We start from the raw sequence: 113,362 nt of genomic DNA, 5'->3' as shown, positions 1-113,362 counted from the left end.
CTTACCTGGACCACGTAGCTCTTCGACGGTGGTGTCGAAGTATTCGGCAGTGACGGCCATGATGGTGGCCGCACTGATCTGGATGGAGTTCGAGTCGGGGATGAGGTCACGCAACACGATCTCGGCCAGTGACAGCTCGATGGGGGACTTGTTCAGGGAGGCGAAGGCGGTGACCCGGATGAGGGCGCCCTCGAGTTCGCGGATATTGCGTTCAATGCGGCTCGCGATGAGTTCCAGCACATCATCGGGGACGTCTAGGCGGTCCATTTGCGCTTTTTTGCGCAGGATCGCGATCCGGGTCTCCAGTTCAGGGGGTTGAACGTCGGTAATCAGACCCCACTCGAAGCGGGTACGCAGGCGGTCTTCCAGAGTGGCCAGGCCCTTGGGTGGGCGGTCCGAGGAGATGACGATCTGCTTGTTGGCGTTGTGCAGGGTGTTGAAGGTGTGGAAGAACTCTTCCTGGATACCTTCCTTGCCCTCGATGAACTGGATGTCATCGACCAGGAGTACATCGATGTCGCGGTAGCTGCGTTTGAAGGCAACCCGGCGGTCATCGCGCAAAGAGTTGATGAAGTCGTTGGTGAACTCTTCGGTAGAGACATATTTGACGCGCATACCCGGGAACAATCGTTGGGCGTAGTTCCCGGCCGCATGCAGCAGATGCGTCTTGCCCAGCCCCGATTCACCCCAGATGAATAACGGGTTGTAGGCCCGCGCGGGCGCCTCGGACACCGCGACTGCTGCGGCATGCGAGAAGCGGTTGGATGCACCGATGACGAAGGACTCGAACGTGTAGCGCCCGTTCAGGCTGGTATCGGGCGTCTCGGCCTTGTCGGCGCCGCCGGGACGGTTGATGAAGTACGAGGGCCACGATTCGTGTGCACTGGCAAGCGCCTCACTGGTCTCATCGACCTCGTCGAGATCGAGTTCGGGGGCGGGGCCGGCGACTTCTGAATCTTCGCCAGCGGCCGGAGCCGCGATCCGTACTCCCAGTTCGACGTTCTCTCCCAGCCGCCGTGAGAGTGCCTCCACGATCGGCCCGCGCAGGTGTCGTTCGATCTCGTTTTGCACGAAACTCGACGGCACGGAGAGCAGTGCGAAGCCCTCGGCAAGGGTGAGTGGTTTGACCAATGTCAGCCAGGCGCGCTGCTGCGGTGTCAGCGGCGGAAAGCTCGACAGATACTGGCTGTCATCGCCATTGAGTTCGGAGACGACGGTATTCCATACCGCCGTGAACTGGGAATTCAGTTCGTCAGTCAACGGCGAGCATCTCTCTGGCTGGAAGGGGACACGTTGACACTAGCCCCTTTCCAAGGATCGATCGCGGGTTTCCACACGGTTATCCACACCTGTGGACAACAAAGCAGACCACCCCCATTGTGGTCAGTGTGCGCTTACCAGGAGATCACCTCGGATCACCTGTTCCGGGGGACCGGCTAGTCGGTGTCCGACCTCGATCGGCATCGGCCCGTGTGGGTGGTTCCGACGCATGCGCCCGGTGGAAACGGCATTCGCAGAAGCTAACAGTTTTTGTAGCCCCCCGCCAACCGATCAGGAGACATCGGTGACAAGTTTCGCCGAAGGTGACGGACTCCTGTGCCGCGGGGATACGGCTGTGACGGCTGTGATCATAGACCGGGCTCGATGCCCTGGCCCGTGACGTACCGGATGGCGTTATTGCTGACAAATTTGGCCCAGATCCTCGACGCCATACACACCGGCCGAGGTGAGGGCGGTACGCATTCGTTCGAAATCGTCGGGTACGCGACAATTGTCGAAGGGTTTGGTCTACGTCGTGGTGAACGTGACCAGTTTGACCGGCGTCGAGCAGGTCAGTACCCTCAAACAGTCGCCCGAACGTTGGCGGCACGGCCGCGACCCGCACGTTATCGGGGATGAAATCCCAGATTTCGTAGGTACCGCGCCGGTGGCGAGTGAGAAGTATTAACGGACTGAAACGTCTCACCACATCGCATGCGTCGTGAAGGTATGGCGTGGGTGGTGCTGGCTGAGAACGTGATGGACATGAAGGAGTAGTAACAGTGGCAAAGGGCAAGCGGACCTTCCAGCCAAATAACCGGCGTCGCGCACGTACGCACGGCTTCCGGTTGCGTATGCGTACCCGTGCGGGTCGCGCGATCATTGCCGTGCGGCGCGCTAAGGGCCGTCGGGAACTCTCCGCCTAAGTTTTCGGGCGCAGGTAGTAGTCGGTGTTGCCGACTCGACACCGGATGACCAAATCATCCGAATTCCGACAGACAGTCAAGCGTGGAGCACGAAGTGCCCACGCGGACTTGGTGATTCACCTGCAGCGCGGGTACTCGGGCTCCGAGTACGGGCAGGCTGAGGGCGCCAAGGTTGGCCTGATTGTTGGAAAGTCGGTCGGCGGTGCGGTGGTACGCCACCGAGTGTCGCGCCGGCTCCGGCACGCGGCAGCCGAAGTGCTCCCCAGGCTTGAGCCGGTGGACCGAATGGTGATCAGGGCATTGCCCAGCAGCGCAACCGCACTGTCGGCGAGCCTGCGTCAGCAATTACGCGACGGGATCGATCGAGCCGAGCAGCAGGGCCGCGAGCGGACGCGATGAGAAGCCGCCCCGCGCGCGCCGCGATCTTTCTGATCCGCCTGTATCAGACCTGGATCTCCCCGATGCGGCTGCCGAGCTGCCGATTCATGCCGACCTGCAGTCAGTACGCGGTCGAGGCGTTGACGGTGCACGGATTGATCCGCGGCAGCTGGTTGGCGACGATCCGCTTATTGAAGTGTGGGCCGTGGCACCACGGTGGATGGGATCCGATTCCTGAACGCCACGACGGGCACGACCATGAGGGACTACCGCACGTGAGCGTGCAGAGGAGTACAGCGGATGTTTGATTGGTTCAGCCTCGGGTTCGTCTATTACCCGGTCTCCGCCATCATGTGGGTTTGGTACAAGTTGTTCGCGTACCTGTTGGGCCCCAAGAACTTCTTTGCGTGGGCGCTCTCCGTGATGTTCCTGGTCTTCACCCTCCGAGCGATTCTGTACAAGCCGTTTGTGCGTCAGATCCGGACCACACGCCAGATGCAGGAACTGCAGCCCCAGATCAAGGCGCTGCAGAAGAAGTACAAAAACGATCGCCAGCGGATGGCGCTAGAGATGCAGAAGCTGCAGCGCGATCACGGGTTTAATCCGATCCTGGGCTGCCTGCCGATGTTGGCGCAGATCCCGGTGTTCCTGGGGCTGTTCCATGTGTTGCGGTCGTTCAACCGAACGACCGGCGGCTTCGGCCAGGTGCAGATGTCGGTGGAGGCGAACCGCGCCACCGGCAACTACGTCTTCAACGCGCACGATGTGGCGAACTTCCTTGACGCGAACCTGTTCGGGGCGCCGCTGGGTGCCACCATGATTCAGACGACGGGCCTCGATGCGTTCACGGAATTCAACCGGTGGGCGGTGGCGGGCGTCGCGGTGCCTCTGATGGTCCTCGCGGGTGTCGCGACCTACTTCAACAGCCGGGCCTCGATCGCGAGGCAAAGCCCGGAGGCACAGGCGAACCCGCAGACCCAGATCATGAACCGTTTGGCCCTGTACGTGTTCCCGCTCGGTGTGGTCGTCGGTGGACCGTTCTTGCCGCTTGCGATCATCCTGTACTGGGTGGCGAACAACATCTGGACGTTCGGGCAGCAGCACTACGTCTTCAACAGGATCGCTGAGGAAGAAGAAGAGAAGAAGCAGGCGGATCTAGACCGGCGTGCGGCCAACGCCCCCAAGCCGGGCGCCAAACCGACACGCGGTGGGAAGAACCAGCCGGCCAAACAATCAGACGAGCCCGCAGAGGATGCCGGAGGCACCGAGATCGCGGAGTCCGGTGGAACGGACGAAGACAGCGGGGGACAGGCTTCCCCGAATTCCACAAATGGATCAGGCACCACGAGCCGCACCCCGAAGCCGGGTGCTCGGCCTGATCGTCGCCGCAAGCGCTAACCGCCCGCGATTCTGCACGGGCGTGACAAAGGGAGAAGAACGATGACCGATCTCGATACGAAGGCCAGCGAAGGCACCGAGACCACCACCGAGGCACCAGATGCTCCGGAGACCGAGGCCTCGGAGACCGAGGCGCCGCGGCCCGGCAATCAGGAAGATCGTTTGGTCGCCGAAGGCGAGATCGCCGGCGACTACTTGGAGGAGTTCCTGGATGTCCTCGACTTTGACGGCGATATCGATCTGGATGTCGAAGGGGATCGCGCGATCGTCAGCATTGACGGCGGCGGCGATTTGTCGAAGCTCGTGGGCCGCAAGGGCGAGGTGCTGGACGCGCTGCAGGAGCTGACTCGACTCGCGGTCCAGCAGAAGTCCGGTGAGCGCAGCCGTCTGATGCTCGACGTCGCGAACTGGCGCGGCCGTCGACGCGACGAGCTGGCTGCGCTCGGCACCAAGCTCGCCAAGCAGGTGCTGGAGTCCGGGGAGCGCGAAGAGCTCTCGCCGATGACTCCCTTCGAGCGCAAGATCGTGCACGATGCGGTGGCCGCGGTTGACGGTGTGCACAGCGAGAGCGAGGGCGTGGAGCCGTCGCGCCGCGTCGTCATCCTCAACGACTGATAGCCACCAAATCCCATCTATGTAATTCTGTGGCCGCGCCCCGGGAGGAATGTTTCACGTGAAACACGGCGAGACTCTCCCGGTGCCGGCGGCCGCGTCTGACGTATTCGGCGACCGGCTCTCCGTTGCGGTGGAGTACGTTGATGCGCTCGCGACGATCGGTGTGGAGCGCGGCCTGATTGGGCCGCGCGAGGCCGACCGATTGTGGGAGCGCCACATTCTTAATAGCGCTGTTCTGGGGGAGCTGCTTGATCCCGCCGAGCGCGTGATCGACGTCGGGAGTGGCGCTGGTCTGCCTGGCATACCGCTCGGTATCGCACGCCCCGACGTCCAGATTGCTCTGGTCGAGCCGATGCTGCGCCGAACCGACTTCCTTCGTGAAATGATCGAGCGGCTGGGGCTGACCAATGTATCGGTGGTGAGAGGTCGGGCGGAAGAGCCGGCCGTTCTCGCGGAGGTTGGTGGAGCGGACGCGGTGACGTCCCGAGCGGTCGCAGCATTAGACAAGATCGGCCGGTGGTCCCTTCCCTTGGTGAGGATCGGCGGTCGCATGTTGGCGATCAAGGGCGATCGCGCTGACGAAGAAGTGCGGCAGTACGGAAGTGCGCTGAGTCTGCTTGGCGCTGATGATGTGAGGGTGGTGCAATGTGGCACGCGGTACCTCGATCCGCCCACCACGGTGGTGGTCGCGCGGCGGAAAGAACGGGACGGAGGCCGTCGGCGGGGAAGCTCCTCCGGTGGCTCCCGAAAGCGAAGCCGATGAGCATCTGGTCAAGGAGACGACAGTGAAGAGCGACGAGTCCCCCGCACGCGGGAAGGGCGCCCAACTCGGGCGAGGAACGCCCGGTCTCGATGCGCCCAATGTTTCACGTGAAACCGGCGCATCGGGTGACGGTCACCGGACCCCCGTGGAGTTCAAGGAGTCGGAGACCCCGATCGGTGCGGCAGCCCAGCGCGCTACCCAAATCAAGCAGGGATCCGTCCGTCTTCCGAAGCCGACGCAACGCCGGATGCTCACGATCGCCAACCAGAAAGGCGGCGTGGGGAAGACGACGACGGCGGTGAACCTCGCGGCCGCGATGGCCCTACAGGGCCTCAACGTTCTGGTCATCGATCTCGATCCGCAGGGCAATGCGAGCACCGCGCTGGGCGCCGATCACCGCGCGGGCACCCCGTCCTCGTACGAGGTGCTGCTTGGTGAGATCCCGATTAAGGACGCGATCCAGGGCAGCCCGCAGAGCGAGCACCTGTTCTGCGTTCCCGCGACGATCGACCTCGCTGGCGCCGAGATCGAACTGGTGTCGATGGTCGCCCGCGAAGGACGACTGCGCTCCGCGCTGGCCGGCCTGCCTGCAGATGCCTTCGACTTCGTCTTCATCGACTGCCCGCCGTCGTTGGGACTGTTGACGGTCAACGCGCTCGTTGCGGCCAACGAAGTGCTGATCCCCATCCAGTGCGAGTACTACGCCCTGGAGGGCGTGGGCCAACTCCTGCGCAACATCGAGCTGGTCCACGCTCACCTGAACCCAGCCCTGCACGTGTCGACCGTGCTGCTCACCATGTACGACGGCAGGACCAAGCTCGCCGATCAGGTGGCGGACGAGGTACGTAGTCACTTCGGTGCCAAGGTGCTGGCCTCCGTCATTCCCCGCAGCGTCAAGGTCTCCGAGGCCCCTGGATACGGGACCAGCGTCCTCGATTACGACCCGGGTTCACGTGGTGCGCTGAGCTATTTGGATGCCGCGCGAGAGCTCGCACAGCGGCCGGCTCCGGCGAGTGATGCATAGTGAATCGGCTGCGCAGCGAGAGAATCAACCGTTCGTGTGAAGAGGATGCAAAGAGGGAAGGTAACCGATGAGTCAGTCTCCAGCACGGCGTAAGGGCGGGCTTGGACGGGGTCTGGCGTCTCTCATCCCGACCGCACCGGTAGACGGGTCGCCTATGCCAGCGGGTCCGCGGTTGGGTGAGGCGGCAGCTGACGTCGTCATCGGGGGTGGCCCGTCGGCGTCATCTCCGCCACCGCAGGCGAACGATATCGGTGCGGTGTACCGGGAGATCCCGGTGACGTCCATCAAGCCGAACCCCAAGCAGCCGCGCCAGGTGTTCGACGAGGAGGCGCTCGCCGAGCTGGTCCACTCCATCCGCGAGTTTGGCGTGATGCAGCCCATCGTGGTGCGGACCGTCCCGGACATCGACGGCTACCAACTCGTGATGGGGGAGCGGCGCTGGCGCGCGACCCAAGAGGCCGGGTTGGATACCATCCCGGCGATCGTGCGGGAGACCGCTGACGACAATCTGCTTCGCGATGCGCTGCTGGAGAACATCCATCGAGCACAGCTGAACCCCTTGGAAGAGGCAGCCGCCTACCAACAGCTTCTTGAAGAGTTTGATGTGACGCACGAGGAACTGGCGTCTCGGATCGGGCGGTCGCGTCCCGTGATCTCGAACATGATTCGGCTGCTGCGCCTGCCCATCGCGGTGCAGCGCCGAGTCGCGGCCGGTGTGCTGTCGGCCGGACATGCGCGTGCACTGCTCGCCCTCGAGGGTGGGGCGGAGGCACAGGAAGAGTTGGCCGCGCGGATCGTGGCAGAGGGCATGTCGGTGCGCGCCGCGGAGGAAGCGGTGACGCTGGCGAACCGCAGCGACGCCCCCAAGCCGTCGCCGCGACGCAAGCCGATCCAGATGCCCGGGCTCCAAGACGTCGCCGAGCGGCTCTCGGGAACCTTCGACACCCGCGTGACGGTGAGCCTGGGCAAGCGCAAAGGCAAGATTGTCGTCGAGTTCGGCTCGGTCGAGGATTTGCAGCGAATTGTCGAAATGATGTCCGGCGAGGCAACGTCCTAGCCCACAGGGCAGAAACGTCACAGTGACGTGAAATGCGGCGATCTGCCGGATCCTCACGAAAACTGTTGGTAATGAGGAACTTTCGGCACCACGATGCAGTTCTCCGTGCGGGCGCAACCGCGACGTCCGATGGGGAGCATCACATCGCTGCCGACGGGTGCCAAACTAGAAATTTCGCATATCCTTGAAGCGTTGCCGGACGCATGATGCGTGCCGCGCGCCATGGTGACCGGACGTGGAGGCGTACAGACCAGTGTCGGCTCGGATCGTTCCTTTGCGGCTCGATGGTTTCGAGCAGCTGCCCAAGCATGCCCGGCGGTGTGTCTTCTGGGAAGTGGACCCCGCTACCGTCGGGGAGAGTCAGCATCTGTCGGACCCCGAATTCGAGAAGGAAGCGTGGCTGTCGATGGTCATGCTCGAGTGGGGTTCATGCGGTCAGATCGCGATCACCGGTCCGCAGACCCGTCCCGACACCGCGGGATATGCGTTGTACGCGCCGCCCGGCGTAGTGCCGCGCGCCCAACTGTTCCCGACGGCGCCGGTGAGTGCCGACGCTGTCTTGTTGACCTCTCTGGGCGTGGAGCCCGGGCACGAGTCAGATGGATTGCCGCACAGCATTATCGCCAGCGTGATCGCCGAGTTGGTGCGCCGCGGAGTGCGGGCGCTGGAGGCATTCGGCCGGACCAGCGAGGCGCTGGAACTATGCGGATCAACGGGGCCCGACCCTCTTCGCCAGCGGGGCCTATCGACGGCGAGATTCTCTGATGCTGCAGATGTACTGGGCGAGTGCACGATTGAGCAGTGCATGATCGACGCGAACTTTCTGATAGACGTCGGCTTCACGGTGGTGGCACCTCACCAGCATTTCCCACGATTGCGGTTGGAGCTGGATCAAGGCTTGGGCTGGAAGGCAGAGGTCGAAGCGGCACTGGAGCGGCTGCTGGAATCGGTGCAGATTCCGCAGCCGGCCGGGGCGGGTCCCGCGATGGGCGCCGCGTTCTAGTTGGGTGCCCGGTAGTCCGGATTCGCGATTCCCCGGCAGACCAAGTCGCAGGTGGCGTGCACGCGTAAGGCCAGGATCTCCGGATTGGGATCGTGCCCATGGCGGAGCATCAAACCGAATGGGATGCCCACTACCGAATCGGCGACGGACTCAACGTCGATATCCGCTCGGACATAACCGATTTCGATGGCATCGCGCAGTAGGCCGGCGAGAACCGTGGCGCCGGCATCGAATCCGCGGCAGAACTGCTCGGTCATTTCTTTGTCCACGGCTGCGCTCTGCTGCAGCATCAACCGCGACAGGCGGGGGTCCTCCGACATGACCCCGATGTATGCAAGCCCAAGATTCACCGCGAAGTCGTGGAATTCGGCGAGAGAGGCGATGTGCCCTGGGAGCACCTGAACGAGGGTGTCCAGGGTGCGTTGCGTGGCGTGCTGGACCACGTGTTCGAGGATGTCTCGCTTGTTCTCGAAGTACCGGTAGAACATCGAGTGTCCAGTGCCGAGCCGTTCGGCGATGTGTGCGATGGAGGTCTGGTGGTAGCCGCGCTCGGAAAATTCGGCGAGGGCGGCCTCGACCACCTCTTCTTTGACGAGTTCACTGCGGCGGGCGCGCTGCCGTTCGGCCATTCGCGTCGGGGAACTGGCTGACTTCACCATGTCGTCGAGACTAGCCGACCATTCCCAGACTTGGCCGATTCTGTCGTGGAGCGGAATGATTTGTCTCTAAATGATTGACACATTCTCAAGAGGGACATTACTGTGCCGAACAGACCATTACCCGGCGCCGAAGAGGATTCCTGATGACACGTCTGACCACGGGAGCGCAGTGGGGCCCGCCACCCGTTATCGAATGCCCACCATGGTGGGCGTGGACGGTGGTTGCGGTACTCGCAGGCTGCTTGCTGATCTCGCTGGTTTGGGTGGGATGGATGACGGTCCGCAGGCACGAGGACGCCCTCATGTATTGGCTCATCATGCTCAGCGGGGTGACAATTCTGCCGTATTTTGTCGAGCCGTGGCTCGACGTGATCGGGGCCACCACGTACATGACGAACGCCCTGCCGTATGTGACGATCGCCGATCGGCCCTTGCCGATCTTCGTCCCGCTGGTCTGGGTCGGCACCGCGCCGACCGCGTTGGTGGTCTACGAGATGATCAAAAAGGGTTGGGCCGCTAGGACGCTCATCGTATTCGCGGTGGTGTTCGGGATCATCGAGTGCATTGGCGAGATGGTGAACAGTCACTTCGGCCTCATGAAGTACTACAGCAACAACGCATTGGTGCTGGGCGTTCCGCTGCCCAGTCTGGTGCAAAACGGCGGATTCCTGGTGATGATTGCCTGGGTGCTCGTCGTGATCAGACCGCATATGCACGGATACCGTTGGGCAATAATCCCTTTCGTACCGCCAGGGGCATACCTTGCCTACACCATCATCCGCACACTGCCCAACTACTTCGCGATCCACCTCGGGCTGGGCCCGGCGCCTTCGTGGGGATTGGCGGTCCTCTCCACCGCACTGAATCTGCTCGCCGTCGCCATCGTGGCGTATTCGCCCACCTGCCAGCGGTACCGCGACGAGGTTGGGGCCAAGGTGCTTGGCCCCGCGCGCACCGCGACCGCCCGGTCCGCAGTTCCCGCGTAGTCGGACCACCCGGAAAGGAAACTCATGAGCATTCCGCAGCCGTCGCTCGTCGAGTCGGTCAACGGAGTCTGTCCGATGGAAGGCCCTGCCGCCCAAATCGAAAGTACTCCAGCGATAGTCGGATTGCCGCGGGAGCTAGCGGGAGCATGGGGGCCGTTGCCGTTGAACCCAACGGTCGCCGAGGTTACCGAGATCGGTAGGGCGCGTGGGAAATTCGCGGCTCTGCGGCATGACCCATTGTGGATCGCCCGCGGATCGATTCCACTGGCGTCCAGCATCGTGCGGGGTGTTGGTTCGCCGTCGCTGACACCGCCCGGCCCCGTTGGCCTGCCCATCGTCGGCAGCGCCCTCGACATGCGCCGGGAGCCCTTTGAGTTTCTTCGCCGATGCGCTAACGAGTATGGCGACATCTACCGGCTGCCGTTCCCGGTCGCCGGCCACATGATCGTGGTGAACCATCCGGACTACGCGAGTCAGGTAATGGACGACCCGACCGGTCGGTACAGCATGATCGGTCCGGGCCATGCGGTGGCGGGAATGATCGGCGCTGCCATTCCGATGATGGAGGGGGAGAAGTTCCGTCAGCGCCGGCGGATGCTCATGCCGATGTTCGGGCGACGACACCTCGCGCGGGTCGCGGACGTGATTGCCGACGAGTTCGTGCGGCGCATCGATGGGTGGTCCAGCGTGGCCAACACCGGACAAGTAATCGACGTGCAGCACGCGATTGCGCAGGTGACGCTGCCGGCCTTCCTGCGGGCGATGTTCTCCTCGTCGATCACCGAAAAGGAGATCCACGAAACGGATCTCGATCTGCGGACGTTCATGTCGCTGATGGCCTCCGCGACGCTGATGAGTCCGCTGCCCAACCTAGTTCCGTTCCCCGGGAGGGATAGTGCACCACGTTCTATGGTGCGATTGTGGCGGCTCACCCGACGGCTTATCAAGCAGCGCCGAAAGAACCCCATCGAGACACCGGACCTGTTGAGTCTGCTGTTGGAAGCCACCTACGACGACGGAAGTCCGTTGTCTGAACGGGATCTCAGCATGGAGCTGATGATTCTGATGGCTGGAGGGTACGAGACCGTAGTGGCCTCGCTCTCGTGGACACTGGCGATGTTGTTGTCGCATCCAGTTTGTCTCCAACGTCTGTATAGCGAAATCGACACCCTGGACAACGCAGTGCCCACTCTCGCGGATCTGCCTCAATTACCTTGGACCAAGGCGTGTTTCGACGAAGGCCAGCGGCTGCAGGGCCACCCGCTCAATCCCCGGTTCGCCATGGAGGACGATGTCATCGGCGGGTACTTTATCCCGCAGTACAGCATCGTCGGTCCGTCGCTGTATTCGATGCACCGTGACCCACGGTGGTGGGCTGACCCGGATGAATACGACCCCCACCGATTCATCGACGAGGCATTGGTCAAGAGTCGGCCACGCCTGGCATTTATGCCGTTCGGGTCGGGTCGGCACCACTGCCTTGGTACCGGGATGGCGTATATGAACGCGCAGTTCCTATTGGCGATCATCTTCCAGCGGTATCGGCTGGAGTTGCCCGACGGCTGGAAACCCAAGCATCACTTCAATTTCTCGGTCACTGTTGACGGCGGTGTACCCGTCACTGTGACGAAGCTCTGATGATGGGTGCATCGGGCGGCGACATCTCTATCACCGTCGATCAGGATCTGTGCATGGGCTCCGGATACTGCATTGCGCAGCATCCGGATTTGTTCTGCGTGGACGAAGAAGGAATCGCAGCGCCACGGAACACGGGGATGCTCGACGCCAGTCATGCCTTGGACGCGATCAATGCGGCGCAGATTTGCCCCGCGAGCGCGATCGAGGTGACTCGCGGGGACTAGCCGCCGGCGGACAGTTCGTGGGCGAGTAGCTCGTCAAAGGTAAAGGTGCCGGTGGGCCTGTCGTTCTTGCCGAGCAGGTATACGCGTTTCACGGCTGCCAGGATCGACTCGGCGACCACGTCGCGGTAATGGGCAGCGCTGAGGACGGAGACGTCGTTCGGTGAGGTGATGTAGCCGATATCGAGCTGTACGCAAGGCATCCGGGTCAGGCGCAGCAGGTCCCAGGTGCGGCCGTGTGCTCGACAGTCACGTAACCCGGTGCGCGCCGTGACTTCTCGTTGAATGAAATCGGACAGCATGTGGCCGATGGTGGACACCGAGCCATGCAGATTACCGAAATGATAGGAGGCGACTCCGCTGGCCACCACGGTGGGCTGGGAGTCGAAACGCAGGCTGATCATCAGGTCGGCGCCCACGTTGTTGGCGTAGGTGGCGCGCTCAATATCGGTGGGGTTGTTCTGGATGGCGCGCGAGATGTAAGTCTCCATCCCGATCGCGGTCATCCGCCCCTCGAGGCGACTTGCCAAGTCCCACAAGATATCTGCCTCACTGGTGGGCCCCTCGCGGCCCGGCACGATGACGCCGCGGTCGGTTCCGCCGAGACCGGGGTCGATCACGATGCGCTTACCCGAGAGCTGCGGGCCGGCGTTGCGGACGTGTTCGGTCTCACGGATCGCGTGCGCGGAGCCACCGGTGACATGGCGGCCCAACAGCTGGAAGGAACGCAGGGTTTCGGGCCCGCAGATACCGTCGGCCGTCAGCCCGTACTCCCGCTGGTACGACATCAGCGAGTTGTAGGTCTGCAGGCCGAAGTTTCCGTCCACCAGGCCCGTGTAGAACCCGAGATCCTGGAGGCGTTTTTGCAGCGTGGCCACATCGTCGCCATACATCGGCGCGGAGAACTGGTGGTAAAGCGTGCGAGCCCCCAGCCGGTATGAGGCTTCCTTGAGGGTGCGATAGGTCGCGGGGCCGACGATGCCGTCGACGAGGAGGCCACGGCGCTGCTGGAAGGCCCGAACGGCATCGTGAAGTGTCTCGTCGAAATGGTCAATGATGACGTGCCGGCCGGTCGCCAGCGCTTCATCGGGGTCGGTAAGGAACCCGAGCGCGGTGAGCACATCGCGGACCTCGGTGACAGCGGGTCCCCGATCGCCGTGGCGAATGTTCGACGCGCCTGTCGTCATACTCCGCCTTTCGCAAGAAACCGCACTACCACCGACGCCGGCAGCAACGGTCTGTCGTCTCCGGCGGCAATATTGTCTCAGATGCCTAGGCGATGGGCGAAACCCTAGTACCCATTAACCGGCAAGAGCCGGGCCGGTTAGACCACTCCGTCCAGTTCACGCAGCAACGCCGACTTGCTCTTGGCGCCGACGATCCGCTTGGTCGCTTCACCGTTCTGGAAAAGGATCAGTGTGGGGATCGAGGTGACCTGGAACGCCCGGGCGGTGTCCGGGTTGGCGTCCACGTCGAGCTTGGCGATGGTGAGCGTCTCGGCGTTCTCCCGGGCAATCTCTTCCAGTACCGGGGCCACCATCTTGCAGGGTCCGCACCAGGTCGCCCAGAAATCGACCAGCACTGGCTTGTTGCTGGAGACGACGTCCTCCTGGAACGAATCGTCGGTGACGGTGATGCTTGCGTGGTCGCTCATGGTTCCTTACTTCCTTACATAGTTCGAGTTGCGGCGAAAACTAGGCCTCGATGAGGGTCTGGGAATGGGCCGTCTCGGCGAGCCAGCGTTCGGCGTCAATGGCTGCAGCACAACCGCTTCCGGCCGCGGTGACGGCCTGTCGGTAGGTTCGGTCCACCAGGTCTCCCGCGGCGAACACACCCTCCAGCGAGGTGTAGGTGCTGCGGTCGCGCACCAGCACGTACCCATCGGGATCGACCTCGACGGCGTCACGCACCAGTTCGCTGCGCGGATCATGCCCGACGGCGACGAACATCCCGGTGACGGGCAGCTGGGAGGCCTCCCCGGTCACGGCGTTCTCGAGCTTGAGCCCGGTGACGGAGTCGGTGCCCTCGACCCCGAGGATCTTGGTGTTGGTCAGCACGGTGATCTTGGGGTCTGCGTAGGCGCGCTCCAGCATGATCTTGGAGGCGCGGAACTCGTCGCGGCGGTGGATGAGGGTCACGCTACGGGCAAACCGTGTGAGGAATGTCGCTTCTTCCATGGCTGAGTCGCCCCCGCCGATGACGGCGATGTCTTGGTCCTTGAAGAAGAATCCGTCGCAGGTGGCGCAGGAGCTCACGCCGCGACCCAGCAGGGTGTCCTCGCCCGGTACCCCGAGATACCGCGGGGCGGCGCCCATGGCCAGGATGATTGCTCGGGCGCGGTACACCTCGTCGCCTACGGTGACGCTCTTCACGGCACCGCGCAGGGAGACCTCGTCGACGTCTTCGGTCCGCAGGTCGGCACCGAAGCGAATGGCCTGCTCACGCATCTGATCCATGAGGTCCGGACCCATGATCCCTTCGCGGAATCCGGGATAGTTCTCGACCTCGGTGGTGGTCATCAGGGCGCCACCGAACTGGGTGCCCTCGAACACGATCGGCTTCAGCTGGGCGCGGGCCGCGTAGACGGCCGCCGTGTACCCAGCGGGTCCTGAGCCGATGATGATGAGCTCGTGGACGGCCGGTTCGGTCCCGTTTGACTGAGCCTGAGTCATGCGATGCGTTCCTCAATCCCTAAATAATCACGATCTGATTCGCTGATCTAGCGATGCTTGCGAGTGCTGAAACAACAGCCTAGAGCGGGATGTTCCGCACGGGGCGAGCGAGGCCTAACGGCCGGGTGTCGCGCCGATTCTGGTCTGGGCCACCCGCTGGGGGTCTGCCTGGCTGCATCCCGGTCGCACGGCCACGGCCAACAGTTCACCCGGCCGTTCGGCGGGGAGCACCATGAGTACTGCCGGGCCGTCGACGTCGAGGGTCTGCGCGCCGAGTACCGGAGTAGATGCTTGGAAGCCGAGCCCGGCGAGGCAGGACGCGCGCCGCGCGGGATCCTCGAGTTCGCCGAACGTGGGGGTGCGGCCGACGAGGGCGGAAATCTCGTTCCCGGGGATGGGGAAAGCGGACTGACCCAGTGCGCTCTGGGCGGGTAACGCGGGCGCAACGGGTGCGCCCGTCTTGGGGGCGATCTGCTGAGACAGCGAAGGGCCCGCGACTGCGGTCGTGGTTTCGGAGGCGCGTTGTCCGTTGTGGGCGACCAGAGTGACGGCGACGGCAGCGCAGGCGGCCGCGGCCAGTCCCGCGCCGGAGTAGGCGATCCAGCGTCGCTTTGCCGCCGGGCGGCGACGATGATCCAGTGGAACCGGCCCGGTGACGAGGTTGAGGCTGGGGTCGGCGGGGCGAGCGGAGTTCGCAGCTACCACAGGCAAGGTGGACTTGGCCGACTCGGCATGCAATGCGGCAACGATGTCGTGCACCATGGACTCGGGCACATCGGGTGCCGGGCTGTCGATCCACGCCGCCAGGTCGGCGCGTACGTGGTCGAGCGCGGCCAATGCCTGACGCGCATCCGGATCTTGCTCCGCGCGTTGCCTAAGCACGTCGGCGTCACCGGCGTCGTAGACGCCGGCATGCAGGTCGGCCAAGACCTCAAGTGACAACGGCACCTCGGCGACGTTCACCTTGTCGAGGTTACCTTCGCCATCGGGACTGCCCGGCTGGTTGCTGACCATTTGAGTTCATTGTTCCCATATCCAGCTATCGTCCGCCACGTTCGCTGCCCAATTCGTAGGCGGATCGTGACACGGCGGCACACGGCTAGAAGTCGATGGATTCCGGTTCGACCGAGCCGGCCTTGTCGAGGTAGTGCAGCGCGACGGCCAGACGTGCACGGGCGCGCGCACAGCGACTTTTCACCGTGCCCTCGGGCACACCGAGCAGCTCAGCGGCATCGGCGACCGAGTATCCTTGCATGTCGACCGCAATCACGGCGGCGCGCTGCTCGGGGGGAAGGCGGAGCAGCGCCTTCTGGATGACGATCGAGGTATCGATGTTGGTCGACGGGTCCTCGAGGGTGTAGACGTCTTCCTCGAGTTCGATCGGGGCGTGGGTCTTGGTCCGACGCAGGCGGTCCAGACAGGCGTTCACCACGATGCGGTACAGCCAGCTGGTGACTGCGGCGTCATTGCGGAAGTTGGCGGCCCCGCGGTGCGCGGACAGCATCGCCTCCTGGAGCGCGTCAGCGGCATCCTCGGGGGTGCGGCTGGTGGCTCGGGCGAGTCGGAAGAGGCGGCGGTGGTGACGACGGAACAGCTGCTCGAAAGCCGAAGGGTCACCCGCGACGTGGGCAGCCAACAACTCGGCGTCCGAGTGTTGAGGAGCGGTGAGAACCCCCTGAACCATGCCCACACGCGCACAGTAATCAAAAAACCGGTGTGGCGTCGACCGCGGGATCGCTCCACAGCAAACTGTTATACAAATTTCAACAATCAGTAACGGCGATTTACGTAACTGACAGCCATCAGCGGCAAGTCAACGGCTTAATTCAAGGTTGCTATCGGGTTTCAACTACCCCGAAAAATATGAGGCCATATTGGCCCGGGACGGCACCGAAAAGCTTTCGGTAATCGCTCGACTGTCAGACGATCGTCCTGCTAGGAGGCCGCGGACAGGGTGATCTCGTTGAACTCCGCGCTGAACTTGCCATTCGTGGTGCCCAACTTGCTGATCCATACCAGCACATGAGACACCTTCGAGCTGTCCGTGATGGGAATTGTGGTTTTGCCAGGCTTCAGCGTTGTGGTGCTAGCTATCTCGGTGGTGTCGTTCAGCGAGCCCGGCAGCGAGGAACTCGACGAACGGATCTCCACCTGTGTTCCGACGCTTTGGGATTCGATTGTGACGCTCTTCAGAGCCGTGGGCGATTGCAGATCCAGGATCAAGCCGACGCCGGGCTTGAACGCCGGGAATGGGTCGGCGTCGAAGTAGACGTCGGTGCCCCAGGAGGTGGACGGATTTCCGTCAACGGCCAACCCCGCATCGTCGGGACGGTCGGCGGCTTCCTTCGGCGAGAACACGGTCGCCTTTACGACCTTGACCGTGTTCCCTGAATCCGACGAGCTGCCCGAGGACTGGGTGGGTAACCCGATGCCGATGTTGATTTTGTCCAGGGGTCCGACGTCGCCGAAGATCCGGGTCACCCACACACCCAGCGCGATGCACAGCGCGATAACCAGAATCCCGACCACGCCGAGACCGATCAGGAAGACCTTGCGGTGCCGGGCCTGTTCCTCAGGATCGTCGTCGAGGTCCTCAGGGTCCTCGTCGTTCTCCGCCGCCGCGGACTCCTCGAATGTGCGGGGGCGGCCGACGTTCAGCGCCTGAGTGGATGCTGTCGCAGCGGGTTCGAGCATGGTGGTGTGATCGACGCTCGCGATGGCAGATTCCAGTCCGTCGAGCAGATCGGCGGCAGAGCCCGGGTCATCGCTTAGTGCGCGCGAGGCCACGTCGGAAATCTCGGTAGGGATGGTGGGTACGACGACTTGTGCCGCGATGACGCGGCCGTCGGGAGCCCGGCTGGCGGTGGGCAGACCACTGGGCCGGCCGGTCTCGGCCAGCGGCCAGCGGCGGGTGGTCAGCGCGTACAACGCGGCGCCCAGGCCCTGGACGTCCTCATCCGCACTGGCCGAGGTCATAGTGGCGGGGAACGCCAACACGGCGTCGCCGTCGATGCTGATGCGTACGCGGTCGGGATGGTCGATGCTCAGTGCCGACCCGGCGTCGAAGGCCGCGTCGGCCGCGTCGGCAAGGGACCGCACCGCGCGGCTGGCACCGACGGCAGAGGGCTCGGTGTCCGCGACCTCGCGCAGCGAACCGCCGCGGACCCACTGCGCCACGACGATGCCGCCGGATCCTTCACGCACGGCGTCGAGCACCCGGGCCAGGCCAGCCGATTCGATCTTACTGAGCCGCAGGGTGTTCGACAGGATGTCCTGCACCTGATCGGGGGTGAACGCGGCACCATCGATGATGGTCAGGGCCACCGGTCGATTCAGCTCGGTGTCGGTGGCCTGCCAGAACTGCAGCCCGTCCGGGCCGCCGTGAGATGTCAGCAGGCGGTAGCGCCCATCCGCGATGCGGGCACCCGGCATCGCAGGTGTGGGGCCCGTGTCCCCGGAAGGGGACCCAGCGGAATGAGGCGCAGCAGAAGCAGCGCGAGTCGATGACCCGGGAGTGTCGGTCACGGCGCTGTCCTTTCTGGTGTCACCGTCGCCCCCGTGCGGTGGCTTGTTTGCGGTTGTCATCCGGCCGTCGGCGCTGCCGCCGACTCGATCACCCGAATCAGGGTACGGCAGGGACGGCCCGGGGGAGTTGCCCATGACCGAAGCGTGATCTTGGAAGCTCGCTCCCGACCGACCGCCGAGGCGACGCTGCAAGATCGCGACCACGCTGAGCGCCTCCGGCAGCTTGACCGCCACCATCAGTGCACACGTCACGCAGAGCATGACGATGCCGATGATGGCCAGCCGCAGGATGGACCCCAGTCCGCCGCCGCGAAGGGTGAGCAGATCCAGTCCAAAGCCGCGGTCGATGCCCAGACCGACGGCCGCCGCGGTCGCCGAGGCGGCGAGGGTCACCAGCACGGTCCGGACCACAGCCGGCGCGATCAGGGGTCCGGCAGCGCGGCCAATGCTTCGCCGCAACAGCAGGTACCCGCAGAGGGCACCCACGACCCAGCCGATACCGTTCGCGGCGCCGAGATAGCCGGCGACGAGGCGCGGATCGTCGGTGAGATGCGGGGCGATCACCGAGCCAACGATCTTCACCGTGGTGATCGCGATGATGACCAGCGTCGGTGTCCACGCTTCGTGCCGGGCGTAGAACACCCGAAGCTGGAGCAGCACGAGGGCGTACGGGATGAGCGTGAATGCCGAAAGGGCAATGGACAGCCCCAAGTAATGGGCCGACGCGAGACTGAAGTTTCCGTAGGCGAACAGCGCGGGCCCCATGGCTGGTCCGCCGACGGTCATCACCGCCACCACCGGAATCAGCACGATCATCGTCAGCCGGGTGGCCAGAGACATGTCTGCCAGCACGGCCCCGGTGTCCTCGGCGGCGGCGTTGCGACTCAACCTCGGCATGATCGCGGTGAGAATGGTTATGCCGACCACGCCGTAGGGAAGCTGCAGGATCATCCAGGTCTGGTTATAGATGATGGGCCCGGAATCGGCTGCGCCGGCGGCGATCCGGTTGGTGATGACGAAACCGAGATCGCTTATCGCCACGTAGGCCACCATGGCCGCGGCCATCCCTGCGAACTGCTTGAGACGGTCGTCGATTCCCCACAGCGGACGCAGCGGGATGCCCTGCCGCCGTAGCGCGGGTACCAGCACGATGACCTGGGTCACCACACCGAGCGTTGTTCCGATACCGAGTACGAGCAGCTTCGGATCGCTCATCCGCATCGGATTGAGGGTGAGCTCACCGGGCATCAGCCAGTACAGAACGAGGGTGACTATCGCGACGACGTTGTTCCACACCGGCGCCCACGCGGGCGGCCCGAAGACGTTGCGGGTGTTGAGGATCGCCATGAACACCGAGGACAGTCCATAGAAGAAGATCTGTGGTAGCAGCAGGTACGCCAACGCGGTGGTCAGTGGCGTGCTGACCTTCGGATCGCCGCCAAGCATGAGTGAGGTAAGCAACGGCGCGGCCAGTACCGCCAGCACCGTCGTCGCGAGCAACAGCGTTGTGGCAATGGTGAGCAGCTTGCGGACAAAGGCCTGGCCGCCATCGGGATCCTCGCGCTCGGCGCGGGTGAGAACCGGGATGAAGATTGCGGTGAAGGTGGCCTCAAGTACAAGCGCGGCAATGATATTGGGTAGCTGATTGGCGGTCGAGAACGCGCTGGCCGATGCCGCACCGAGTGCGGCAGTGATGAGCAGCAGCTTGATGAAGCCGGTGACCCGGCTGACCAGTGTGGCCACTGCCATCGATCCGGAATGCGCGACGACGGCCGCGTCGGACAGTTCCTCGATGGTGTCGTCGAATTCCGGATCGGGAAGGGGGTCGAGCGGCTCTCTCATGGCTGCCACTGGGCTTCGTCAGCCCGGTCGAGGTCTGCGCGGTCGGGCTGGCCGCGGAACCGATGCCACAGACGACGGCCCGTCAATGCGAAAAGCACGGTGGCGGCGCTGATGGTGATGAAGAACAGCAGCTTGCCGTAGGCATTGGAGTGCACCGAGAGGCGCACCGGGTCGCCCAGTGGCAGGCCGTCGGGGGTATGCAGCGTTACGTCGACGGCCATGCGCTGGGACACGTTGACCTCCACCGGCACCTTCACCGGCAGATAACCCGGCGGAACCTCTTGCACACCAACATCTGTGGCGCTCATGCCGGCGGGTGTGTCGACGCGTAGGGCAACTCTGATCGGCACCGGGAGTTCGTTACGCAGGACCAACGGTAGCGGGCTGTGCTCGGTGGCCAGGGTGTAGGAGCCACCCGGGTTGACAACGGTGACGGCATTGAACAGATCTCCGACTGTGCGGCGGATGGCGACGAGGCGTTCCCGGGCGGTGTCGTCACGCGCATCTGGGGGCACGCTCTGGCTGACGGCACGCAAGGCGTCCTGGCGCAGCGGATCGGTGTACTGGGTTCCGGTGAGCCCCGTGCGCGCGTCCACGCTCAGCGCGGCGGTGAGTCCCCAGAGCCGGCGCACCTCGTCGCCCAGCTCCTGCGATACCCAATCGTCCACAGTGCCGGGTGAATCCACCCCGAACGTCGTGTCGATCGGATTGGGCTGGGCGCCCGCGCGGGCCTCGCCGATGACCGTCGGCAGCGGGCGCGCTATCGCGAGTCCGGAGTGCAGGAGGGTGGACGTGGTGGACAGGATCGCGCGGGCCTCGGCTTCGGACAGGTCCCAGCTGGCCGACGGCAGCAGAATCGCCTGTCGTGGGGTCTGTCGGGGAGTCAGTGCCTGCCACGCCATCGCCCCGATGGCATCCTGCATCCGCGCGACGCGCGAATCATGTTGCAGTGCAAAGCGTAGCGATGGGTGCACGTACTCGGGGGTGGTCGGCGTGCGGCCGGTCGCGCTGAGGGCGGCGCCCATCGACGGGTCAAACGGTGCCGCGACGACGGTGTCGGATATCCGGCGCGGGGCGAAGTCGGGAGGTGCCTCCTGGTCTGAGGGCAGGGGCGACACCGCGACGGTTGGCCCCTGCGCGGTGAGCAGGTCGATACTGGTTTTCGAAAGTTGGTCGTCACCAAGGATCGTGGCGCCGCGCAGGCTCGCGATTCCCAGGATCTGGTCGAGTACGTCCGCAGTCCCGGTGGTGGCTTGGTGGGCGAGTCCCTCGTCGTGCATCTGTGCGACCGCATCGAGGCCGGCCTGCGCGTAGGGCAGCGGCGTGACACAGGTGTGTTTGGCCAACGCGCGCAGTCGGTCCAACCACCCGACGGCGAGGCCTTGTCCGGTGCCGGGACGCGTGGGACCGGCAGGATCGGCCGAGTTGTCGAGAACCTGGTAGCCGAGCGTCATTTCGTTGACGGTCACCAGTAGATCGGGATCGATCGCCAGGCAGACCGTGCGGCCCAGATCCCCCGTGGGGTCGACGGCCACGTCGGTTGCGAACTCCAGCGCGCCCAGCAGCGCATCCAACCGGCCACCGGGAGAAAGCGATTGCTCAAGTTGATCGTCGAGCAGCCGCACCGGTGTGGGGCCGCCGGGCTGGCCGGGCACGAGCCGGGGACGGTCGGCCAGCGGCCACAACAACGTGAGACCTAGAGGGCGGGAGGTGTCGGGGGCGACCTCGGGTCCGGCGGCACCGCCGACCGATGGTGGAACACCGAGCACCGGCAGTAGGAAGCGGGCGTCGTCGAGCCGTGCAGCCCCGCCGTGGTCAGGGGTGCCGTTGACATTCACGAGGGCTGGATACACCCCGGGTTTGTCGATATTCAAGGTGGGCGCGGTACCGCCGTGCAGCGGAAAGGAAAGGGTGAAGGGACGCTGCTGCCCCTGTTCGAGAGTCTCTGCGACGGTGATGAATTCGCCGATGGGCTGGAACTGGTCGTAGCGGCCGTGCAGATTCGCGCGCAGATCTGCACTGGTTGTCACGGCGTCGGCGCGTTCCAGCCGGACCACCACATCGGTGACGGGCCGATCGCCGACGTTGACCACGGTGCCCTTCACGGTCACCATCGAATCGGCGGTGGTGACGCTCTGCGGGCTCACCTCGTCGATGAGGACCTTGAGGAACTGGCCGTCGCGGTAGGCCTGAGCGCGCGGCACCGACCACGGTGCGCCGAGCAGGATCAGCGCGAGGACGGCGAGCACGACCGCCGCACGCGTTGCGTTGCGTTGCGTGGCTCGACTCATTGTTGTGGTCCGCGGCCGGTACGCCGACCCGGTGTCCTGTGCGTGCTGGAGTGCGTTTGAGGCCGTCGCCTCGGCGCCGATGGGGGAAGCGGCGGCAACGATTCAGGTCCGCCGGATTGCAGTTTGTCGATGAGATCACCGGCGAGCTTGGCCAGCTTGCGTTCGTCGGCGTACGCCAGGCGGCTGGGCAGCTCCTCGAGCGGAACCCAGGCGACCTCGGTGACTTCGACGTCCTCGTCGGACAGCTCGCCGCCCAGCGAGCGCATCAGATAGTGGTGAACGGTCTTGTGTACGCGCCGGCCTTCGGTGACGAACCAGTAGTCGATGCTGCCGAGTGCGGCCAGCACGCTGCCGCGGATTCCGGTCTCCTCGGCCACCTCGCGGATCGCCGTCTGCTCGGCGGTTTCACCCTGTTCGATGTGGCCCTTGGGCAGCGACCACAACATCCTGCCGCGGCGGTCGGTGCGCCCAATGAGGGCCGCCACCTGGCCATCCTTGGGGCCATCGATCCCGGCGATGACCAGGCCACCGGCCGAAGTTTCGCGGACGGTGCGCAACGCGCTTCCGGAGGGTCGGCCCTTGGTGCGCCCGCGGCTCTTCCCGGGAGAGCCGATGGCTGGGGTAGTTCCGTGGGTACCGCCGGTGGCCGGGGAGGCTGCCGGAGTGCCGGCGCCTTGCTTGCGTCCCTGGGCTCTGCCCTGCGAGCGGTTGCGCCGCCCGCGCCGCGAGCCTCCGCCGGGTGCTGGGCCCGAGCCGGAACCTCTTCGCGCAAGCGGCTCATCGGTGTTTGATTCTCTTCGCGCGAGCGGCTCATCGGCTGGCTCGTCCGACGATCCACCCGTGCGGGAACCGCCGGAGGAGTCAGACACCCATGTGATAGTAGTTCCCGCTACTGAGAGGCCTCGCGATACGCGCCGGTAGGCTGTCCCGACGTGCCCGAATCGATACCGACTGCCGAGCTGTTGGCCACCGCCGCGGTGACCCTGAACCGGCATAAAAAGATGCTGTCGGAGTTGGGCGCCCTCTTCGATTCGGCGGGTTTCAGCCTCTACTTGGTGGGCGGCACCGTCCGCGACGCGCTGCTGGGCAAGTTGGGCACCGATCTGGATTTCACCACCGACGCGCACCCAGCGCAGGTGCAGGAACTGGTGACGGGCTGGGCCGAGGCCATCTGGGATACCGGCATCGCCTTCGGCACCATCGGGGTGGCGCGCAAGGGACAGCGGGTGGAGATCACCACGTTTCGCAGCGACAGCTACGACCAGCAGTCGCGAAACCCGGATGTGGTCTTTGGTGACACCCTCGAGGGCGATCTGGTGCGCCGGGACTTCACCGTCAACGCGATGGCGGTCAAGATCGGACCGGACGGGCCTGGAGAATTCTGCGATCCGCTGAACGGCTTGGAGGCACTGCGCGCCGCCGTGCTGGACACCCCGTCGGCTCCCGAGATCTCCTTCGGCGACGACCCGCTGCGCATGCTGCGGGCGGCCCGCTTCGTCTCCCAACTCGGGTTCGCGGTGGCGCCGCGGGTACGCACGGCACTGACGGATATGGCCGAGCAGCTGGGCCGCATCACCGCCGAACGGGTACAGGCCGAGCTGGATAAGTTGATCCTGGGCGCGCATCCGGTGACCGGCATCGATCTCTTGGTGGACAGCGGTCTGGGCGCGGTGGTGCTGCCCGAGGTCGGCGAGATGCAGTTGACGATCGATGAGCATCACCAGCACAAGGACGTGTACCGGCACTCGCTCACGGTGCTGGAGCAGGCGATAGATCTTGAAGACGATGGCCCCGATCTGGTGCTGCGCTGGGCGGCGCTGCTGCACGACATCGGAAAGCCCGCGACGCGTCGGCACGAGCCCGCCGGCGGTGTGAGTTTCCACCACCACGAGGTCGTCGGCGCCAAGATGGTGCGCAAGCGGATGCGGGCGCTCAAGTACTCCAAGCAGATGGTCGAGGACGTCTCGCAGTTGGTGTATTTGCATCTGCGATTCCACGGATACGGGGACGGAGCGTGGACCGATTCGGCGGTGCGGCGGTACGTCACCGATGCCGGGCCGTTATTGCCGCGTCTGAACAAGTTGGTGCGCGCGGACTGCACGACCCGTAACAAGCGGCGCGCGGCTCGGCTGCAGGCCAACTACGACGGGCTCGAAGAGCGCATCGGCGAGCTGGCGGCCAAGGAAGATCTGGCCCGGGTACGGCCCGATCTGGACGGCAACGCGATCATGGAACTGCTCGGAGTGCCGGCCGGACCGATTGTCGGGGAGGCGTGGCGGTTCTTGAAGGAGCTCCGGTTGGAGCGTGGCCCGCTCGAACACGACGAGGCGATTGAGGCGCTGCGCGAGTGGTGGGCTCAGCGCCCCGGCGCCTAGCGATTTCGGTGTATTGACGCTGCGTTTTGCACACAAAACCACAAAACGCAGTCAGCCGAGCATGTCGTAGCCCAGCTTGCCGACCATCACCACCACGACCACCAACAGCACCACCCGAACAAACCCGGCGCCCCGCCCGAGCGCCATGTGTGCGCCAAGCTGGGCACCGACGATGTTCGCGACGCCCAGCGCCAGACCGAGCAGCCACAACACATGTCCCTGTGAAGCGAAGACGATGAGCGCCCCGACGTTGGTGCCGGAGTTGAGGACCTTGGCGGTGGCCGAGCTTTCCAGGAACGTCATGGAGGCAACGGCGGTCAGCGTGATGATCATGAACGTCCCGGTGCCCGGGCCCATGATGCCGTCGTAAAACGCGATGAGGACGGCGGCTACTCCCAGCGCGGTCAGGGTCGCCGCCTTGGTCCGGGCGGTGTCCGCGGTGGCGGTTCCGAACTGGGGCCGCGTCGCGACGAAAATGCCCACCGCCAGCAGCAGGACGAGTACCACGGGTTTGAAGACGGAGACCGGCAGCCGCGAAGCGGTGTAGGCACCGGCGCTCGCGAACGCCGCCGCGACGAGGAAGGCCCCGAGCAGTGCACGCCAGCTCAGTGGTGTCCGCGGGAAGAGCCGGATCGCGGCCGACGCGGTTCCCGACAGCGCGGCGAGCTTGTTGGTACCCAGCGCGGTTGCGGGTGCCATGCCGGGAAAGACGAGCATCAGCACCGGGATGAGGATGAGTCCGCCGCCACCGACCACCGCGTCGACCCAGCCGGCAGCCGAGGCGGCGGCGAGAAGCAGCGTGAGAGTCGGGGCGTCCACGGGGTCAGAGATTACGGATGGAACCAAATCAGTGCGGTACGCCTCCTACCTGTTTATGGAGACGAATCGCGACGACACCGACAAGCCGAAGGACCGATGGCTGCCGGGGCTACTCGAAGACGTGCTGCGCTATGCGTTGTTCAACGGGACGCTGCTCTACAGCTTCTTCGTGGTGGCGATGTGTCTGGGCTCGGCGTATGCGGCCATGAAGGCGGCGGGAATGGTGTTGGCAGTAGCCGCCGTGCTGCTTGTGGTGTGGATGCTGTGCGGGCGGTCCGCCGCCCGACAGTGGGTGCTCATCGGGATCCTGTTCACGGCGAATACCGCGCTGGTCGTCGCGCAATGGCAGACGGGCGGGTTCTGAGGACATGCGGCAACGCACATTCTGTTCCGGGGGTTATCCACAAGCCAGAAGACGCAGGAACGCGCGGGCTCGTCCGGGGCTCGTAATGGGTATGGACTACTGCTTCGGTGCGGGTGACGGCGTCGTCACCGCGTGGGATGCCCCACTCAATGCGGACCTGGACGGTGACGGCGTACTGGATGCGGTGCGTCTGGACTTCGACGGCGACGGGTTGTTCGACGACATGATGTGGGACAGCGACGCAGACGGGTCGGCCGACCACAGCGTCCTCGATGTGGACAACGACGGTGTCCCCGAGACTTTCTTCACGGACGAGGGTTTAGGCACGTGGACGTTTCACGTGGAACGAAGCGGATCGATCAGTTGGTTCGGCCTTGATGGAACCGAACACGCCGGTGGCGCAGCCGATCTCGACGGCGACGGCACGCCCGAGCAGCTAGTAGACGTGGACGGCGATGGCGACGCTGAAAGAGCTTTTCGTGCAACGGATTCCGGTACCTCGGTCTACGCGGATACGACGGGCGATGGTCGTTGGGATGTCGAACTCACCGACGCGGACGGTGACGGGACCGCCGACGCGGCCCGGGCCCTGGCGCCGCCGCGCCCGTCAGCCGCAGATCCGATCGAAGGCCCGTCGTAGCGCTCGAGTCCACGCGACGGTGGGATCGGACCCGTCGGCCGCCCACACCGGATGGTCGAGGCTGAGCCGTCCGTCGCAGGTGGTGACGAAGAAGCTGGGCGGGGCCGCAGTGGCCCGCCCCGAGCGCACCCCGCTTGCGGAGGCACGAAAGTCGTGAAGCCGCACGCCCTCCGGCAGACGCAGTGCCGGAATGCGGCCCCAATTGGTGACAAGCATTTGATTCGCGGCGGGCTTACGCCAGATGTCCCGCGGGCGCAGAAAGGCATGGTGCACCGTCCGTCGCGACAGGCCGTCGGCGAGCGAGTCCAGCACCGCACGCCCGATCCGCACGGGGTCATCGCCGGACCGGACCGCGATGGTCGCGGTATCGGAGCCCTGGATGACGGTGCCGGCCGCGACCGCTAGGGGCTGTCCGGCGCGGGTACGCAGGTCGACGGACGACACCGCGCTGAACGAGACCGGGCCATCCGACCGCGAAAGGTCGTGAGCGGCAAGCAGGATCGCGGCGCAGACGATTCCGTGCACGGTGAGTCCGGCGGCGCGAGCGAAGTCGAATAGTCGCGCGGTCTCCTCGCGGTCGAGTCGAGTACGTCCATGCCGGACCACGACGGCCGCTGACGTATCTGCTGCGGGCCCGGGCGGCTCCGTGTCGTCGGACCGCGGAATGACGAACCCGCGATCGGTGAGGAACTGCTCCAGCGAGACGGCCAGCGGATGGGCGACGATCGTCCCAGGTGACCCCGTCTGCACCACGCGGGTGTACAACGCGCACAACTCCTCCAGATACCGCAGCGAAGCGGCGGCGTCGGCGACGCTGTGATGAGTCAGCAGGGTCAGCCGAAAATCGTTGCGCTGCTGGGCTATGTCGACGGCGCAGACCTCGTCAACGACGGCGAAGCCCGCCTCGGGTAGAGCGAGGCATGTCCCCACCCGCAGCGCGGGCGGATGCGGAGTGTGCAGTAGCGCGAAGCCGTTGTCGTTGGGAATGATCTGCGCGGCCAGCACCGGGTAGCGTGCCAGCAGCGCGAGGAAAGCGGTTGTCAGGGACTCGATATCGAGTTCGCCGGTGCCGAACGCCGAGTAGGCGACGGTGCTGCGATTACCCGCGAACATCGCCTCCGAGGGGCACAGCCGACGGAGTAACACCTAGCCGAGCAGCCTGTCGAAGGCGCGCTCCAGCGCGGCGGTCTGTGCCACCGTGCGATCGGGGCCGCCGCGGCTCCAGGTCTGATATTCCAGGGCGAGACGGTCGTCGAAGGTGGTGACGATCATGCTCATCACCCCCACGTTGATCTTGGCCGCGAAGCGGTCGTCCTCCATCGCGGCGCCGAAGGATCCGCGGAAGTCGTGCGCCCGCACGTCCGCGGGAAGCCGCAACGGCGGCACCGCACCCCAGTTGGTCACCATGACCGCGTTCTCGCCGATCACGGGGTACCCGCGCGCGAGCAGCTCGAACATCTGCTCCCGCATGTCCCACTGATGCAGAAAGCCTTGGTGGATCGTCTGATTGGCAAGGTTGGCGGCAATCGAATCGAGCACGGCGCGTCCCATCGTGAAAACATCGCCACCCGGATCCACCGTCACCACCGCGTTATCGGCACCCAGGACGTTGGTGCCGCCCTCCGCGGGGACGACGGGATCCAGCCGGGCCCGCAGGTCGACCGCGGACATGAAGGTGAAGGTGGTCGGTCCGGTGACTCCCGTCAGGTCCGCAGCGGCCAGCAGTACTGCCGACGCCACGATGCCGTGGACGGTCAGCCCGTGCTCGCGCCCGAGGGCGAAGAGGGCAGCCGTGCGTTCGGGACTCAGGCGCACGCGTCCGCGCCGCACATGCTGCGGGGTCGGATCGCGCGGCGGGGGAGCGGGCAGCGACTCCGGGTCGGGCAGCCCGTACTCGGCTGGCAGCGGCTGCTTTTCGATGCCGTTCGCGGCAAGGAGCTGTTCGACTGAGCGTGGCTGCGGGTGCACCGTGAGCTCCCCGGCACCGCCGGACTCCAGCACGCGGGTGTACAGCTCGCACAGCACCTGCAGGTAGCGCAGCGAGGCCATCGCGTCGGCGACGCTGTGATGGGTCAGTAGCGTCAGACGAAAGTCGTTGCCGTCCTGCGCGACTTCCACGGCGCACACCTCGTCCTCGGCGACCACGGCGGCTTCTCCCTCGGGTAGCGCGTCGACGGGACCCGTCGCGATGCGGATGCGCGCGTGCGCGGCGGGGGTGAGGACCAGGTCATAGTCGCTGTCGCCGACCTCGCGAATCTGCGCCGACAGCACCGGATAGCTCCGCCGCAGGGCGGTGAAAGCCGTTGTCAGCACATCAATGTCGATGGAACCGGTACCGAGCACCGAGTAGGCGACGGTGTTGCGGACGTCGGCAAAGAGCTTCTCCGACGGATCCAGGGCACGCGTGCAGACGGGAGTTGTCGGTGGCATGACGTCAGTATGCCGAGGCGCGACGTCGTGACGCGAAGGATTTATCCGCGACCCGATCCCGGCGGGCCGGCGAAGGCCTGCGCAAGGGACAGCCACTTCTCCGCGTCGGCTCCGGTGACCTGCAGATCCAGCTCACCGCGCGGTCGCCGCTGCGTCACCAGGTAGCAGAAGTCGAGCGCCGAGCCCGTGACCCGCTGCGCGGCGTCCTGGGGACCCCACGCCCACGTCTGGCCGTCTGGCCCCGTCAGCTCCACCCGGAACGGATCGGCGGGGGCGGGCTGCCCGTGTACCGAGAAGGCATAGTCGCGGGTTCGAACACCCAGGTGCGCAATCGATTTCAGCCGGGCAGTCGGAGCGGGGGTTGCGCCGAGCGCGTCGGCGACGTCCAGGGCATGGGCCCATGTCTCCATCAAGCGGGCGGTACCCATGGAGGCTGCGCTCATCGGCGGCCCGTACCAGGGGATCTTCACGCCGTCAGGAACGTCGCGCAGCGCTGCGTGCAATTGGTTGCGGGTATCGCGCCAGCGGAGGAGCAGTTCGGCGGGGGGAGTCTGCGCGACCTCCTCGGCGGCCTTGTCCACGAACCCGAGCGGGTCGGCCAGCGCCTTGGGTAGTTCGTTGGCGAAGCCCTCCGGATCGGTGACCGCCAGCAGCGACTGGGCGTCCGTCCAATGCAGGTGCGCAATTTGGTGGGCGATGGTCCAGCCCGGCGCGGGCGTGGCCTGGGCCCAGCCCTGTTCGGCGAGCGAAGCCACGAGGGCGTCGAGTCCTTCACTTTCGTCGTGTAGGTCGTCGATGACAGCGTCAGCGGTCGAGGTCACGGGCAGGTCCTTCCGGGTCGGGCTGGGCCGGGCTGGGCCACAGGGTCCGGGTCATGTGCACAATCAAACCGATCAAGTAGATCACCGCACCGGAGAGGGCCAGCCAGTGCGCATGCGTGATGAAGGCGGCACCCACGCTCATCCCTCCGATGAACATCACCCAGAACAGTGAGTCCTGTACCGCGAAAACGTGTCCGCGCAGGGCGTCGTCGATATTGGTCTGCATGCCGATATCGGCGCACAGCTTGATCACCTGCCCGGCCATCCCGAGACCGAACGCGGCGCCCAGCAGCACCGGCATGTACAAACCCGAGGCCGACAGCTGCAGGACGACAGCACCACCGAGTGCCATCCCCAGGGTGCGACCACGGCCGAACCGGCGCAGCAGCGCCGGCGTGAAGACCGTGCCCAGGAACGAGCCGACGGTCGTACACACCATGAACAAGAACGCAGCGCCGATCCCGGCGACGACCGACGCGGTGTTGCGCACCAGCACAAGCATTAGCAAGGTATTGACGCCGAACACCATGCGGTGGGCGGCCAACCCGATGAGCGCATCGAACACCGACGGTGTGGTGATGATGGTCCGCGCCCCGTGTATCCAGCCGGTGGCGATGGCGTAGAAGGCGGAGCCGTGCACGGCTCGTGCGGTGTCATCGGGTCCTAGCCTGTCGCCGTGGAAGCCGGCGGCCACCCGTGCGGCGGCGAGGGCCGGCACGATGACCAGGAAAATGACTGTGGCAGAACCCAAGTCCCCCGCACCGAAGACGGCCCGCAGCATCAGCATGAAGTTGAGGCCCGCGAAGGTTGCGGCGCCACCCACGGCGGTGGCCACCGAGTTCATGGTCGCCACCTGCTCGCGCGGTACCACGTGTGGCAGCGCAGCCGACAAACCCGATGTCACGAAGCGAGTGACGCCGTTGACGACCAGCGCCCCAAGAAGTAGCACCACCTCGGCGGCGCCGAACGCAAGCTCGAGACCCACCATTGTCACCAGCAGCACCCGGATCAGGTTGGCGCCGATCAGGACCGTGCGCCGGTCCCAGCGGTCCAGCAGCGCGCCGGCGAACGGACCGATCGCCGAGTACGGCAGCAGCAGCACCGCGAACGCTCCGGCGATGGCCCAGGGCTCGACCTCACGTTGCGGATTGAACAACAGTGCGCCGGCCAGCCCAGCCTGGAAGAGGCCGTCGCTGAACTGGGTGAGTATTCGCACCCACACGAGCCGCCCAAAGTCGGGGAGATTGCGGATCGCGCGCCACAGGCTCAGCGGCGAGTGGCGCGCAGTCATGTGAGTGAGTCGCTTTCGTGGTGTCGGCAATGGGCTTCGCGAATGGGCGAAGATTGTTTAACACCCACACTACAAATGTGTAGCGGTTGGCCGAGCACAAGTCATGAAACGGCAAACGGTGTCATGATGTTGAGATGGCGCATGGGGACGAGCCCGATGAGGGCGAGGCATATAGCGAGGGCTATATGGCGCCGCCCGCGCACCGCCTGCGGGCGGGAACCTTGCTGGTCGCCAACACCAATCTTTTCGAGCCGACCTTTCGGCGCAGCGTGATCTTCATCGTCGAACACAACGACGGCGGCACCTTGGGGGTTGTCCTCAACCGGCCCAGCGAGACTGCGGTGTACAACGTGCTGCCGCAGTGGGCCAAGCTTGCCAACAAGCCCAAGACCATGTTCATCGGTGGACCGGTCAAACGAGATGCGGCGCTGTGTCTGGCGACGCTGCGGGCCGGAGCGCGTAGCGACGGGGTGAAGGGTCTGCGTCACGTGGCGGGCCGAATGGCAATGGTCGATCTGGATGCCGAGCCCGAGGACATCGCGCCGCTGGTGGAAGGCATCAGGGTTTTCGCCGGCTACTCGGGGTGGACGATCGGTCAGCTGGAGGGTGAAGTCGAGCGCGACGACTGGATTGTGTTGTCGGCGCTGCCATCGGACGTGCTCGACGATGCGCGTCACGACCTGTGGGCCGCCGTGCTGCGGCGTCAGCCGCTGCCGTTGTCGCTGTTGGCGACGCACCCCATCGACGTCAGCCGCAACTGACGTTTCGTCGCACCCATCGAGCGTGAGCGCCACGGCGCGCGCTGAGCTACAGGTCGTCACCGACCGACGGATCGACCGGGATTACGGCCCGGCAGAAGTCCTCACCGAACGGTGTCAGGTGGACGCTGCGGCGGACGGTCTTGTTCGCCCGACCCGCGCGGCGGCACGCTGCGACCACGTCGGGCTGCACCTCCAGCACTTGATAGCGTTCGGCTGCAACGGATTCCGGGGATGAACGGACCAAGCCCAAGCGCACCAGGTTGTTCGTGTAGGCGTTGTTGCGGTCGACGTAGCGGCAGCCCGAGCGCTCGGCGACCATCGACAGGCCTTCGGCAATCATCTCCGAACCGACATCGAACGGCCGGCTGGTGCGCACGTCCAGGACCGGCTGCGCGCCGTGAGCGGCAAGGAATCGCAGGATGCGCGCCTCATCGGGGGCCAGCTGATTGATGATCCGCGCGTAGGCGGGATGGGTGTCCTCGACGTCGGCGACATCTGCCGAACGCCGCAGCAATTCGGCTCCCCGCCGGCGCAATTCGTCAACGTCGGCGGAGCCCGATTCGGTGATGTCGATAGTCACTCGCGATGGGGCGGGGTGTTGCGGTCTGGCGATCGTCAGCCCGGTGGAATCGCCCGGCAGCTCTAGCGCATCGCGGACGGCTCCCAACACGTGTTCGGTGGCAGCCAGGGCGATGTCGGTCGCCGACCGACCGGCCCGCACATCGTCGATGATCTTGGTGCCGGTGGTGGTGGCGATATCGGCCGACCACTTCACCCCGCGCCACCAGGTCTTCGCGGCCAACATGGCCACGCCCTGGACGACGCGATCGGGCCGCAGCTCACGATTGTTGTGCGCGGGAACGGGCGTGTTATTGGTCATCGGGCATCATCTTGTCAGGTCGGTTCCGGGCATGTGTCATCCCGCGGGCGGAAAAATGAGCAGGTGAGCCAGGCCGCCAACGGCTCCAAGGACGGCCCCGTGTACGAACAGCAACCACTCATCCTGTTTGACCGCGGAGCGCAGCAGCTCGTTGAAATCGTCAAGTGACAGCTTGTGCATCTGGGTGGAAACGAAGGCGCCGATCTTGCCCTGACGTTGCTTGTTGAATACGGGGTCGGAAAAGGCAAGGGGTGCGAAGCCGGTTGCTTCCATGGTGACGGACTCGGTGATCTGGTCGTACTGGCGTCGGCCGACGGCTACCCGAATGGCGCGGCGGGCGGGCCCGAGCGCCTGCTCGAGTGCCGGCCGTATTCCGTCGGCCAGCATCTGCCGGGTGCGGTCCGAACGAGGCCCGTTGAGCATTTCGTCGCCGATGTTCTCCAGGGTGATGACACTCTCGGAGATGGTGCGCGCGTACTCCTCCGAGATTTCCGCCTTGCGCTTGATGAACAGGCCCTGACGCCACGGCACCCATTTGTTGGGGTGCACGGGTTCGAAGATCATGGTGATGCCGAGGTAGTTCACGATGTACCCGATGACGATTCCGCCCAGCGGCAGCACAATCCATGGTGTCCACCAGTGGTGGGGCAGGGAGTGCAGGATGGCGACGAGCACGAAGCCCATGGGATAGCCGAAGTAGAAGCCGAAGTTCTGCATGAACTGCAGCTCTTTATGGCCCATGTTTCGGAAGATGTCATTGAGCAGCTTGGGATGTGCGGTGAGATACCGGATGACCATCAGCTTGGCGTCGACGAGTTGCTCGATGTTCTCGCCGATCTGGTCGGTCATGTTCTTGACGATCTGCGGTAGCTGATTTTCGATGCGCTGGAACATCACCTCGCGCAGCGCCGGCGGCAGGTTGTGCCATAGCTGCGGATTCTCGCGCTCCATAATCTTGGTGATGACGCTCCGAATTTCTGTCTTGGCAATCAGCGCAAGGTGATTGGCGATGAGATCCGGTTCGAGTTGCTCGTAGAAATCGGAGATGCCGCCGAGCTTGGCGAGGCTTTTGTCGACGGCGATGCTGGCCATCTTCTCGGCGCGTGACGGCACGATGCCCTGCCATCCGAAACGTCCATCGGAGGTGATGGCGGGAATCACCTGCACGCGCCTGGGTAGGAACGCGTACAGCGTGCGTAGCCCGGGGATCCGCCAACCATGGAAACCCAAGGGCGCGAACAACATCAGCACACCGGTCCAGTTGGTGATGTAACCGATGATGCCGGTGAAGAGCGGGATGGTGAGTAGATCGACGATCAATTGGTTGTCACGATAGATGTACGCGGCGATGCCGGACGCGACGGTGAGGACGCCAACGAGGATGAACTTCACCATCTGTTTGGTGTCTTTCACGACTTCCCTTCTGGCCACGCTCGTGTGCAAGGGCGGCGAATGCCCGGAACATAACAACAAAAAAGGGTCGACGTGGGCGAATACCCGTCACAATCCGATGAGGTAAACGGCGCAGTGTCTAACGAGTGGACACGTCAGGGTCGCGCGCACACGGATGAGCCGCTTGCGCGAAGAACGTCACCCGGGGAGGAGTCGCGCTGGCCCGCGCTCGGACATCCGCCACAGGAGCTGCCGCAGCCGCCCGAGGACGTCATCTGTTGCGCGGCGGTGGTGTACCGCGCGACCTGCCAGGCCGCCGCACCCACCGTCAGGACGGCGACAGCGCCGCACACCGCTAGCCCGACCAAACCGACTGTGGTGGAGCCGAATAGCGCTGCAAACGCACCGACGGCGAGGATGATCGCAGCCGTGGCCTGGGCCGGAGCCAGCATCCGCTGCGGGCTGCCGTGCGGAGCCTTCAGGAATGCCGCCGCCGCCAGGACAGTCAGCAGTCCGGCGAGAGCGACGGTCACGATGGCGGCGATCAACACCCATTCAGTTTAAGGGGGCGTCCGATCGGATTTGGAGGGGCTATGCCGCGGGCGGGGCAGGCGGGATCAGCGGCGGCAGGGTGGGCAGGGGTGGTAGACCGGGAATGCCCGGTGCCGGGGAGGGCGGGGCGTTGGGGTCTGCGGGCGCCGGTACCCCGGGTGCGACCGCGGCCGCTGCGTCCGGATCGGCGAGGGCATTCGGGTCTGCGACCGGTGCAGTGACCGGTGCGGCATCTCCGAAGCGCAGCCCGTTGACGATCAGGTCGGTGGCGGGCGCTTCGGCAATCGCATTGCCGACGGTGGTGGTGACAGCCAGCTGAACCAGGTACCGGTCCTTACCCTGCGTGATGATCGCAGCGCGTCGCGAGGTGTTGAGGGTCTCACCGTCCTGGCGGAAGGTGCCCTCGACGATCGCGGACGGGAAGCCCTGGTAGGTGACCAGGGAGGCGTCGGTCGGCTGCCAGCCCTGCAATGCCTTGACCTCGACGGGGCCGTGGGAGACGGCCTCGTTGGTATCGAATTCGCCGACAAGCTTGCTCATCAGGACCTGGGCGTTGGACTGGTATATCCCGGTGCCGTTGGCCTTGCTAACGATCACTTGGTACGCGTTGGGAACGTTGGGATCCGGCACGTTCGCCCAGTTGTTCGGGACCGGGATGCTGATGCGGGGTGCGCCGTGGCTGGCCTTGGTCAGCGGCTCGACCTTGACGTTCTTAGAGGCGAAGAATTCCGCCAGGGTGCCATCGGTGGCGGGTGCGACCCCGGCTAGCGGCGCCGAAGGCTGTAGCGGGTTCGTCGATGCGGCGGTGGGGGCTACGGCCGGTGTTGCCGCGGCATTCGGGGTGGCCGCCGGGGCTACGGGCGCCGAGACGGCGGCATTCGGGCTGGCCACCGGTGCGGGCGGCGCGGGTACTGGGTCGGCGAGTGCAACGGCCGTTGTCCCCGCGAGCAGTGCCGCGACAGAGGCAGTGGCCGCCGCGAATCTGACCGAATATCGGATGGTCGTCACGTTCTTGTCCTTCCGCGTGTTCCTGGTTGCGGACCCGAAGTTAGTGAGCGGACCTGAGAAACCGGCCCGACATCCCCGGAAGTGGCCGGATTGTGACCAGAGTGATGAACTCTCGTCGCCAAACCGGCGATTTCAGTCCCTGAGCTGCCGCATTTACTCTGGTGACGTGACTGAAACCCAGCCCGGAGCTATGGACGACACCACTGAGTTGCCCATGCACCGCTACACCGCGCAGCTCGCCGGGCAGATCGAGTGTCGCTGGCAAGAGAGCTGGGCCGACCGAGGCACCTTCCACGTACCAAACCCGGTGGGGTCGCTGGCGCCCACCGATGGCACACCGGTTCCGGCGGACAAGATGTTCGTCCAGGACATGTTCCCGTACCCCTCGGGCGACGGTCTGCATGTTGGGCACCCGCTGGGGTACATCGCGACTGATGTCTACGCCCGCTTCCACCGGATGCGCGGCGCCAATGTGCTGCACGCGCTGGGGTTCGACGCGTTCGGGTTGCCCGCAGAGCAGTACGCGGTGCAGACCGGCACCCATCCGCGGGTGCGGACCGAGGCCAACATCGTCAACTACAAGCGGCAGCTGAGGCGCCTCGGACTGGGCCATGACTCGCGCCGCAGCTTTGCCACCACCGACGTCGACTTCTATAAGTGGACGCAGTGGATTTTCCTGCAGATCTACAACGCCTGGTACGACGAAGACGGCCGCCGCGCTCGTCCTATTCAGGAGCTGGCCGCGGAATTCGATTCGGGTGTGCGCTCGCCCGCCGACGGTGCGGTGTGGGCAGAGCTGAGCGCTGGTGAGCGTGCTGATCTGATCGACTCGTATCGCCTGGTGTACCAATCGGATTCGATGGTCAACTGGTGTCCCGGATTGGGTACCGTGCTGGCCAACGAAGAGGTCACCGCCGACGGCCGCAGCGAGCGCGGCAACTTCCCGGTGTTCCGTAAGCGGTTGCGGCAGTGGATGATGCGGATCACCGCATACTCCGACCGGCTGATCGATGACCTAGAATTCCTGGACTGGCCCGACAAGGTCAAGACCATGCAGCGCAACTGGATCGGCCGGTCCCAGGGCGCGTCGGTGCTTTTTGGCGCCGGCGCTGCCGGTGACATTGAGGTGTTCACCACCCGGCCGGACACCCTGTTCGGCGCCACCTACATGGTGTTGGCCCCCGAGCACGCGTTGGTCGACGCGCTGGTTGGGGATACTTGGCCAGAAGGCACCGACGCTCGGTGGACCGGCGGGCGTGAGAGCCCTCGGGCGGCGGTCGCGGAATATCGTCGATCCATCGCCGCCAAGAGCGATCTGGAACGTCAAGAGAACAAAGAGAAGACGGGCGTTTTCACCGGCGCGTACGCCACCAATCCGGTGAGCGGAGATCCGGTGCCGGTCTTCATCGCCGACTACGTGCTGCTGGGCTACGGCACCGGGGCCATCATGGCGGTGCCGGGGCACGATCAGCGTGACTGGGACTTCGCGCACGCCTTTGGTTTGCCTGTGCGCGAGGTGATTTCCGGCGGCGACATCACCGAGGCGGCGTATTCCGGTGACGGTGCGCTGGTGAACTCCGACTACCTGAACGGGTTGGACGTCGACGCGGCCAAGGCCGAGGTGACGCGCCGGCTGGTTGCCGACGCACGCGGCGAATCACGCATCGAATACAAGCTGCGCGATTGGCTCTTTGCGCGCCAACGCTATTGGGGCGAGCCCTTCCCGATCGTCTACGACGAGGACGGGCGACCGCGCGCGCTGGGTGAGGACGTGCTGCCCGTCGAGCTGCCCGAGGTCGAGGACTACGCGCCGGTGTCCTTCGATCCCGAGGACGCCTCGTCGGAGCCGTCGCCTCCGCTCTCCAAGGCCACCGACTGGGTGAGTGTGGAGCTGGACCTGGGGGACGGGCTCAAGCACTACACCCGCGACACCAACGTGATGCCGCAGTGGGCGGGCAGCTCCTGGTACGAGCTGCGGTACGCCGACCCGGATAACACAGAAACGTTCTGCGACAAGGAGAACGAGGCCTACTGGTTGGGTCCGCGCCCGGCCGAGCACGGCCCGAACGACCCGGGTGGCGTTGACTTGTACGTCGGCGGGATGGAGCACGCCGTGCTGCACCTGCTGTACTCCCGGTTCTGGCACAAGGTGCTGTACGACCTCGGGCATGTGAGCTCCCGCGAGCCGTACCGCCGGCTGCTGAATCAGGGCTACATCCAGGCGTATGCGTACACCGACTCGCGCGGCATGTATGTCCCGGCCGCCGAAGTGGCCGAGGAGAACGGGAAGTTCTTCTACCAGGGTGCAGAAGTCAACCAGGAGTTCGGCAAGATCGGCAAGAGCCTGAAGAACTCGATCTCGCCGGATGACATCTGCGAGAACTACGGCGCCGACACACTGCGGGTGTACGAGATGTCGATGGGACCACTGGAGCTGTCCCGTCCGTGGGCCACCAAGGATGTGGTGGGGGCGCACAGATTCCTACAGCGGGTGTGGCGCACGGTCGTTGACGAGGAGACCGGCAAGGTCCGGGTCACCGCAGATGAACTGAACGCGGCTTCCCATGAAGAGACCCTGCGGGCATTGCACAAGACGATCGCCGGGGTCACCGAAGACTATGCGGCCCTGCGGAATAACACCGCGGCGGCCAAGTTGATCGAGTACACCAACCACCTGACCAAGGCGTACCCGCAAGGTGCCCCGCGTGCTGCGGTGGAGCCGCTGGTGCTCATGCTGGCGCCGCTGGCCCCGCATCTGGCCGAGGAGCTGTGGAGCCTACTGGGCTGCGATGAGTCGTTGGCACACGGACCCTTCCCGGCGGCCGAGGAGCGGTGGCTGGTGGCCGACACCGTCGAGTACCCGATTCAGGTGAACGGCAAGGTGCGTGGCCGCATTACCGTCGCCGCCGATGCAGCGCCGGCCGATATCGAGGCGGCAGCCCTCGCCGAGGAGAAGGTGCTCGAGTTCCTGGCGGGGACCAGTCCGAAGAAGGTGATTGTGGTGCCGGGCCGCATGGTGAACCTGGTCGTCTAGAAAGTTCTGTCGGATCCGGCCGAAGCCTTCCATTTCACGATCACGGAGGTGAGGATGTGCAGATGGACGCACGTACCACCGGTACCGAGACGACGATGAACTTTGCGGCCATCGCCCAGGCGGTCACCGCCGCGATCCACACGGGGGATCGCGGTAAGGACGAGTTCCTGGCCTACGTGGATCGGGTGCTGCCTCTCGGCGATATCTGGAGTGCGCCGGCGCGCCGCGGCGCCGGGAGCTAGTTCAGTTCTGGCGCACCACGATCTGATGCACGCGGGCGTCGCGCGGCAGATTTATCGCGTCCGCGACCAGTTGCGCGACCGATTCGGGGCGCATGTAGTCGGCCGGATCATATTTACGCCCTTCGTGTTCGGTCAGTTCCTGCTGCATCGGTGTGCTGATCCTGCCGGGATGCACCGACGTCACCCGCAGCAGCGGCTCCTCGGCGCGCAACACATCGGCGAAGCCGCGTAGCGCAAACTTGCTCACCGAGTATGAACCGATGCCGGCATGCGCGTTGATTCCCGCGCCGGAGTTGATGAACACGACGTCGCCCTGCGCCGCCCGCAGGGCGGGGAGCAGGGCCTTGGTCAGGGCCACCGGCGCTAACACATTGACATCTAACGTCTTTCGCCAGTCATCAAGTGACGAGTCGGCGATGGTCGCTGGATAAGACACCCCGGCGTTGTGTATGAGCACGTCCAGCTCACTGACATCGGCAGCACCCGCGAGGACGGCGCTCTCGTTTCCCAGGTCCACCGACCATGCGGTGGCTTCCAATTCTTCGGCTAGCTCGTCGAGCCGTGTCGACGGGCGACCACCCAAGAGGAGCGTGTGCGTAGGGGCAAGCGCACGCGCGATCGCGGCGCCGAGGCCGCCGCTGGCACCGGTGATGAGGGCGAGGGGCATGCGGGCCACGTTATCTTGCCGCGCCGAGTGTCGGACTTTCGTGCCTTCCACCCGCATTTTCGCCCGAGAAGTCGACACTCGGCGAGAGAAAACCGCAGCCAACACCGCACAATGGACGGATGCCGTCCCATCCGATGTTCACCCCCACGCAGTTGGCCGCGCGTGCGGCATACCTGCTCAGGGGGAACGATCGCGGGACGATGACCAGCGCGGCGCCCAAGCTGTACCCACACATGTGGAGCTGGGACGCGGCATTCGTGGCCGTCGGGCTCGCACCGCTGAGCGTCGAACGTGCGGTCACCGAACTGGACACCTTGCTCTCGGCGCAATGGGCCAACGGAATGATCCCGCATATCGTCTTCGCCAACGGGGTCGACGGGTACTTCCCGGGACCAGCTCGCTGGCAGACCACCGAGCTGGCGGCGAATGCGCCATCCGGATATCAAACATCGGGCATCACCCAGCCGCCCGTGCATGCCATTGCGGTGCAACGAATTCTGGATCATGCGCACCGCCGGGGCCGCAGCGCCCGGGGTGTCGCCGAGGCGTTCCTGGACCGTCGTTGGGCCGATCTGATGCGTTGGCACCGGTGGCTCGCCGAGACGCGGGACCAGAACCAGCACGGCCGAATCACTCTGTACCACGGGTGGGAATCGGGCATGGACAACTCGCCGCGTTGGGATGGGGCGTACGCCAATGTTGTTCCGGGAGAACTGCCGGCGTATGTGCGTGAGGACACCGCGATCGTCACTGATCCCTCGCAGCGCCCCAAGGATGCCGAGTACGACGTGTACCTGTGGCTGCTGGAAGAGATGAAATCGGTGCGCTACGACGATGCGCGACTGCCCGACACGATGAGCTTCGTCATGGAGGACGTCTTTGTCTCGGCGATCTTCTCGGTGGCCTGCGAGGTACTGGCCACGATCGGGGAAGAGCACGCCCGCCCGCGCGCCGATGTGCGTGAGTTGCACGGTTGGGCCGAGAGATTCCGCCGCGGAGTCCTCGACACCACCGAGGAACGTAGTGGTGCGGCAAGAGATTTCGATGTCAAGACGGGCAAGTGGGTCGCGACCGACACGGTGGCGATGTTCGCGCCACTGCTGTCCGGCGGGCTGCCGCGGCCACAAGAGCTGGCGCTATTGAAACTGTTGGAGGGACCGCGATTCTGTGGTCACCCGGATCTGCGGTACGCGCTGGTGCCGTCGACATCGCCGGTGTCGCGGGATTTTCGGCCGCGGGAGTACTGGCGGGGCCCGGTGTGGCCGGTACTCACCTGGTTGTTCTGCTGGGCGTTCGAGCGGCGTGGCTGGAGTGAGCGCGCATTCCTGTTGCGACAGGAGGGATTACGTCAGGCGGGTGACGGATCGTTCGCCGAGTATTACGAGCCTTTCACCGGTGAGCCGCTGGGCAGTATGCAGCAATCCTGGACGGCTGCGGCGGTTCTGGACTGGTTGGGCTGAGCGCCTAGAGCGGGATCTTGTCACCGATCTTGTTCGCGATCGTGACTGCCGGCCTGTCGATGTTCGGTGTGCACACCGAGACATCGATCAGTGCATTGGCGGCCACCCGCAACGCCCGCTGACACACCTGGGTGATGATGGTCAGTGAGCGCGGCATCGCGAGGAGATTGTCCTTTTGCTCAAGTGCCCCAATTTGCCACGGCAGGGGGACATTCGAGCCGCCGTCGGTGATGATGCGGTTGCCGCACCCGCGCCACTGCCGCGCGGCGCGGGTGAACGTGGCGCGTGCGTCAGATGGCGTGGGCAGCAATATGATTGACTGGCTGGCGAAAGACTTGTTGTTGTCGGAGAGCAGGTTGCGCACCTTGACCGCGTCAATGGTGTCGCCCTGGAATGTGGTCTGTTCGGCGGTGAAGAGCAGGCTGGTGCATGGAGGGTCACTGACGTCCCGCGAGTGATCGACCAGGGCCGTTGCGGTGTACTGCACACTCATGCCGGAATCTCCCACGGCGCGGTCTATCTCAGATGGGCTCAGAAACAGTCCGTCAAGATCGTCGGCCTTGACCTGGTGCGGGCCGTTATCGTCGGCAGGCTCGGGCACGCCGCCGACAACCGATGTGCAGCCTGACAGGGTCACGGTGGCGACCACCGCCGCGGTTACGAGTCGTTTCATGTGCCCCCCTTCGTCAGTACAGTTTGCGCGACGACCCGGCTAGCGCGCTACTGCCCCTGCCCTGCGAGCCGCCGCAGCAGCGGCGTCATCCGGAACGCCACGAGCTCGTGCATCGCGATCGCGATCGAGGTCCGGGTGATGCCGGGGATGTCGAGGATGTTCCCGGCGATCCGGTACAGGTCGTCGCTATCGACGGCGACCGCCTTGATCATGAGGTCGTCGGCTCCCGCCAGACCGTGCACCTGCACGACCTCCGGCACGTCGGCCAGTGCCACGCCGATGGCTTCCAGCTGGTGCTGGTCGATCCGTGCGGTGACATACGCGGTCATCGGGTAGCCCATGGCCCGCGGCACGATCTGATGGTCGATTCCGGCGAGCGCCTCGTGCTGATCCCACCGGGTGAGCCGCGCCTGCACGGTGTTGCGTGACAGATTCAGCCGCTGCGCCAGCTCTACCCCGGAGGCGCGGGGTGTTTGCGTGAGCGCGAGTAACAGCTTCGCATCGGTTGCGTCGAGAGTGGTCATAGCGCGCAGTATCGCACAGATCGTACGTTCCAATATGCGCAGAATGCCCAATTCAACACGCATCGGTTGCGCAGTATGACTATCTGATGCACCGTGAGTCATGACACACCCACAGGGTGACCGTCATGACAGCACAAAGCGCAACACCGTTAGCGAGGCGGCAATGGATAGCACCGTTCAGCTCCTCGATCCAGACGGCAACAGGGTCGAGGACCAGACCTATACGCCGCAGGTCGCGGATGTCGACGACGAGATGTTGCGTGCGCTGTACGAGGACATGGTGGTCGTCCGCCGCATCGACAACGAAGCCACCGCACTGCAACGCCAAGGCGAGCTCGCGCTGTGGGCGCCGCTGCTGGGCCAGGAGGCCGCGCAGGTTGGCTCCGCCCGCGCGCTGCAGCACGACGACTTCGCCTTTACCAGCTTCCGCGAGCACGGCGTGGCCTATTGCCGCGGTGTCGACCCCACCGCCATGCTCCAGTTCTGGCGTGGTTCCACACAATCGGGCTGGAACCCCCGCGACCACAACGTCACCGCACCCGCGATCATCGTCGGAGCGCAGTCGTTGCACGCCACCGGATACGCGATGGGCGTCAAATTCGACGGATCCGATACCGCGGTCATCGCCTACTTCGGCGACGGCGCCACCAGCCAGGGTGATGTCTCGGAAGCTTTCGCCTTCGCGGCGAGTTACGGTGCGCCCGTTGTCTTCTTCTGCCAGAACAACCAGTGGGCTATCAGCGAGCCGGTCCGGGTGCAAAGCCATCTGCCGTTGGCCGCCCGCGGAACCGGATTCGGCGTCCCGGGCATCCGGGTCGACGGGAACGACGTGCTCGCCGTCATGGCTGCGACGCGTGCGGCGCTACGGCGCGCTCGGGAGGGCAGCGGACCGACCCTCATCGAGGCCGTCACCTATCGCATGGGCCCGCACACCACCTCCGACGATCCGACCAAGTACCGCAACGCTGCCGAGCTCGATGAGTGGCGCGGCAAGGATCCGCTGGCCAGGGTGGAGAAGTACCTGGAGCGTCGCGGCGCACTCACCGACGATGACCGGCAGCGGGTGGCCGCGAAGGCGGATCTGGTGGCCACCGAGCTGCGCGCCGGGTGCCTCGGGACCGTGGAACCGACCGCGGCCGAAATGTTCAACCACGTGTACGCAGAACCACATTCGTTGGTCGCCGCCGAACGTCGCGACTACTTGGAATACCTGGCGGGCTTTGAAGACGAAGGGATCGCATCATGACCGGGGCGAGCGTAGCGACGGGAAATATCCGCAAAATGACGATGTCCGGTGCCCTCAACGCGGGCCTGCGGGCGGCCCTGGAGGATGACGACAGGGTGATCGTGATGGGGGAGGACGTCGGCAAGCTCGGCGGTGTCTTCCGGGTCACCGACGGGCTGCAGAAGGACTTCGGTGACCACCGGGTCATCGATACGCCGCTCGCCGAGTCCGGAATCATTGGCACCGCCGTCGGTTTGGCGATGCGCGGATACCGCCCCGTGTGCGAGATCCAGTTCGACGGATTCGTATATCCGGCGTTCGATCAGATCGTCAGCCAGGTGGCCAAGCTGCATTACCGGACCAAGGGCGCGGTGGGTATGCCGCTGACCATCCGCATTCCGTTCGGCGGTGGTATCGGTGCGGTAGAGCATCATTCGGAATCCCCAGAGGCGTACTTCGCGCATACCGCCGGCCTGCGGGTGGTGTCCTGCAGCTCGCCGCAGGATGCCTACGACATGATCCGCCAGTCCGTCGCGTGCGATGACCCCGTGATCTTCTTCGAGCCCAAGCGCCGTTACTGGGAGAAGGGGGAGGTGGACACCCAGGCAACAACCGGCGCGCCGCTTCCTCTTTCTTGCGCGCGGATCCTGCGCGAAGGCACCGGGGCGACCATCGCTGCGTACGGGCCCATGGTCGCGGTCGCCACCGCCGCCGCGGAAATGGCTGCTGCGGAGGGAATGTCCATCGAGGTAATCGACCTGCGCTCGCTGTCGCCCGTCGACTTCGACACCTTGGAAGCCTCGGTGCGCAAGACCGGCCGGCTGGTCGTGGTCCATGAGGCATCGGTGTTCATGGGGTTGGGTGCCGAGATCGCCGCGCGCATCACAGAACGGTGCTTCTATCAGCTCGAGGCGCCGGTGCTACGGGTCGGCGGCTTCGCCCTCCCGTACCCCGCGAACAAGGTGGAGCACCACTATCTGCCCGACGCGGAGCGGGTGATGGACGCCGTCGACCGCGCCATGGCTGCATAGGAAGGCGGCGAAATCCATGGCAGTCAAACAGTTTCTTCTCCCGGACCTCGGTGAGGGGCTCACCGAGGCCGATCTGATCGCCTGGAAGGTGAAGGTCGGCGACGAGGTAAAGCTGAACCAGGTGCTCGCCGACGTCGAGACGGCCAAGGCGATGGTGGAGTTGCCCTCCCCCTACGAGGGGACGGTGGTCGCATTGGAAGTGGCCGAGAATTCCACCCTCGCGGTCGGAGCTCCGCTGATCTCGATCGAAGTGGCCGGCGCCGAGCCGGACGCGCCCGCGAACCTCGTCGGCTACGGTCCGTCGGAATCGAGTAGCACGACCCGTCGTCGGCGCCGCGCGGGAGCGGGGTCAGCGGCCCTCGCCCTTGTGGAGCCGGCCGCACCCGCCGCGCCGCCGATGCCAGAGCGCGCTGGGCCGGATGGTCGCTCGGACCAGCCTCGCTGCGGAGCCGATGGTCGCTCGGACCAGCCTCGCTCCGCCGCCAAGCCGTCAGTCCGCAAGCTTGCCGCCGAACTCGGTGTGGCGCTTGACCAGATCAGCGGCACCGGCATCGGGGGCAGCATCACCCGACAGGATGTCGAGGCCTACACCCGTAGCCTTACCGCCCGTGCACCGCAGGAGGCATCGGTGCCCGTGATCGCGGCGGTGCCGGTGGGCGGCGAGACCCGGATACCGATCGCGGGGGTGCGCAAGCACACCGCCGCCGCGATGGTTCGCAGTGCCTTCACCGCGCCGCATGTCACCGAGTTTCTCACCGTCGACATGACAGCGACCATGGAGCTGCTCACGGAGCTGAAGACAAAGCACCCTGCCCTCAAGCTCACCCCGATGACGCTGGTGGCGCGGATGGTGCTGCTGACCCTGCGGTCGCATCCCTCGCTCAACTCCATGTGGGACGAGCAGGCCAGCGAGATTGTCGTCAAGCACTACGTGAACCTCGGGGTGGCGGCCGCCACAGAACGCGGACTCGTGGTGCCGAACGTCAAGAATGCCAATGCGATGTCGCTACGTGAACTGGCCGCTGCCATCGGAGCGTTGGTGTCAACCGCGCGTGAGGGCAAGACCGCTCTCGCGGACATGGCGGGTGGAACCTTCACGCTCACCAACATCGGAGTGTTCGGGATTGACGCGGGCACCCCGATCATCAACCCGGGGGAGGCTGCCATCCTGGCTCTGGGATCCGTCGCCAAACGCCCCTGGGTGGTGGACGGTGAACTCGCGGTCCGGGACGTGACCACGCTGGCGTTGTCCTTCGACCACCGGCTGGTCGACGGTGAGCAGGGATCGAAGTTCCTGGCGGATCTGGGCGCAATGCTCACCGATCCGCGCATGGCCTTGGTGGTGTAGCTTCACTCCTAGCAAACCCCGTAGGGGTGTGGGAGTAGGGGGCGCGCATGCATCGGGGTCTCGCACCGTTCTGTGCGGCGCTCAGTTTGGCTGGTTGCACGCGGATTACTCGGGGCGCGACGCAGTTTTCCGGCAACAAGGCGGGCGACGTGCTGGACCAGTCAACGCAAAAGCTGTCGGGGTCACGGTAATGCGCTGGGTGCCAATCGCTTTGCTTAGCTGTATTGCCGTGTTGCTCACGAGCTGCGCCCACCCGGTGGGTGGATCGGCGCTGGTCGCAGGAACCGTCAAGGCCCTCTATCCAAATGTGCGTCCCGACCAGAAGGTGCTCTCGGACAAGCTGCTCACGGCTGAGGAGATTGGTGCGGCGACCGGAATACCTGGCTTGATGCAGGTGCGGCCGATCGCGTCTGTGATTTCCACCGCAAATATCGTGTCGGACTGTGCATTTGGCGCAACCTTGGCGACGCGTCAGCAGTACCTGAGTTTCGCCGCCGCGCGGGTGCAGACCGCCACCAAGGTTGCCGACGGTGTCCGGGAGTCCACCATAAGCAACGCGCTGGTGGTGTTCGAGAGTGTGTCGACCGCGGCGCAGCAATTCGAGCAGTTCGCTTCGCGGATGCAACGATGCGATGGGGTGTCTGGCGAAATCGGAACCGGTACAAGTGCCGAGCGTTGGCGTATGCATGTGCTGCGCAGCGATGACGGCGAGGTGAGTTGGACGCGCGCGAACGATTCGGGCCGCTGGTCGTGCCAGATGATGGCAACGCCGCGCGCGAACTACATCGCGTCGGTCATGTACTGCCGACGGGTCGACAGCGGCGACAAGTCCGAGCGGCTCCTCGATGCGCTGCTGAACAAGCTCTTCGGCTGAGCGACCACCAAGGCCTCTTGCGGTATCGGCGTCTCACATTTAATGTATCGATCGCCACATTAAATGAGGAGGCATCGGATGCTGCAGGACAAGGTCGTCGTCGTCACCGGCGGAAGCCGGGGATTGGGTCGCGCGATGGTGCAGGCCTTCGCGGCGCAGGGCGCCGATGTCGTGATCGCCAGCCGCAAAATCGATTCGTGCAATGAGCTGGCTGCCAAGGTGGAGGCCGAGCACGGTCGCCGCGCGCTCCCGGTCGCTTGCAATGTCAGCTCCTGGGAGCAGTGCGATGAGCTGGTCGACACCGTGTACCGCGAGCTCGGCAGGGTGGATGTGTTGGTGAACAATGCTGGCCTGTCCCCGCTCTACCCGAGCTTGGATCAGGTGTCGGAGGCGTTGTTCGACAAGGTTATTGGCGTCAACCTCAAGGGCCCGTTCCGACTGTCGGCGTCGATCGGCACCAAGATGGCCGCCGGCGGGGGTGGTTCGATCATCAACATCAGCTCGATCGAGGCCGTGCGCCCAGACGCGACGGCGATTCCCTACGCCGCGGCTAAGGCCGGTTTGAACGCCCTGACCCTCGGTCTCGCGCACACTTTCGGGCCGACGGTGCGCGCCAACACGATTCAATGTGGGCTTTTCAATACCGACATCGCGGCGGCCTGGCCGGAGGGATTCGCCGAGGCGCTGATTCCGAGCATTCCGATGCGGCGAGTCGGTGAACCGGAAGATATTGTCGGCGCCGCACTGTATCTGGCGAGCGACGCGTCCGCTTACTGCACGGGGACCACGATCCGTTTGGACGGCGGCATCGCGTGACGTCGGAAGCCAAGCCGCGTCGGGGCCGCCCGCCGGCATCCGATGGAGATGCCGCGGCGACCCGCCAGCGGATCATGGACGTGGCCACGGAGCTGTTCGCCGAAAAGGGCTTTCACGGTACCGGAGTCGCGGAAATTGGGTCGGCGGCCGGCGTACGCGGCGGTGCGCTGTACTACCACATCGGATCCAAAGAGGAACTTCTCTGGGAGATCCTGCATCGCTACATCGACGAAATGCTTACCGAGGCCGTACATATCGCCGGTATGAACACGGACCCGGCCAGGCGCCTGCGCACCCTCATCGGCTCGTACGTCATCCTCATTGTGAAGCATCGCAAGCAGGTCGCCATCCAGGTGCGCGACGGTTCTGCGCTGACCGGTGAGCGTGCGGCACAACTGCAGGAGCTGCGCGATGAGTTGCAGGGGTGCTGGCAGCAGGTCCTCGACGAGGGTCACCAGGCCGGGGTCTTTGGCACTGCAGACCACGTGGTCACCAACGCGATCCTCGGAATGCTCAACATGGTGTCCGTCTGGTATCGCGCCGACGGTAAGAGCCCCGCGCAGATCGCCAAACGCATCGCCGACATGGTTTTGGGCGGCGTACAGATGACCCCTCAACCGACAGGAAATAACTGACATGGCATGGGATTTCGAAACTGACCCCGAGTACCAGACGCTGCTGGATTGGGCTGACGAGTTCGTCCGCACCGAGGTCGAGCCGCTCGACTACGTGTTCCCCAACCCGTACGACAAGTCCGACAAGGAGGCAATGGACTACGTGCGTCCCCTCAAGGACGAGGTCAAGCGCCGCGGTCTGTGGGCCTGCCACCTCGGACCAGAGCTGGGCGGGCCCGGATACGGGCAGCTGAAGCTGGCACTGCTTAACGAGATCCTAGGTCGATCCAAGTGGGCCCCTTCGATATTCGGATGCCAGGCGCCCGATACCGGTAACGCCGAGATCCTGGCGCACTTTGGCACCGAAGCGCAGAAGGCGCAATACCTGCAGCCGCTGATGGACGGCGATATCGGCTCCTGCTATGTCATGACCGAGCCACAGGGCGGGTCCGATCCGACGCTGTTCAAGACCAATGCGGTCCGCGACGGTGACCACTGGGTGCTCAACGGCGAAAAGTGGTTCAACTCCGAAGCCAAGCATGCCGCGTTCTGGATCGTGATGGCTGTGACAAACCCCGATGTCAGTGCCTACCAGGGGATGTCGATGTTCATCGTCGACCCGAGAGCGCCCGGGGTGGAGATCGTCAGAAACATCACCGTGCACGGATTCAGCGAGGACGAGGCGTATACCCGCTTCACCAATGCCCGGATCCCCGCCGAGAACATGCTGGGCGCCGAGGGGGCCGCATTCGCGATCGCGCAGACCCGCCTGGGCGGCGGTCGCGTGCACCACGCCATGCGGACGGTGGCCCAGGTTCGCAAGGCATTCGACATGATGTGTGAGCGCGTCATCAGCCGGGAGGCCCGCGGTGGCACTCTCGCGAAATTACAGATGACGCAGGAGCGCATTGCCGACAGCTGGATCGAAATGGAGTCGTTCCGGCTGCTGGTGTTGCGCACCGCCTGGCGCATCGACAAGCTCCAGGATTATCTGTTGGTACGCAAGGATATTTCGGCTATCAAGGCTGCGATGCCGAAGGTCATGCATGATGTCGCGCAACGCGCCCTGCATCTGCACGGCTCCCTCGGTGTCTCCGAGGAGATGCCGCTGACCCAGATGTTCCTGTATTCGGAGGTGATGGGCTTGGTCGATGGCCCCACCGAGGTGCACAAGGTCACCGTCGCCAAGGAGGTCCTCAAGGACTACACCCCGTATGAGGGGCTGTTTCCGCCGAGCCACATCCCGGCATTGACGGAGAAGGCGCGTGCACACGTGGCGGCCCGACTGGAGCACCGAGTGGGAAATCTGTAATGGCGGCGCCGCAGCACGTTGACCCCGCAAGCGTGGACTTCGAGGTCGTTTCCCGCTGGATGGATGAGCAGGGTCTGCCCGTAGGCGATATCGACGGCGTCGCCCCGATATCGGGGGGCACCCAGAACATCATGGTGCGCTTCACCCGGGGCGAGCGTGAGTACGTGCTGCGCCGACCACCCAAGCATCTCCGTGAGGCCAGCAACAACGTCATTCGCCGCGAAGCTCGACTGCTGGGAGCGTTACGCGGACAAGGGGTTCCCGCGCCGGAGCTCATCGCGGCATGCCCGGACGAGACGGTGCTCGGCGGCGCGGTCTTCTACCTGATGGAACCTGTCGACGGATTCAACGCGTCGGTCGTCTTGCCGGAGTTGCACGCCGGCAGCGCCGAGATCAGGCATCAGATGGGTCTGGAAGCGGTGAGCGGCATTGCCGCGCTGGGTGCGCTCGATTACCGGGAACTGGGGCTGGAGGGCTACGGCAACCCCGACGGCTTCCTGGAACGTCAAGTGCCGCGCTGGCTTAAGGAATTGGACTCGTTCGCCAAACACGAGGGCTACCCGGGCCCTGATATCCCCGGCCTGCAGTCCGTCGCGGATTGGCTTGAGCAACATCGGCCTTCGCAGTGGAAACCCGGCGTCATGCACGGCGACTTTCACTTGGCCAACATGATGTTCCGGAACGACGGACCCGAGCTAGCCGCGATCGTGGACTGGGAAATGTCGACCATCGGCGACCCGCTGCTGGACTTGGGCTGGCTGCTGGCGACCTGGCCGTCTGAGGCCGACGATGCGTCACTGGGTGGGGCGCTGGTGCAGGCCGGGAATCTGCCTACCCCGGAGGAACTCGTCGCGCACTACGCGAAACGCACCGACCGGGATCTGGGTGCCATGGATTGGTACACGGTGCTGGCCTGCTTCAAGCTGGGGATCATCCTGGAGGGCACGCACGCCCGCGCCTGCGCCGGGAAAGCGCCTGTGGCGGTGGGTGATTACCTTCACGGGTTAACGCTGCAGCTGTTCAAGCGGGCGGTATCGATCACCGGGTAGCCGGCACCTGATCGGCCGGTTCATCCTTCCGTACGGCCCGCATGATGGCGAAGACGACTAGGAGCACCGCCCAGGACAGCAGGCTGGTCCACAGCTGGGTGCGGGTGCGGTCTTGAAAGCCCATGGCCACCAGGATGGCGACGATCGCGATCGCAGTGAGAATGGTCAAAACTGGGTAGCCCCACATTTTAACGAGCAGCCGCGCATCCGGAGTTCGGCGCCGTAGGACCAGCTGCGAGACGGTAATCATCAAGTACACGAACAGGATTACCGCGCCCGAGGAATTGAGCAGGAACAAGAAGACGGTGTGCTCGAAGAAGTACGCCAGGATGACGCAGATGAAGCCGATGAACGATGAGGCCAAAATCGCCTGAACCGGAACGCCACGCGAACTCACCTTGAGCCAGCTGCGGGGTGCTTCACCACGGCCGGCGAGAACGAAGAGCATTCGGGAGGCGGTGTACATGGCGGAGTTCAGGCAGGATAGGACCGCCGTCAGCACCACGAACCGCATGATGTGATCGGCGTAGGGGATTCCCATCGTCTGGAAAGCGGTGACAAAGGGCGAGGTCCCCAACTCCGGGCTATCCCACGGCACGATCACTGCGATCAGGAAGATGGAACCGACGAAAAAGATGGCCACGCGGTAGATCACCGAATTGGTGGCCTGGCTGATGGCCCGGGCGGGGTCCTTCGATTCGGCCGCGGCAATGGTGGCGATCTCGGCGCCCACCATCGAGAAGATCACGATGACGATCCCGGTGAAGATCGCGCCCCTGCCATTCGGCATGAAGCCGTGATGCGCTGTGAGGTTGGAGAAATCCATCTCCTTGCCCGGCCACAGGCCGCACACATAACACGTGCCAGCAATCAAAAAGGCCACGATCGCAGCGACTTTGACGCTGGCGAACCAGTACTCGAACTCACCGTAGGAGCGCACCGAGAACAGGTTGGTGGCCGTCATCGCCGTCATGAGCAGCAGCGCCACCAACCACAGCGGAGCACGCGGCAGCCAGTCTTGGATCAGCTTGCCCCCCGCGACGGCCTCGAACCCGACCACGATCACCCAGAAGTACCAGTAGAGCCAGCCGACCGAGAAGCCTGCCCAATCGCCCAGGGCGCGGCGGCTGTAGTCCGCGAACGAGCCGGTCGATGGATTCGCCACCGCCATTTCGCCGAGCATCCGCATCACCATGACGATGAGCACCCCGGTGATGGCATAGGTGAGGAAGGCCGCCGGCCCGGCCGATTGAATGATGGCTCCCGACCCGACGAAGAGCCCCGCACCGATCACCCCGCCGATCGCGATCATCGTGAGGTGGCGCTTCTGCAACGAGTGTTGCAGACCGCCCTCGCTGGGCGCTTCGGTCGTGGACATCAGGTGCCTCCTAAGGCCCGGGTAGTCCGAGGATGCACCCCGTAACCAGATTGTGCAGCGCGTTGCCCGGAATTTGCGGGCCCAACGGGCCGTTCCTGCATGGTGTGACCGACATTCCGCGTTTTGGCATCTCGACCTCATCTGCCGACGGATACGTGACCCCGGATGTGCTGGCCCGCGCCGTTGAGGAACGCGGATTCGACTGGCTGATCTTCGACGATCACTCCTATTTTCCGGCCGACACCGCGGGACGAGATGAGATTGCGCCGGCTTTTCGTGCGCGATTGCCGTTGATCCGCGACCTGCCGGTGGTGCTGGCCTACGCCCTGTCGGCGACGAGCCGGCTCGTCGTTGGCTCCGGGGTCGCCCTGTTGCCGCAGCGCGATGTGCTGCACACCGCCAAGGCCACCGCCACGCTGGCGACACTCTCGGGAGATCGGTTGGTGCTGGGAGTGGGTGTCGGATGGAACCTGGAAGAGCTGCGTAATCACGGCGTCGATCCAAAGACGCGGGGCGCCAGGCTCGACGAGCAGCTGACAGCGCTGCGGGACATCTGGACCCGCGAGCAGACCGAATTCCATGGCGAGTATGTGGATTTCGGGCCGATCGTGTCCCGGCCGCGTCCGGGTCTACCGGTGCCGATCTACGTGGGCGGAGCGAGCAAGGCGGCGCTGTCGCGGGCGGTCCGGCTGGCCGATGGCTGGTTACCACTGGCGCCCGGTACCACGCCCGACGATGTGCAGAACATCCGCAGTTGGTTCGCCGGACAGGGCCGCGCCGACCTCGCGGTGACGGTTACCGAGGTGCCTGCTGACGAGGCGATGGCCGCGAAATACTTTGAGGCGGGCGTGGATCGCGTGCTGTTTCACCTGGATCCGCTGAGCGAGGCGGATACCCTGCGTGCGTTGGACTCGCTGGTGTCGATTCGCCCATCTTGACCCGGCCCGCATGCCGAACTTCTATGTGGCGCCGAAGCTTCACGCGCGAACGTGAACTCGGCATGCGTATGCGGTTAGGGAGTGGTCGGACTCCCCATCGCCCGCCCTCGCGCGATGGCCTGCTTGATGCGGTTGCCCAGCAGCGCGGGCGCGGACAGGTCACTCCACGTCCAGCGAACAACGATCCGGTTGGTCGCTCGGATCCGGTCTTCTCTGATCTTCTCCCGTGTCACGGCGTCCCCTGCCGATTCACCCGGGCTGAGGAGCCGCCCGTACTTAGTCATGCCGTCGAATTCACCGACAACATGGCCTTCGAAGTAGAAGTCGGCGCGCGCGATCAGATGACCATGCTCGTCAACAATGCGTCGCTGCAGGTCCATTGGTCCGACACCGAGCGCGCTCAGGCGGACACGACTGCGAGATTCGCCAGGACTTTCGCTGCGACCTTCGGCGAAAGCGGTCACCGCTCGCACCGCGGCGGCGCCATGTAGCCCCCTCGCTCGTGACGAGATGACGCTCAGATCCGCAGCCAGGAGCAGGCCGCGGTGAAGTGTGTCGTCCGCGCCGACCACCCCGGTCTCGAAGCCATAGCGTCGTGCGAGGTCACTGACCGTCCGGGCGACACTGGTGACGGCAAGCCCGTCGACCTCGGTCACCTCGTCGTCGTGCAGCGGGGTCGCATGCACGACGCTGGATGCGGAACTGCGCCCACCGGCACTGCGATTTCGGGTTACGTGGACGCGGTCGAGGGGCGCAGACCAGATGGCGATGCCGTGGAGGACGGCGGCGGAGAGGTGACTGAACACGGCTCCATCGCCGAAACATTGTGCCGCTGCGCCGATGTGGAGTCGATGCCGGGTATGCGGATTGAGAGAGCTGGCCACGGTCGCATCGACAAAGTGTCCACGACGCAGTGTCAGCCAGCTCTCCGATCTTCTCCGCCGCGCGAGCGTGGCGTCACTGACACCGTGATGAGCGAAAACCGAGCGGCTGCGAATGCGTGGGTCCATGCGGCCACGCTCGTGGCAGGGTGCGACGGCCCAACCGCCTCGGCCACGCAGCTATTCGTCGACTGTGGATTAACACCGGTCTGTGTATACGCATGCCGAATGTGTGTACGCGCATGAAGCTTCGGCGCCAAACAGCAGTTCGGCATGCGTATGCGGTGAGGGTGTGGGGATTACCCCTCGATGAACTGCTCCAGCTGCGTGCGCGCGATATCGTCGGGCAGCTGCTTGGGCGGGCTCTTCATCAGGTACGCAGATGCCGGGAGGATCGGGCCACCCAGGCCGCGATCCAAGGCGATCTTCGCGGCGCGCACCGCGTCGATGATGATGCCGGCCGAGTTGGGGGAGTCCCAAACCTCAAGCTTGTATTCGAGGTTCAGCGGCACGTCGCCGAAGGCGCGGCCTTCCAGGCGGACGTACGCCCACTTGCGGTCATCGAGCCACGCGACATAGTCGGACGGGCCGATGTGCACGTTCTTGTCGTACACCTTGTCGGCGAGCGAGCCGTTGAGGTTCGAGGTGACGGCCTGAGTCTTGGACACCTTCTTGGACTCCAGACGCTCGCGCTCGAGCATGTTCTTGAAGTCCATGTTGCCGCCGACGTTCAGCTGGTAGGTGCGGTCCAGGGTGACGCCGCGATCCTCGAACAGCTTGGCCATCACGCGGTGGGTGATGGTGGCGCCGACCTGGCTCTTGATGTCGTCGCCGACGATCGGCACGCCGGCGTCTTCGAACTTCTTGGCCCACACCGGATCAGAGGCGATGAAGACCGGCAGCGCGTTGACGAACGCGACCTTCGCGTCGATCGCGCACTGGGCATAGAACTTGTCGGCCTCCTCCGAGCCCACCGGCAGGTAAGACACCAGGACGTCAACGTTGTTGTCCTTCAACGTCTTCACCACGTCGACGGGATCGGCGTCGGAGACCTCGATGGTCTCGGCGTAGTACTTGCCGATGCCGTCCAGGGTCGGGCCGCGCTGCACGATCACATCGGTAGGCGGCACGTCGGCGATTTTGATGGTGTTGTTCTCGGAGGCGGCAATTGCCTCGGAGAGGTCGAAACCGACCTTCTTGGCGTCCACGTCGAAGGCGGCGACGAACTTCACGTCGCGCACGTGGTACTGGCCGAACTTGACGTGCATCAGGCCCGGAACGTTGGAGTTCTCGTCCGCGTCCTGGTAATACTGCACACCCTGGACCAGTGAGGACGCGCAGTTGCCGACGCCGACGATGGCGACCCGCACCTCAGATGATGTGTTGGACATGGACGGTTCTCCTTTACCGATGGACATACTTAACGCTCGTCGACCCGTGCCTGCGCGGTGCGCTCGGCGGCGATTAAGTCGTTGAGCCACTTCACTTCTCGTTCGCTGGATTCCAGCCCCAGCTGGTGCAGTTGCTTGGTGTACCGATCGAACGAGCTGCTGGCCCGGCCGATCGCTTCACGTAGCCCCTCCCGGCGCTCCTCTACCTGACGGCGGCGGCCTTCAAGAATCCGCATCCGGGCCTCGGCCGGGGTGCGGTTGAAGAATGCGAGGTGCACACCGAAGCCGTCGTCGGTGTAGTTCTGCGGGCCGGTGTCCGCCACTAGCTCGCTGAACCGGGCCCGGCCGGCGGCCGTCATTTGGTACACACGCTTGCCGCGCAGCAGCACGGTGGTTCCGGCCGGCGCCGAGTCTTCCTCGATGAGCCCGTCGGCCTGCATGCGGCGCAGCGCCGGGTACAGCGAGCCGTAGGAGAAGGCGCGGAAGGCGCCCAGCAACCCGGTTAGGCGCTTGCGCAGCTCGTAGCCGTGCATGGGTGATTCAAGCAGCAAGCCAAGGATGGCCAGTTCCAACATGAAGTCACCTCCCACCACCGAATATGACGCCGGAGCATCTCTCGTGCACCGATCGGACCATAGTATCGCCGCGATATATGCGAGCGCCACACGGGGAGGGGTCTAGTGCTCAGACGGATAGTTGGTGCGAATGGCGCTGCCGTCGGGATTGACGTAGATCGATCCGTTCTGGAACTCGCTGTTGATCGAAATGTCGATCTGCACGGTGTCCGGTGGCGCGGTCTTGTCGTCGCTGGGCTTGATGAACAGATAGGTGTTCTTGACCTCGCTCGCCTTGATACCGAGCGTTTCGGGCGCCCCGCGCAATATTCCGATGATGGTCTTGACGTCGAACTTGCCGAGATCGACCACGCGCGCGTTGCTACCGGTGGTGGTGTCGTCGGGGGCATCCCATCCACCTCGATAGGTGTAGCGCAGCGTGCGGCGCGGTTCGCCCGGATCGGGCCGAGTGAGCATCGCGTAGTCGCCGTAGATGTTGAGCTCGTACCCGGTGGTGTCACCGAACTTTTGGCGCATCTGCTCAAACAGTCCGGTCAGCCCACCGAGTGACATCATCTGCCGCGGCGGGGTCATCACGATGGGTGCCACCCCGTCCGGTTTGGCGCCGGGATCCGCGGTGAAGTCAAACGGGGAGCTGGTGTTTCCGTACGCGCCCCAGCCGATGAGGACGCCGATGAGAACCAGCACGGTGGTCAGGGCAGCGGGCACGTACCACCGGCGACGCCAGTTGTTCCCCGGCAGCTTGAGCACGGGCATGTTTGCGGCCGATTTTGCGTTCTGCAGGTCCGAGACCAGCGAGGTGAGCTGCGCCAACGTGGCGGCTGTGGTGGCCGACGCGACGCGCTCCCGGTGCTCTTCCATGGACAGCTGGCCATCGCTCAGCGCGTCGTCGAGGAGCTTGCAGGTGTCGTTGCGGTCGCTGTCCTTAGCTCTGATGCCAGCCATGCCAGGAATCGTAGAGCGGTCGCGATCTTGGTGGTCAGGGTGCGGGTGCGACCTCTTTGGATTCACCGTTGCCCGCGATCACCATCCGCCCGCTGCGATCCTTCTCGGAGACGGTGATGGTGATGTCGACGCCGTTCTCGGTCGGCTTGATCACCATGACGGTGCCGCCGTCGCCGGCATTGGGCACGTTCAGGGTCTGCGGTGCGCCGCGCAGCACACCGACGACCTTGGCCGGATCGAACCGGCTCAGATCTCCGATGTGCACATTGCGCCAGGTGCCTGGCATCGCGCCGCCGTCGCGGAATCCGCCCTGATAGGGGTAGGTGATGGGCAGTTCCGGATCGGAGGATTCGATGCGGACCAACGACGCGTTGCTCGCGCGGACGGTCAGTTCAATCCCGTTGGTGTCGCCGAACTTTGCGCGCATCTGATCCAGCAGACCGGACAAACCGGGTACGGAGAACAACTTCGTCGGTGCGATCACCACGGCGGCGACCCCGTCGTCGGCGGCCCCGGGATCGGGCGGCACCGGCCGCGTCACGTAGACGCCTGCCCCGGCCCCGACGGCGGCGGCGACTGCGGCGGTGACGAGGAACGCCGGCCAACGTCGTCGTCGCGGCGGGGGTGCGGGCAGCGTGGGTGCAGCGAGCGCGGCGATCTGCAGATCGGAGACCACCCCGTTGAGCTCTCCCAGGGTCTGCGCCTGAGTAGCGACAGCGATCCGCTGGCGGTGTTCCTCCGTGGAGATCTGGCCCTCGCTGAACGCGTCATCAAGCGCCTTGCAGGTGACGTCGCGGTCGGAATCCTTCGCACGGGTCGCCATGCCACGAATCGTAGAGCGGGCCCTGTCAGGACTCGGCTTCGAGCAGCCGTTTCGCACCGGCGGCCATGCGCAGGTGCGCGGCCTTCGCGGTGCGCAGTGTGTAGGGCAACAGCAGGCCGAGCGTCGTCACGGTCACGTCGACGTCGATGTGCGTGACTCCAGCGGCGGTGATCTGAGCCCGGCTCAGCAGCGTGGTCGACGGACTCTGCCGGGCCCGCGTGACTACTCGACGGTCGTCGGCCTCCAGTACGTCGGCGCGGTAGGTGACACGGAAGCGCAGTGGGCCGAGGGCGAGCCGGTCGGTGACCGCATAGCTGCGCAGCGCATCGGGGGCAGGCGGCAGCTCCTGGGTGCCGATGACGAGCGGGTGGACCGATACGAGGCGGGGGATGTCTGAGAACAGCGCGACCGCCTGATCTGCGGCACAGGTGACGTCGATCGAGTACCGATACGTGCCCTGTCGCGTTAGCACGGGCTACCCGGAGTACGTGTATTCACATCGGGGCCGAACCCCTGTCTGCGTAGCGACGACGCGGCCCTTGAGGCTGATCGTGCATGTCAGCACAACAGTGTCTCCGAATTCGGCGAATACCTCGTTATGGTCGCCTTGGCCCATGGGGAATTCTTCTTCCCACGGCAGTGAGCGCGGCACGCCGGTCATCGACTTGGGTCGGCCCCAGACGGATCCGATGACAGCACAGTCGGTTTGGGTGCTCTCGACCCGGAATTTGGCCATTCCGACGTAGGCGCCGATGGGATCGTCCGGGTTGGGGATCCGCGTCGGGATCGTGGGCTTCGGGAACTTGTAGTCGGGTGGGTAGGTGCAGGCTTTGGGCGCCGGAGGTGGTGCAGTCGTGGTGGTAGTCGTCGTGCTGGCTGCGATGGACAGGGACGTTGTCGAGTCACGCGCAGGAAACTGCTGTGGCGAGGCAGACGCGAACGTCCCGACGGGATTTTGGCTGATCGACGAGTGCGACGAATTCCACGTGATAATCCCGACGACCGCGAGCACCACTACGAACGCCGCGGAGATCGCGAGAACCTGTTTGCGGCCGAAGTTCCTCATCGTCGTCCTAGCCCCAGTACGAAAACTCGCAGATCGGATTCGGTTCGTTCTTGTACGAGACAAGCATGGCGTCCATCGTGATCGTGCACCCGCTGGCGCCGGAGCCGTTGGCCTTGACTTCGGAGTTGGCCTGTTCGATGACGTCGATGGTGCGTTCCCAGGGCAGCGCGACGTTCTGCTCCACCTGGGCCGGCCCCCCGTTCTCTTTCCAGGTGACGGTCGCTGTCCCCGTGCCCAGGACCTTCAGTACCGCGGTGCCGACGACCTTGCCGGTGCCCTTTCCGGCGGCGGGGGATGGCACGGCTGGCGCAATCTTCGTTGCGGGGTTCGCTGGTGGCCCCGCGGTGGCCCTCGATGTCGTCGTGGAGGTCGTCTCGGGGGTGGCCGGTGTCTCGGCTGGCTTCCCGCATCCGGATGCCACGCTGGCGATGACCGCACAGCAAGCAAGCACCAACGATCGATGGTGAGTTGTCATGTTGCCCCCTCGTCCTGACAGTGGGCCAATCGTAACGAGTCGAACGCAGACGGACTTCGGCTTCGTAAAAGGAAGGCTGACTCGGTGGGCAGACGCGGGTCAGCGCCGAATCGGACGTACTCTGGTTAGCGTGCGATTGCAGAGACAGGTGGTGGATTACGCGCTTAAGCGGCGATCCCTGCTGGCAGAGGTCTATTCCGGGCGTACCGGCGTGGCTGAAGTCTGCGACGCAAACCCATACCTGCTCCGTGCGGCCAAATTCCACGGCAAGTCCAGCGCCGTGGTGTGCCCCATCTGCCGCAAGGAGCAACTGACATTGGTGTCATGGGTTTTCGGTGAACACCTGGGTGCGGTATCCGGGTCGGCCCGCTCGGCCGAGGAACTCGTGATGCTTGCCACCCGGTTCTCGGAGTTTGCCGTGCACGTTGTCGAAGTATGTCGGACCTGCAGTTGGAATCATTTGGTGAAGTCGTATGTCATGGGCGCCCTGCCGGCGCCGAAGGGGACCCCACGTCAGCGGACAACGCGTGCCCGGACGGCCAGTGAATAGGCCGGTGGGTGACGGCGGCGTGGTTGACGAGCAGAATTCGGTAGCTCCCGGCGGTCGCCCAGGTGCACCCCGTAACCCCAGCATGGATGATCGTCCGACGTCGATTCTTGATCCCATTGAGGATTTGCCGTTGTACCGGCGCGATGACGACGCCGTGGCCGAGGCCCGTGCGGCGCTGGAACGTGACGCCGACGCCCACGACGGTGGCATCGGACATCAGCCGCCGCCTCCGCCGGGAGGCCCGCCGCGTCCGCCGCAGCGCCGCCGCAAGCGAAAGAGTAACGGCTGGAAGATCTTTCGCCGCGTCCTGATCGCGGCTGTGGTGTTGGCGATCGTCATCCCGCTTGCGACGTTCGCCCTGGCGTACTCGGTGGTCGATATTCCGAAGCCCGGTGACATCCGCACCAGCCAGGTGTCCACCATCATGGCCAGTGACGGCACCACCGAGCTTGCCAAAGTTGTTCCGCCGGATGGAAATCGGGTCGATATCAAGATCGACCAGGTGCCTCAGCACGTGCGTGCGGCGGTGATGGCCGCCGAGGACCGTGATTTCTACGGCAATCCCGGCTTCTCCTTCTCGGGCCTGCTGCGCGCGGTCAAGAACAACATGTTCGGCGGCGATACCCAGGGCGGGTCGACCATCACCCAGCAGTACGTGAAGAACGCGATGGTGGGCGCGCAGCGCGCCGGTCTCGGTGGCCTGACGCGTAAGGCCAAGGAGATCGTGATCTCTACCAAGATGTCGCAGTCCTGGTCCAAGGATCAGGTAATGGAGGCCTACCTCAACATCATCTACTTCGGGCGTGGTGCGTACGGCATCTCGGCGGCGTCGAAGGCCTACTTCGACAAGCCGGTTGAACAGCTGACGGTGTCCGAGGGCGCGCTGTTGGCCGCGCTGATCCAGCGGCCGTCGCGACTGGATCCCGCGGTAGACCTGCCGGAGTCGACGAACCGCTGGAACTGGGTGCTCGACGGCATGGTCACCATTGGCGCACTGTCCGCGCAGGACCGCGCCGGGCAGGTGTACCCGGCGACCGTTCCGCCGGAGCAGGCTGCGGCACAGAACGCGACGACGGGCCCCAACGGACTCATCAAACGTCAGGTGATGGCCGAGCTCACGGACTTGTTCAACATCGACGAGCAGACCCTGAACACCGAGGGCCTGCAGATCACCACGACTATCGACACCAAGGCGCAGCAGGCCGCCGAGAACGCGGTCAACAGCACCCTGCAGGGAGAGAACCCCGATCTACGGACGGCAGTGGTCTCGGTTGACCCCCGCACCGGGGCGGTCAAGGCGTACTACGGCGGCTCCAACGCGCAGGGCTTGGATTATGCGCAGCAGGGTCTGCAGACCGGCTCGTCCTTCAAGGTGTTCGCCTTGGTGGCCGCGTTGCAGCAGGGGATCGGTCTGGGCTACCAATTGGACAGCTCCGAGCTGACGTATCAGGGCATCACCATCAAGAACAGTGAAGACGCTTCGTGCGGCACGTGTTCGGTGGCCGAGGCGCTGAAGCGCTCGCTGAACACCAGCTTCTACCGGCTGATGCTGAAGTTGAAGAACGGTCCCGACGATGTGGCTACCGCCGCGCACAACGCCGGTATCGCCGAGAACTTCCCTGGGGTATCGCACACCTTGTCCGAGGACGGCCAGGGTGGTCCGCCGAATAACGGTGTGGTGTTGGGCCAGTACCAGACTCGGGTGATCGACATGGCCTCGGCGTATGCGACGTTGGCGGCCTCGGGCACTTACCGCAAGCCGCATTTCATCCAGAAGGTCGTGAACGCCGACGGCCAGGTGCTTTTCGACGCGGGCTCCTCGGATAACACCGGCGAGAAGCGCATCTCGGACGATGTTGCGAACAACGCGATCGCGGCGATGAAGCCGGTCGCCGCCTACTCGCGTGGGCATGCGTTGGCCGGGGGACGCGAGTCGGCCGCCAAGACCGGCACGGCACAGCTCGGTGACACCAAGGACAACAAGGACGCCTGGATGGTCGGCGTCACCCCGTCGTTGTCGACGGCAGTGTGGGTGGGTACCGACGACGGCAAGGCGATTAAGAACAGTTGGGGTGGACCGATTTACGGTTCGGGCCTGCCGTCGGATATCTGGAAGAAGACTATGGACGGTGCGCTGGAAGGCACCAACAAGGACACCTTCCCCAAGCCGGGGCCGATCGGTGGTTACGCCGGGGTGCCGACCTACGCGCCGCCGCCGCCGGTTCCGAACGGCCCGCCGGTGCCCGCGCCGGCAGGCGGCGGAGAGGTGACGGTCATCCAGCCGACCATTGAAATCGCGCCCGGTATCACCATCCCGGTGGGGCCGCCGACGACGATTCCGGTCGGTCCGGCACCGGCGGGTGACGTGCCGCCACCGGGGCAGTAGGCAGGTGCCGGCCGTACCCCCCGCCACGGTGTCGCCCGAGCCGCTCGCGGACGATCTCCGCAGTGCCGATGACCGTGATTTTCCCAGTCGCACCGACGTGATGGGCGCGGAGCTGTCCGACGTCGTGGGCGGGCCGTTGGGCCGGCATGCGCTGGTGGGGCGGCAGGCATTCTGGACCCCGCTGCGGGTGGTGCTCGTTATCGCGTTGGGGTTTCTCATCCTCGGATGGACCAGCAAGGCGCCCTGTCTGCAGCAGACCGGTAGCGGCAACGGTGCTCAGCGCGTGGCCAATTGGGACAACAACCGCGCTTACTATCAGCTCTGCTACTCCGACACGGTGCCGCTGTATGGCGCGGAGTTGTTGAACCAGGGGCGTTTTCCGTACAAGTCGAGCTGGCTGGAAACCGACTCGGGTGGGCATCAGAAGATTCAGTACGATGGCACTCCGGCGGTTCGGTACATGGAGTACCCGGTGGCCACCGGGGTGTACCAGTACACGGCGATGGCGCTGGCGAAGACGTACACCCAGGCCAGCGATGTGCTGGGGCTGCCCGTCGTCGCCGAAGTGGTGATGTTCTTCAACATCGTGGCCTTCGGCCTGGCGTTGGCCTGGTTGGTAACCATTTGGGCCAGTGCGGGATTGAGCCCACGCACCCGCCCGTGGGACGTGGTGATGATTGCGGCGTCCCCGATCCTGATCTTCCAGATCTTCACGAATTTCGATGCTCTCGCAACGGCTTTCAGCATGACGGCGCTGTGGGCGTGGGCGCGGCGAAAACCGTGGCTCGCGGGTGTGCTGATCGGGCTGGGGGTGGCCGCCAAGCTGTACCCGGTGCTGCTGCTGCTTCCGCTGCTGTTGGTGAGCCTGCGCAGCGGCAAGATGCACGAGTTCTCCAAGACCGCCGCGACCGCGCTGGCCAGCTGGGTGGTGGTGAACGCGCCGGTGGCGATGCTGTTCCCGCGGGGGTGGGCGGAGTTCTTCCGGCTCAACACGCGCCGCGGTGACGACATGGACTCGCTGTACAACGTGTTCAAGTCCTTCACGGGATGGCAGGGTTTCGACGGCCCGCTGGGTTTCTGGGAGCCGCCGGTCATTCTGAATGCGGTATCGGCGGTGTTATTCGGAATCTGTTGTGTGGCTATCGGATACGTGGCGTTGACCGCCCCGCGTCGGCCCCGGGTGGCGCAGTTGGCGTTTCTGGTGGTGGCGCTTTTCCTGCTGACCAACAAGGTGTGGAGCCCGCAGTTCTCGCTGTGGCTGGTGCCGCTGGCGGTGGTGGCGTTGCCGCACCGTCGGATCCTGTTGGCGTGGATGACCGTCGATGCGTTGGTGTGGATTCCACGGATGTACTACCTGCTGGGCATGGAGAACAAGGGGCTGCCCGAGCAGTGGTTCACCGGCACGGTGCTGGTACGCGATATCGCGGTGCTTGGGTTGTGCGCGCTGGTGGTGCACCAGATCTACCATCCCAGTGAGGATTTGGTGCGCGCCCACGACGACGATCCGGCGGGCGGTCCGTGCGATGGGGCTCCCGACGATGCGCCGGCGTGGCTGCCGAGCTGGTTGCGCCCCCGAACGCCGGCCCCACAGATCGCGCGGGCATAAGCGTCCCCTGTCGCCGACACGCCGTGTTCTTGCCACAAGCGGGCGTGTCGAGTGGGTGCTGAGAAGCGACGATTTCGCCGGTCAGGGGGCCGTGCGGTAGCCTGGGCCGGTTGCCGACGCAGGCGACTCTCCTGCCACGGATACGCCGTGGCCGCACACGACCATAGGAGGTGATGAGTTTCTCATGCGTCAGTACGAAATCATGGTCATTCTCGACCCCACCCTTGACGAGCGCACGGTAGCTCCGTCGCTGGATACGTTCTTGAACGTGATCCGCAGTGATGGTGGAACCGTCTCGAAGGTAGAGGTCTGGGGCAAGCGCCGTCTTGCTTACGAGATCGCGAAGCACGCCGAGGGCATCTACGCGGTGATCGACGTGGTCGCGGAGCCCGCCACCGTGTCGGAGCTGGACCGCCAGTTGGGCCTGAACGAGTCCGTGCTGCGGACCAAGGTTCTGCGCACCGGAGCCCGCTGAGGGCCTGGGAAGTCCATCGGAAGTCGGAACGCTTCCGTAGGCTGCCGATCAACCACGCCAGCTGACAGATACGAGGAGGAACCGTGGCAGGTGACACCACCATCACGGTCGTCGGAAACTTGACCGCCGATCCGGAATTGCGCTTTACGCCGTCCGGGGCCGCCGTCGCCAACTTCACGGTGGCGTCGACACCCCGCATCTTCGACCGACAGAGTTCGGAGTGGAAGGACGGGGAGGCGCTGTTCCTGCGGTGCAATATCTGGCGTGAGGCCGCCGAGAATGTGGCCGAAAGCCTCACTCGTGGATCCCGTGTCATCGTCACCGGCCGGCTCAAGCAGCGTTCCTTCGAAACCCGTGAGGGCGAGAAGCGCACTGTGTTCGAGGTTGAGGTCGATGAGATCGGCCCGTCTCTGCGGTACGCCACTGCGAAGGTCAATAAGGCCTCGCGCGGTGGTGGCGGTGGCGGAGGTTTCGGTGGTGGCGGTGGCGGAAGCGCTCCCCGCTCCAACGAGCCGCCTGCCGACGATCCGTGGGGCAGTGCTCCGGCCTCGGGTTCCACCTCAGCAGCCGACGACGAACCGCCCTTCTGATTCGGGCACACATTTACTTACCTAGCTAGAAAGAAAGAGATTCACCATGGCCAAGACGACTAAGCGCCGTCCTGCCCCGGAAAAGCCGGTCAAGACTCGCAAGTGCGCGTTCTGCACGAAGAAGGCGCTCAATATCGATTACAAGGACACCAACCTGCTGCGCACGTACATCAGTGAGCGCGGCAAGATCCGGGCTCGCCGGGTCACCGGGAACTGCGTTCAGCACCAGCGTGACATTGCGATCGCTGTGAAGAACGCCCGCGAGGTTGCGCTGCTGCCGTTCAGTTCGGCGACGCGGTAGAGACCGGGAGGACATCTGATGAAGCTGATTCTGACGACTGAGGTCGAGCACCTCGGCATTGCCGGAGACACCGTTGAGGTGAAGGACGGCTACGGACGCAACTACCTGCTGCCTCGCGGATTGGCGATTGTCGCCACTCGTGGTGCGGAGCGCCAGGCCACCGACATCCGTCGCGCACGCGAGGCCAAGGAGATCCGTGGCGTCGAGCACGCTCACGAGATCAAGCAGTCCCTCGAGGGACTGGGCGCCGTCAAGCTGGGCGTGAAGTCCGCAGGCGAGGGCAAGCTGTTCGGTTCGGTGACTGCCGCCAACGTGGTGGCTGCCATCAAGGCCGCCGGTGGACCGAACCTGGACAAGCGGACCGTCACCCTGCCGAAGGCACACATCAAGAAGATCGGTTCCTACGCGCTGGACGTGCACCTGCACGCGGGCGTGGCAACCAAGGTGACTGTGGATGTAGTCGCCGAAGGCTGATCGATCCGAAATACTGCCGGGTCAACGGCGTCGCGGGTTTCCGCGGCGCCGTTGCCGTATCTACTGGCGAATGTATTGGACGCGTGTGCCACTCCAGCGAAGCTACCTCTAGTTAACCTAGAGGGTTGATCCAGGTAACAGAACACGCCCGAGCACGCAACCTGATGCGACACGCCGGACGGATTCCCATCCACAGTCCTGTCAGCCAGATCATTGCCTGCTATCTGGGAAAAGTGCAGGAATGTAGGTAGCTATCCCCAGGTTGTCCCCAACCCCCTAACACCATCGTGGACAGTAGTCCACATGCCATGTACAGACTCATCCACAGGGGCGTTTGGCAGGGTGCCTAGCAACATCTAACGTCTACCGCGGCGCGCCGGAGTAATTAGGACTGTCGGTCTCCGTCGTTACGATGCCGACGAACACGTGTTCGACCGAATGTGAGTAGGAGGACCCGCGCGCCGTGGCGATAGTCGACGATCTGGGCCAGTCCGGTCCTGTTGCACCGCCCGAGGAGGAGTTCGGCCGTCAACCACCTCAGGACATGGCCGCCGAGCAGTCCGTACTGGGCGGGATGCTGCTGTCCAAGGACGCCATCGCCGACGTGCTGGAGAAGCTGCGACCGCATGACTTCTATAGGCCCAACCACCAGAGCGTGTATGAGGCCATCCTCGACCTGTACGGCAGGGGCGAGCCCGCCGACGCCGTAACGGTGGCTGCGGAGCTCGATAGACGCGGGCAGCTGCGGCGTGTGGGCGGAGCCCCCTATTTACACACCCTGATTTCCACGGTGCCGACGGCTGCGAACGCCGGGTACTACGCCGGGATCGTCGCCGAGAAGGCGCTGCTGCGCCGTCTGGTGGAGGCCGGTACCCGCGTGGTGCAGTACGGCTATGCCGGGGCCGAGGGCGCCGATGTGGCCGAGGTTGTCGACCGGGCGCAGGCCGAGGTCTATGACGTCACCGACCGACGGATGTCGGAAGACTATGTGCCGTTGGAAGAGCTGCTGCAGCCGACGATGGACGAGATCGATGCGATCGCTTCCGCGGGCGGCATCTCCAAGGGTGTGCCGACCGGCTTCACCGATTTGGACGAGATCACCAATGGGTTGCACCCGGGGCAGATGATCATCGTGGCGGCGAGGCCTGGTGTCGGGAAAAGCACACTTGGTCTGGATTTCATGCGCTCGTGCTCGATCAAGCACCAGCTGCCGAGCGTCATTTTCTCCTTGGAAATGAGCAAGACCGAGATCGTCATGCGACTGCTCTCGGCCGAGGCGAAAATCAAACTGGGCGATATGCGTTCGGGTCGGATGAGTGACGACGACTGGACGCGTCTGGCCCGCCGGATGAGTGAGATCAGCGAGGCGCCGCTCTACATCGACGACTCGCCGAACCTGACCATGATGGAGATCCGTGCCAAGGCGCGGCGCCTCAATCAGAAGGCCGGGCTCAAGCTGGTCGTCGTTGACTACCTACAGCTGATGAGCTCCGGTAAGAAGCACGAATCCCGCCAGCAGGAAGTCTCGGAGTTCTCCCGAAACCTGAAGCTACTGGCCAAGGAACTCGAAGTGCCGGTCATCGCGATCAGTCAGCTGAACCGTGGACCTGAGCAGCGCACGGACAAGCGCCCGCAGGTGTCCGACCTTCGTGAATCGGGCTCGCTGGAGCAGGACGCCGACATGGTCATCCTGTTGCACCGGCCCGATGCGTTCGAGCGCGACGACCCGCGCGGGGGCGAGGCCGACCTGATTTTGGGTAAGCACCGAAACGGTCCGACGGCCACCATCACTGTGGCGCACCAGCTGCACCTGTCGCGCTTCACGAACATGGCGCGGTAGGGAGAGCTGTGTAGGGTCCCAGTTTCTTCTTCAAGATCCCAGTGGGGATTTCAAATGGATTTCAAATCTGTCCCGTATTTGAAGTTGTGGACGCTGCGCGGTTTCTTGGCGATCTGACTTCGTCTTGGCTGCAGGGAACGTTTAAAGGTGTGCTGCCAGTGGGCTTTGGGTGTGCAGCGAATTTTGACTTTTGTGTGGCTTTCGGGGCGGCTGTAGGTGTCAGGCGGCAGAGATGAGGTCGTTGGGCCAGGGGTTGTCTGGTAGGGCGTCGCTGCTTTTGGCATCTGCTGCGCAGTTGCCTGGAAGTTGCTGAGGGCCCAGTGGTTTGGCTGTGGGGCTGGGCAACTTCTACGCCTGTCTTGCGGCATTGCTGCGTTCGTTGGTAGGGGTCGTGGAGGTCGTCGAGCCGGGCGCACTGTCAGTGGGCCCGGGCATCATGTGCTTTGGGTGGCGCTGCGGATGCTGGCGTAGGAACTTGAAGGAGAGGCCCATGGAACTTGCTGAATCACTGGAGCCGCCGCTTGCCGTCGGGGACGATCCGTTAGCGGCATTGTCGCGAGACTTCCAGGCCAAGGCGGCTCGGTTGGGTATTCATCTCATGCGGGTAAACAGTTACGCGTTCGGTGAACCGATGACGGTGCTGGAGGTGCGGGATGATTTGTTGACGATGCTTGATCACGCCCAGATCCTGGGTGTGCGGCTGGTGTACTTCTCTGAGGAGTTCCTTGATGAGGACTACTGCGAGGACTTGCCGGAGATGAGTGCGTATATGGGTAAGTGTCGCCTGTTGTCGGTGGGGTTTCCCTATAACGGCATAGTCCACGAGCGCACGGAACATGCTCCTTGGACAGAGGTGGACGACGATTTTGATGAGCTTGACAGTCTGAACGAGGAACTGGCCGCCAGGGAGCTGCCGCGGGGTCAGTACCTACGTGAACCCGAGCGCAGTCGTCTCGTGGCGCTGGCCGCTGAACACGACGAACTCAAGAATCTTTCGGTGACCGCCAGCCGGGCGATGCGTGAAAAGATCGACGAGCTTATTTTCGGCATTGCCAACGAGGCTGGAATTGAGTTGCTTGAGAAGAGCCCGACATGGGTCGGTAGCAATGTGGCCCGGCAGATCATCGAAAACCAGCGGGCGGCAATGGATGCTGTCGATACCGAACTTGAGGATTGGGCGCAGCGTATCGGGCGTCACGCGGACTTCAAACGACCGACAGCGCCCGAACGTGAGCGGTTCTGTCATCAGCAGCTGACCGCACACCTGGGTTTCGCTCCGACCAAATCCTTGGCGGAACGTTTACGCAAGCTCGCCGATAGCTACCGCGCCAGCGGGCAGGCGCCAGAGTTGTTCCCCTAACCCGATAGAAGCCTAGGGGAGTATGTCGATGACAGAGAAGTTGCCGTTGGTGTCTCAGTGAGATCTGCGAGGCCAGGTATGTGTTGCTGACAACGTTCAGTAAGGACGGGCGGCCTAAACCGGTACCGGTGTGAGCGGCCTTTGAGGACGGTGAGCTGCTGGTGCGGACCGAGACGGACAAGTGGACGGTGCGGCCGGCTGCGGAACACCTCGGGTGTGTTGTTGGCGGCCTGTGATGTGCGGGGAAATCCGGGTATCGCAGCGATCGAAGGAAACGCGCGGATTCTGGATGAAGACGGCGGTCGTGTCGGCAGTAGCGCACGGATTGTCCCTGGTTGCGGGTAGAACTAGGGATTGTGGGTGCGGAGGCGGATCAGGTGTTGACGTTTTGGTGGACTTTCGAATTGTTTAGTCCACAAAGGATTGTCGAACGATCCGATGCCGACGATGACGAGGGCGTCGGGCTGCGTGTGATTGATTGGGATACAAGCCAGTTGTTGCCCTGGGACAGCCTGGGCACGGCAGGGCAGGGTCGGATGTGGGAACACACGGTCTACCTCGATGTGTACGAAAGGAGCCAGATATACGGGTTTCTGCATGAGGCGTTCCCGTCGGGCGGAGAAATTTACGATGTGCGTCCGCAGGGACAGGGCGCATTCGCCGCGTTCTTGGTCGACGATGCCGGGCGGGTCGTGGCGAACACGGCGGTGCTGTCCTCGGCGATGTGGGGACTGGGTCGGGTGAAAAATCCCGGGCCGTTGACGCCGGGTTGGTTGGACGGTTTCCAGGAGTGCCACGACGGTTTCCGTGCCGCGGTGATGAGCGAGATCGCCGAACACCGCAGGGCCGCAGGCGAGAGTTTGCGGCCCTTGGACAGCGGCGATATAGGCCGTCTCATCGAGTTGGCGCGCCAGTCGACGGGCGTATCCGACGAGTCTTTGGTGACGGGCACGATCCGGATCAAGAGCGTGCAAATCAAACAGCGTGATGAGGACGACGACCCGCCGCGCACAGACTTTCTGAACAGCTTCTATCTTCATGAACTCACCGACGTGCGCGGCGCGGTCGCGCGCGGCGCACATGGTGCCGCGTTAGCGGCCTATCTGACTGCCGACGGCCAGATCGACGAGGACTCCAGATGTGATGTGCAGGAGCCTCAGTGGGTTGAGCCGATCGTGCGGAGGCTCGGCATTGACCGGATACCATCGGGGCGTTGGCCGAGTAACCCGCAGCATCCGTTGGCGCTCAGTCAGCAGTTCGCCGTCAACGAGGTGATGGCGACGTTGGGGTCTGGCAGTGGGCTGATGGGAATCAATGGCCCGCCCGGCACCGGCAAAACGACGATGCTGCGAGACATCATTGCCGCCAACGTTGTCGCCCGCGCGCAGCGGCTTGCCGAACTGGACAAACCAGATGATGCGTTCGTTGGTGCCGGCCAAGGGCTGGTGCCGCGTCTGCGCGACGAGTTCACTGGTTTTGAGATGGTGGTGGCCTCGTCCAACAACAATGCGGTAGAGAACATTTCAAATGAACTGCCGGCCCTCACGGCACTGGACGATCGGTGGCGCGGTCATCCGGGATATTTCCGCGCCACCGCTTGTGACGTGTTGTTGGAGTCCGCGCCAACCCGGACCGACTCGCGGGCATGGGCATTGATCGCGGCCAGACTGGGCAAGAAGAAGAACCGGGACAGGTTCGCCACCGGGATCTGGTACGGAACTAAGCGTCGCACACCCGGCGCTGGCCCCAGACAGTCACGCCCCCTACGCATCGTGACAAAGGAACCCGCCCCATGTAGTTGGCGCGATGCGGTCGACGCCTTCACCAGGGCCCAGGCCAGGGTCCAGGATGTTGTTTCGGCAAGGTTGCCCGCCCAGCAGCGCCGCGATCAACTCATCGACACTCGCACCCAACTCGATGAGCTGCCGAATCAAATCACGCAAATGCAAAACGAATTGAGCCGACGAGAACAAAAGCTTCGGGCGTTCAGGCCGCGGCTGGACAAGGCCAGTGAATGCCATCAGCAGTGGATGGCCCACCAGGGCGCTTACGCGGCGGCCGAGCCGGGCTTTTGGGAAAACATCAAGTCGTTCGGCAAAAAAGGTGCGGCCTGGACCCAAGCCGGTCACGGCATCAACGACTCAGTGGCGGCTGCCAAGAAATGCTTCGAAGAACACAAGGACCACTGGGACTGGCTAGCCGGCCAGCTGCAAGAAGCCAGCCAGAATCTCAGCGAGCTGCAACAGCAGCGCGTCACATTGCAGGACCGCGTGAACCGCCTCGAGGACCACGTACACAACGACGAAGCCACCGTGCCCGGATATCCGACCGCGGCCACGTTCGACAATGAAATTGAACGACAGTGCAGGGCGCCTTGGCTCGATACTGACCTCGACACCGCCCGTTCAGAGCTGTTCCTGGCTGCGCTAGACCTACACCAGGCGTTCACGTTTCACAGTCCGGCGCTAAAAGCGGCACTGGGGCGCATCGTCGATGTGGTGCAAAGCAAACCGTTGCGCGGGCTCAGCGTCCAAGATATCCCGGCGGCATGGCAGCTGCTGTTCCTCATGGTGCCGGTGGCCTCGAGCACGTTCGCCTCCATGCGCGCGATGTTCGGCGACCTACCGCCAGAGTTCCTGGGATGGTTGTTCATCGATGAGGCCGGTCAAGCAACCCCGCAAGAGGCTGTCGGCGCGATCTGGCGGGCGCGCCGGGTGGTGGCCGTCGGAGATCCCTACCAGCTCAAACCCGTTGTCACCATGCCAGATCGTGCCGAAGACGCGATCGCACGGTCTTTCGCGGTCAGCGACACCTGGGTGCCGTCGCAGTCGTCGGTGCAATCACTGGCAGACCGCGTCGGAACCTGGGGCACCTATGTGCAGGACCGCACAGATTCAGGCAAAAAGACCTGGATTGGTGCACCACTACGGGTTCACCGCCGCTGCGATGACCCTATGTTCTCGATCTGCAATGAAATCGCCTACGCCGGTTTCATGATCAAAGCCAACCACCGGCCGCCAGCATTGAGCGCACCGCCAAGCTCATGGATCGATGCACCTAACCCCGTAGCGGGTAAACACTTGCAACTCTACGAAATCCGCGAACTCACCACCCAGCTCGACAAACTCATTGACGAGCACCGCATGGCGCCCAAAGACATCTTCGTCATCGCCCCCTTCAAAACAGTGGCCGACAGAATCAGCCACATCATCGATCACACCGACCACTACCGCGGCATACGTGCGGGTACCGTGCACAGCGTCCAAGGGCAAGAAGCGAAAATCGTCATCTTCGTGCTCGGCGGCGACCCCAGAAAACCCGGAGCCAAAGACTGGGCTTCACAGACACCGAACCTGGTCAACGTGGCAGTCAGCAGAGCCCAACACCGCCTCTACGTGATAGGCGACCAAACACGATGGGCCGGAATGCCCCACTTCCAAGAACTCTCAACCGCACTCAACAACCACCAAAGCAACGACACACCCCCCGGCTAGGTTCGCGAAAGTGAGCGTCACTTGTTCACGAATTTGAGTGTCATCGAGGCTTTCTACGTACTGCTACCCGGCACCGCCGCCGAAGCACTCACCTTCTATCGGTCCGTCTTCGGTGGCACATTCGCTAGCCACTCCTTCTCCGACTTCGGCAGGCAAGACGGCCCACCCGGGAACATCGCCCACGGGCATCTGGCCGGCGCCGTCAGCATCCACATCGCCGACGCACCACCCGATGATCCACCGCTTACCATGACCGCGGTCAGCATCGCCCTTCTCGGTGTGAGCAGCCCGGTCGATTCCAAACGATGGTTCGACCAGGTCAGCTGCGGCGGAGAAATCTGCCGACCACTGGTCCGTCGCGGCTGGGATGCCGTCGATGGAACCGTGCGCGGCCGCTACGGCTCCCCGTGACCATGATCTGATCTCGTGTAACAGACCGGACTTTCCTGGGGCGTTGTGCTGGTCACAGTGTCAGACCGCGGTGCGATAGTTGTGCGCATGACAGATCAGGCACCGGTTGATCCTGGCGATGCTCGGTGGCTTCAAGACGTGAAAACCGCTCGCCCCGAACGGAAGTACTTTGCTCTCACATTAGGGGCGAATCGGCGGAGCGAGCCTGTTTGGGGAGCCCAAACCCAATGGGCGGGTTGGTCCGAACGTAATCCCGACTGGGAGATCAGGCGGGCAAGCTTCGTGAGCGCAGATTGGATGATTTGGTTCTGGAAACAAACCAATCAGTGCGGGTTGGTCGTGCATGACGATTGTGCGCTTGCCGTTTTCCTTCGGGTAGGCGGACATGCACTGGTGGTAAAGGAGATCGCTGAAGCATACTTGCCGAATGTGATTGGTCCTTGTGAGTGCATGCACGACGGCGCCGTGGAAGCAGGTGGACGGGGCTTTCTTGCCACCGGGCACCTCGATGACGATGCGATAGTGCGTCGTGCGCCCACGCGAAAGCTCCGCATGCAGGTGCTCAAGAGAGATAAGTACCGGTGCGTGATCTGTGGCCGCAGGGCCTCTGATCACGTTGATGTCGAATTGCATGTGCACCATGTCATTCCGTGGCGTATGAACGGTCCCACAGCCGAGGAAAACCTCGTAACGTTGTGCGGCACTTGCCACAGAGGACTAATCCCGGATTACGCACCGGTGTTACGCGAGCTTGCTGGGTTGCCAGGTCCGGCAAGTCAACCCAGAGGTCAGATCACGGAGTTCGACGAAGAAGTTGTCCGGTACCGACAGTGGGTCGCTCAGAGAGCTTCCGAGTGCGAGATGGGATCCGAACGAAACACCCTCAGCTATTGACAACGATTAGGAATAGTCGTCGGCCATCGCTCACTGTTCTACCGGCCTGAACCAGGTCTCCTCCGACATGTGCGTCAACAAGATGGGGATGGTGCTGTCCCACTGCGGCGACGATGTAGAAGACGGCACGGACCGGAGCCGTGTCCTGCATCCTTCTAGGGCGCTCCCTTTGCTTCATCGCTGGTCTTCTTGGATCTGGCTGCGGCGGTATGCGGTGTTGTAAACGGATACGTACTAAACATTTCTGCCCAGTGCGGATCGTTGAGCACAGCGCCCCTGGCTTCCAGACCGGCAGTCTTATGGCCTTCGAGGTTGGCGCCCGTGAGATTGGTGTTTGCCAAAGATGCGTTGCTTAGCTCGGTGCGGCGAAGGTCCGCCCCGGCGAGGTTCGCATTGTCCAGAATTGCTTCATTCAAATTCGCTGCACGCAGACTCTTAGCAATCTTTGATGGAGGTGTTGCTGATGGGTGATATATCGACGCGCAGATCGATAGACCTGGGCTAGCGTCAAATGCCAATCCGAACCTGAGCCGGCTTCGCCTCTTCTGCTGAGAAGAGGCGAAGAGCCTACTAGCCTTGGGCCACAGGGGTGTTCACATGCCTGATGGTGGCCTATGGGCGCCGATTATCGGGAAGTGCTCAGAGATCCTGGGTAGCGTTTGATCATGGCGAAATCCAGGAGATGCAAGTCAGGAGCTGCGAAAGGGAAGCCAGGGCGCAGGAAGATAGTCCTGGGGTTGGGTTCGTTTGTGCCGGAGGAATTTCCAGAGTCGACAGAAGTGACTGAGCGGCGGCTACGCGCGATGCCTGCCGAACTACTGCCAACCTTGGGGCTTCATCGAGCTGACGGCCTGAGTGAATGTCATTTTCGCTTCGCCGGCCCGAACGGACATGTGTTTGGCCAGGGCCATACCGGGTGCGTTGTGCGGTATCGGTGGGGCATCGAGCATGGACATGTAGTAGACCGCGCTGTCGAAGCAGCCCCGCATGTTGTGTTCGGTGAAATCGGTGAGATGAGTAGCGAATTCGGGGCCGGACTGTATTTGTCTGCAGATCTCGGTGGCGATCATCTCTGCGGCCCAATGAAAACGAATGACCAGCGACGAAGTGCGCTGCATTAGTTCGCGCTCTGGAGCGGCCGAGACTGCCAGCGATTGGTCAGGATCGCGATCCTTGTGCCGGTTGATCATCACGGTGGTGCCCCACCAGCGACCTGCCCGGCGTAGGAAGTTCTTAAGGAGGTCGACGTCGGTGCTCTCACCGGTCGCGCTAGTGGCAAGCACCCAACGGAAACGATTCAATGACCCCGCATCACCGAGTGCGGTCAACAGATCATCGGGTAGCTGCACCCAGCTGTCGGTCAACGCGGCCTGAGGGGAGAGCTCACGCAGCAGATGGTCGCAGAGCCGGGCAGTTTTGTGCGCCAATGTGATCCACCGTTGCAGATCGGGTCGACGAGTGCGTGGCAGAAATTGTCCGCGTTGGAGACCTTCTATGTATTCGATGTTGTCAGCGATCGTGGCCTGGTATTCGTGCTGCGCCCATTCAGGGAGCAGTGGGTAGAAGCATTCGTAGGGCGACACGTCAGATTCGGATGCCATGATCGGTTGCTTGACTTCTCCCCGTTGCTGATGAGCGGTACTGACTTCGACGATATCTTGGCGCAGTCCCAGAGACGGGATTAGAAAGGCGCGAACAGTAGTTGGATCTGCACGCCGTGAGGCAATCTGCTGGGCTCTGTTCGATATGGCGCTTCCTGGTCGGCGGTGGTTGTCGGCCCTTAGTGCCAGTATCAACGGTTGTGGGGAAACGGCAGGGAAAGCGTGCGCAGCGGCGGCGTATTGCGAAGCGCGTAAGGCAGCCGGATAGTAATGCAGCTATGTCTTCCGGCAGGCCTGCCGTTCGACCTGGGACGATGGAGCTACCTGACATGAGTGACCTTCCTCCGGGGGCGCAGCGTGTCGTGGAGGCGCTGTACGGGATGGCGCAGCACACGATCACCGCGACATCTGTGGGCCTGGTATCGCTCGATCGGGAACGCCGCCTCGAGCTGCTCGCGGGCATCGACAGCAAGGCTGCGTTGGTAGCGCTGGGCGAGATGCAAGCCGAGCTCGATGCGGCGATGCTCGGCAGTTTGGCGACGTTGCCGCACGAGGCGATGCGCATCGTGGATTCGCGGTGGTACGAGCCGGTGAGGCAGCAGCTCGCGGCTGGGCATCGGCTGGCGCCACCACAGACAGTGGTTCGACTAATGCGGGAGGTAATCGAATCAGGCGAGGGGCCCCGGCTCGGTATCAAGGACGACGATGCTCTGCTCCAGCTGCTGTTATCAGTGAATGAGGAGCATGGCGCCCCGGCAGGCTGGGCTGCTCGGTTCAACGCGGACATTCACCGAGTCGACGCCGAGATGCGCTCCATGCCAGAGGGCGAGCTCATAGCATTCGCCAACGAAATGGCGGTCGACGAGGCGGCCTCGGTGATGTTCAACGCCTCGCGGTTGCCCGAACACATGAAGTGCATGACCTACGCATTCTGGTACGAGTCATGGGCGCAGAAGGTTGGGGACCAGCTCGGTGCTACTCCCGCCGACACTTTCCGTGAAGCCACCGGGATCAGCATGGATGAGTTCCTACTGGCAGGCGACGTGATCACGCACGTTTTGCGAGCTGGATGCCCACGATTGGACCTGGGCGTCCTCAGCGGGCACGGTGTCAGTGACGAAGTGGTGCAGTACCTCCGGCGGAACATGGTCCGCGACCTAGACGAGTTCCGTACTATGTCGCAGCGAGATCGGGAGCGCGGCGACGTGCGATCACAGCGGTACACGTTCACGCGGTACCCGTTCCTCGATCTTGGCGACGGCACCGTGCTCGCACTTCGGGCTCAGTGGGGCATGGACCGGTTCTTCGGGAACGCCCCTGAGTTCGATGTTCAACAGGGCTTCATAGAACAGGGGAAGCCGCAGCGGGCGAAGCAGTTTCAAGATGCAGTCAAGCATCAATTTGAGCAAATCGTCAGTCGCATGGTCGACCGAATTGCAAATCACAGTACGGTATTCGATTCAATAATTGGCGAAGAGGAAATGCAGGACGCGTGGACCGTGAAGAAAGGGCAGCAACCGAAAGCGTGCGATTGGATGCTGCCAACCGACAATCGGTTCACGTGGCTCATCGACGCGACTCACCGCCCGCTGCAGTCTCCGCTTGCTGAGGGTGTGGGCAGCGGAGAGGACTTCGCCTCCAACCTCGAAGCGTTCCTGACGAGCAAGAAGACACGTCAGTTCGAGTCCGTGATCGACCATCTGATCGAACGAGGCTGGGATGGAGCATCATTCACGGATATGACGTTCGCCCCCTTCGTGGTGGTGCCAGATGTTGGGCTACCGAGCACGCCGATGTCGATGATGCTCATTGGGCTCTGTGCACGCGAGATGATGGCGGCATATGAGGGCAGAATGCTAACGCCCGCTGTCGTTTCGGTCTCCGATCTCATGCTGCTCGAAGGGCTAGCGGAGACACCCGGGTTCGAAGTGGCGAACCTGATCCGAGCGTGGCGACAGGTGGGGGTTATGCCGCTCCAGCAGTACCTGCAGGCTTGCGGTTTCTCTGATCGACCGTGCCCGCGACACATGGCTATGGCCGCCGCGGATTTGGATGCACGGATACGAAGGGCGCAGGAGGCGTGAGGAACCAACGGTTCGGGGTGCCTCTGCAACTCGTCGATCTCAGGCCCACTGCATCTGATGAACGCTGGTGGGCACCACTGTTCGACGTGGACATGGAATACCGGCACCTGCACTGGTGGAACCAGCAGAACTACGGCAACGACACCCCCTGGTATGTCCAGGTGCTCGAGAACGGTATCAAGGTGGCACGGGTCGAGCTGGATGACCCCGGCTATATCAACCCGGCGTACGTGAACGCGCCAGAGCTCGGAGACGCGCGACTGGAGATCCAGTTCATCGAGGTGGCCACCGCAGCTCGTGGGCGCGGCGTCGGTACTTGGGTGGTGCGGAGCCTGATGGAACGACATTCAGACCGGCGGCTCTTCGCCTACAGCGTGGACGCCGACAAGTTCTGGACATGTCTCGGCTGGGAACCATTCTACGATCCGAGGCCCGGACCACCCGGCAGCCCGCTGTTCATCCAGCCGGCCGGTGGTCTTCGGAATCCGGGGTAGCTCGTAGGGAGGCAGGATCTCTACGCCTGTACGCTCTCCTTGTAATTTTGTATGACAATGCGACGATTATCGTCATACGCATCTACGAAGGAGGTGGCGTGGCCGTTCTGAACATCCGTGTGGAGGATCGGACCCGCGATCAGCTCAAGGAGTTGGCGGACGCCGAGGGGGTCACGCTCAGCGAGTACGTCCGGGATCTGCTCTTGGCGGCGGTCGTGCCCGTATACGAGCGGCAGATTGATCACGGCGACGAGCCAGCGCCGGAAACGATGCGGCTTGCCGATCGGCAGGTGCTCGCAATACTCCACCGCATCCTTGCGCGCGTGCTGCCCAAGGATTCCAACGACGTTGACGGGGACACGCACTACCAGTTGGAACGTGCGCGGATGATCGAGTTGGGTTTCACCGGGGAGTACTGGCGGGAAGTTGCTGGATTCCGTACCGAGTTGTCCAAACGCGACTGCGATCGCGTATTGGACATCCTGGACATGTTCCGCGTGATCACTTACAGCATCAAGCGGTTGGAGGAGCAGGAGACAACGGTCACCAAGGACTTGCGCTACCGGCTGGAGTTCCAGGGCTTCGATCATAACGACGGGCCCGAAGGCCACATGGCCGATTACGTCGAATACGTGATGAGCGACGGCCGGTGGGGCGAACTGCAGCCGCAGGTCGATCGCAACGACGGCGGAAATTCCCACCACCGCGTTCTCGACACGTACCTGCGGATGCTCGCCGAGCACCGCCGCATCATGGACAGCCGCGGTCGCGGGTTCCGCCGTGATGACTACCTGCTGTCCCTGGAGGAGCTGGAGCAGATCGCCGCAGCTCGGGTCCACCCATCGCGCCGTGGGTAACGCGGCGCAGCGGGAGCGAGAACGAAGGGTCGCTGAGGAGATGCTGGCGAGGGCGTACCTGCGTGCTCCCGGCGGATACGTTGCGTTTCTCGACGAGACGTTCCAGCTGGACGACTCGTCTCCCGCCCGGGCCGAGTTCTACATGTTGTCCGCGGTAGTGGTGCACCGCGACGACCTCGGAGGGCTTCGGTCAGGTTTACGCAAGGTCGTCGGAGGCCCCTTCTGGCACACCTCCGAGGAGCTCAAGACTCCCGAAGGCCGCGCACGTGCGCGTGAGGTCGCCGAGTTCCTGGGTGATCCGGAGGGCAACGAAGTGGGGATCGTCGCGATCAAGACCCCCGTCGCTGAAGGTGCGGGCGACGCGGCGCGCGCAGCCTGTTTCCAGCAGGTGGGGAAGGCGTTGTGCACCGGGGGCGGGCTGTTGGCGGACAGCGGGGTGCACCTGATGGTCCTCGAACAGCGACGCATGCAGAGGAACCGCAGCTATGACACCAGCATCGTCAAGGATCTGCGGAAGGGTGGTGTGCTCTGCCGGCACTGCCACATGATCCAGGTATCACCGAGCGCTGAACATCTGCTGTGGTTGCCGGACCTGGTCTCGTCGGCGGTCCGGCGTCATCACCTGGGCCAGAAGGGCGACGTCGACCTGTACGCGCCCTTAGCGCGCATCCTGCGCGTGACGAACTGCTCTTAGAAACAGAGCAGCCCCGGCGTGCCGTAGCTATAGACCGGGGCCAGACAGATCATGGGGCCGTAGCCGCAGAATCTGTACCTTGCTCGTTATCGAGTATGCCACCCGCAGTTGGAGCCTGTCTAGTTATGGTTGTAGCCCGCGTTAGCACCTCGGTTCGATGGTGATTTGCTGCAAAATCCACCAGAATCCGGTATTCGTCACGTGACGTATAGGTGTTGCGCAGGCCGACAGGATCGAGCGTGGAGCTGTGAAATCAAGCGGGTTGCTCTAAGGCGGTGGTTAGGACGCCCGTAGGAATTGAAGTGGATACTGAGAATTCGGCGATGAGGCCGTGGAAACCGACAACTTCAAATGCCAGGTCAGGCCGCTGCGCATTTGAAGGGGGATTGAGAACCTACACTGTGTGCCTGAGCGATTCCACGGTGCGATCGTGCATGGAGAAGATCCGTGGGAGTATCACCAGCGGTTTCAAGCGATGGCGATGCTGCTCGCTTGTCCTGATCAGGTGATAGATGGATTCAAGTCGGTGTAGCCCAGTCACTGAAGGCGCGGTTGTTGAGACATCAGACATGAGGTGACTTCAATAGCTGGTGCAGCCCCTTCAATCGGCCGCCCACCTCGTCGAACGTCAGAACTTCGACAGCGTGAAGACCGTTGCGGTAGCGGACGAATGACTGTAGTTCTTCTGCTGTAAGTGACGCCAGGCTGCCGACGATGACTGCTCCGCGGACACTGGCCGTTTCGATCGGCTCGGCGTGGGGTGTCTTGCCGACCAGCGAAGGAAAATCGGTCACGACCGATTCCATCTGTGCTTGCAATTGGGCCACTGCTCCAGACAAGTCCCGATGCGGCGGATAGACCTTCGCACCGTCAGATCCGCGGTACCGGAGGCCGAGGAGCTTGGACGCTGGAGTCTTAATTTCGACAACGACGGCACTACGAGTCAGTGTGTTAACTAGGACGAAGTCGGCCACCCTGCCTCCTCTGCCGAACATGCTTGGTATGGCCAACGCGAGCTGACTTCCATAAAGGGCGAGTGGGGCTGCGAAAAGTTGTTGCAGGGCAAAAGTATTCGTCGCAAAAAACTCCTGCCAGTGACCTTCGTCTTTCGACATGGGGCCGTGTAGCCCGCGCTCGTATTGTTCGATCAGCACTTCAAGCGCCACCAGTTCGATATCCTGCCGAAGTTTGCCGAACGCTTGGGGGTTCTCGACGGCGGCGCGCGGAGCCTCCGCTGCCATTCGACCAACTAATGCGGCCCGCTCGGCCTCATTAAGGGGTACGCGGTCTGTCACGGCTCGCGTCATCGCTTGGATGATGGGGTGCCTGCCGACCGTAGGGTTTACGGGGTCGTTCTTGAACAGGTCAGCAACAGCATTGGCAGCTTCGGCCTCGTTCACGCGGTTGACGACGACATTGCCGCGGTCTCGGTTCAGGTCGACAGCGTGTATGTATCTTCCGAACCTCTCAAACGAGACCATGAAAGTGTCGTCGACAGCCCCTTCTTTGGCTTTCGAACCGAAGCGAACAATCTTGCAGTCGCTGTTGGCTTCGATAGTTCGGACGAACTCGCGATATCGAGGGAGTAGGCCAAGACCCAGGGCAAAGTACCTGCCGAATCCCTTGGGCATACCTGCCAGTTCTAGTCCGTGTTCGCGATCGATATCCCATACCGGGCTGTGTGGACTCCACTCGAAACAGCTTGTGTCGATCTGTAATTCGCGGACCCAACGGAACTGGCACTGGACAGTGCCACCCCACAGTGAGAGCTTAGGAAAGATGCTCAACATCTGTGTGTCGAGATCAAACCTCACCAGCTCGACGGGGGGTCGGTGATCTTCAAACAACGAGTTAAACCACGAAAGCGAGAGCCTGCTGCCCTCCCGCTTCGCGATAACCGATCCGTTGGGCCCATTCATGGATTCCCATATCGGCGAGTCATCGACCATAGTTCTCTCCTCCCACAGGTGATGATTATCGGCTGTTGGCTGAGCTAACGCCTGACATTTACGGCAGGGTTGCGAGCTGGTCAGCGTGCAGGGCGTCTCGCGCCGACCTGGCTGTTCTGCGTGTCGCACCCAGTCGGTCGGTCTCTTTGGCCAGACTTGTCTGAGTTACCGACTAGCAACAGGTTGTGAGTTAGTGGAAGCAGAGATATCCGCGGCATGGAGGCTACACGCGCATCCCGACAGATTCTTTTGTCCACAGTGTGGATCCACGTAATTGGTCGGTCCATCCACACTGCGCTAACAACTCATTGACAAGGTCCGGATTGTCTTGTCGCGTTCGCAGATTAGCGTTTCGGTCATCACCACCTGGCTACCTGGCCTACATCGACGAATCGGGCCAGCGCTCCCGGACGGGGCGATCGAGTCCGCATTTCATTCTGTCGGCGGTAGTGATTCAGGCAGACAAACAAGCAGAGGCAACGGCATTCGTGGCCTCGCTCCGGAACCGGCATGGGCGGCGACCAAGCGACACCCTGCACTGGAAGAACTACAACCAGCACGACAAGCGACTGCTGGCTTCTTCCGCGGTTGGCGCGCAGAAATCGCTGTTCCGAGTGTGCTCGGTCGTCGTATGCAAGGACCACCTACCCGATGAGCCCGACAAGTGGAACCAGGACCGCGCATACCTATACACCTTGCGGTTTCTGCTAGAGCGGCTTTCGTGGATAGCTCGCGATGGCCAGCGAGGAGGCGGTCTCCGATACACGCTTGCGCACGTGCGGCGCTTCAAGCTGTCGAAGTTGCGGCAGTACGAGTACCGACTCATGGAGCAGGGAACCGAAATCAGTTGGAATCACCTCGATCCCGCAGGTGGGCAGATCGACCAGCCAAATCGGTTGGATCTTCTTCAAATCGCGGATATCGCTGCGTCCGCCACCGGTGCAGCATTCAACCCTCGGCAGGGCGATGGAACGGTCCAGACTCAGTACCTGAGGAAACTGGAGCCCGTGATGTACCGCCGCCAGGCCGGTTCGATCACGTCCTATGGACTTAAGATGCATCCTTGGAACTCAGGAACGAAAGCCGCCTAACCCGTGGGTGGCGGCTCTCGGTTAAGGCGTGTTGGCCGGCTCAAACCTCGGACGAGGGTGCTGGCTTGAACCACCGGCAGACGGCCATCCACGTGCTTCTAGTGTTGCATCACGGGTAGCGCTGGCGCAACAGGCGCGCAAACCAGGATCGAGCCTAAAGAATGGCCACGAAACTGAGGCAAGATCCAGTGGCGACAACGTGAGACAACCGCAAAACGGGCAGGTCAGAGGACTGGCATTGGCCAAGAATAATGAGAACCTACAAGCCGGCTAATCCAGAAGACCTTGATTCCGCAGCCACGTTTCGGTTGCTTGCATACCCGTGTCGAGGGTGAATTGAGGATTGTAGCCAAGCATGCTCTGCGCCTTGGCAATTGAATAGGTTCCGTTTCTTGTGAGATACCGAACGGACGAGGCATTGGCCTCAGTGGTCCTGCCTGACAATGCAAGGACGGCCGATTTTGTTCTGGCGAGGCCGAGCGCGACCGCGGTCGGCAGAACTAGTGGGCCACGGCGGCCGAGCATGCGGTAGTAGTGACCGAAGAACTGTGCACACGTCACCCCGGTGCCGCCGGAGATTGTGAAAACCTGGCCGCTTGCTGCGCGGTTGGTGGCCAGAGAAACAATGCCGTCGACGACGTCATCGACATAGACCGGAGAAAAGATCCCTCTGCCCATCGCGGGCAACACGAACTGGCGACTGCGGATCATCTCGACCGGCAGGATCGTCCAGGGTCGGGATCCGGGCCCGTAGATATCACCTGGGCGCGCAATCCGGGCATCTATCCGGCCGGCACCGTGGGATTGCAGCACCAGCTGCTCGCTTGCGATCTTTGTGTCGACGTAGGTGTTTCCGTCGGTTCGGACCGGGTGCTCTTCGGCGACCATGTCGGGGAAATCCAGGTCGGAGAACGCCCGGACGGACGACAGGTGCACGAACACGGTGCCTGGCGAGGTTGCATCGATAACCTTCTTTGTTCCAAGGACATTGATGCGCCAGGCCGTTTCGGCATCTGCGGTGTTCGATACCACGGCCGCAGTGTGGAAGACCGTATCGGCAGCGGCGGCGTCCGCCACCCAGGGCCCGTCGGTGTTGATATCGCCGGCGCGCACATCGTGTGCGGGATCGGCCACGAGGTCGACTCCGCAGACCTGCCATCCCAAAGCGCGGAGGCGCCGCGAAAGCGTGCGGCCCACGAATCCGTTTGCGCCGGTGACGAACGCGCGTTGAGTCATGTCGATTCCTATCGATGTCGAACAGTGCCAGACAGGGCCAGTATTCTCGCCTACGGCCGCGGACGTGAGCTGCCATGCCCGGGATCGAAGCAGGGGTGTCTCGTCCGCCCCGCAGCCCATGAGGACCGATACTGGAGACGTGCCTGATCGCAACGTGCTCGGCGGCCCCCTGGAACCGTGCGGTACCGAGCCGCTCACCGGCTTCTACCGCGACGGCTGTTGTTCAACAGGAGATGAGGACCGCGGCCTGCACACGATCTGTGCGGTGGTCACCGCGGAGTTTTTGGAGCATCAACGGTCCATCGGCAATGACTTGTCCACGCCGGCACCGCGCTATCAGTTCCCCGGTCTGGTCCCCGGTGACCGCTGGTGCGTCACCGCGGCGAATTGGCTTCGGGCCCACCACGCCGGGCACGCCGCCCCGGTGGTGTTGGCGGCCACCCACGAACGAACCCTCGACATTGTTTCCCTGGAAGTGCTGCGCCAGCACGCCGTAGATGTGCCCGACGATCCACGAGATCTGTAGTGACCGCGGAAGAACCCGCAGCCTGATGCGACGATAGCCCCATGACCGCAACACCTGTCGCAAAGAATGTGGCCGGCGGATTCGCCCGCCGCACTCTCTTTGAGGCGTTCGACCTCACGGTGGCGCGGGTGATGTGGTCGGCGTTGTGGGCGCCAAAGATGCCGGTAAGAGCACGCTGCTGCGGATACTGACGGGGGATCTTGAGCCGCTCGACGGTGCGGTCAGTATCGCCCCCGCAGAGGTGTTCGTCGGGCCGTGCGGGTCTCGGCGCCAATGTCGCTGTCGGTGAAATCGACCAGGCGCGAGCTGATTTCGCCCGGCGATGCTCAGCTTGTCGATCGCTTTGAGCAGCGGGTGCCGTCCTGGTCGACCGCCGACGTGCGCACCCTGTTGGCGAAGTTCGGTCTGCGCGCCGATCATGTGGAACGCGCGGTTGACGAACTCTCCCCGGGTGAGCACACCCGCACCGGTCTTGCGCTGCTGCAGGTGCCGCACGATCGACGGATGCTGCAGAACGTTCGATTGAACCGTTCATGGGCGGTCGACAACGGTCGTGCAGTCGAGCTGCAGTAAAAGCAATCCTCGATCGTCACTGATGGAAGTTCCACTGGCCCACATCCTGGGCCAGGGCATCGCTGACGTCGACTTCAAGCCCGCCGACCACTGGTCCCGGATTGGATGCGGTGCTGACGATGCGTTGATGCAGAACCGCGGCGGGGAAGACCTGGCCCCGCGACCAAGACCGGGTCTGCCAGGCCCAGACGTGACCGGGCGATCGCGACTTGCCGATCACGCCATCGGCGGCGGCCCACTGACACGGGTTGACGCCCCCGTAGATGCCGGTGCGCTGTACCCCGAGCACCGAGTTGATGCCTCGAAACCACTGCAGTGCAACGTTGTTCCATGTCTCGCGGTTGATGTCGTCGTCGACGGAGAAGAAGACCGGTGCGCTCTGGCCGCCGCCGGCCGCGGTGTGTAGCTGCCAGGCGGTCCGAGCGTCCTCGACGCCGCCGGCGTATCCGCGGGTGAAGTCCGAAGGTGCTGTCCCGCCGGGCTTTCCGTATTGGAAGTTGCTGACGATCACCAGTCCCGCCGCGGTGAGCGACTGGGCGTAGGGCCGGGTGATTGGCTTGGCGCCCATGGACGAGCCGGGACGTGACGTCGACACGTAGTTGATCACCCCCGCGTGTCCAGCGGCCTTGATGTCCTCGGCTGGAATCTGGCGCATGGCGAAGTCGATCAATGTGGGAGCGGCGGCTTCGGCTGTCGGCATACCGACAGCAGCTGATGCCGCACCCAGCCCGGCCAGCGCCGATGCGACGGTGGCGTAGCGCAGTGCATCGCGCCGGGTGACCGGACGTGACAAGCGCGGAAGGCTGCGGGTCCCCGACGAATCCTGCATTGAGTCATGTTAACAATGTGGCTGGTGTGAAAGTTGTTTCGATACGCGTCTTTGCGAAAACGTTGTAAAGGACCTCGTGATCGATACGGGCTCAACGATTCTCGACTGTGGGCCCGGCTAATTGCTGTAGAGGCGCAAGACACGCGCCGCGGTTGTGGCGATATCGCCGCTCAGCCCGACGATAGGCGGACCTCCGCGCTGATGAATGACGTTCGCCAGGACGATCACGTACGTGTCCGACCCGGGGTCTATCCACAGCGATACCCCGGTGAAGCCGGAGTGGCCGAAGCTGCCGATGGGAAAGAGCGATCCACGCGGTTTGGACAGCTCCGTATCGATATCCCAGCCGAAACCTCGCAGGCTTTGCCCCGCTATCGCCGGGTAGCTCGGTGCAAGCAGAGGATCTATTGGGTTGGGCGTCTTTTCGACGGCCTCGCGGGTGGCGCTGCTGGCCGCCCCGAGCTGCGCGGCGGTATGGCCAGGCTGCTGCGGAGTCGTCATCAGCTCAAGGGTCGATTGTTTGAGCGGGAACCTGCTCGGGCGTCCAGCGAGACGGTCGAGAAGTGCCTGGGAGTACCTACCAATGTCGTCGGCCGTCGAGAACACACCGGCGCTGCCGGCGACGCCGCCCATCCGTCGCGCCGTCGGGTCGTGCACGGTGCCGCGCAGCAGTTGGTCGTAATGGGGATTGATGCCCGGAGTGTCTTCGTCGTGAGCCGTCGGCGCGATGCGTGTCAATAGATCGGTGCTCCAGGTCCCCGCCGGACACTGCCCACCGGCATATGCAGTCTTATCGAAAGAGATTGCCGTACCAATGATGTGGTGGGGGCCACAGGCCTTGCTTGCGGGAAGATAGCGGGTGTAGGCCATTCCGAGCGGAGCAAAGACGTTGTCCTGCACATAAACATCCAAGGGCTCATTGGTGACCTTTTCGATGAGTGCGCCGAGGATGATGAAGTTGATATCGGAGTAGTGGAACGTCGTACCGGGATCGAACGCCAACGGGGTGGTGAGCGCGCGACGGATGCCATCCGCCTTGTCCGCCTCCGTCAGCCCCCAGGGGCCCTGATGGCTCAGGTCGCCTCCGCTGCCGGACGTATGCGTGAGCAGCATGCGAAGCGTCACCTGGGCGCGCCGTGAGTCATTGGCGGGGTTGAAATCCGGCAGATATGTCTGGACGGGTTCGTCGATCTGCACCAGGCCCCTTTCATACAACTGGAAAAGGGCCACGCTCGTCGCAAGAGGTTTGGTCAAGGACGCCACGTCGAAGATCGTGTCGTCGGTCATCGACTCGCCGGGTGCGGGCGACCCGTCCGGGCCCGGTTCATCGGGGAGCTTGCGCCATCCGAAAGCCTGCCGGAAGACGATCGTGCCGGCGTGCCCGACGTGGACCACCGCGCCGGGCAGCCGAGACGCCGCCACCGCGTCGTTCACTAGGCGGGTGACGGGCGCGAAAGGACCTTCGGGCACCACGCTCGGCGCGCTGATCGGATATACCGAATGTCCACAGGAGGGCACCCCTGCGAGGGTCAGGAGGACTGTTCCGACGGCACACGCTCGGGCGACGCGCGATCGGGTCCCCTTCACTCGATCGACGGTAGTCGACGACCCCCAGGTCGGATCTCGTCCCAAGCGGGCCTGGCGCATAACCACTTACAGTGGTTTGTCGAGGGATCTTCGAGAGGACCATATGGCTACGGAAACGCCTGCTACACGCCTTGAGGCGGATGTCCGGGTTGTGCAGCCGCGCGCTTTCCTGCCGGTGTTCCTGCTGGCGTACTTCGCCTCCGCGGTTGCCCTGCTCGCCGCCGGTGCGGTGAGTATCCCGCTGCGCGTCGCGGAGCTCGATCCGGGGCACAAGACCCAGACGCTGTCCTTGACGATGGCTCTCGGCGGAATCGCGATCATTCTGGTGACCCCTCCTCTGGGTCATCTCAGCGACACCTCGACGTCGCGATTCGGTATCCGCAGGCCGTATCTCGTGGGCGGCACGCTTGTCGGGGCCGTGGGCCTGATCGTTTTGGCCACGGCTCCGACGGTCGGGGGTGTCGTCGCCGGATGGTGCATCACCCAGATTGGTTTTGCTGCAACACTTGTGGTGTTCAACGCACTACTGGCTGACCAGATATCGTTAGCGATTCGAGCACGTGTTGCGGCGGCCTTTGGCATCTCCACCAGCCTCGCGCCGGTGGTAGGGAGCGTCTTCATCAACATCCTGCCCAACGATCCTCGATGGTGGTTCGGACTGCCGGCGGTGCTGGCGTTGGTGTTCAATAGCGGCGCCGCAGTCATCCTGCGCGATACCCTCCTTGCCGAACGAGCGCCCCGCAGCTGGCAGGCGATTCTTTCCAGCTACTGGATAAATCCAAGGAAGCACCAGGATTTCGCATGGGCGTGGATCTGTCGTCTCCTCGTCACCATGTCGGTGCTGTTGGTGACGGTCTACATGCTGTACATCGTTGCGGGCACCCTGGGCTTGTCCGAGCACGAGGCGGCAGCCAAGTACGGCATCATCATCGGTTCGTTCTTGATCACCAACATGCTCACCGCGGCGATATCCGCCTGGTGGTCAGACCGTACCGGACGGCGCAAGGGCATCGTCTGGACCTCGTGCCTGATCACCGCGGCCGGATTGGTAATCCTGTTGCTGTTCAAAGATTTCCACTCCCTCTTGCTCGGAGCGGCAGTAATCGGTGCGGGACAGGGTGCTTACGCCGCGGTGGATCTGGCGCTCATGACGGAGGTACTTCCCGAGACGGAGTCCTCGGGGAAAGACCTGGGCGTGGTGGCCATGGCGTACCTACTCCCGCAGCTGCTTGTTCCGATGCTGGCGACGGCGTTGTTCGGATTACACAGCACCCAAGGAGATTTCAGCGTCCTCTACCTTGCGTCGATGGTGCTGTCGGTCCTCGGTGCGCTGGCGGTGCTTCCGATCAAATCCGTGCGGTAGCGGTGGCCGTCCGGGGGCCGTGCTCGCTTGAGTAGACAACGTGTCGGACGACGCCGTGCGCCAAGACCGTTGAGGCGACGCGCAGCGCGGCACCTTCCGTCGTAGGCGCGCTACACAGCAGGGTCATTCCGTCAGGCAAAAGCGTTGACTCGACTCATCTCTGCCGAGTGGCGCCAGAGGCGTTGGGCTTGCTCAGGATCGCAGGCGTAGTCCCGCACACCGATGAATCTGCCGTCCGGCGGCGCCGGTGCGGCGATATCGCAGTCCTCGCAATACAGGCCACCGCGCCCATCGAGTTGGGGTGATAGCCCTGCCCAGAGGGCGGTCGCAGCACCTTGCTCGGGTGTTTTGAAGTCCTGACCGGCCAGCTCGCCGGACTGGTACATGCCCAGGAGACGCTCGAAGTCCGGTCCTTCTAGGTGGCGGGAGAGTTCAGTGGGCGTCGACCCGGGGTGCAGGCTGAAAGCTCGGACACCGTCGCGCTGCCCGAGGGCGTCCAGGCCCACCGCGAACAGCGCTGTCGCGGTTTTCGCCTGCCCATAAGCCACCCATTTGTCATAGGGGCTGTCGTCAAAGTGAATGTCGTGCCATTGCATCGGCGCGAAATGATGGCCTGCTGACGAGACCGCGACGACGCGCGACCCCCCGGCAAGCAGTGGCCACAGGCGATTCGTGAGCAGGTAGTGCCCCAAATGGTTAACGGCGAATTGTGATTCCCACCCGGGACCGACCTTAGTCAGCGGGCATCCCATCAGACCGGCGTTGTTGATCAGTAGATCGATGTGATCGCCCCTGATCAGCAGGCTCTCGGCGTACCGGTCGACACTGGCGAGGTCGGCCAGGTCCATCTCACCGATATGAGCGTGCGTGATTCCAGTCAGTGCGGACGCAGCCACGTCCTGTCGGCGGGCCGGAACGTGGACGGTCGCCCCCGCGGCTGTCAGGGCCTTGGTGATCTCAAGTCCAAGCCCGGCATAGCCGCCGGTGACGACGGCGGTCATACCGGTCAGATCTCGCGTCCCGATCACCTCGGTGGTGGTGGCGGTTACGCCGAATCCTGAATCCAACGGCACTTGCTCGGTCATCGGCACACCTGCTCCCAGTTGCTAAGGATTTGCACCTCCGCTAGAGCTTCGTGGGGGTGGCGAAGGTCTTCTCGAACTCCCAATATGCCCGCAGGGTAACGAGTTTGCCCTCGGTATTGGCGTGGTAGGTGAAGACGCCCTCTGCGGTGAACTGATAATCGCCCATGGTGCTGATGATCCGGCCGACGTTGGCCTCATGCGTGTCGCAGTCATAGGTGGTGTCGAAAACAAAATCCAGCTTTTCGGCGTGAGCGATCACGTTGTCCCAGAACGCCGCGATAGCTTCTTTTCCTCTGTGTCCCTTACCTTCCGGATCGAAGGGAGAGGGCCCAGCGGGGTCTTCGATCAGGCCGTCGTCAGCGAAGTTGTCCACCCAGGCCTGCTTGTCGCGGGCATGTACTGCTTCACGCGAGCGGCGTCCTGCGGCGGCCGCGAGGTTTTCGGTCATACTTTCACGCTCCTTGTTTAGACAGGTTTCTTGATCCGGCGACACTTGTCGCGGGTGTGGGTGGTGTCGGTGCGCTGAGTAGTCCGACGAGCATCGAGACGGTGTCGTCCTCGGCATGGGTGTGGATGGCCGGTGTCAGGGGTTGTTGGGTGATCCGGCGTTCGTAGTCGGCGAGGAGGGTGAACATCACCGATGCCATCGCGAAGAGCCGTGGGGTGCGGGCGGGCACCGGTAAATGAGTGAGCGCGCGGTGCAGGCGCGTCGTGAGGATTTTTGTTGCAGGCCAACGTTCGGCACTGAGTTGGGTCTGAGGGACGTCGGGGTGGTCACGGATACGTTGTAGGAATCGTGCGTAGTGGCTGGGGCCGTCGGCGTAGGGGACATCGAAAAGCGGACGGACCAAGATCGATACGAGCGCGGTGAGATCGTCTTTGGCACTGGCAGTTTCGTGCTCGGCGAGCAGTGCCATCCGTATGTTTTCCAGCGGCGTTTGGCGGTACTCGATGATGGCTTCGATCAGGCCATCGCGGGAACCGAAGTGATAGTGCACCGCCGAGTTGTTGCGGTTCCCGGCGGCGGTCGCAACATCGCGCAGCGCAACGTCTGGTCCACGTTCGGCGATGAGGCGCTCGGCAGCCAGCAGCAGCTGTCGGCGCGGGTCCGGAGGGGTCACAACGACCACCCTAGCGCAGAATCCGTTGTTTTAAGTCACAAGTCTTGAATTAGTAATCACTATCGCTTAATGTTCGGATGGTGTCGAACAGGTTCCGCGGTGCGACCGCGATTGTGACGGGAGCGGCGTCGGGTATCGGGAGGGCTCTGTGTGAGCTGCTCATCGATCGCGGCGCGGTGGTGTGGGCAGCGGACCGCGATGGAGTGGGGCTGGCGAGCCTGGCGGCTGAATGTGGCTCACGCCTCAAGACAGCTGTCATCGACGTCGCCGACCGTGAATCCGTTGCGGCACTTGTTGATCAGGCAGTGTGGAGCAGTGGCCGCCTGGACCTGATGTTCAACAACGCAGGTATCGTCGTGGGTGGCGATCTTGCGGAAATGACTACCGAGGTATGGCGTCAAATAGTTGATGTCAATTTTTGGGGTGTGGTCCACGGTACGCAGCTGGCCTACGCACAAATGCGTGACCAAGGCGTCGGGCACATCGTGAACACGTCCAGCAGCGCTGGACTGATGCCTGTCGCATCATCCGCCGCGTATGCAGCAACCAAACATGCCGTGGTGGGTCTGACCACTTCACTACGTGCAGAAGCGAAGCCGTACGGCGTGCGAGCAAGCGTGGTTGTGCCCGGCCTGGTCGACACCGGCATCTTCGACAAGGCGCACAACTTGCCGGGGTACGACTACAGGGCGTCCGTTGACGCTGTGCCCTTCGCCAAGATCAGTCCGGAGCGTGCCGCCGAGGCGATTCTCCGAGGCGTGGCAAGGAATCAGCAATTCATAACCTTTCCTGCCTATAACCGAATACTGGTCAGACTCAACAGGATTGCGCCGAGCCTCATGAGCCCGATCATCAACTATGAGAGAAATTCATGACCACAAGTCACGGGCCGATCACCCAGATTGCCTGGGTAACTGCGGATATCGCGGCCACCGAAGAGTTGCTGAGCGGGCAGTTCGGTGCCGGTAAGTGGACCAGGATGCCCAACATCGAGTTCGGTTCGCAGACGTGCAGTTATCTCGGCCAGCCGGCCGACTTCGTGGCCCACATCTCGTTGTCCTATCTGGCGGATCTGCAGCTGGAGCTCATCGAACCGGTGCGCGGGGACAGCATCTACATAGAGTTTCTCGAACGCCACGGACCGGGGCTTCACCACGTGTGTTTCGAACCTGAGGACTTTGACGCCGCGGTGAGTTCGGCCGAAGCCTGGGGCCTCACGGTGGTGCAGCGCGGCGAGATGGCCGGATCCATGCGCTTTGCCTACCTGGACGGCGCCTTCGCCGGTGTGCCGTACGTCGAGCTGGCCGAAGTCAGTACAGATATGCGCACCTTCTTCGACTACGTAAAGGAGCAGGCCTTGTGACCGCGGATATCCCTGAAGTCATTGCTGCCAAGAATGTTTCGTGCTGGTCAGACGAGGTCGATGTGCTCGTGGTCGGCTTCGGTATCGCGGGCGGGTGCGCCGCGGTCGAAGCGGCCGCCGCCGGCGCCCGGGTTCTGGTGCTGGAACGGGCTGCTGTTGCCGGAGGCACTTCGGCGCTGGCGGGCGGGCATTTCTATCTGGGCGGCGGGACGGCGGTGCAGGAGGCCACCGGCCACGACGACACACCTGACGAGATGTTCAAGTATCTGATGGCAGTGGCGCGCGACGCTCATCCGGCCAAGATCCGCGCGTATTGCGATGGCAGCGTGGAGCATTTCGACTGGCTAGAGGCCCTGGGATTCGAGTTCGAACGCAGCTATTACCCGGACAAGACGGTAATTCAACCCGGTACCGAGGGTTTGATGTATACCGGAAACGAGAACGTTTGGCCCTACCGAACTCGCGCCAAACCGGCGCCTCGCGGCCACAAAGTACCGGTCTGCGGTGAAACCGGTGGCGCCGCCATGGTGATCGACTTACTCGTCAATCGAGCAGCCGAACTGGGAGTTCAATTCCACTACGAGACCGGAGCTACGGCACTAGTTGCCGACGGAGAACGAGTCGTCGGAGTGAGGTGGAAGCGCTTCACCGAGACTGGGAGCATTCGGGCCGATGCGGTCGTGCTTGCGGCCGGCGGATTTGTCATGAATCCCGACATGCTGGACAAGCATGTCCCGCAATTGCGGGACAGGGTCTTTGCGCTGGGCAGCAGCCACGACGACGGCCTAGGCATCCGGCTGGGTCAATCTGTAGGCGGTGCAACCGAAAACATGGATCAGGCGTTCATCACCGCGCCGGTGTACCCGCCGGCGAAGCTGCTGACGGGAGTCATTGTCAACCAGAACGGCGATCGTTTCGTGGCCGAGGACTCCTATCACTCACGGACCTCGGCGTTTACGCTCGAACAGCCCGACGCCGCGGCGTATCTCATTGTGGATTCGCAGCACATGGAGATGCCGCCGCTGCCGCTGGCCCCGTTCATCGACGGCTGGGAAGACGTGGCGGAGATGGAACTTGATCTCGGCATCCCGGCCGGGCGACTACAGGCCACGCTGGACCGATACAACGGTCACGCCGCGCGTGGCAATGACTCCGAATTCGACAAGGCGCCCGCTTATGTAGCGGCTCAGGACCAAGGACCTTGGGCTGCTTTCGATCTCAGCCTTGGTAAGGCCTTTTACAGCGGATTCACCCTGGGTGGCCTGCGTACCTCGGTACACGGGCAGGTGCTCTGCGCGGACGGCACCTCGATCGCTGGGCTTTACGCCGCCGGTGCCTGTACGTCCACGATCGCGCAGGACTCCAAGGGCTACGCCAGTGGCACTCAGCTCGGAGCCGGTTCGTTCTTCGGCCGCCAGGCGGGCCGATCAGCGGCCTCCAGTGTGGACAGAAAGGTGACCAGGCCATGATTCACGATTCGGAGATCCGGTGGATCGATGTCGGCGACAGGCCCACCCGCTTTGCTCGAGGCTGGCATTGCTTGGGGCTTGCCGACACCTTCCGGGACGGAAAACCCCATGCGGTCAACGTGTTTGGCACGAAGCTCGTGGTGTGGTCGGACAGCACCGGTGCACTGCGAGTCCTTGATGCCTACTGCCGACACATGGGCGCAGACCTATCGCAGGGCAGCGTGAAAGACGATGCAATCGCGTGCCCGTTTCACGACTGGCGCTGGAACGGCGACGGACGGTGCAAGCTCGTCCCATACGCCAAACGCACTCCAAAACTCGCCCGCACGCGCGCCTGGACCACCGTCGAGGAGAACCTGCAGCTGTTCGTGTGGCATGACCCGGAAGGCAACCCGCCGCCGCCGGAACTGGCTATCCCCCACATTGACGGTATCGGCACCGAGGCCTGGAGTGACTGGACCTGGGACTCGATCCTGATCGAGGGCTCGCATTGTCGAGAGATCGTCGACAACAACGTCGACATGGCGCACTTCTTTTACATACACCACGCCTACCCCGTGTACTTCAAGAATGTGATCGAGGGACACGTCGCCACGCAGTTCCTGCATTCGAAGGCCCGCCCGGACGTCCTTAGCAGCTCGAATTACTCCATTGATGATGCAATGCTGCGATCCGAGGCCTCCTACTTCGGGCCCTCCTACATGATCAACTACCTGCACAACGACTTTGGCGAAAACACGGTAGAGGTGGTCCTGATCAACTGCCACTATCCGGTAACGCACGACTCCTTCGTTCTCCAATGGGGGGTCAGCGTCCAGCGAATCCCGGGCCTGCCCGCCGACAAGTCCGCGAAACTGGCGGCCACATTCGCCAAGAGCTTCAGTGTCGGATTTCTTGAGGACGTCGAGGTGTGGAAGAACAAGACACGAATCGACAACCCCCTCCTCACCCTCGAAGACGGCCCGGTGTATCAGCACAGACGTTGGTATGAACAGTTTTACGTCGATGTCGCCGATGTCACTGAGGACATGACCGCACGATTCGAATGCGAAGTCGATACCACCCACGCCAACGAGGAGTGGCAAAAGGAAGTGGCGGCCAACATCGATCGGGCAATGAGTCACGATCCCGTCAGCTAGGAGTTAGCCCCCTGCAATTGTCACTGCGGTAAGAACTGGAGAGAAGATCCTATGGAAAGTCGGCCTCTAGAGGGGCGGGTGGCCTTCATAACCGGGGCAGCGCGCGGTCAGGGACGCAGGCACGCCGTCCGGCTAGCGCGGGCCGGGGCAAACATCATCGCCGTCGACGCATGCCAAAAAGTCTCCGAGCACGCCAACTATGAAGCGGCGGGGCCGGAAGACCTCGCGGAAACGGTCCGGCAGGTCGAAGCTGAGGGTCTCAAAATTCTTGCTGCCCAGGCCGATATCCGCGACGGCGCGGCCCTGGAGGGTGTGGTCGCCGACGGGATCAAGCAATTCGGCCGCCTGGACATCCTCGTGGCAAACGCCGCAATTTTGGGTTGGGGGCGGCTCTGGGAAATTCCTGATAAGCAATGGACAGACGTCATGGACACCAATCTCACGGGAACCTGGCGGACCTTGAAGGCTGTCGTTCCCGCCATGATTCAGGCCGGCAACGGCGGTTCTATCGTGATCGTGAGTTCTAGTGCGGGCCTTAAGGCGACTCCAGGCAACGGCGCCTACAGCGCATCCAAGCACGGCGTTGTTGGGCTCACTAATTCACTGAGTATCGAGGTGGCCGAGTACGGAATCAGGGTCAATTCGATCCATCCCTACGGTGTCCTCACCCCAATGGTCTCCGGCGACGGAATGGTGAAAGTTCTACAAGCGCACCCCAACTACTGGCCAAGTTTCGCGCCGATGCCGTTGCAGCCGGATGCGCTTCTGGATCCGGACGACATCGCAGAGGTCGTTGTATGGCTCGCCGGCGATGCGTCGGCAGGGCTAACCGGCATCCAGCTGCCTGTCGACAAAGGCCACCTCAAATACTGACGTGGATTCGGCCGGCCAAGCGCCAATCGCCGACGCTGCCAGGTCAGTGGGTCGGGCTGTCGCCGTCGGCGATGTTCCACGTCCCGGGCAGCATCGGAGTGGTCCGCACGTCGGCTTCGTCTCCGGCAAGTGTGGTCAGGCCGCCTGCGACGGTGGCTGGCGACGTGGTGCGAACACCGGCGAAACCGAGCCTTCCCGCGCCCGTGCTTGAGGCAGTAGTGACCGTCACCGGATCGCCAGGGTCAGTGGGTGTGTCGCTGTCTAGGGTGGCGTACTCGTAGCGACGGCCACGGTCCTCGGAAGTTCTGCGACGGCGCCTGCGGCTCTTGGACTCTCCGGGATTGCAGGCGAGGGCAGTGGCGGCAGCCACCGCGCCGCTCGGTGTGTGTGCCACGGCGCCAGTGCTCTGGCCCATGGTCGGACCGAACCCGAATCCGGGACCGTCGCCCTGAATGGCGTATCCCAGGCTTTCGGCCCCTGCGGGCGGTGGTGTGGGCGCCGGCGCAGAGCTGGCTGTCACTGTGGTGTTGGCGGGCGGTGGAGGCGCCCCCGTACTCACCGTGGCCGCGGGGCCGCCGGATATCGCGACGGCATTCGGTTGGTCCGCGGGTGGGCGGACGGGTTCTGCGGGCTGGTCGGCAGGCGGAGCCTCCGGCATCTGCGACAGCCCGGCCAAGGTGATGGCGAGCGGGATCGCGATCCCCGCCGAGGGGCCCAAGACTGCGGCGTAGATCGGCGTCCCCATCACGCCAAACGTTGCGGCGTACGCGAACACGAAGAACAGCGGTTGCCAGGTAACCAGGGCCGCCGCCGGGTTGGTGGCGAAGTCGATGACGATCCGCACGATGGTGCCCACCGGATCGGTGATCAATCCCTTGAGCGCGCGGTACATGCCGAGGAAGTGTTCGGACCCCGATAGCCACTCTTCGATGGGATCGGTGAAGGCCAGCGCGCGTGCCGATTCGGTGGCTCTGGGTGCGAGCAGCTTCGGTGCCGGCAGGGTTGGCGGTGCCGATGTCAGCGACACCTCGGAGACGGCCTGGTAGGTACTCATCACGGCGGCGGCCTGGACCCACATCCGGATGTAGTCGGCTTCGTTGACGGCGATCGGAATGGTGTTGATGCCAAAGAAGTTGGTGGCTATCAGCGCACCATGCATCGCGTGGTTTGCGGCAAGCTCGGCAAGGGTCGGCATGGTGGCCAGCGCCTCGGTGTAGGCCATCGCCGCGGTCTCAGTTTGCGCTGCCACGCCAGCGCTGACGGTGCTGGTCTGCTGTAGCCAGCTCAGGTAGGGCACGTGCGTCGCCTGATATTGCTCGGCGCTGGGTCCGTTCCATGAGCCGGCCCGTACCGAGCCTAGAGTTGTCGTGAGTTCGGTTGCTGCCGAGGAGTACTCGGTGCTTAACGTGCGCCAGGCGTCTGCCGCCGCGTGTAGGGGACCGGGTCCAGGGCCGCTGCTCAGGAGGGCCGAATGCACCTCGGGAGGGGCCGCCATCCATACCGGCGCTGTCATGGCCTATTGCCTCTGATTTCGACGGGATTGACTGTGGGGGAATGAGTTTCGCGATTTTTCATCTGCCGGGTGTCCAGGGCCCGGCGCGCGGGCGGCTGGCGTCTCCTCTCCAGTGCTCGCTGACCGGCTAGGAAATTCGATCAGCCAATGTAGGTTAGCGTAACCTTCCCTCGATTGGTGGCGTCCCTGTGCCGACCGGCTGGCCTGCGCGAAACCTCCGGACCTTCAGCGACAGCTGACGATTATCGAACCAGATCCCACTGGCCGTAATCGGTGGCGAGTACGTCGTCGACGTCCACGTGGATGTCTCCGATCAGGGGTCCCGGGTTCGACGCCGTATTTACTGCACTTTGATACAGCACCGCGGCGGGCTCACGCACGCCGCCAGACCAGGCTCTCGTCTGCCATGCCCACCGGTAGCCAGCGGTTGACGAATGCCCAATGACACCATCGGCTATCGCCCAACTGCACGCCCGCGCATGCCCGTAGATGCCGGTGCGGCCCACGCCCAGAACCGAGTTGAGCCCTCGAAACCATGAAACGGCAACACCTTTCCAGGTGGCGGCGTCAATGTCCTCATCGACGCTGAAGAAGATCGGCGCGGACGCCGGCCCCCCAGCCGCGCCGTGTTTCCGGAGAGCCGTCTGTGCGTCTGCCACGCCCCCGTCGTACCCGCGGGTGAAGTCGGACGGAGTGGGCCAGCCGGGCTTGCCGTATTGGTAACAGCTGACCACATGAAGGCCCGCCGCGCGCAGCGCATCCGTGTACTCACGGGTGGTCGGCTTGAAATCAAAGTTGGCGCCCGGCCGCGACTCGGACACATAGACGAGAGCGCCGTCATAGCCGGCCGATTTGATCTGGTCAGCCGCGACCAGACGCTCCGTGAAGTCGATCAGCTTCAGATTGGCTGCGGACGCGTTCGGGGCGCCGAGTGCCGCCGCGGCTGCGCCGAGACTCGCGAGAACCGGTGCGGCGAGGGCATACCTGAGGGCGTCGCGTCTCGAAACAGGAGCCGGCATGTCGCGATGGTAGCGAAGCCGACGTGCAGCTCGGCTACAACTCGGCGACACGACCCTTGTCGACCAGCCACGAGCGATCCAATCGAACGTTCTGCAACATCCGGCGGTCATGCGTTACCAGCAATAGCGCGCCTTCGTAACTGTCGAGTGCCTGTTCCAGCTGCTCGATGGCGGCGAGATCGAGATGGTTTGTCGGCTCATCGAGGACCAGCACATTGGTGCCACAGGCCTGCAGCAACGCAAGGCCGGCGCGCGTCCGCTCACCGGGTGAGAGCTCGTCGACGGTGCGTTCCACATGGTCGGCGCCGAGCCCGAACTTCGCAAGAAGGGTCCGCACGTCGGCGGTCGACCATGTCGGCACTCGCTGCTCGAAGTGATCGACGAGTCGCCCAGCGCCGGTGAAATAGCCACGCGCCTGGTCGATTTCGCCAACGGCGACGTTGGCGCCCAGGCTCGATCGACCCTCATCGGGCTGCCGCCGGCCTAGAAGCAGTCGCAGTAGTGTCGACTTTCCCGCCCCGTTGGGCCCGGTGATGCCGATCCGCTCCCCGGCATCCACCTGTACCGACACCGGCCCTAGGACGAATTCACCCTGCCTTACTACGGCGTTGCTGAGCGTCGCCACGACCGCGCTCGATCGTGGTGCGGCTCCGATGGTGAATTGCAGCGCCCATTCCTTGCGGGGTTCGGCGACCTCCTCAAGGCGAGCGATCCGGCTTTCCATCTGGCGCACCTTCTGCGCCTGCTTCTCACTGGACTCGGTGGCCGCGCGTCGCCGATTCTTGTCGTTGTCGGGAGCCTTACGCATCGCGTTGCGGACACCTTGGCTCGACCACTCCCGCTGGACGCGTGCGCGCGCCATCAGGTCGGCCTTCTTGTCGGCGAACTCGTCGTACTGTTCGCGCCGGTGTCGGCGACCGACTTCACGCTCTTCCAGGTAGCTTTCGTACCCGCCGCCGAAGATCGTGGTGGTGTTCTGGGGCAGGTCCAGTTCGAGGACACGGGTCACCGTGCGCGCCAAGAACTCTCGATCGTGACTCACCAACACCACGCCGCCGCGAAGGGTGCGGACGAATTCCTCCAGCCGGGACAGTCCGTCGAGATCGAGGTCGTTGGTTGGTTCGTCAAGCAAGGCGATGTCGAACCGCGACAGCATCAGCGCCGCCAGTCCAACCCGCGCTGCCTGCCCACCGGAGAGGGCGGTCATCAGGGTGGACTCCGGCTGCATTTCATCGGAGCCGAGCCCGAGATCGGCCAGCACTGCTGGTAACCGTTCATCGAAGTCCGCTGCCCCGGTAGCGAGCCAGTGATCCAGTGCCACCGCGTAGGTTTCGGCAGGATCCGCATTCGAGGAACTCGGCTCGGGGTCTGCTAAAGCCGTTGCCGCTGCTTCCATTACGTGTGTCGCGTTGGTGCAGCCCGTCCGACGCGCGAGGTAGGCGCCGACCGTTTCCCCGGGCGTGCGTTCGTGTTCTTGAGGCAGCCAGCCGACGAACGCATCGGCCGGCGCGGCGCTCACCGTGCCGTCAAGCGGTTCGAGATCTCCGGCCAGGATTCGCAAGAGGGTGCTTTTGCCTGCGCCGTTGGCGCCTACGACCCCGATCACGTCGCCCGGTGCCACGGTCACGTCTAGCCCCTCGAACAGGGTGCGGTGAGCGAACCCGCCGGCCACGTTCTTCGCGACAAGCGTTGCGGTCATCGCTCTATGGTTGCACCACCGCGCGTCGGGCAGTAATCGCAGACCCGCCAGGTCAGCTGAAGCGGATGTTCATTGTCGCCAGGCCGAAGATCTTCCGGCCACCGGCCTTCGCGGTAACAAGGATGACACCGGTGCGGGTTTCCGGGTCAAGTGACTTGATCTTGCCGCCGAACTCGATATCCGCGCCCTCGGCGGCCGACACGACCGCGGGCTGCGACAACCGCACCGCATAACGAGTCACCGCGCCGGGGTCGCCCGACCACGCGGACGCGAATCCGGCGCCCAGACCCATGGTGAGCATTCCGTGGGCGATCACATCGGGCAGCCCGGCCAGCTTGGCGATGTCCTCGTCCCAGTGGATCGGGTTGGCGTCGCCGGCCACGCCGGCATAGTTCACTAGGTCGCCGCGAGAGAGCCGGGTGTGGTGCACCGGCAGCTCGTCGCCGACCTTCAGGTCGTCGAAGGACGCGGTTCTCGGCGTGCGAGCCGTGTCCTCTGCCATCCGAACCTCGGCCTCGGGACGCACCGTCTTCTGGTAGTCGGCGTCGGCGCCGACACCGGAGAAGTCGACGTCGTGCATCATCGCCCGCTGCACCGCCGCCATCGTTCCCGGGTTGATGTCGTCGGCGGTCACACCGACGACGGTGGTGTGCAGTGTGTGCACCCGCTCGCCGGCGGTGTCGGTGAAGGTGTTGGTCACCGTGATCAGGTCACGCCCGGCCACGTGGCGCACCGCCGTCAGCTCGATATCGATGTGGAGCTCATCGCCTGCCACGATCGGTCGGTGCTGCTCGAAGACCTCTTCGGTCTGCAGGTAGGTGTCGTACCCGACGACCACGGACTCGAACATGCGGCGGTTACAGGCCATAGCCGGGGTTGACGTGAACGTCAGTGGGGTCACCAGACCCGAGTAACCCAGGTCCGTGGCGGCGGCCTCATCCCAGTGCGCGGGGTGGTAGTCCTGCACGGCGCGGGCGTACTCGCGCACCTTTTCGCGGCCAACCAGGTAGGGATCGTCCATCTGGTAGTAGTGGCCGACCCGCGCTTCGAGTGACGACGCTGCTGGTGCAGTCATGAATGTGTCCAACTTTTCTATCGGCTTGTTCGCTGATGCCGACGGAAGCACATTAGCGCGCGGATGCCGTATTGACCGACCCCGCTAACTGCAGCCACCCGGTACGGGTCCGACGAGCACGGGAGCGACGTTGCTGTCGCCGCCCTGCATTCGATGGTGACGTGTGTGGGATCAGGCTTTCGCCCTCTGCCGTCAGCACGCCGATTGCGGTCCGGGAGGGCGGCAGGCGGTCGTAGAGTGCAAGGCAGGTGTTGTTGCGCGCGCTTGCCTCCGCAGAGAACTGTGATCCGACGGCGCACCCGCAACAGGAAGGAAGATGCCGTGGCAGCCATCATGAGAGGGATCGCCGCAGGGGCATTTCTGGTGGCGATCGCCGGTGCCTACTTCGGCGCAGCTCCCGCCGCAGACGCGGTGCCCGCGATCTACGCTCGCTGTGAAACGGTCAACGACGTCGGCGATTGTGTGTCCGAAACTCCCGGGGAGCAAGACGCAGACAGCTGCGTGCTCGTCAACGAGTTGGGTGCCTGTGAAGATCAGCAAGAAGTCGAGAATCCTCCGCATGCAATGCTGAAGTAGCCCGATCTCGACTTCTGGATCGGGGCTGAATGGCGCCGCGCGCTGTCCTGCCGCTACGTTTCTGAGGTGATTTCCTCAGCTGTTGGTGTCGTCGCGCGGTGTGCCCTTTCCCTCCTGGCAGTTGCGAGCCTGGGCCTTGTCGTTGGCCCGGTGGCCAACGCGGACAACCCGCTGGACGGCCAGGGTTTCTACGTCAATCCAAACTCGGCGGCCATGCGTGCCGCGAGCGCTGACCCGGCGGTGGCGGCGATCGCCAACACCCCCCAGGCCTACTGGATGGACAACGTGTCGAGCCCCAGTGTGGATGCGAAGTACATCAGCGCCGCGCAGGCTTCCGGTTCCGCCCCGATTCTGGCTCTCTACGCCGTCCCGCACCGCGACTGCGGCAGCTTCGCCGCCGGCGGGTTCGGGTCGGCCGATGCGTATCGAGGATGGATCGACGGTGTCGCGGCAGCCGTGGGTTCCGGCCCGGCGGTGATCATTCTCGAACCCGACGCGCTGGCCATGGCCGACTGCCTGTCCGCCGACCAACGCCAGGAACGCTTCGGTTTGATGCGCTATGCCGTTGACACGCTTACCCGCAATCCGGCCACTGCGCTGTATGTCGACGGCGGTCATTCGAGGTGGGTGAGCGCGGACGTGATGGCGGCCCGGCTCAACGAGGTCGGCGTCGGTAAGGCGCGAGGCTTCAGTCTCAACACCGCGAACTTCTTCACCACCGATGAGGAAATCGGTTACGGCGAAGCCATTTCGGGGATGACGAACGGTGCGCATTACGTGATCGACACCTCGCGCAACGGAGCTGGGCCGGCCGCCGGTGACATGTATTGGTGCAATCCCTCCGGTCGCGCGCTGGGCGCCACGCCGACGACGGCAACGGGGAACGGAAACGTCGACGCCTTCCTGTGGGTCAAGCGTCCCGGGGAATCCGATGGTTCATGCGATAAGGGTGATCCGCGGGCGGGCACCTTCGTGAACCAGTTCGCGATCGATCTGGCGCGCAACGCGGGCAGGTAGAAACCTCCGGCCGCGGGCCGTTTCCTACGGCACCAATCACGCTGCCGTGCACGATACTTCGCGATCGGATACGCACAAGTTGCCCTGAACTCGGTGTTCGTTCCCGTGTGTAGGGTTGGTGACGTGACGGTGACCGAGGACGGCAAGCAGGCGGCTACGGAGACTGTTGAGCAATTTGCAGACCGTGTTACTGCGGCCATCGACAGCTCGAGTCTGACGTTGTTGATGAGCCTCGGTCATCAATCCGGGCTGTTCGACGTACTCGCGGGGCTACCGCCGGCGAGCAGTGTTCAGATCGCGCAAGCCGCCAACCTTGACGAACGTTACGTCCGAGAATGGTTGAGCGGCATGACCGTAGCGCACGTGGTCGAATACGACGCCGAGGCGGGGATGTACTGGTTGCCTGCGCACCGCGCCGCCGTGTTGACCCGCGAGGCCGGGTTGGGCAACCTGGCTCGTGTTGCGCAGTATGTGCCGCTGCTCGGCGAGGTCGAGCAGAAAGTGCTGGGGTGCTTCAGAGACGGCGGCGGTCTGCAATACAGCGATTACCCCCGCTTCCATACCGTCATGGCCGAAAGAAGCGGCGAGGTGTTCGACAGCGCCCTCATCGACGGCGTGCTGCCATTGGTCGACGGACTGCCCGAGCGTCTGCACGCCGGGCTGCAGTTAGCCGACTTCGGTTGTGGCAGTGGTCATGCGGTGAACCTGATGGCGCAGGCCTTTCCCGCGAGCCAGTTCACGGGCATCGACTTCTCAGACGAAGCGATCGCGGCGGGTATCGACGAAGCTAGGCGGCGCGGGCTGGCGAATGTGGCATTCGAGAGCCACAACCTCACCGAGTTCCAGAAGAGCGAAAGCTATGACGTCATCACCGCTTTTGACGCCATTCACGACCAGGCTCAACCGGCGCGAGTCCTGGCCAACATCCATCGCGCACTGCGCCCCGGCGGCATTCTGCTGATGGTCGACATCAAGGCGTCGAGCCGACTCGAAGAGAACATCGGGGTGGCGATGAGCACCTACCGCTACACCGTTTCACTGATGCACTGCATGTCGGTGTCGCTGGGGTTGGGCGGTGCAGGCCTGGGGACCATGTGGGGCAGACAGTTGGCGACTTCCATGCTTGCCGATGCCGGGTTCTCCGAAGTGCGGGTCATGGAGATCGACGCGGACTCATCGAATTACTACTACATAGCCCGCAAGTTGTAGGGATTCAGGGTCGGCGGACGGCGAATCCGCACAATTCTCTTTGGGAGAGACGTGTTGTCCATAGCATTCTGAAAAGCAGAATCCTCCTATCGCTAGAAACTGTTGGACCTGCGGTTTCTCATCGGCCTACGCTTGGGTATCCCCACTGAACGCACTAGTTGCGATGCCCGAGGAGCTGGAAGATGGCCCTGGAAACTCGTCTGACTCACCTTTTCGGTATCGAGCACCCCATCGTGCTTGCGCCGATGGACTACGTTGCCGATGCGCGCCTGGCGGCTGCCGTCGGTTCGGCTGGCGGGCTCGGGCTGCTTGGCGGCGGATACACCGACGAGGCCTGGATACGGCAGCAGTTCGACCGGACGACCGATCCGGTGGGATGCGGTTTCATCACCTGGACGTTGCGCGGCAACGAGCACGTTTTGGACTACGTACTCGATCAACATCCAAAGGCAATATTTCTGTCCTTTGGAGATCCCGCACCATACGCACCGCGCATTCGAGCGGCCGGTGTGCCGTTGATCTGCCAAGTGCACAACCTGGAGCAGGCCACTCGCGCAATAGAGGTGGGCGCCGATGTCATCGTCTCCCAGGGTGGAGAAGCGGGCGGCCACGGTGTTGGGCAACGCTCGACCTTCACCTTGGTTCCCGAGGTGGTCGATCTGGCGGCCGGAGCCGCGCCGCACGTAGTGGTGCTCGCCGCGGGTGGAGTGACGGACGGCCGAGGCCTGGCGGCCGCCCTCGCCCTGGGCGCCGACGGTGTATTGGTCGGGACCCGATTCTGGGCCGCGCACGAAGCGGCGATCTCTCCTGCCGCTCAGCGGCGCGCGCTACGGGCCAGCGGCGATGACACTATCCGCCAGCACGTCTATGACATTGTGCGCGAAAAGAATTGGCCGGGCGACTACAGCGGACGGGTGTTGCACAACGACTTCGTCCGCAAGTGGCATGACCGCGAAGCGCAGCTCGTCCAGCGTCTGGCCGAGGCCCAGGCGGACTATGAGGCCGCAGTAGAGGCCGAGGACTACGCCGTCGCGAACGTGATTATCGGCGAGGGCATCGGGCAGATTGAGCGCATCGAGAGCGCCGCCGACATCGTGCGCTCCATGGTGACCCAGGCCGCCGCCATTCTCCAGCGCCCCGTCCGTATCTGACAACGAAGGAGTTTTCACACATGCCATTGGTGCGTATCGACCTCACCTCAGACCGGTCGGCGCAAGAGCGCCGCGCTATCGCCGACGCAGTGCATGATGCCCTGGTAGCGGTATTGAAAATCCCTGTGCGAGACCGATTTCAGATCATCACCGCCCATGACCCGACGGATATCATCGCCGAAGACGCGGGCCTGGGATTCGAAAGGTCACCTCGCATCGTTATCGTGCACATCTTCACCCAAACTGGCCGCACGACCGAGATCAAGCAGAAAGTCTTCGCAGCGTTGGCCGACAAACTGGCTGTTGTAGGTGTGGCGGGCGCTGATCTCTTCGCGGCGATCAACGAAAACGGGCCTCAGGACTGGTCGTTCGGTTTTGGGGCCGCGCAGTACGTCACGGGTGAACTTGCCGTCCCTGCCCCGGGAAGTGTGTAGGTACTGCCCACCTCTTGCATGGCAGCATGATGGTGCTGCGTCGAAGACTCACGAACCGAGGGCGTCATGGAACTAAGCGACATCACCATCTTCCTGGCGGTTGTCGAGGGTGGCGGTATCTCGCATGCGTCGAAGAAGCTGCACACCGTGCAATCGAATGTCAGCGCGCATATCAAGTCGTTGGAGGACGAGCTCGGTGTCTCGCTGTTTCGACGACACGCTCGCGGCATGGCTCTGACCAACGCGGGTGAGGCTTTTCTTCCATTCGCAGAGCGGATTAAGGGCCTCATGCGGGAGGCCGCCCAGGTGGTCGGGAACGACGCCGAACCCGTTGGCACACTGGCGATCGGAGCCATGGAAACCACAGCGGGTCTGCGTCTGCCCAGTATCCTGGCGGCGTATGCCGCCGAATGCCCGCGGGTGGACTTCACCCTCGTCACAGGCACGTCCGCTGAGTTGAGCGTCATGGTCATGGACCACCGACTCGACGGCGCTTTCGTCTGTGGCCCAGTTGAAAACGACGCACTGGCCGCCGAGCCGGCGTTCATCGAAGAGCTGGCACTGGTCACCGCCCAGCGCTACACCGAGATCCGAGATGCCTTCGATCCGTCGCAACGAATGCTCGTCATGCGTAACGGTTGTGCCTATCGAGATCGGCTGCAACGGGTATTTCAGGACCACGGAGTTTCCGATCCACAGGTGTTGGAGTTCGGCAGCGTCGAGGGCATCCTGGGATGTGTTGCGGCCGGGATGGGTATAACACTGTTTCCGGTAGAGGTGGTGACCGCCTCGCCGCGTGCCAGGGGCCTTCGCCTGCACCACCTGCTCGCCGCTCGGGCCCGCGCCGAAACGGTGTTCGTCCGCCGCACCGATTCGGTTGCTACTCCGGCGATGTCACAATTCTTGCGGCATCTTCAGCACGCTGATGCGCCCGCAAAGCTGCGATCGGCGGCGCCCCATTAGCGACCGAGGATCCGAGGGTTTCTAGTTTCAGATACGTATGGCTGCTTGTGAATTCAGGTAGAAAGTGCTTCTCGTGTGCTGCACAGCGGACCCGTCATATAGATTGGGGGTAGTTTCGTGCGTCACTAAGGAATCGACCGAGCTAAGGAGCGGGACGCTGTCGCTCTTGGACAGATTTGATAACCAGATCGTCTCTCTCTTACTTGCCGAGACAGATGATCCGGTTGATGCGCGCGTCCTGGATGCCGCGGCCGAACTGATTGGTCGTGACGGCGAGCAGAGCGTGACCATGGGTGAAATTGCCACACATTCAAAGGTCAGTCGGGCCACCATCTTCCGCAGATTTGGGACAAAGAATGTGGTCGTCAACAGGGTGATTCTGCGCGAACTCCGCAAGTTCGTCCTCGGGACGCTCGAGGCCATCGACGACGGTGCCGGGCCCGCGACCGCCATTGCCGAGTTGTTGACCCACGCGATCCGGTTCTCGCGAGTGAACCCGGCGTTCCGTCGACTGGTTGCGGACGATCCGCAACGGCTGGTGAACTTTTCGCGATCGAGTGAACTCGGAGCCATGGATTTGGCGCGGGCCCTGGTCGCAACCGTTCTTGTTACGAGCGAACCGGAATCCGAGCTGCCGATCGAGGCGGTGCATCTGGCCGACGTCGTGTGTCATCTGGCCATCGCGTATGCGCTAGTGCCGGATTCGAGCATGGACGTGGAAGATACGGCGGAGTTCCAGCAGGTGTTCCTCCGGCTCGTCGGGCCTGCTCTCGGTGCTCACCGTGACAACGAGTGAGCCGACCCGGTAAGGACAGGAGCCTCCTGGCTCGTCGCCGCGATCCGGTACGTGCGAGCCGTGCGCGAGTAGATGCACAGCAGGGGCAGCGCGGCATTGGTGATGCTGACCACGAGCCCCAGCAGTAGAAGTACGGAACGTGACGCGCCGGAGTTGAGCCCTAGGTACATGGGCCAGGTCGCGATGAATGCCTGCAGCGCAAATGCAATGGGAACCAAGGGGATAAGGAGCAGTCGCTGTAGTCCCGCGAGGCGCGGTATCGCGATCAGCACGGCCCATCCGCCGACAACGGCGAGGGCCCCGTTTTGGATCAGCGCGTACAGCGGTAGTCCGAGAATCAGCGTGGGGTTGTCGCCGTAGTACGTCATGACATGAAAGTGGATGGCGGTCATTTCCATGGCAGCGTCAAAGAGGCTAAAGACCACGATGATGACCAGGAGGCGCGCTACACCCATCCCGGTGACCAAGAACCGGTAGGCGTAGTAGACCGCTGTGGCGAAGAACATGGACTCGCCGACGAAGACGTATAGCGGGGTGTGCCGCCCAAACAGCTCGAACACCAAAAGCGGTGTGTTCAAAGGGTAGAACGTGGCACCGAGGATGTCGCCAAGCGGTTCGAGGAACCCGCACAGTGCACCGCCGGCCATCAAGATCAGCGGAAGCCAGTTGTTGGAGCGGACGCCGAGCCGCAGCGCCCACACCAGTGTGGCGATGAACGACACCACGGTGAACGCGAGAAATCCCCACGATGCTGCGACGTTCGTTGCCATCTCGATGGGAATCGTTGGGTGCTGAAACTCCATGGCCTTCTCCTGAACTCTTCGACTGTGAGACGTTCGAGAAATTAAAGTCGCATGCGACCTCCGGTTAGTGATAGTCTCATGTGAGACTCTAAGGAGTCAAGAGTCGCACAAGCTTTGCGGACCAGCAGGAAGGCACAGGATGGCGCAGCCGATCGACACCTTCGAGGAAGGGCAAGAGGCCGACCTCATTGATCAGCCGTATCGGGAAGGCCGTGAGGTTAGTCGGTGGTCTACCGGCCGGTTGAGCGTCCTCGGCTCGTTGCGGGAAGACCCGTTCTGGCCGACCCGTCGCCCACTGCGCGTGGCGACGAACATTGTCAACGGCGCGGGACGCCCGGGTCCGTTACCGCCGGGTCCGAAGGGCCTACCAGTCGTCGGTTCATGGGTTCCGTACTACCGCAACCCATATGAATTCCTTCGTACGAACGCGAAGAAGCACGGGGACGTCTTCCGTGTTCCGCTGCCGATACACGACCTCATCGTTGTCAGCCATCCAGACGACGTCTCGCACTTCATGGACGACACCACAGGCAACTACAGCATGTTCGGCACCACGCAATGGCTATTCCGTCAGATCGGTCGTTCGGTACCGACTCTGGAAGGAGAGCTGTCGAAGGAACGCCGGCGAATGCTGCTGCCAATGTTCGGCCGCCGCCACCTGGCGCGGGTGGCCGACACCCTCGCCGAGGAGTTCGTCGGCAGAATCGATCGTTGGTCCCCTGCGGCCGGCACGGGGCAATATCTTGACTTGCAGCACCAGATTGCTCGGGTGACGCTGCCGACCTTTCTTCGCACGATGTTCTCCACCTCGATCTCGGATGAAGAGATCGAGCAGATCGACACAGATATCCGCTCGACGATGCGGTTGGGCGCCGCCTATCTGCTGTTGAGCACACCTCCTAATCTGCTTCCGTTTCCTGGGGTGGAGAGTGCGCCACGTTCGATGCGTCGTCTGGTGCTGAAAATGAAGGAAATTGTGCGGCGCCGCAAGGAGAATCCGGTCGACAAGCCCGATCTGCTGAGCATCCTGCTGGAAGCGCGTTACGACGATGAGTCGGCACTCAGCGAGCGAGACCTGATCGCCGAACTCATCATTCTCATCGCGGGTGGCTACGAGACGATCGTCGCCGCGTTGTCGTGGACGCTGGGCCTATTGCTGCGGAACCCGGAGCATCTCGAGCGTGTGTACGACGAAGTGGCCTCCTTGAACGGCGCGCCTCCGGGTGTGGGCGATCTGCCGAATCTGACGTGGCTGAAGGCGTGTTTTGACGAGGGGCAGCGTTTGCAGGGAGCGCCGTTGAATTGGCGGTTTGCCATGGAGGACGACGAGATCGGCGGATATGCGATACCGCGACGCAGCGTCGTGGCAACCTCGCTGTACGTCGTCCACCGAGACCCCCGGTGGTGGGGTGACGATGTAGACCGTTATGACCCCACACGATTCACAGACGCCGAGCAAGTGCGGTCACGGCCCCGGCTGGCCTTCATGCCCTTCGGATCCGGGCCACACCACTGCCTAGGCACGGGCATGGCATACATGAACGCGCAGTTCTTGCTGTCGATCATCTTTCAGCGCTTCCGGCTGAGCGCTCCTAGGGGGTGGGAGCCGCAACACAAGTTCGCCTTTTCGACAGTCATCAAGGGCGGACTCCCGGTGACCCTCTCGCGAGCATGACGAAAGGTTAGGCACACCAGTGGCATCCATCTACATCGACCAAAACATGTGCATGTCCTCGGAATACTGTGTCCGGTCCAATCCGGAGCTGTTCTCTCTCGACGCCGACGGTGTGGCTCAGCTCGTCGGCGGTAGTAACGGTCCGGACGAGCTGAGCGAGGCGAACCTGGATGCCGCGGTCTCCGCAGCCGGTGTGTGCCCCGCCGGGGCGATCGAGATATCGGGACACGGCTGACGGATCCCGAACGCATACGCCTCAAACCTTTCTGCCTCGCGTCCCCGACTCATCGATTCCCCACGAGATGATCCGGTGGGGCGTGATGCGGATGATGTCCCCGCTGAGCCCGCCGTCGGTGCTGCCCTGACCGGGCAGCGCTTCGGCGGTCCCGCGAATCTCGACGCCCTGTGCCCTCGGCGGTCTCACCGAAAGCACTTCGTCGACAATGAAGGCCACCCGTGGATTTCCGATCACATTGCGCCACTTCTGCGTTAACGCGAGATTGTGGCCGACGACGTCGATCGTCGCGCCGTCTGGACCGAGGTGCACGCCGATCGGCCTGATCTGCGGAGCACCTCCCGGGCCGATGGTGCACAGGCGCCCGATGGGCTGTCGGCGCAGGAATCGTCGTTCGCTCGGCGTGAAGGCCATGCTTCAGGCCTTGCGGGCGATCACGAGGTGGCCGGGCAGCTGGGCTCCTGCCTCGCCGGTCCCTGCCTGGAGACGGGCGGGACGAATGCTTTCGACCTGCCAGTGCTTCGAGACCACCTCGCGCAGTAGCTCTTCGGTGAACTGGGTGGGTGCAGGACCATCGTGATCCGGGAAGGCGCCGGTACCGAACGCCAGGATGTAGAACGAGGCCCCGGGGGCCGCTGCGCGATGAACCGAGTGCAGGTACCCGTCCCGCAGCTCTGCGGGCAGCGCATGCAACAGGCCGCTATCGAAGATGGTGGAGAAACGACCGTCGTACCCGGTGAACGAGCTGATGTCGGCCTGCTGGAAAGTCGCGGTGTGCAGACCGCGTTCGGCGGCGGCAGCCGCGGCGGCCTCGACCGCGGTGGGGCTCAAGTCGATCCCGACGACGGTGTGTCCGCGCGCGGCCAGCGCGAGTGCCAATTCGGCGTATCCGCAACCGGCGTCCAGAACCTCGCCCTGGATCACCCCGTCCTGGTCGATGAGTGTCGCGAATTCGGGCTGCGGCTCACCGATGTTCCACGCGGGCTTGTCCTCCCGGTAGGCGCCATCCCAGTCGATTACGTGTGTCATTCCGTTCATCCCTTCGTGTCGGTACTCTCGTCACAATAACTCAACGCTTGTCTACTTTTATTCCTGCGAGGATGTCCCCATGTCTTCACCAGCACCCGAACGCAAGGGACAGCAGACGCGACAACGGATCCTGGCGACCGCCCGTCGCGTGTTCGCCGAGGTGGGCTACGAGAAGGCGACGATCCGCGGTATCGCAGCAGCGGCCGAGGTGGACAAGTCGTCGGTCATCCAGTACTTCGGGAGCAAGAGCAACCTGTTCCGGGAAGCGGTGCACTGGACAGTTCCGGTCGAGGAACTGACGGTGACAAATCCCGCTGACACGGCTCAGAACTATTTGCGTGGGTTGCTGGCGGGCTGGGCAGCAGACCCCGATGGTCCGATGGCTGTCCTGCTACGGACCAGTATGACCAGCACGGACGCGTTGGAAATGTTGCGCGAGCAGGTGACCGAACAGGCGGTGAGTTCCGTAGCGGCTACCATCGAAGCACCCGACGCGCGGCTGCGCGCAGCGCTACTGAGTGCCGTGCTGATGGGGATCGCCAGCCAGCGTTACCTGCTGCGCCTGCCCGACTTGGCGGCGGCCAGCGACGATGAGATTGTCGCGCTAATGGCACCGCTGCTGACGTCACTTATCTCGCCCGGACAAGCCCCCTGAGGCACGGCGATTTCGGCTTCGCCTGAGACCAGTTAGCGGGTCCATCCCACTGACGTCTTCGTTACCAAACCGTGGGCAAGGCGTGACCGAATCATTAAGCGCGCCCGCTACTTCGGGCATTGACGCGTCCTACGATCACAGCGTTCATGACGTAGTGGTCATCCCAGAGGGGTCGGGTCGATGAGGGCAGTTGGTCAGTTAGTTCTTGTGGCGGCCGTCGTCGCCGCGTCGGTCACGGCGCACGCGGCCGATGTCGACACGGCCGCACGCAGCCTGCCGTTGACCGTGGATATCGGGTCTATCGCGCCCACGCCGGATCAGCGGGTCGGTATTGCGCACCCCGTGGTGGTGACGTTCAACGATCCCGTCGTCGACCGAGAAGCCGCCGAGCGTGCCCTTGAAATCACGTCTGTGCCGGCCATGACGGGTAAGTACGAATGGGTCGAGAACAACGTGGTGCAGTGGGCTCCCGACCGGTTCTGGCCCGCGCACAGCACGATCAAGCTGATGGTGGGCGGCAGACCGACCGAAATCTCAACGGGCCCCGCCCTCATCGGTATCGCCAGCATCTCGCAGCACACCTTCACCGTGGCGAAAGAGGGAGTCTGGAAGGGGACCCAGGGGGGATTGCCTGCGCCGCATCATCTTCCGCGGATGGGGGAGGAGGGTGTCTTCCCGGCCACCATGGGACGGCCCGAGTACCCGACACCCGTGGGGACCTATGCGGTCCTCGCCAAGGAGCGCTCGGTAGTGATGGACTCCAGCAGCGTCGGCATCCCCGTGACGGCTTCCGACGGCTATCTGCTGAACGTGGATAACGCAGTCCGGTTCACCAGTCGCGGTCTGTTCGTGCACTCGGCGCCCTGGGCCGTGCCGGCGATGGGTTACGAAAATGTCAGCCACGGCTGCATCAGCCTGAGCCCGGCGGCCGCTGAGTGGTACTTCGACAACGTCAACATCGGCGATCCGGTGGTTGTGCAGGAGTAGACGTGCAATGGCGGTGCTAGCTGGCTGCCGTACCGATACAAAAATGCCCGTATTCCATTGCTAGCAACGGAATACGGGCAACTGTCGCGTGCGCCCGAGGGTCAGCCCTGTGGGCCCGCTGGAGTCGGAACACCGGGTGTCGGACCGCCGGGCACGGTGGAACCGACAGGTGCGCCCTTGCCGGCGGCGACCACGGGGCCCGCCGCAGTGCCACCAGCCAAGGGCGCTCCGGCCGGTACGACGGGAACTACCGGTGCTGCGGGAACCACGGGCGCTGCGGGGACGATGGGCGCGGCGGGAGCGACAGGGGCGGCCGGCACGACGGGAGCTGCAACGGGCCCCGGCAGGATCGGCACGCCGGCGACGGGAGCGCCTCCGGCGGCGGGAGCGCCGATCAGCGCGCCCTTGCCTGAGCCACTGGCGCCGTCCTCGACGGAGTACTGTCCGCCGATCATGGGGGCGGCAGTCGCGGAGGCGCTCGACGCTATAGCGGCCACGCCTAGCGCGGCGCCGGCAATTACTTGTAAAGCTACTCGATCAAAGATGACCGCCACCGACCCGACTCCCTGACTTGTGCGCACTAAATCACGCGTGTGAAATTCTCTGGCAGAACTTTATAGCGCCGCTGAAATAGCGTCCAGGCGAGACCCGGGCCGTTTATGAAGTTGATATAGAAAAGGAGCCGTGCCTGTGACTTAAGGGGTTTTGAGATCCAATGCCTAGAGCCGAACATCCGAGTGAACCGCCAGTTGATGACGCCATTATGGTCACGTCCGATCACCTCTTTATGTGAGACGAAATCGTGACCAGAACGTATGCAGCGCGATCTTCTTGGCGCGTAGGAATCTGCTTCATGCAGAAAGGCGGAATCCTTTAGACCGCCCGACTAAAAGGCATATGAAATGAACGTCGAGCACAAAGTTCGGTCTTGAATTGGCTGCCGCCTGTTACTCAAATTGAGGCTGCGGGGAGGTAGGCCTTCCCGGCCGCACCCAGCTCGCTACCTAGCCATTGGCCATGTTCCTGCATCGTGGGGTGTGCTGGGTGACGTTGCCGGGAGTGGCGGCGTTGACGATGATCGGCACCACGTCGTTGAGACCGGGCATGAAGCCGCTGATGTTCAAGTCACAGATGTACCCGTTGCCCCAGGCGCCGTCGCCGGTGAGGCGGGCCAGGCCCTTGAGCAGCAGCGGCAGGTTTCCCGCCAGGAAAGCGATTTTGGGCTCGCTCTGAACCATGTGCTTGGCGAACCCGGGCTGGCGAGTGATGAGCTCTTCGA

At 63.7% G+C, this 113,362-nt stretch carries 112 protein-coding genes and 4 pseudogenes (1 of these 116 cut by a window edge); 66 read left to right on the top strand and 50 right to left on the bottom strand.

Annotated elements, in window-relative coordinates:
- Both dnaA and FZI91_RS24040 read right to left on the bottom strand, forming a co-directional pair.
- Window positions 1-1,260, bottom strand: the 5' portion of a protein-coding gene (dnaA, locus tag FZI91_RS16715; protein ID WP_155940228.1) for a chromosomal replication initiator protein DnaA. Its footprint begins 216 nt before the window's first position; 1,260 of the gene's 1,476 nt are visible here — the first part of the coding sequence; its start codon is at window positions 1,258-1,260; its stop codon lies off the left edge, out of view.
- Window positions 1,261-1,383: 123 nt separating this feature from the next.
- Window positions 1,384-1,630: pseudogene (locus FZI91_RS24040) on the bottom strand (hypothetical protein); the annotation flags it as partial.
- Between the two features lie 412 nt (window positions 1,631-2,042).
- Here FZI91_RS24040 and rpmH point away from each other — a divergent pair.
- The 9 genes from rpmH (at window position 2,043) to FZI91_RS16665 (ending at window position 8,424) form a co-directional block, all read left to right on the top strand.
- Complete coding sequence (gene rpmH / locus FZI91_RS16705) at window positions 2,043-2,186, top strand: 50S ribosomal protein L34 (protein WP_162525954.1); 144 nt, start codon at window positions 2,043-2,045, stop codon at window positions 2,184-2,186.
- A 24-nt stretch (window positions 2,187-2,210) separates the two neighbouring features.
- Complete coding sequence (gene rnpA / locus FZI91_RS16700) at window positions 2,211-2,585, top strand: ribonuclease P protein component (RefSeq protein ID WP_162525953.1); 375 nt, start codon at window positions 2,211-2,213, stop codon at window positions 2,583-2,585.
- Entirely contained in the window at window positions 2,582-2,872 is a 291-nt protein-coding gene (gene yidD, locus FZI91_RS16695) for a membrane protein insertion efficiency factor YidD (protein WP_155940225.1), read from the top strand. Before rnpA ends, yidD begins: the two co-directional genes overlap by 4 nt.
- The gene (gene yidC, locus FZI91_RS16690) at window positions 2,865-3,962 is read left to right on the top strand and encodes a membrane protein insertase YidC (RefSeq protein WP_155940224.1); all 1,098 of its coding nucleotides are present in this window, start codon (window positions 2,865-2,867) and stop codon (window positions 3,960-3,962) included. Before yidD ends, yidC begins: the two co-directional genes overlap by 8 nt.
- Before the next feature lie 42 nt (window positions 3,963-4,004).
- The gene (locus FZI91_RS16685) at window positions 4,005-4,577 is read left to right on the top strand and encodes a protein jag (RefSeq protein WP_155940223.1); all 573 of its coding nucleotides are present in this window, start codon (window positions 4,005-4,007) and stop codon (window positions 4,575-4,577) included.
- 49 nt (window positions 4,578-4,626) lie between these two features.
- Window positions 4,627-5,340: a 16S rRNA (guanine(527)-N(7))-methyltransferase RsmG gene (gene rsmG / locus FZI91_RS16680; protein ID WP_155940222.1), complete on the top strand. Its 714-nt coding sequence runs from the start codon at window positions 4,627-4,629 to the stop codon at window positions 5,338-5,340.
- Window positions 5,341-5,485: 145 nt separating this feature from the next.
- Window positions 5,486-6,364: a ParA family protein gene (locus FZI91_RS16675; protein WP_162525968.1), complete on the top strand. Its 879-nt coding sequence runs from the start codon at window positions 5,486-5,488 to the stop codon at window positions 6,362-6,364.
- Window positions 6,365-6,431: 67 nt separating this feature from the next.
- Entirely contained in the window at window positions 6,432-7,421 is a 990-nt protein-coding gene (locus FZI91_RS16670) for a ParB/RepB/Spo0J family partition protein (protein ID WP_155940221.1), read from the top strand.
- Window positions 7,422-7,674: 253 nt separating this feature from the next.
- Window positions 7,675-8,424: an acetyltransferase gene (locus FZI91_RS16665; RefSeq protein WP_162525967.1), complete on the top strand. Its 750-nt coding sequence runs from the start codon at window positions 7,675-7,677 to the stop codon at window positions 8,422-8,424.
- Here the strand turns inward: FZI91_RS16665 and FZI91_RS16660 are convergent.
- Entirely contained in the window at window positions 8,421-9,083 is a 663-nt protein-coding gene (locus FZI91_RS16660; protein ID WP_155940220.1) for a TetR/AcrR family transcriptional regulator, read from the bottom strand. The genes FZI91_RS16665 and FZI91_RS16660 overlap by 4 nt on opposite strands.
- A 143-nt stretch (window positions 9,084-9,226) precedes the next feature.
- Between FZI91_RS16660 and FZI91_RS16655 the strand changes: the two genes are divergently transcribed.
- The 3 genes from FZI91_RS16655 (at window position 9,227) to FZI91_RS16645 (ending at window position 11,931) form a co-directional block, all read left to right on the top strand.
- The gene (locus FZI91_RS16655) at window positions 9,227-10,069 is read left to right on the top strand and encodes a hypothetical protein (RefSeq protein WP_155940219.1); all 843 of its coding nucleotides are present in this window, start codon (window positions 9,227-9,229) and stop codon (window positions 10,067-10,069) included.
- A gap of 75 nt (window positions 10,070-10,144) precedes the next feature.
- Complete coding sequence (locus FZI91_RS16650; RefSeq protein ID WP_155940452.1) at window positions 10,145-11,707, top strand: cytochrome P450; 1,563 nt, start codon at window positions 10,145-10,147, stop codon at window positions 11,705-11,707.
- A complete protein-coding gene (locus FZI91_RS16645) occupies window positions 11,707-11,931 on the top strand; it encodes a ferredoxin (protein ID WP_239001727.1) in 225 nt (74 codons plus the stop codon). Before FZI91_RS16650 ends, FZI91_RS16645 begins: the two co-directional genes overlap by 1 nt.
- On the opposite strand, the gene FZI91_RS16640 is transcribed toward FZI91_RS16645, so the two are convergent.
- The 8 genes from FZI91_RS16640 to FZI91_RS24275 form a co-directional block, all read right to left on the bottom strand.
- Window positions 11,928-13,115, bottom strand: coding sequence for an N-acetylmuramoyl-L-alanine amidase (locus tag FZI91_RS16640; protein ID WP_155940218.1), 1,188 nt, complete (start codon window positions 13,113-13,115; stop codon window positions 11,928-11,930). The genes FZI91_RS16645 and FZI91_RS16640 overlap by 4 nt on opposite strands.
- A 137-nt stretch (window positions 13,116-13,252) precedes the next feature.
- Window positions 13,253-13,582 (bottom strand): thioredoxin, encoded by a 330-nt coding sequence (trxA, locus tag FZI91_RS16635; RefSeq protein ID WP_155940217.1) that lies wholly within the window; start codon window positions 13,580-13,582, stop codon window positions 13,253-13,255.
- Window positions 13,583-13,622: 40 nt separating this feature from the next.
- The gene (gene trxB, locus FZI91_RS16630; protein ID WP_155940216.1) at window positions 13,623-14,600 is read right to left on the bottom strand and encodes a thioredoxin-disulfide reductase; all 978 of its coding nucleotides are present in this window, start codon (window positions 14,598-14,600) and stop codon (window positions 13,623-13,625) included.
- A gap of 114 nt (window positions 14,601-14,714) precedes the next feature.
- Complete coding sequence (locus FZI91_RS16625; protein ID WP_155940215.1) at window positions 14,715-15,614, bottom strand: hypothetical protein; 900 nt, start codon at window positions 15,612-15,614, stop codon at window positions 14,715-14,717.
- An 85-nt stretch (window positions 15,615-15,699) separates the two neighbouring features.
- Complete coding sequence (sigM, locus tag FZI91_RS16620; protein WP_155940450.1) at window positions 15,700-16,284, bottom strand: RNA polymerase sigma factor SigM; 585 nt, start codon at window positions 16,282-16,284, stop codon at window positions 15,700-15,702.
- Window positions 16,285-16,535: 251 nt separating this feature from the next.
- Window positions 16,536-19,967, bottom strand: coding sequence for a murein biosynthesis integral membrane protein MurJ (locus FZI91_RS16615; protein ID WP_155940449.1), 3,432 nt, complete (start codon window positions 19,965-19,967; stop codon window positions 16,536-16,538).
- Window positions 19,964-22,258 carry a DUF6049 family protein gene (locus tag FZI91_RS16610; protein ID WP_155940214.1) on the bottom strand — a complete coding sequence of 765 codons (2,295 nt, stop codon included), beginning with the start codon at window positions 22,256-22,258 and terminating at the stop codon, window positions 19,964-19,966. Before FZI91_RS16610 ends, FZI91_RS16615 begins: the two co-directional genes overlap by 4 nt.
- Window positions 22,255-23,127 carry an NUDIX hydrolase gene (locus tag FZI91_RS24275; RefSeq protein ID WP_309224104.1) on the bottom strand — a complete coding sequence of 291 codons (873 nt, stop codon included), beginning with the start codon at window positions 23,125-23,127 and terminating at the stop codon, window positions 22,255-22,257. Before FZI91_RS24275 ends, FZI91_RS16610 begins: the two co-directional genes overlap by 4 nt.
- Window positions 23,128-23,190: 63 nt before the next feature.
- Here FZI91_RS24275 and FZI91_RS16600 point away from each other — a divergent pair, with 63 nt between their 5' ends.
- The gene (locus FZI91_RS16600) at window positions 23,191-24,633 is read left to right on the top strand and encodes a CCA tRNA nucleotidyltransferase (RefSeq protein ID WP_162525952.1); all 1,443 of its coding nucleotides are present in this window, start codon (window positions 23,191-23,193) and stop codon (window positions 24,631-24,633) included.
- A 51-nt stretch (window positions 24,634-24,684) separates the two neighbouring features.
- Here the strand turns inward: FZI91_RS16600 and FZI91_RS16595 are convergent, their stop codons facing one another.
- Window positions 24,685-25,431, bottom strand: coding sequence for a TSUP family transporter (locus FZI91_RS16595; protein WP_155940446.1), 747 nt, complete (start codon window positions 25,429-25,431; stop codon window positions 24,685-24,687).
- Between the two features lie 52 nt (window positions 25,432-25,483).
- On the opposite strand from FZI91_RS16595, the gene FZI91_RS16590 reads away from it, so the two are divergent.
- Together FZI91_RS16590 and FZI91_RS16585 are read left to right on the top strand one after the other, a co-directional pair.
- Window positions 25,484-25,816, top strand: coding sequence for a hypothetical protein (locus FZI91_RS16590; protein ID WP_155940213.1), 333 nt, complete (start codon window positions 25,484-25,486; stop codon window positions 25,814-25,816).
- A 91-nt stretch (window positions 25,817-25,907) separates the two neighbouring features.
- Window positions 25,908-26,456, top strand: a complete 549-nt coding sequence (locus FZI91_RS16585; RefSeq protein ID WP_155940445.1) for a pullulanase — start codon at window positions 25,908-25,910, stop codon at window positions 26,454-26,456.
- On the opposite strand, the gene FZI91_RS16580 is transcribed toward FZI91_RS16585, so the two are convergent.
- The 4 genes from FZI91_RS16580 to FZI91_RS16565 are packed head-to-tail and all read right to left on the bottom strand — an operon-like array spanning window position 26,424 to window position 30,998.
- A complete protein-coding gene (locus tag FZI91_RS16580) occupies window positions 26,424-27,569 on the bottom strand; it encodes a phthiocerol/phthiodiolone dimycocerosyl transferase family protein (protein ID WP_155940444.1) in 1,146 nt (381 codons plus the stop codon). The genes FZI91_RS16585 and FZI91_RS16580 overlap by 33 nt on opposite strands.
- A gap of 33 nt (window positions 27,570-27,602) precedes the next feature.
- Complete coding sequence (locus tag FZI91_RS16575; RefSeq protein WP_155940212.1) at window positions 27,603-28,886, bottom strand: phthiocerol/phthiodiolone dimycocerosyl transferase family protein; 1,284 nt, start codon at window positions 28,884-28,886, stop codon at window positions 27,603-27,605.
- A gap of 41 nt (window positions 28,887-28,927) precedes the next feature.
- Complete coding sequence (locus FZI91_RS16570) at window positions 28,928-29,707, bottom strand: TIGR03084 family metal-binding protein (RefSeq protein WP_162525951.1); 780 nt, start codon at window positions 29,705-29,707, stop codon at window positions 28,928-28,930.
- Window positions 29,691-30,998 carry an MFS transporter gene (locus tag FZI91_RS16565; RefSeq protein WP_155940210.1) on the bottom strand — a complete coding sequence of 436 codons (1,308 nt, stop codon included), beginning with the start codon at window positions 30,996-30,998 and terminating at the stop codon, window positions 29,691-29,693. The genes FZI91_RS16570 and FZI91_RS16565 overlap by 17 nt, the downstream gene beginning before the upstream one ends.
- Window positions 30,999-31,132: 134 nt before the next feature.
- Here FZI91_RS16565 and FZI91_RS16560 point away from each other — a divergent pair, with 134 nt between their 5' ends.
- Window positions 31,133-31,759, top strand: coding sequence for a YqgE/AlgH family protein (locus FZI91_RS16560; protein ID WP_155940209.1), 627 nt, complete (start codon window positions 31,133-31,135; stop codon window positions 31,757-31,759).
- Window positions 31,760-31,805: 46 nt separating this feature from the next.
- Here FZI91_RS16560 and FZI91_RS16555 read toward each other — a convergent pair whose 3' ends face one another.
- The 4 genes from FZI91_RS16555 to FZI91_RS16540 all read right to left on the bottom strand — a co-directional run bounded on the left by FZI91_RS16555 (window position 31,806) and on the right by FZI91_RS16540 (window position 35,591).
- Window positions 31,806-32,639 (bottom strand): DUF4393 domain-containing protein, encoded by an 834-nt coding sequence (locus FZI91_RS16555; RefSeq protein ID WP_155940208.1) that lies wholly within the window; start codon window positions 32,637-32,639, stop codon window positions 31,806-31,808.
- Between the two features lie 36 nt (window positions 32,640-32,675).
- Window positions 32,676-34,052, bottom strand: a complete 1,377-nt coding sequence (locus tag FZI91_RS16550) for a hypothetical protein (protein WP_162525950.1) — start codon at window positions 34,050-34,052, stop codon at window positions 32,676-32,678.
- A gap of 134 nt (window positions 34,053-34,186) precedes the next feature.
- The gene (locus tag FZI91_RS16545) at window positions 34,187-34,582 is read right to left on the bottom strand and encodes a hypothetical protein (RefSeq protein WP_162525949.1); all 396 of its coding nucleotides are present in this window, start codon (window positions 34,580-34,582) and stop codon (window positions 34,187-34,189) included.
- Between the two features lie 40 nt (window positions 34,583-34,622).
- A complete protein-coding gene (locus FZI91_RS16540; RefSeq protein ID WP_162525948.1) occupies window positions 34,623-35,591 on the bottom strand; it encodes an LpqN/LpqT family lipoprotein in 969 nt (322 codons plus the stop codon).
- 190 nt (window positions 35,592-35,781) lie between these two features.
- On the opposite strand from FZI91_RS16540, the gene leuS reads away from it, so the two are divergent.
- On the top strand, window positions 35,782-38,625 hold the full coding sequence (leuS, locus tag FZI91_RS16535) for a leucine--tRNA ligase (RefSeq protein ID WP_155940440.1): 2,844 nt from the start codon (window positions 35,782-35,784) through the stop codon (window positions 38,623-38,625).
- 62 nt (window positions 38,626-38,687) lie between these two features.
- Window positions 38,688-38,867: a hypothetical protein gene (locus FZI91_RS16530; protein ID WP_155940207.1), complete on the top strand. Its 180-nt coding sequence runs from the start codon at window positions 38,688-38,690 to the stop codon at window positions 38,865-38,867.
- A 1-nt stretch (window position 38,868) separates the two neighbouring features.
- Here FZI91_RS16530 and FZI91_RS16525 read toward each other — a convergent pair whose 3' ends face one another.
- Window positions 38,869-39,534: an SDR family oxidoreductase gene (locus tag FZI91_RS16525; protein ID WP_155940206.1), complete on the bottom strand. Its 666-nt coding sequence runs from the start codon at window positions 39,532-39,534 to the stop codon at window positions 38,869-38,871.
- A 119-nt stretch (window positions 39,535-39,653) separates the two neighbouring features.
- On the opposite strand from FZI91_RS16525, the gene FZI91_RS16520 reads away from it, so the two are divergent.
- Window positions 39,654-40,994: an amylo-alpha-1,6-glucosidase gene (locus FZI91_RS16520; RefSeq protein WP_155940205.1), complete on the top strand. Its 1,341-nt coding sequence runs from the start codon at window positions 39,654-39,656 to the stop codon at window positions 40,992-40,994.
- A gap of 4 nt (window positions 40,995-40,998) precedes the next feature.
- Here the strand turns inward: FZI91_RS16520 and FZI91_RS16515 are convergent, their stop codons facing one another.
- Window positions 40,999-41,667, bottom strand: a complete 669-nt coding sequence (locus tag FZI91_RS16515) for a sensor domain-containing protein (RefSeq protein WP_155940204.1) — start codon at window positions 41,665-41,667, stop codon at window positions 40,999-41,001.
- Window positions 41,668-41,714: 47 nt separating this feature from the next.
- Window positions 41,715-42,191, bottom strand: coding sequence for an Lrp/AsnC family transcriptional regulator (locus FZI91_RS16510; RefSeq protein WP_155940203.1), 477 nt, complete (start codon window positions 42,189-42,191; stop codon window positions 41,715-41,717).
- 163 nt (window positions 42,192-42,354) lie between these two features.
- On the opposite strand from FZI91_RS16510, the gene pdhA reads away from it, so the two are divergent.
- The 8 genes from pdhA to FZI91_RS16470 all read left to right on the top strand — a co-directional run bounded on the left by pdhA (window position 42,355) and on the right by FZI91_RS16470 (window position 50,460).
- Window positions 42,355-43,437 (top strand): pyruvate dehydrogenase (acetyl-transferring) E1 component subunit alpha, encoded by a 1,083-nt coding sequence (pdhA, locus tag FZI91_RS16505; RefSeq protein WP_155940202.1) that lies wholly within the window; start codon window positions 42,355-42,357, stop codon window positions 43,435-43,437.
- Between the two features lie 41 nt (window positions 43,438-43,478).
- Entirely contained in the window at window positions 43,479-44,447 is a 969-nt protein-coding gene (locus FZI91_RS16500) for an alpha-ketoacid dehydrogenase subunit beta (RefSeq protein ID WP_155940439.1), read from the top strand.
- Window positions 44,448-44,463: 16 nt separating this feature from the next.
- Entirely contained in the window at window positions 44,464-45,795 is a 1,332-nt protein-coding gene (locus FZI91_RS16495) for a dihydrolipoamide acetyltransferase family protein (RefSeq protein WP_155940201.1), read from the top strand.
- 229 nt (window positions 45,796-46,024) lie between these two features.
- On the top strand, window positions 46,025-46,669 hold the full coding sequence (locus FZI91_RS16490; RefSeq protein WP_162525946.1) for a sensor domain-containing protein: 645 nt from the start codon (window positions 46,025-46,027) through the stop codon (window positions 46,667-46,669).
- A gap of 78 nt (window positions 46,670-46,747) precedes the next feature.
- On the top strand, window positions 46,748-47,485 hold the full coding sequence (locus FZI91_RS16485; protein WP_155940199.1) for an SDR family NAD(P)-dependent oxidoreductase: 738 nt from the start codon (window positions 46,748-46,750) through the stop codon (window positions 47,483-47,485).
- A 74-nt stretch (window positions 47,486-47,559) separates the two neighbouring features.
- A complete protein-coding gene (locus FZI91_RS16480; protein ID WP_239001736.1) occupies window positions 47,560-48,120 on the top strand; it encodes a TetR/AcrR family transcriptional regulator in 561 nt (186 codons plus the stop codon).
- Between the two features lies 1 nt (window position 48,121).
- A complete protein-coding gene (locus tag FZI91_RS16475) occupies window positions 48,122-49,411 on the top strand; it encodes an acyl-CoA dehydrogenase family protein (protein ID WP_155940197.1) in 1,290 nt (429 codons plus the stop codon).
- Window positions 49,411-50,460 (top strand): phosphotransferase family protein, encoded by a 1,050-nt coding sequence (locus FZI91_RS16470; RefSeq protein WP_155940196.1) that lies wholly within the window; start codon window positions 49,411-49,413, stop codon window positions 50,458-50,460. The genes FZI91_RS16475 and FZI91_RS16470 overlap by 1 nt, the downstream gene beginning before the upstream one ends.
- Here the strand turns inward: FZI91_RS16470 and FZI91_RS16465 are convergent.
- A complete protein-coding gene (locus FZI91_RS16465; RefSeq protein WP_155940195.1) occupies window positions 50,450-51,838 on the bottom strand; it encodes an amino acid permease in 1,389 nt (462 codons plus the stop codon). The genes FZI91_RS16470 and FZI91_RS16465 overlap by 11 nt on opposite strands.
- Before the next feature lie 113 nt (window positions 51,839-51,951).
- Between FZI91_RS16465 and FZI91_RS16460 the strand changes: the two genes are divergently transcribed.
- The gene (locus FZI91_RS16460; RefSeq protein ID WP_309224109.1) at window positions 51,952-52,776 is read left to right on the top strand and encodes a TIGR03619 family F420-dependent LLM class oxidoreductase; all 825 of its coding nucleotides are present in this window, start codon (window positions 51,952-51,954) and stop codon (window positions 52,774-52,776) included.
- Window positions 52,777-52,850: 74 nt separating this feature from the next.
- Here FZI91_RS16460 and FZI91_RS16455 read toward each other — a convergent pair whose 3' ends face one another.
- The 8 genes from FZI91_RS16455 to FZI91_RS24270 form a co-directional block, all read right to left on the bottom strand.
- Window positions 52,851-53,786 carry a hypothetical protein gene (locus tag FZI91_RS16455; RefSeq protein ID WP_155940193.1) on the bottom strand — a complete coding sequence of 312 codons (936 nt, stop codon included), beginning with the start codon at window positions 53,784-53,786 and terminating at the stop codon, window positions 52,851-52,853.
- Between the two features lie 170 nt (window positions 53,787-53,956).
- Window positions 53,957-55,048: an inositol-3-phosphate synthase gene (locus tag FZI91_RS16450; RefSeq protein ID WP_155940192.1), complete on the bottom strand. Its 1,092-nt coding sequence runs from the start codon at window positions 55,046-55,048 to the stop codon at window positions 53,957-53,959.
- Window positions 55,049-55,077: 29 nt separating this feature from the next.
- Window positions 55,078-55,623: a PadR family transcriptional regulator gene (locus FZI91_RS16445; RefSeq protein ID WP_155940191.1), complete on the bottom strand. Its 546-nt coding sequence runs from the start codon at window positions 55,621-55,623 to the stop codon at window positions 55,078-55,080.
- A gap of 102 nt (window positions 55,624-55,725) precedes the next feature.
- Window positions 55,726-56,568: a DUF1707 domain-containing protein gene (locus FZI91_RS16440; protein WP_155940190.1), complete on the bottom strand. Its 843-nt coding sequence runs from the start codon at window positions 56,566-56,568 to the stop codon at window positions 55,726-55,728.
- A 34-nt stretch (window positions 56,569-56,602) separates the two neighbouring features.
- A complete protein-coding gene (locus FZI91_RS16435) occupies window positions 56,603-57,391 on the bottom strand; it encodes a DUF1707 domain-containing protein (protein ID WP_155940189.1) in 789 nt (262 codons plus the stop codon).
- A 25-nt stretch (window positions 57,392-57,416) separates the two neighbouring features.
- Complete coding sequence (locus tag FZI91_RS16430) at window positions 57,417-57,863, bottom strand: SRPBCC family protein (RefSeq protein ID WP_155940188.1); 447 nt, start codon at window positions 57,861-57,863, stop codon at window positions 57,417-57,419.
- Between the two features lie 3 nt (window positions 57,864-57,866).
- Window positions 57,867-58,457 (bottom strand): hypothetical protein, encoded by a 591-nt coding sequence (locus FZI91_RS16425; RefSeq protein ID WP_155940187.1) that lies wholly within the window; start codon window positions 58,455-58,457, stop codon window positions 57,867-57,869.
- 7 nt (window positions 58,458-58,464) lie between these two features.
- The gene (locus FZI91_RS24270; protein ID WP_155940186.1) at window positions 58,465-58,932 is read right to left on the bottom strand and encodes a hypothetical protein; all 468 of its coding nucleotides are present in this window, start codon (window positions 58,930-58,932) and stop codon (window positions 58,465-58,467) included.
- Between the two features lie 130 nt (window positions 58,933-59,062).
- Between FZI91_RS24270 and FZI91_RS16415 the strand changes: the two genes are divergently transcribed.
- The 13 genes and pseudogenes from FZI91_RS16415 to FZI91_RS24255 all read left to right on the top strand — a co-directional run bounded on the left by FZI91_RS16415 (window position 59,063) and on the right by FZI91_RS24255 (window position 73,313).
- Window positions 59,063-59,482 carry a DUF5318 family protein gene (locus FZI91_RS16415; RefSeq protein ID WP_162525944.1) on the top strand — a complete coding sequence of 140 codons (420 nt, stop codon included), beginning with the start codon at window positions 59,063-59,065 and terminating at the stop codon, window positions 59,480-59,482.
- Between the two features lie 19 nt (window positions 59,483-59,501).
- A complete protein-coding gene (locus FZI91_RS16410; RefSeq protein ID WP_162525965.1) occupies window positions 59,502-61,868 on the top strand; it encodes a transglycosylase domain-containing protein in 2,367 nt (788 codons plus the stop codon).
- 28 nt (window positions 61,869-61,896) lie between these two features.
- On the top strand, window positions 61,897-63,474 hold the full coding sequence (locus FZI91_RS16405) for a glycosyltransferase family 87 protein (RefSeq protein ID WP_162525964.1): 1,578 nt from the start codon (window positions 61,897-61,899) through the stop codon (window positions 63,472-63,474).
- Between the two features lie 184 nt (window positions 63,475-63,658).
- Complete coding sequence (rpsF, locus tag FZI91_RS16400) at window positions 63,659-63,949, top strand: 30S ribosomal protein S6 (RefSeq protein ID WP_155940185.1); 291 nt, start codon at window positions 63,659-63,661, stop codon at window positions 63,947-63,949.
- An 83-nt stretch (window positions 63,950-64,032) separates the two neighbouring features.
- Window positions 64,033-64,539 (top strand): single-stranded DNA-binding protein, encoded by a 507-nt coding sequence (locus FZI91_RS16395; RefSeq protein WP_162525943.1) that lies wholly within the window; start codon window positions 64,033-64,035, stop codon window positions 64,537-64,539.
- A gap of 46 nt (window positions 64,540-64,585) precedes the next feature.
- Window positions 64,586-64,840 carry a 30S ribosomal protein S18 gene (gene rpsR / locus FZI91_RS16390; RefSeq protein ID WP_005064619.1) on the top strand — a complete coding sequence of 85 codons (255 nt, stop codon included), beginning with the start codon at window positions 64,586-64,588 and terminating at the stop codon, window positions 64,838-64,840.
- Between the two features lie 18 nt (window positions 64,841-64,858).
- A complete protein-coding gene (rplI, locus tag FZI91_RS16385; protein ID WP_155940184.1) occupies window positions 64,859-65,314 on the top strand; it encodes a 50S ribosomal protein L9 in 456 nt (151 codons plus the stop codon).
- 463 nt (window positions 65,315-65,777) lie between these two features.
- On the top strand, window positions 65,778-67,154 hold the full coding sequence (dnaB, locus tag FZI91_RS16380) for a replicative DNA helicase (protein WP_162525942.1): 1,377 nt from the start codon (window positions 65,778-65,780) through the stop codon (window positions 67,152-67,154).
- A 490-nt stretch (window positions 67,155-67,644) separates the two neighbouring features.
- A complete protein-coding gene (locus FZI91_RS16375; RefSeq protein WP_155940183.1) occupies window positions 67,645-68,514 on the top strand; it encodes a hypothetical protein in 870 nt (289 codons plus the stop codon).
- A gap of 62 nt (window positions 68,515-68,576) precedes the next feature.
- A pseudogene (locus FZI91_RS24265) lies at window positions 68,577-68,814 on the top strand (PPOX class F420-dependent oxidoreductase); the annotation flags it as partial.
- Between the two features lie 56 nt (window positions 68,815-68,870).
- Window positions 68,871-72,008, top strand: coding sequence for a DEAD/DEAH box helicase (locus FZI91_RS24260; RefSeq protein ID WP_155940182.1), 3,138 nt, complete (start codon window positions 68,871-68,873; stop codon window positions 72,006-72,008).
- A gap of 21 nt (window positions 72,009-72,029) precedes the next feature.
- Window positions 72,030-72,419 carry a VOC family protein gene (locus FZI91_RS16365; protein ID WP_203448811.1) on the top strand — a complete coding sequence of 130 codons (390 nt, stop codon included), beginning with the start codon at window positions 72,030-72,032 and terminating at the stop codon, window positions 72,417-72,419.
- 87 nt (window positions 72,420-72,506) lie between these two features.
- Window positions 72,507-73,313 carry an HNH endonuclease signature motif containing protein gene (locus FZI91_RS24255; protein ID WP_309224103.1) on the top strand — a complete coding sequence of 269 codons (807 nt, stop codon included), beginning with the start codon at window positions 72,507-72,509 and terminating at the stop codon, window positions 73,311-73,313.
- 155 nt (window positions 73,314-73,468) lie between these two features.
- Here the strand turns inward: FZI91_RS24255 and FZI91_RS23835 are convergent, their stop codons facing one another.
- Together FZI91_RS23835 and FZI91_RS16350 are read right to left on the bottom strand one after the other, a co-directional pair.
- Window positions 73,469-73,831 (bottom strand): pentapeptide repeat-containing protein, encoded by a 363-nt coding sequence (locus FZI91_RS23835; RefSeq protein ID WP_279538498.1) that lies wholly within the window; start codon window positions 73,829-73,831, stop codon window positions 73,469-73,471.
- A gap of 297 nt (window positions 73,832-74,128) precedes the next feature.
- Window positions 74,129-74,914 carry a hypothetical protein gene (locus FZI91_RS16350; RefSeq protein WP_155940181.1) on the bottom strand — a complete coding sequence of 262 codons (786 nt, stop codon included), beginning with the start codon at window positions 74,912-74,914 and terminating at the stop codon, window positions 74,129-74,131.
- A 329-nt stretch (window positions 74,915-75,243) separates the two neighbouring features.
- Here FZI91_RS16350 and FZI91_RS16345 point away from each other — a divergent pair, with 329 nt between their 5' ends.
- From FZI91_RS16345 to FZI91_RS16330, 4 genes are all read left to right on the top strand, one after another.
- Entirely contained in the window at window positions 75,244-76,998 is a 1,755-nt protein-coding gene (locus tag FZI91_RS16345) for a hypothetical protein (protein ID WP_155940180.1), read from the top strand.
- Complete coding sequence (locus FZI91_RS16340; protein WP_313884540.1) at window positions 76,995-77,492, top strand: GNAT family N-acetyltransferase; 498 nt, start codon at window positions 76,995-76,997, stop codon at window positions 77,490-77,492. The genes FZI91_RS16345 and FZI91_RS16340 overlap by 4 nt, the downstream gene beginning before the upstream one ends.
- Before the next feature lie 98 nt (window positions 77,493-77,590).
- Entirely contained in the window at window positions 77,591-78,349 is a 759-nt protein-coding gene (locus FZI91_RS16335; RefSeq protein WP_162525941.1) for a YfbU family protein, read from the top strand.
- Window positions 78,342-79,043, top strand: coding sequence for a hypothetical protein (locus FZI91_RS16330; protein WP_155942084.1), 702 nt, complete (start codon window positions 78,342-78,344; stop codon window positions 79,041-79,043). The genes FZI91_RS16335 and FZI91_RS16330 overlap by 8 nt, the downstream gene beginning before the upstream one ends.
- Window positions 79,044-79,606: 563 nt before the next feature.
- Here FZI91_RS16330 and FZI91_RS16325 read toward each other — a convergent pair.
- Entirely contained in the window at window positions 79,607-80,992 is a 1,386-nt protein-coding gene (locus FZI91_RS16325) for a Shedu anti-phage system protein SduA domain-containing protein (protein WP_155940177.1), read from the bottom strand.
- Between the two features lie 260 nt (window positions 80,993-81,252).
- Here FZI91_RS16325 and FZI91_RS16320 point away from each other — a divergent pair, with 260 nt between their 5' ends.
- Window positions 81,253-82,083 carry a DUF3800 domain-containing protein gene (locus FZI91_RS16320; protein WP_309224102.1) on the top strand — a complete coding sequence of 277 codons (831 nt, stop codon included), beginning with the start codon at window positions 81,253-81,255 and terminating at the stop codon, window positions 82,081-82,083.
- A 270-nt stretch (window positions 82,084-82,353) separates the two neighbouring features.
- On the opposite strand, the gene FZI91_RS16315 is transcribed toward FZI91_RS16320, so the two are convergent.
- The gene (locus FZI91_RS16315) at window positions 82,354-83,319 is read right to left on the bottom strand and encodes an NAD(P)-dependent oxidoreductase (protein WP_155940175.1); all 966 of its coding nucleotides are present in this window, start codon (window positions 83,317-83,319) and stop codon (window positions 82,354-82,356) included.
- A gap of 139 nt (window positions 83,320-83,458) precedes the next feature.
- Here FZI91_RS16315 and FZI91_RS16310 point away from each other — a divergent pair, with 139 nt between their 5' ends.
- From FZI91_RS16310 to FZI91_RS16305, 3 genes and pseudogenes are all read left to right on the top strand, one after another.
- Window positions 83,459-83,845: a DUF2237 family protein gene (locus tag FZI91_RS16310; RefSeq protein WP_162525939.1), complete on the top strand. Its 387-nt coding sequence runs from the start codon at window positions 83,459-83,461 to the stop codon at window positions 83,843-83,845.
- 41 nt (window positions 83,846-83,886) lie between these two features.
- Complete coding sequence (locus tag FZI91_RS24025) at window positions 83,887-84,036, top strand: hypothetical protein (protein WP_162525938.1); 150 nt, start codon at window positions 83,887-83,889, stop codon at window positions 84,034-84,036.
- A pseudogene (locus tag FZI91_RS16305) lies at window positions 83,970-84,418 on the top strand (ATP-binding cassette domain-containing protein); the annotation flags it as partial. The gene FZI91_RS24025 and the pseudogene FZI91_RS16305, both read left to right, overlap by 67 nt.
- Before the next feature lie 16 nt (window positions 84,419-84,434).
- Here the strand turns inward: FZI91_RS16305 and FZI91_RS16300 are convergent.
- Both FZI91_RS16300 and FZI91_RS16295 read right to left on the bottom strand, forming a co-directional pair.
- Entirely contained in the window at window positions 84,435-85,247 is an 813-nt protein-coding gene (locus FZI91_RS16300; RefSeq protein WP_155940173.1) for a DUF1906 domain-containing protein, read from the bottom strand.
- A 117-nt stretch (window positions 85,248-85,364) separates the two neighbouring features.
- Entirely contained in the window at window positions 85,365-86,834 is a 1,470-nt protein-coding gene (locus FZI91_RS16295; RefSeq protein WP_309224101.1) for a serine hydrolase domain-containing protein, read from the bottom strand.
- 103 nt (window positions 86,835-86,937) lie between these two features.
- Here FZI91_RS16295 and FZI91_RS16290 point away from each other — a divergent pair, with 103 nt between their 5' ends.
- Complete coding sequence (locus FZI91_RS16290) at window positions 86,938-88,197, top strand: MFS transporter (RefSeq protein ID WP_155940171.1); 1,260 nt, start codon at window positions 86,938-86,940, stop codon at window positions 88,195-88,197.
- 131 nt (window positions 88,198-88,328) lie between these two features.
- Here FZI91_RS16290 and FZI91_RS16285 read toward each other — a convergent pair whose 3' ends face one another.
- The 3 genes from FZI91_RS16285 to FZI91_RS16275 are packed head-to-tail and all read right to left on the bottom strand — an operon-like array spanning window position 88,329 to window position 90,403.
- Complete coding sequence (locus FZI91_RS16285; protein ID WP_155940170.1) at window positions 88,329-89,282, bottom strand: oxidoreductase; 954 nt, start codon at window positions 89,280-89,282, stop codon at window positions 88,329-88,331.
- Between the two features lie 40 nt (window positions 89,283-89,322).
- Window positions 89,323-89,730, bottom strand: coding sequence for a nuclear transport factor 2 family protein (locus tag FZI91_RS16280; RefSeq protein ID WP_155940169.1), 408 nt, complete (start codon window positions 89,728-89,730; stop codon window positions 89,323-89,325).
- A gap of 4 nt (window positions 89,731-89,734) precedes the next feature.
- The gene (locus FZI91_RS16275; protein ID WP_155940168.1) at window positions 89,735-90,403 is read right to left on the bottom strand and encodes a TetR/AcrR family transcriptional regulator; all 669 of its coding nucleotides are present in this window, start codon (window positions 90,401-90,403) and stop codon (window positions 89,735-89,737) included.
- Window positions 90,404-90,480: 77 nt separating this feature from the next.
- Between FZI91_RS16275 and FZI91_RS16270 the strand changes: the two genes are divergently transcribed.
- The 5 genes from FZI91_RS16270 to FZI91_RS16250 are packed head-to-tail and all read left to right on the top strand — an operon-like array spanning window position 90,481 to window position 95,247.
- On the top strand, window positions 90,481-91,278 hold the full coding sequence (locus FZI91_RS16270) for an SDR family oxidoreductase (RefSeq protein WP_155940167.1): 798 nt from the start codon (window positions 90,481-90,483) through the stop codon (window positions 91,276-91,278).
- Complete coding sequence (locus tag FZI91_RS16265; RefSeq protein WP_155940166.1) at window positions 91,275-91,766, top strand: VOC family protein; 492 nt, start codon at window positions 91,275-91,277, stop codon at window positions 91,764-91,766. Before FZI91_RS16270 ends, FZI91_RS16265 begins: the two co-directional genes overlap by 4 nt.
- Window positions 91,763-93,235 (top strand): FAD-binding protein, encoded by a 1,473-nt coding sequence (locus FZI91_RS16260; protein WP_162525937.1) that lies wholly within the window; start codon window positions 91,763-91,765, stop codon window positions 93,233-93,235. The genes FZI91_RS16265 and FZI91_RS16260 overlap by 4 nt, the downstream gene beginning before the upstream one ends.
- Window positions 93,235-94,374: a Rieske 2Fe-2S domain-containing protein gene (locus tag FZI91_RS16255; RefSeq protein ID WP_309224108.1), complete on the top strand. Its 1,140-nt coding sequence runs from the start codon at window positions 93,235-93,237 to the stop codon at window positions 94,372-94,374. Before FZI91_RS16260 ends, FZI91_RS16255 begins: the two co-directional genes overlap by 1 nt.
- A 51-nt stretch (window positions 94,375-94,425) precedes the next feature.
- Entirely contained in the window at window positions 94,426-95,247 is an 822-nt protein-coding gene (locus FZI91_RS16250) for a mycofactocin-coupled SDR family oxidoreductase (protein ID WP_155940163.1), read from the top strand.
- 43 nt (window positions 95,248-95,290) lie between these two features.
- On the opposite strand, the gene FZI91_RS16245 is transcribed toward FZI91_RS16250, so the two are convergent.
- The 4 genes from FZI91_RS16245 to FZI91_RS16230 form a co-directional block, all read right to left on the bottom strand.
- The gene (locus FZI91_RS16245; RefSeq protein WP_155940162.1) at window positions 95,291-96,760 is read right to left on the bottom strand and encodes a PPE family protein; all 1,470 of its coding nucleotides are present in this window, start codon (window positions 96,758-96,760) and stop codon (window positions 95,291-95,293) included.
- A 242-nt stretch (window positions 96,761-97,002) separates the two neighbouring features.
- Window positions 97,003-97,779, bottom strand: coding sequence for a DUF1906 domain-containing protein (locus tag FZI91_RS16240; protein ID WP_155940161.1), 777 nt, complete (start codon window positions 97,777-97,779; stop codon window positions 97,003-97,005).
- Between the two features lie 34 nt (window positions 97,780-97,813).
- Complete coding sequence (locus FZI91_RS16235) at window positions 97,814-99,478, bottom strand: ABC-F family ATP-binding cassette domain-containing protein (RefSeq protein WP_155940160.1); 1,665 nt, start codon at window positions 99,476-99,478, stop codon at window positions 97,814-97,816.
- A gap of 52 nt (window positions 99,479-99,530) precedes the next feature.
- On the bottom strand, window positions 99,531-100,553 hold the full coding sequence (locus FZI91_RS16230; RefSeq protein WP_155940159.1) for a fused (3R)-hydroxyacyl-ACP dehydratase subunits HadA/HadB: 1,023 nt from the start codon (window positions 100,551-100,553) through the stop codon (window positions 99,531-99,533).
- Window positions 100,554-100,874: 321 nt separating this feature from the next.
- On the opposite strand from FZI91_RS16230, the gene FZI91_RS16225 reads away from it, so the two are divergent.
- From FZI91_RS16225 to FZI91_RS16195, 7 genes are all read left to right on the top strand, one after another.
- Complete coding sequence (locus tag FZI91_RS16225; RefSeq protein ID WP_162525932.1) at window positions 100,875-101,129, top strand: hypothetical protein; 255 nt, start codon at window positions 100,875-100,877, stop codon at window positions 101,127-101,129.
- Between the two features lie 66 nt (window positions 101,130-101,195).
- Complete coding sequence (locus FZI91_RS16220) at window positions 101,196-102,146, top strand: glycoside hydrolase family 6 protein (RefSeq protein WP_162525936.1); 951 nt, start codon at window positions 101,196-101,198, stop codon at window positions 102,144-102,146.
- Window positions 102,147-102,275: 129 nt separating this feature from the next.
- Window positions 102,276-103,355, top strand: coding sequence for a class I SAM-dependent methyltransferase (locus tag FZI91_RS16215; protein ID WP_309224107.1), 1,080 nt, complete (start codon window positions 102,276-102,278; stop codon window positions 103,353-103,355).
- A 182-nt stretch (window positions 103,356-103,537) separates the two neighbouring features.
- The gene (locus FZI91_RS16210) at window positions 103,538-104,506 is read left to right on the top strand and encodes a nitronate monooxygenase family protein (RefSeq protein WP_155940158.1); all 969 of its coding nucleotides are present in this window, start codon (window positions 103,538-103,540) and stop codon (window positions 104,504-104,506) included.
- A gap of 20 nt (window positions 104,507-104,526) precedes the next feature.
- Window positions 104,527-104,940 (top strand): tautomerase family protein, encoded by a 414-nt coding sequence (locus FZI91_RS16205; RefSeq protein WP_155940157.1) that lies wholly within the window; start codon window positions 104,527-104,529, stop codon window positions 104,938-104,940.
- A 66-nt stretch (window positions 104,941-105,006) separates the two neighbouring features.
- Window positions 105,007-105,903 (top strand): LysR family transcriptional regulator, encoded by an 897-nt coding sequence (locus tag FZI91_RS16200; RefSeq protein ID WP_155940156.1) that lies wholly within the window; start codon window positions 105,007-105,009, stop codon window positions 105,901-105,903.
- A gap of 166 nt (window positions 105,904-106,069) precedes the next feature.
- Window positions 106,070-106,699: a TetR/AcrR family transcriptional regulator gene (locus tag FZI91_RS16195; protein ID WP_155940155.1), complete on the top strand. Its 630-nt coding sequence runs from the start codon at window positions 106,070-106,072 to the stop codon at window positions 106,697-106,699.
- On the opposite strand, the gene FZI91_RS16190 is transcribed toward FZI91_RS16195, so the two are convergent.
- Window positions 106,681-107,502 (bottom strand): hypothetical protein, encoded by an 822-nt coding sequence (locus tag FZI91_RS16190; protein ID WP_239001726.1) that lies wholly within the window; start codon window positions 107,500-107,502, stop codon window positions 106,681-106,683. The two genes, FZI91_RS16195 and FZI91_RS16190, sit on opposite strands and share 19 nt — an antisense overlap.
- A 139-nt stretch (window positions 107,503-107,641) precedes the next feature.
- Between FZI91_RS16190 and FZI91_RS16185 the strand changes: the two genes are divergently transcribed.
- Window positions 107,642-109,177 (top strand): cytochrome P450, encoded by a 1,536-nt coding sequence (locus FZI91_RS16185; protein WP_155940154.1) that lies wholly within the window; start codon window positions 107,642-107,644, stop codon window positions 109,175-109,177.
- A gap of 19 nt (window positions 109,178-109,196) precedes the next feature.
- Entirely contained in the window at window positions 109,197-109,412 is a 216-nt protein-coding gene (locus tag FZI91_RS16180; protein ID WP_162525935.1) for a ferredoxin, read from the top strand.
- A 21-nt stretch (window positions 109,413-109,433) separates the two neighbouring features.
- Here the strand turns inward: FZI91_RS16180 and FZI91_RS16175 are convergent, their stop codons facing one another.
- Both FZI91_RS16175 and FZI91_RS16170 read right to left on the bottom strand, forming a co-directional pair.
- Window positions 109,434-109,826, bottom strand: coding sequence for a PPOX class F420-dependent oxidoreductase (locus tag FZI91_RS16175; protein WP_155940153.1), 393 nt, complete (start codon window positions 109,824-109,826; stop codon window positions 109,434-109,436).
- 3 nt (window positions 109,827-109,829) lie between these two features.
- Window positions 109,830-110,441 carry a class I SAM-dependent methyltransferase gene (locus FZI91_RS16170; protein ID WP_155940152.1) on the bottom strand — a complete coding sequence of 204 codons (612 nt, stop codon included), beginning with the start codon at window positions 110,439-110,441 and terminating at the stop codon, window positions 109,830-109,832.
- Between the two features lie 79 nt (window positions 110,442-110,520).
- Here FZI91_RS16170 and FZI91_RS16165 point away from each other — a divergent pair, with 79 nt between their 5' ends.
- Complete coding sequence (locus FZI91_RS16165; protein WP_162525934.1) at window positions 110,521-111,096, top strand: TetR/AcrR family transcriptional regulator; 576 nt, start codon at window positions 110,521-110,523, stop codon at window positions 111,094-111,096.
- A 180-nt stretch (window positions 111,097-111,276) separates the two neighbouring features.
- A complete protein-coding gene (locus FZI91_RS16160; RefSeq protein ID WP_155940151.1) occupies window positions 111,277-112,083 on the top strand; it encodes a L,D-transpeptidase family protein in 807 nt (268 codons plus the stop codon).
- A 101-nt stretch (window positions 112,084-112,184) separates the two neighbouring features.
- Here FZI91_RS16160 and FZI91_RS23720 read toward each other — a convergent pair whose 3' ends face one another.
- Together FZI91_RS23720 and FZI91_RS16150 are read right to left on the bottom strand one after the other, a co-directional pair.
- Entirely contained in the window at window positions 112,185-112,637 is a 453-nt protein-coding gene (locus FZI91_RS23720; protein WP_162525933.1) for a hypothetical protein, read from the bottom strand.
- Between the two features lie 450 nt (window positions 112,638-113,087).
- Window positions 113,088-113,362: pseudogene (locus tag FZI91_RS16150) on the bottom strand (mammalian cell entry protein); the annotation flags it as partial.

The organism is Mycobacteroides sp. CBMA 271, assembly GCF_009729205.1.
Lineage (GTDB): Bacteria > Actinomycetota > Actinomycetes > Mycobacteriales > Mycobacteriaceae > Mycobacterium.
This window is presented reverse-complemented; position numbering and strand designations above follow the sequence as displayed.

Excerpts from the sequence above, each read along its gene's own strand:
- yidD (WP_155940225.1), top strand. The coding sequence starts at position 2,582 with ATGAGAAGCCGCCCCGCGCGCGCCGCGATCTTTCTGATCCGCCTGTAT.
- yidC (WP_155940224.1), top strand. The coding sequence starts at position 2,865 with ATGTTTGATTGGTTCAGCCTCGGGTTCGTCTATTACCCGGTCTCCGCC.
- FZI91_RS16685 (WP_155940223.1), top strand. The coding sequence starts at position 4,005 with ATGACCGATCTCGATACGAAGGCCAGCGAAGGCACCGAGACCACCACC.
- rsmG (WP_155940222.1), top strand. The coding sequence starts at position 4,627 with ATGTTTCACGTGAAACACGGCGAGACTCTCCCGGTGCCGGCGGCCGCG.
- FZI91_RS16670 (WP_155940221.1), top strand. The coding sequence starts at position 6,432 with ATGAGTCAGTCTCCAGCACGGCGTAAGGGCGGGCTTGGACGGGGTCTG.
- FZI91_RS16660 (WP_155940220.1), bottom strand. The coding sequence starts at position 9,083 with ATGGTGAAGTCAGCCAGTTCCCCGACGCGAATGGCCGAACGGCAGCGC.
- FZI91_RS16655 (WP_155940219.1), top strand. The coding sequence starts at position 9,227 with ATGACACGTCTGACCACGGGAGCGCAGTGGGGCCCGCCACCCGTTATC.
- FZI91_RS16650 (WP_155940452.1), top strand. The coding sequence starts at position 10,145 with ATGGAAGGCCCTGCCGCCCAAATCGAAAGTACTCCAGCGATAGTCGGA.
- FZI91_RS16645 (WP_239001727.1), top strand. The coding sequence starts at position 11,707 with ATGATGGGTGCATCGGGCGGCGACATCTCTATCACCGTCGATCAGGAT.
- FZI91_RS16640 (WP_155940218.1), bottom strand. The coding sequence starts at position 13,115 with ATGACGACAGGCGCGTCGAACATTCGCCACGGCGATCGGGGACCCGCT.
- trxA (WP_155940217.1), bottom strand. The coding sequence starts at position 13,582 with ATGAGCGACCACGCAAGCATCACCGTCACCGACGATTCGTTCCAGGAG.
- trxB (WP_155940216.1), bottom strand. The coding sequence starts at position 14,600 with ATGACTCAGGCTCAGTCAAACGGGACCGAACCGGCCGTCCACGAGCTC.
- FZI91_RS16625 (WP_155940215.1), bottom strand. The coding sequence starts at position 15,614 with ATGGTCAGCAACCAGCCGGGCAGTCCCGATGGCGAAGGTAACCTCGAC.
- sigM (WP_155940450.1), bottom strand. The coding sequence starts at position 16,284 with ATGGTTCAGGGGGTTCTCACCGCTCCTCAACACTCGGACGCCGAGTTG.
- FZI91_RS16615 (WP_155940449.1), bottom strand. The coding sequence starts at position 19,967 with ATGAGAGAGCCGCTCGACCCCCTTCCCGATCCGGAATTCGACGACACC.
- FZI91_RS16610 (WP_155940214.1), bottom strand. The coding sequence starts at position 22,258 with ATGAGTCGAGCCACGCAACGCAACGCAACGCGTGCGGCGGTCGTGCTC.
- FZI91_RS16585 (WP_155940445.1), top strand. The coding sequence starts at position 25,908 with ATGGACTACTGCTTCGGTGCGGGTGACGGCGTCGTCACCGCGTGGGAT.
- FZI91_RS16580 (WP_155940444.1), bottom strand. The coding sequence starts at position 27,569 with ATGTTCGCGGGTAATCGCAGCACCGTCGCCTACTCGGCGTTCGGCACC.
- FZI91_RS16575 (WP_155940212.1), bottom strand. The coding sequence starts at position 28,886 with ATGCCACCGACAACTCCCGTCTGCACGCGTGCCCTGGATCCGTCGGAG.
- FZI91_RS16565 (WP_155940210.1), bottom strand. The coding sequence starts at position 30,998 with ATGACTGCGCGCCACTCGCCGCTGAGCCTGTGGCGCGCGATCCGCAAT.
- FZI91_RS16560 (WP_155940209.1), top strand. The coding sequence starts at position 31,133 with ATGGCGCATGGGGACGAGCCCGATGAGGGCGAGGCATATAGCGAGGGC.
- FZI91_RS16555 (WP_155940208.1), bottom strand. The coding sequence starts at position 32,639 with ATGACCAATAACACGCCCGTTCCCGCGCACAACAATCGTGAGCTGCGG.
- leuS (WP_155940440.1), top strand. The coding sequence starts at position 35,782 with ATGGACGACACCACTGAGTTGCCCATGCACCGCTACACCGCGCAGCTC.
- FZI91_RS16530 (WP_155940207.1), top strand. The coding sequence starts at position 38,688 with ATGGACGCACGTACCACCGGTACCGAGACGACGATGAACTTTGCGGCC.
- FZI91_RS16525 (WP_155940206.1), bottom strand. The coding sequence starts at position 39,534 with ATGCCCCTCGCCCTCATCACCGGTGCCAGCGGCGGCCTCGGCGCCGCG.
- FZI91_RS16520 (WP_155940205.1), top strand. The coding sequence starts at position 39,654 with ATGCCGTCCCATCCGATGTTCACCCCCACGCAGTTGGCCGCGCGTGCG.
- FZI91_RS16515 (WP_155940204.1), bottom strand. The coding sequence starts at position 41,667 with ATGAAACGACTCGTAACCGCGGCGGTGGTCGCCACCGTGACCCTGTCA.
- FZI91_RS16510 (WP_155940203.1), bottom strand. The coding sequence starts at position 42,191 with ATGACCACTCTCGACGCAACCGATGCGAAGCTGTTACTCGCGCTCACG.
- pdhA (WP_155940202.1), top strand. The coding sequence starts at position 42,355 with ATGGATAGCACCGTTCAGCTCCTCGATCCAGACGGCAACAGGGTCGAG.
- FZI91_RS16500 (WP_155940439.1), top strand. The coding sequence starts at position 43,479 with ATGTCCGGTGCCCTCAACGCGGGCCTGCGGGCGGCCCTGGAGGATGAC.
- FZI91_RS16495 (WP_155940201.1), top strand. The coding sequence starts at position 44,464 with ATGGCAGTCAAACAGTTTCTTCTCCCGGACCTCGGTGAGGGGCTCACC.
- FZI91_RS16485 (WP_155940199.1), top strand. The coding sequence starts at position 46,748 with ATGCTGCAGGACAAGGTCGTCGTCGTCACCGGCGGAAGCCGGGGATTG.
- FZI91_RS16480 (WP_239001736.1), top strand. The coding sequence starts at position 47,560 with ATGGACGTGGCCACGGAGCTGTTCGCCGAAAAGGGCTTTCACGGTACC.
- FZI91_RS16475 (WP_155940197.1), top strand. The coding sequence starts at position 48,122 with ATGGCATGGGATTTCGAAACTGACCCCGAGTACCAGACGCTGCTGGAT.
- FZI91_RS16470 (WP_155940196.1), top strand. The coding sequence starts at position 49,411 with ATGGCGGCGCCGCAGCACGTTGACCCCGCAAGCGTGGACTTCGAGGTC.
- FZI91_RS16465 (WP_155940195.1), bottom strand. The coding sequence starts at position 51,838 with ATGTCCACGACCGAAGCGCCCAGCGAGGGCGGTCTGCAACACTCGTTG.
- FZI91_RS16455 (WP_155940193.1), bottom strand. The coding sequence starts at position 53,786 with ATGGACCCACGCATTCGCAGCCGCTCGGTTTTCGCTCATCACGGTGTC.
- FZI91_RS16450 (WP_155940192.1), bottom strand. The coding sequence starts at position 55,048 with ATGTCCAACACATCATCTGAGGTGCGGGTCGCCATCGTCGGCGTCGGC.
- FZI91_RS16445 (WP_155940191.1), bottom strand. The coding sequence starts at position 55,623 with ATGTTGGAACTGGCCATCCTTGGCTTGCTGCTTGAATCACCCATGCAC.
- FZI91_RS16440 (WP_155940190.1), bottom strand. The coding sequence starts at position 56,568 with ATGGCTGGCATCAGAGCTAAGGACAGCGACCGCAACGACACCTGCAAG.
- FZI91_RS16435 (WP_155940189.1), bottom strand. The coding sequence starts at position 57,391 with ATGGCGACCCGTGCGAAGGATTCCGACCGCGACGTCACCTGCAAGGCG.
- FZI91_RS16425 (WP_155940187.1), bottom strand. The coding sequence starts at position 58,457 with ATGAGGAACTTCGGCCGCAAACAGGTTCTCGCGATCTCCGCGGCGTTC.
- FZI91_RS24270 (WP_155940186.1), bottom strand. The coding sequence starts at position 58,932 with ATGACAACTCACCATCGATCGTTGGTGCTTGCTTGCTGTGCGGTCATC.
- rpsF (WP_155940185.1), top strand. The coding sequence starts at position 63,659 with ATGCGTCAGTACGAAATCATGGTCATTCTCGACCCCACCCTTGACGAG.
- rpsR (WP_005064619.1), top strand. The coding sequence starts at position 64,586 with ATGGCCAAGACGACTAAGCGCCGTCCTGCCCCGGAAAAGCCGGTCAAG.
- rplI (WP_155940184.1), top strand. The coding sequence starts at position 64,859 with ATGAAGCTGATTCTGACGACTGAGGTCGAGCACCTCGGCATTGCCGGA.
- FZI91_RS16375 (WP_155940183.1), top strand. The coding sequence starts at position 67,645 with ATGGAACTTGCTGAATCACTGGAGCCGCCGCTTGCCGTCGGGGACGAT.
- FZI91_RS24255 (WP_309224103.1), top strand. The coding sequence starts at position 72,507 with ATGACAGATCAGGCACCGGTTGATCCTGGCGATGCTCGGTGGCTTCAA.
- FZI91_RS16350 (WP_155940181.1), bottom strand. The coding sequence starts at position 74,914 with ATGGCATCCGAATCTGACGTGTCGCCCTACGAATGCTTCTACCCACTG.
- FZI91_RS16345 (WP_155940180.1), top strand. The coding sequence starts at position 75,244 with ATGAGTGACCTTCCTCCGGGGGCGCAGCGTGTCGTGGAGGCGCTGTAC.
- FZI91_RS16325 (WP_155940177.1), bottom strand. The coding sequence starts at position 80,992 with ATGGTCGATGACTCGCCGATATGGGAATCCATGAATGGGCCCAACGGA.
- FZI91_RS16315 (WP_155940175.1), bottom strand. The coding sequence starts at position 83,319 with ATGACTCAACGCGCGTTCGTCACCGGCGCAAACGGATTCGTGGGCCGC.
- FZI91_RS24025 (WP_162525938.1), top strand. The coding sequence starts at position 83,887 with ATGACCGCAACACCTGTCGCAAAGAATGTGGCCGGCGGATTCGCCCGC.
- FZI91_RS16300 (WP_155940173.1), bottom strand. The coding sequence starts at position 85,247 with ATGCAGGATTCGTCGGGGACCCGCAGCCTTCCGCGCTTGTCACGTCCG.
- FZI91_RS16290 (WP_155940171.1), top strand. The coding sequence starts at position 86,938 with ATGGCTACGGAAACGCCTGCTACACGCCTTGAGGCGGATGTCCGGGTT.
- FZI91_RS16285 (WP_155940170.1), bottom strand. The coding sequence starts at position 89,282 with ATGACCGAGCAAGTGCCGTTGGATTCAGGATTCGGCGTAACCGCCACC.
- FZI91_RS16280 (WP_155940169.1), bottom strand. The coding sequence starts at position 89,730 with ATGACCGAAAACCTCGCGGCCGCCGCAGGACGCCGCTCGCGTGAAGCA.
- FZI91_RS16270 (WP_155940167.1), top strand. The coding sequence starts at position 90,481 with ATGGTGTCGAACAGGTTCCGCGGTGCGACCGCGATTGTGACGGGAGCG.
- FZI91_RS16265 (WP_155940166.1), top strand. The coding sequence starts at position 91,275 with ATGACCACAAGTCACGGGCCGATCACCCAGATTGCCTGGGTAACTGCG.
- FZI91_RS16250 (WP_155940163.1), top strand. The coding sequence starts at position 94,426 with ATGGAAAGTCGGCCTCTAGAGGGGCGGGTGGCCTTCATAACCGGGGCA.
- FZI91_RS16245 (WP_155940162.1), bottom strand. The coding sequence starts at position 96,760 with ATGACAGCGCCGGTATGGATGGCGGCCCCTCCCGAGGTGCATTCGGCC.
- FZI91_RS16240 (WP_155940161.1), bottom strand. The coding sequence starts at position 97,779 with ATGCCGGCTCCTGTTTCGAGACGCGACGCCCTCAGGTATGCCCTCGCC.
- FZI91_RS16235 (WP_155940160.1), bottom strand. The coding sequence starts at position 99,478 with ATGACCGCAACGCTTGTCGCGAAGAACGTGGCCGGCGGGTTCGCTCAC.
- FZI91_RS16230 (WP_155940159.1), bottom strand. The coding sequence starts at position 100,553 with ATGACTGCACCAGCAGCGTCGTCACTCGAAGCGCGGGTCGGCCACTAC.
- FZI91_RS16210 (WP_155940158.1), top strand. The coding sequence starts at position 103,538 with ATGGCCCTGGAAACTCGTCTGACTCACCTTTTCGGTATCGAGCACCCC.
- FZI91_RS16205 (WP_155940157.1), top strand. The coding sequence starts at position 104,527 with ATGCCATTGGTGCGTATCGACCTCACCTCAGACCGGTCGGCGCAAGAG.
- FZI91_RS16200 (WP_155940156.1), top strand. The coding sequence starts at position 105,007 with ATGGAACTAAGCGACATCACCATCTTCCTGGCGGTTGTCGAGGGTGGC.
- FZI91_RS16190 (WP_239001726.1), bottom strand. The coding sequence starts at position 107,502 with ATGGAGTTTCAGCACCCAACGATTCCCATCGAGATGGCAACGAACGTC.
- FZI91_RS16185 (WP_155940154.1), top strand. The coding sequence starts at position 107,642 with ATGGCGCAGCCGATCGACACCTTCGAGGAAGGGCAAGAGGCCGACCTC.
- FZI91_RS16175 (WP_155940153.1), bottom strand. The coding sequence starts at position 109,826 with ATGGCCTTCACGCCGAGCGAACGACGATTCCTGCGCCGACAGCCCATC.
- FZI91_RS16170 (WP_155940152.1), bottom strand. The coding sequence starts at position 110,441 with ATGACACACGTAATCGACTGGGATGGCGCCTACCGGGAGGACAAGCCC.
- FZI91_RS16165 (WP_162525934.1), top strand. The coding sequence starts at position 110,521 with ATGTCTTCACCAGCACCCGAACGCAAGGGACAGCAGACGCGACAACGG.
- FZI91_RS16160 (WP_155940151.1), top strand. The coding sequence starts at position 111,277 with ATGAGGGCAGTTGGTCAGTTAGTTCTTGTGGCGGCCGTCGTCGCCGCG.